Source organism: Duganella sp. BJB1802, from assembly GCF_013369445.1.
Classification (GTDB): Bacteria; Pseudomonadota; Gammaproteobacteria; order Burkholderiales; family Burkholderiaceae_D; genus Rugamonas; species Rugamonas vulcania_A.
Genome location: NZ_JABWEF010000005.1, coordinates 56825 through 166428, shown reverse-complemented (window position 1 = coordinate 166428; position 109604 = coordinate 56825). Strand labels below are relative to the sequence as shown.

Below are 109604 nucleotides of genomic sequence, written 5' to 3'. Positions count from 1 at the left end.
GCGCAGCGCGCCTACACCAACGGCGAGACCTCGGCCCACGAGCGGCTGGCGGCCTTCCGCGAGGAATATCCGGGACTGGAGGCGCGCATTTCGCAGCGGGCCATCGCGTCCTACCTGGGCATCACGCCGCAGTACATGTCGCGCCTGCGGCGCGAGGCCGAGGCGGCCAGCGGCGCGCCGCGCGGATAAAAAAAAAAGCCCCTTGCGGGGCTTCTCTGTCGGCGGCGCAAATTACGCGATGCCGTTTTCCTTCTTGTACGCTGCAACGCCGCTCAGGATCTCGGCTTTCGCTTCTTCCGGACCGTACCAGCCGTCGATCTTGACCCATTTGCCTTTTTCCAGGTCTTTGTAGTGCTCGAAGAAGTGCTGGATCTGGCGCAGGCGCAGTTCGTTCAGGTCTTCCGGCTTCTGCCAGTGGCTGTAGATCGACAGTACCTTGTCGACCGGCACGGCCAGGACTTTGGCGTCTTCACCGGCTTCGTCGGTCATCTTCAGCACGCCGACAGGACGGCAGCGCACGACCACGCCCGGGATCAGCGGGAACGGGGTGATGACCAGCACGTCGACCGGGTCGCCGTCGGCGGACAGGGTGTTCGGCACGTAGCCGTAGTTGCATGGGTAGTGCATGGCGGTGCCCATGAAGCGGTCGACGAAGATCGCGCCCGATTCCTTGTCGACTTCATACTTGATCGGATCGGCGTTCATCGGGATTTCGATGATGACGTTGAAGTCGTTCGGCAGATCGCGGCCGGAAGATACTTTGTTCAAGCTCATGGGGGTTTCCTCGTAAGTGCTGGCAAATGTTTAACCGCGTAATTATAGCGAAGTACAGCCCGCTTGTGCGGCGCAGCACCGCAAAACACTCCCCGGACGCCACGGCGTGAGCATGCCCAATGGCAACATTCCCAGGTTCTTCAGGGATTTCCGGGAATTTGTTTCGCCGCGCGATGCTTCTTGCGGCGGGCGCTTCTTCCTGAGCCGGACTTTCGCCCATTGCCACCATCTTGCGCCGCCGGTGCGCTGCTTTGGCCTACGGCTGATCGCGGCCATGTTTGACCGGCCGGGAGATGGCGCGCTGTGGGCTGGCGTGCTAACGGTTGCGGCGGCGCCGGAGCGCGTTCGCCTTCGGCCGGGCGGCTGTCTGCCAGTGCGCCGCCCTCGTGCAGTCGGGCTATCGCGGCTTTTCGCGCCGAGCGGCAGACGTCTGCCAACAACCATTCGTTGCTGCCGGGGAGACGCAGCCATATGGCTTTCCATGCATTGCGGTTGCCGCTGCCGTGCAGGTTCGCAAAACACGATGGCGATACCGCGTGCCCTTCGTATTTGATTTCCGCCCCCACCACTGTGGCGAAATAGGGCTGGTGGCCGAAGCTGGCGCGCAGCCTCGTGCCGTCGGGGGAGGAAGACCTGCTTCCATTGGTATCCGGCCTCGGATACCGCCGCAGGCTGCTGCGATGGGGGCGGCGGCGGATTGATGTAGTTGCGGATCGCTTCGATAACGAAAGGCTCCTGCGCCAGGGAATCCGACCAGAAATTGCCGGTGAATTCGCCCAGCTCGACCAGCACATCGTCAGGGACGCGGATCGGGAATTGGAGGTTGTACGTGGGCTTGATCTTGGGCGAGGTAGGCATGGGGGCTCTCTAAAATCGGGTTTTACTAAGCGCTGCTAACCACTACTAACCTTTACTACACAGCGCTATCACGTACTAAAAATGCCGGGCCGAATGCTAATCGCTACTAATTTTTTTGGCCTGTATTCGTTAGAGGCGGTTAGTAGTTTTTAGTTCCGAAAATAGCGCGGAGTCGTACGAAATATCGTTGGTTAGCATTGGGTAGTAGTGGTTAGCAGGTTTTAGTAAAAGCCGAAAAAATAGACCCCGCCCTGCACATGCCCGACGTACGGCCAATAGAAACCGCTGCGAATTACCAGGCCGGTTTCACGACAATCTTGTTACTCCCCGCTGCGCGGCCATTGGCCTAAAGTTGTCCTGCAGCGCCGATCCGAGGCGCATCCACAGGAGCCAACCATGACCCGTACCGAAACCTTGAACCATGCCGTCGTACCGCCCGCCCAATGGCTGCGGCAACGCCAGGCCTTGCTGGCGCGCGAGAAGGAATTGACCCACCTGCGCGACCAGGTCGCCCGCGAACGCCGGGCCTTGCCCTGGGTGCGCGTTGAGAAAAACCATGTGTTCGACACGCCGCAAGGCCGGCGCACGCTGGCCGAGCTGTTCGAAGGCCGGCGCACGCTGGTGGTGCAGCACTTCATGTTCACGCCCGGCGCCGAACGGGGTTGCAGCCACTGTTCCTACATGGCCGACCATACCGACGGCGCCCTCGCCCACCTGGCCCAGCGCGACGTGACCTTCGTCGCCATCTCGCGCGCGGCGCTGGGGGACATCGAGCGCTTCCGCCATCGCATGGGGTGGCGCTTCAATTGGGTGTCGTCAGGGGAAGGCGATTTCAACTACGACTTCCACGTCAGCTTCCGTCCCGAGGAGCTGGCCGGCGGCGAAGTCTATTACAACTACCAGCGCCAGCCGATAAAAAATCCCGACATGCCAGGCGTCAGCGTGTTCTACAAGGATGACGACGGCGTGGTCTACCACAGCTACTCGACCTACGGCCGGGGCGTGGAGGTGATGATGCACACCTATAACTTCCTCGACCTGACCCCGCTGGGCCGCCAAGAGGACGCCCTACCCTACACCATGGCATGGGTGCGCCACCACGACCGTTACGAGGCCGCGCCGGTGGCGGCCGCGTGCTGTCATGCGGCGGCATGACCAGGCGCTGCAGGCCGTGGCGCCCATCGCGGCCGGCCACGCCGCCTCGGCCGCGTTGATGACGGCCCTGCACGGCGCCGGCCTGATGCTGGCGCCGGTGCTGATTCCGCTGTGCGGCAGCGACGGCACCGTGCGCGAGGTGGCCGTGGCCGGTTCGCAGGCGCTGGTGCTGGCGGCGGCCGGCCTGCACGCGGCGGCGATGCTGGGCATGGCCGCCGCCGTCAACGCGCTGCTGAAAAGGTTCTACGCGGCGCCGTGAGCGGACTCAATAGCGAAATCCTGAAGCCCGCCTAAACTGAGGATTTCGGGGTCCTCACATGAAATCGGCTAAAAGCAAGTGGCTTGCCTACACCGTTATCGTCGGGTTGATCCCGATCGTGGCGCGGATGCTGACGTGGCTTGTTACCTCTTCTGGCCGAGTCACCCCATTTACCGCATCGGATTTCGTTGCATTCGGGTTGGTGCTGCACATTTCAGTTTTTAACGAATGGGAGCACGCATCAATAAAAGGGGCTGGCATGAAGAACGTTCTTAATAGCATATCGCTGCTATTCATCACCTTATACGGAGTGCTGTGCGCGCTCAACGTCGTCGCGGAGCGCGATCCTGGCTTGGTCGACCCGAGCTTGATGTTTTTTATCAGCGCCGGCTTTTCCATGGCGTCAATGGCGCTCGGCGTGGTCGCGTTTTACTATCTTCCGAGAGTCAAGGAAAAATAAGTATGTTCATCGCCTCCACCATCGCAATAATTGTCGGACTGGGCGTTTCGATCTGGGTGTATCTTGAGACCGGAAAACCTGGCTCCGAAAACCAAGCGGAAGATCATCCGTCCGAAAAATAAAAACCCGTCGCAAGGACGGGTTTGTTTTTAGAGGATGGTGGCCAGCGCGCATTGGCGGTAGTGGCTGGCCGCTTCTTCCGGCTGGGCCAGCGCTTCGTGCATCTGCGCCAGCTTCAGGTGCGATTCGCGCACCATGCGCGGATCGGCCGCGTCGGACAGCGCCTGCTCCAGGTAGCGCTGCGCCTTGCCCCACAGTTTCTGCTTCAGGCACAGCGAACCCAGCGTCAGGGCCAGTTCGGCGTCGGTCGGACGCGCGTGGATCCAGTTCTCGCAGTGCTCGATCTGCATCAGCAACGCGGCCGAGCCGGCCGGCGCGGCCGCTTCGCGGTAAGCCCGCACCACGCGATCGTCCCAGTCGGCGGCCAGCGATTCCTCCGCCACCAGGCGCGCCTCGTCGTGCAGCCCGCGCGCGTTGAGCGCGGTGGCGGCGCGGCAGGCCACGTAGGGCTTGATGCGGTCGGCGGTCGGCACGGTGGCCCACACCCGCTGCAGCGATTCGGCGTCGTGCGCGCTGTCGGACAGCATGTCGTCGTAGGCCAGCTCGCGCAGGCGCGACGACAGCGCCGGATGCAGCGCGCGGTGCTTGTCCAGCGAACGCACCAGGCGCAGCACCTCGGGCCAGTTCTTGGCCTGCTGCTGGGCCTTCAGCGACCATTGCAGCGCGTGGATGTGGCGGGTGCCGCTGGCGTTGAGCTCCCGCACCGCCGCCAGCGCCTGCTCCGGCTGGTGGTCGTCGACCAGCAGTTCGGTCATCGTCATCAGGCGCGCGGTCTTCATCGCGTTGTCGTCGGCCAGCTTGGCCAGCCAGTGGTCGCGGCGGGCACCCTGGCGCATGCGGTGCGCGGCGCGCGCGCCGATCAGCGAAGCCACGCCGGCGTTTTCCGGCAGCTCCGAGGCGCGCATCGCGGCCTTCTCGGCATGGCCGAAGCGGCCTTCGAACAGGGCCTTGAGCGCTTCGCGCAAGCCCTTGTTGCCGTCGCGCTCGCGCTTGCGCTGGCGGTAGGCCGCCACCTTGCCCGGCATGCGGATGGTGGCGCTGAAGGCGCGGATCACGAAGTACAGGAAGGCGAACAGCGCCACCTCCAACACCACGAAAAAGTTCAGCGACAGGTCGATCCGGTGCGGCGGGTAGAACAGCACCACGTTGCCCGGGTTGAAACGCGCCGTCACGGCGATGCCGATGGCCGCGGCCATCAAAGCGACTATCCAGAGAAATAAACGCATGACTATGGCTTCGCTTTGTAGTTGCGCACAGCGTTCAGGCTGTCCGACAGGGTCGGCATCTCGATCGCCAGGTTGCTGCCCTGGACCTGGCGCAGCAGCGTCTGCACGGTCTGCGTCGACTTGGCGCGCACGTCGAAGTACTTGACCAGCGCCTCCTGCGCCGCGATCAGGTCGGCGCGGAAGGCCGCCTCGTTGCGCGACAACAGCGCCATGCGCGCGTTCAGCAGGCGCAGCTTGAGGTTCTCGCGCAGGAAGTAGGCCTGCGTCGGCGACAGCATCAGCGCGTCGGGCGTGGTCACGCTGCGCACGCGGATCAGCTGGCGCACGTCGGTCCACATCTCGCCGCTCCAGCTGTTCCAGCCGTCCTGCACCGCTTGCAGCCACGGGCTGGTCTGCTCGACCGGCTCAGGCTTGCCGCCCTTGCCCACGGCCGGCTTGGCCTTGGCCTTCTTTTCCGGCGGCGCCGGCAAGGTCGGCTTTTCGTCCGACAGCATCGGCAGCGTGTCGATCTGCGCGATCACGTTGTCCAGGCGCAGCGCCATGCCCACCGAATCGACGCTCGGCAGGGCCTTCAGTTTCTCGGTGTCCTTGGCGATGGCGCGGCGGATGGTGATGAACTGCGGCTTGTCCGAGCGCGACAGGCTGCGGTCGGCGTTCTGCAGCGCGATCAGCGCGCCCGGCACGTTGCCGGCCAGTTGCAGCTGCTGGCTGGCGGTCGACAGCACTTGCTCGATCTCGGTCAGCGCCCACTCGTCGCGGTTCTTGGACAGGTCCTGGTACAGCTGCTCCAGCGCCAGTTGCTGGCTCTGCGCTTCCTGCTGCTTGCTTTCCAACAGGGCGACCTTGCCTTGCAGCTCCTTGCTGGTCTCCTGCACGGCGCGCGCCAGGGTGCCGGTCTCGGCGTTGCTGGCGTCGCCCTTCTGCAGGCGGCGCGCCATTTCCTCGCGCAGGTTGCGCACCTGGTTGTGCGAGGACCAGGTCTGGCCGGCCAGCAAAATGGCCAGCACGACGATACCGACCAGCAGCATTTGCGGCTGTTGCACGGTTTCGAGCAGGCTCGGCTCGGGCTGCGGCTTGGCCGCGGGCGGAGTCTCGGCGGCGGCGCCGGCGGAGACGACAGGATCGGGTAAGGTAGGCAAATCGTTCATAGGCGTGATTGTAACGCGGCCAGCAGGCGTTCGTCGCCTGATCCGGTGAGCGTCAGTCGGGAAAAGCCCAAATTGTTTGCCGTTTCGGCAATTCGGGCATGCGGAATGATCAAATGCTGCTGTTGCATCGCCGCAACAGCGTTCTGCTGCGTTGCATCAGGGTGTTCCGCGTCCAGCTGGGCCAGCAGCGCACACAGGCCGCGCAGGGCTTCGGAGCTGGTGATGATCCAGTCGTTTTGCTGCGCCAGCAAAGCGCGCAGCGTGGACGCCAGCGCCGGCGTCAGGCGCGGCACCGAGCGGCGGTAGGCCGGCACCACATCGACCACGGCGCCGGCCGCGCGCAGGCCGTCGGCCATCAGCTCGCGGCCGCTTTCGCCGCGCACGATCAGCACCGGCTGGCCCCGGAGGGCCGCCAGGTCCAGCGTTTGCAGCAGGTGTTCGGAGTCGCTGTGGGCGCTGTCGGCCGGGCTGACGATGTCGGCCGTGTCGGGCGTGACGCCGTGCGCGGCCAGCGCGGCGCGGCTGCCCTCCCCCAGCACCGCCAGCTTGACGCCGGCCGGCCACTGTTGAATATGGGCGAAGGCGGCGTCGATGGCGTTGGGCGAGACGAAGGCCACCAGTTTGTAGCCCGGCTGCGGCGCGCACAGCCGCGCCAGCGCGGCCAGCAGCGCGGCCGGCTCGGGCAGGGGTTCGATTTCCAGCAGCGGCAGCAGCTCCACCCGGCGGCCCAGCGCGGCGATGCGCGCCGCCAGCGGCCGGGCTTGCGCCAAGGGACGGGTGATGACGACGGCGCCGGTCATCCCCGGGTCAGGCGCCGGACGGGCCGCCGGCCAGCGTGGCCGAACGGGCGTCGGCCTCGGACTGGGCCGCTTCGCTCAGGCACGAGGCCAGGATGTCGACCGCGTCCTGCGCGCGCAGCAGCGCGGCGACCTGTTCGCCCAGAGCCTCGGGCTCGGCGGCGGCGCCGCGCACCTCGGCGCTGGCCATGCGCGCGCCGTCCGGCGTGGCGACCATGGCGCGCAGGTGCATCCGGCCGTCCTCCACCGTGGCGTAGGCCGCCAGCGGCACCTGGCAGCTGCCGCCGAACACCTTGGACACCTTGCGCTCGGCCGTGACGGCCTGCGCGGTGGCTTCGTGGTTCAGCGGCGCCAGCAGCGCCATCAGGTCGACGCCGTCGTCGCGCTCGGCAATCTCGATCGCCATCGCGCCCTGGCCGGCGGCCGGCAGGCTGTCCGCCGGGTCCAGCAGCGCGCGGATGCGTTCGGGCAGGCCCAGGCGCTTGAGGCCGGCGGCGGCCAGGATGATGGCCGCGTAGTCGCCGCGGTCGAGCTTGCCCAGGCGGGTGTCGAGGTTGCCGCGCAGCGGCTTGATCACCAACTGCGGGTAGCGCGCCGCGATCAGCGACTGGCGGCGCAGGCTGCTGGTGCCGACCACGGCGCCGGCCGGCAACTCGTCGAGCGAGGCATAGTCGTTGGAGACGAAGGCGTCGCGCGGGTCCTCACGCTCGAGCACGGCGGCCAGGGCGAAGCCTTCCGGCAGTTCCATCGGCACGTCCTTGAGCGAGTGCACGGCCAGGTCGGCGCGGCCCTCGGCCATGGCGACCTCCAGTTCCTTGACGAACAGGCCCTTGCCGCCGACCTTGGACAGGGTGCGATCAAGAATTTGGTCGCCTTTTGTCGACATTCCTACAATTTTAATATCGCACTGCGGATATAATAAAGTCAAGCGAGCCCGAACATGCTCGGCCTGCCACATGGCGAGCCGGCTTTCACGCGAAGCGATCACCAAGGTGGACGGAGGATTTTGTAGTAATTCCGATATTTTCACAACCAGTTCTTTCGCTGTAGCCGACGCTGACCGGCGCAGGCCAGTACCACGTGCGTGTTTAAGATCACAAATTTTATCATGCTCACCTTCTTGCAGAACCGGGCCACAAGCCTTTGCACCGACTTTTCACATCTTTGCGGCTTATCTCATGGCAAACCAATCTAGTGCAACGAACGATCAAACGGCTGAACAACCTGGCGCGGACAAGGACGCGCCGCTCAAAGAAGATATCCGGCTGCTAGGCCGCCTGCTGGGCGACGTGCTGCGCGACCAGGAGGGCGAGGAAGTCTACGCCGTGGTCGAAACCATCCGCCAGACGGCGGTGCGCTTCCGCCGCGAGGCCGACGCCGGCGCGGCCAAGGAACTGGACGGCATGCTGAAGATCCTCACGCGCGAGCAGACCATCTCGGTGGTGCGCGCGTTCTCCTACTTCTCGCACCTGGCCAACATCGCGGAAGACCAGCACCACATCCGCCGCCGCCGCGCCCACCTGCTGGGCGGCTCGAAGCCGCAGCAAGGCAGCGTCAACTTCGCGCTGTGCAAGCTCAAGGAAGCCGGCGTCAGCCAGGAAACCGTCAGCACCTTCTTCCAGGACGCGCTGATCGCCCCGGTGCTGACGGCGCACCCGACCGAAGTGCAGCGCAAATCCATTCTTGACGCGGAACACGACATCGCCCGCCTGCTGGCCGAGCGCGACCTGCCGCTGACGCCGAAGGAACAGGCGGCCAATATGCACCTGCTGCGCGCGCGCATCGCCACGCTGTGGCAGACCCGCATGCTGCGCTACTCCAAGCTGACCGTGGCCGACGAGATCGAAAACGCGCTGTCCTACTACCGCATCACCTTCCTGCGCGAGCTGCCGGGCCTGTACGACGACATCGAATCCGACATCGCCGCGCACTACGGCGACGGCGGCGAGGCCAAGGCCATCACCGCGCCCTACGTGCAGATGGGCAGCTGGATCGGCGGCGACCGCGACGGCAACCCCAACGTCAACGGCGGCACCATGGAGCACGCGCTGACGCGCCAGGCCACCACCATCCTGGACTTCTACCTGGAGGAGGCGCACCTGCTGGGCGCCGAACTGTCGGTGTCGACCCTGATGATCGCCTGCAGCCCGCAGCTGCAGGCGCTGGCCGACCAGTCGCCGGACACCTCGGACCACCGCGCCGACGAACCCTACCGCCGCGCCCTGATCGGCATCTACGCCCGCCTGGCCAGCACCGCGCGCGCGCTGGGCGCCACCAACATCCTGCGCAAGGAAGTGGGCCACGCCGAGCCGTACGCCACGGCGGCCGAATTCTCGGCCGACCTGCAGGTGCTGGTCGACTCGCTCAACGCCAACCACGGCGCCGTGCTGGTGCAGCCGCGCCTGTCGACGCTGAAGCGCGCGGCGGACATCTTCGGCTTCCACCTGGCCTCGCTGGACATGCGGCAGTCGTCCGACATCCACGAGCGCGTGCTGGGCGAGCTGTTCGCCAAGGCCGGCGGCCAGCAGGACTACCCGTCGCTGGACGAGGACGCCAAGGTGGCGCTGCTGCTGAGCGAGCTGGCGCAGCCGCGCCTGCTGTACTCGCCGTACATCGCCTACTCGGCCGAGACCGACTCCGAGCTGGGCGTGCTGCGCGCGGCGCGCCAGATCCGCGCGCTGTACGGCGAGCGCGCCATCCGCAACTACATCATCTCGCACACCGAGACCGTGTCCGACCTGCTGGAAGTGCTGCTGCTGCAAAAGGAGATGGGCCTGCTGCGCATCGCCGAGCAGGAGCTGGACCTGATGGTGATCCCGCTGTTCGAAACCATTCCCGACCTGCAGCGCGCGGCCGGCATCATGGAAGCGGTGATGGCGATCCCGCTGGTCAAGGCGCTGATCGCGCGCCAGGGCCAGATCCAGGAAGTCATGCTGGGCTATTCTGACTCCAACAAGGACGGCGGCTTCCTCACCTCCAACTGGGAGCTGTACAAGGCCGAGACCCACCTGGTCACCGTGTTTGAAAAGGCCGGCGTCAAGCTGCGCCTGTTCCACGGCCGGGGCGGCACGGTCGGCCGCGGCGGCGGTCCGTCGTACGAGGCCATCCTGGCGCAGCCGCACGGCACCGTCAACGGCCAGATCCGCCTGACCGAGCAGGGCGAGATCATCGCCTCCAAGTTCTCCAACAAGGACATCGGCCGCCGCAACCTGGAGCTGCTGGTGGCCGCCACGCTGGAGGCCAGCCTGATGCCGCAGTCGGCCGACGGCGCCCACCTGGCCCAGCTGCGCCAGTTCGAGGCCATCATGGCCGAGATCTCCGACCGCGCCTACAAGGCCTACCGCAACCTGGTCTACGAGACCCCGGGCTTCACCGACTACTTCTTCGCCGCCACGCCGATCGCCGAGATCGCCGAGCTGAACCTCGGTTCGCGCCCGGCCTCGCGCAAGTCGACCAAGCGCATCGAGGACCTGCGGGCGATTCCGTGGGGCTTCTCGTGGGGCCAGTGCCGCCTGCTGCTGCCGGGCTGGTACGGCTTCGGCAGCGCCATCGGCGCCTGGATCGCCGACGGCCCGCGCGACGAGCGCCTGGCCCAGCTGCAGGCCATGTTCCGCCAGTGGCCGTTCTTCGCCACGCTGCTGTCGAACATGGACATGGTGCTGGCCAAGACCGACCTGGCGATCGCCTCGCGCTACGCCGAGCTGGTGCAGGACAAGGAGCTGCGCGAGCGCATCTTCAAGCGCATCACCGAGGAGCACGCGAACACGCTGGAGATCCTGCAAAGCATCACCGGCGCCAGCGAGCGCCTGGCCGGCAACCCCTTGCTGGCGCGCTCGATCCAGAACCGCTTCGCCTACCTCGATCCGCTGAACCACCTGCAGGTCGAGCTGATCAAGCGCCACCGCGCGCTGTCGAGCGAGCCGGGCAAGGCCGACGAGCGGGTGCACCGCGGCATCCACCTGTCGATCAACGGCGTCGCGGCCGGCCTGCGCAACACCGGCTAAGCCGCCGCACACCGAGGAACGCCCCGCGCCGCAAGGTCCGGGGCGTTTTTTGTTAAGAAATGAAAAAAAACCTACCACCGGTCGCCATCCCGCCAAATAGTGATGGTTTTCAGCGCCGCGATATTGGGGATTTTTCCCCAAAAGTGTATGGATTTACAGACACCCAGCACGAAAGTCCTCAGGCAACTTGCAAGCTTTAAGTAGAATTAATCACACCCGATCGACAAGTTGAATCGGTATAAATGATTCCCGCCGGCGCCAAAAGCGCGGAGCGGAACGAAGCGGCAAGATCTGACCCGGAGGATACCCATGAAGTTGAGCACCCGTCGCCCGCTGCATCCGTCTGGCCCCTCTCCGGCCCACCCAGCGCTCTTGCTCTAGAGCCCCCCATCTCCGAATACATCCCGATTTCACGCGTGCCGACAAGGCACGCGTTGGAAGCGTGCGCGCCGCGCCTGGCTGCAGATCCGCGTGGCGACGCACAAAACAGATCGTCCTCCAGGACGACTTTACGCAGTTGAACCTTGTGGCACACCCTTACGACACATCTTTTGGAGAGACATCATGACATTCAGCCGCAAACTGACCATGCTGGCAGCCTGCCTGGCCTGTGTAACCGCCGCGCACGCCGGCACGATCAAGGAAGACAAGGACTCCCTGTTCAAGCCGACCGGCAAGGGCTGGGGCGAGCTCGACCTTGATTCGATGAGCCATCCCGAGCGCGCCGCCACGCTGAAGGCCCAGCGCAGCGCCAACCTGACCTACCAGGGCGGCCCGGTCATGGTGGCGCCGACCAAGGTCTACTACATCTGGTACGGCTCGGCCTGGGACAGCGCGTCGCAGAACGTGCTCAACAATATCGCCTCGCACATCGGCGGCTCGCCCTACTTCAACATCAACACCACCTACTACAACGCCAGCAACACCCACGTGGTGAACCAGGTGACGCTGGCGGGCAGCACCAGCAACGCCGGCACGCTGGGCAGCAAGCTGACCGACGCCAACATCCAGACCGTGGTGACCAGCGCCATCAGCTCCGGCGCGCTGCCGCTCGATTCCAACGCGGTCTACTTCGTGATGACCGACAAGAACACCACCGCCACCTCGGGCTTCTGCACCCAGTACTGCGGCTGGCACACCAACACCAACTTCAACGGCCAGAACATCAAGTACGCCTTTGTCGGCAATCCGGAAACCCAGTGCGCGTCCGCGTGCGGCGCCACCTCGCCGAGCCCGAACAACACGCCGGGCGCGGACGCCATGGCCAGCATCTTCTCGCATGAGCTGGAAGAGGCGGTCACCGACCCGGACGGCAACGCCTGGTACTCGACGCAAAGCGGCATGGAGAACGGCGACAAGTGTGCATGGAACTTCGGCACCACCGCCACCGCCTCGAACGGCGCCAAGTACAACCAGACCTTCGGCACCATGAAGTATCTGATCCAGCAGAACTGGGTGCTGCTGCCCAGCCAGGCGTGCGCGCAGCACTATCCGTAATACAATCGATCTGAACTGATCCAGCCGCCGCAGGGCATCGCGGCGGCGTCCCTTCCACTGGAACGTTCATGCAAAAAACATCATTGATCGGGCTGGCCTTGCTGGCCCTGGCGCAGAGCGTGGCGCACGCCGCGCCGCCGCGCACGGTGCCGACCGTCACCCGCACGGTACAACTGTTCAGCACCCTGGAAAACGACTGGCTGGACGCGGTGCACAACCGCGATGCCGAGGCCGTGAAAAAAATCGTCGCCGACGAATTCGAACTGCGCAGCGCCGCCGTGCCCGGCCGCCCCACCGCGCGCGCCGAATGGCAGCAGCAGGCGTTCGCCGCGCCGGCGCTGGAGTCGAACATCGAACAAATGGCGGTGCACGAATACGGCGAGCTGGCGGTGGTCAGCTTCATGTGGAAGATCGCGGCGCCGAAAAACAGCACGTTGCCCAGCCAGGTGTTCGTGGTCGATACATGGAAGCAGGTGGACGGGGCCTGGAAGGTGCTTGCCCGCTATGCCGCCACCGTGGACGGCGCCGGCAAGGCGGTGCCGGGCTCCGACCTGGCCGCGCCGGCAATCAACAAGAAATACTGAAGCCGGCCATGACGACGTCCCTGCACCGCGAACGCTACTGGCTGGGCGCCGCCGTCCTGGCCGGCGTGGCGCTGGTGTGGTACTGGCCAGCCGGCGACAGCCCCGGCCCGGCGGCGGCGCCGGCCGTCGCGCCGGCGCCGCACGACACCTTCGGCCTCGCCAGGTGGGACAGCGGCCCGCGCCAGCCAAGCGAACTGCCGCTCGACGATCAGCTCGCGCCCTCCTCGCTGTCGACCGACGCCAGCGGCAAGCTGGTGGTGGATGCGCCGTTGCGCGTGCTGTTCGAGTTCTTCCTGGTGCGCGGCGACGGCGCCGACCTCGATGCGCGCGCCGCGCAACTGCGCGCCCATCTGGAGCGGCAGGTCAGCGGCGCCGCCGGCGAACAGGCCAGGACGCTGGCCGCCCGCTACACGGCCTACATGCGCGCGCATGACGAACTGCTGGCAAGCCAGCGCATCGCCCTGGCCGCCGGGTCCGCCCCCACGGCACAGCAGGTCGAGCAGCTGGCGACATGGCAGCAGCAGCGCGCGCGCCTGCGCCAGAGCACCTTCGGGCCGGCCATCGCCGACCGCTGGTTTGGCGCAGATGACGCCGAACTGGCGCAAACGGTGGCCGACCTGCGCGCGCGCGCCGACGCAAGCGCGGGCGCCGGCAACGAAGCCGAACCCGATTCCAATACGCTGCGCGAGCGCCGCCTGCACGACGCCACGTGGGAGGCGGCACGCGACACCGACACCGGCGAACTGCTGGCCCGCGCCACGCAAAGCTACGAAGCCGCCGCCGGCGAGGAGCGCACTTGGCGCGCGCACTACCTGCGCTACCGCGCCGACGCCGCCCTGCTGACCGCCGCCGCCGGCACCGACACACGCCGCCGCCAGCTTGAAGCACTGCAGGCGCGGATCTTCCCCAACGAGCGCGAGCGCATCCGCGCGCGCGCCAGCGGCATCGAATAACCCCATCCGACAGGAACGCGACGCATGAAGCAAACCACCGCGCTGCTGCTGGCAGCCAGCCTTCTGGCCCTGCCCGCAGCCAACGCCGAAACACCAGCGGAAGCCCGCATCAAAGCCCTGATCACGCCCCGCCTGGGCGTCAACATCAAAGTCGATTCGGTGACCAAGACGCCGTACGGCGGACTGTACGAAATCAGCACCAACGGCGACATCTTCTACACCGACGAAAGCGCGCGCTACCTGTTCGTCGGCAAGGTGGTCGACACCGCCAACAACTACCAGGACCTGACGCGGGCCAGGGCCGACCAGCTGGCCGCGATCCATTTCTCCGAGCTGCCGCTGGAGACCGCCATCAAGACCGTCAAGGGCAGCGGCAAGCGCGTGATGGCGGTGTTCGAGGACCCCAACTGCCCCTACTGCCGCAAGCTGCACCAGACGCTGGAAGGCATCGACAACGTCACCATCTACACCTTCCTGCTGAACATCCTGTCGGACGACTCGGCGGTCAAATCGAAGGACATCTGGTGCGCCGCCAACCGCGCGCAGGCCTGGCACGACTGGATCGTCAACGCCAAGGCGGCGCCGGCCGCGCCGGCCGCCTGCCCGACACCCAACGAGCAAATCCTCGCGCTGGGCAAGAAGCTGCACGTGGCAGGCACGCCGACCATCTACTTCAGCGACGGCACCCGCACCGGCACCGCGTTCGACAAGCAGGCCTTGGAGGCCAGGCTGGACGCGGCGTCCAGGTAGGTCCGGCGTAATTTTATTTCCTTAAGGATTGATCAATCTGGCGAAAAAGGCATTAGAATATGACAACACCCACTACCTTGGACCGCCATGACAAACCTGATCGACTCGCTGGGAAAATCGGAAATTGACAGCATGTTCAACCGTATCAAGACCGAGATCGGCAACGCCGCGCCCGACGGCGAGCTGCACGCGCTGATCGCCGCCATGCCGGCGGCCTTGTTCATCAAGGATGCGCAGTCGCGCGTGCTGCTGATGAACCCGGCCTGCGAGGCGCTGTGGGGCATCCCCTTCGAGGCCATGCGCGGCAACGACGGCGCCGCCTTCTTCCCGGCCGAGCAAACCGCGTACTTCCTCAAGCACGACCGCATCGCCTTCGACAGCGGCGAGTACACCGTCTACGAGGAAGACCTGTGGCATGCCGGCCGGGGCGAAAACCGCCGGCTGGAAACCCACAAGCAGGCCACCTACGACGAGCAGGGCCGGCCCAAAATGCTGATCGCTATGTGCGTCGACATCACCGACCGCAAACGGACTGAAGGCTAGCAGCAAAATAGCATTAGAATATGAGTATCGGACCACTGCCTACGCCGTCATGAAAAACCTGATCGAATCGCTGGGAAAATCGGATATTGAAAGCATGCTCAGCCGAGTTCAGGGCGACGGCGCCGGCGCGGCGGCCGACGGCGATCTGCATCAGCTGGTGAGCGCCATGCCGCTGGCCCTGTTCATCAAGGACGCGCAATCGAACGTCCTGCTGATGAACCCGGCCTGCGAGGCGCTGTGGGGCATCCCCTTCGACGCCATGTGCGGCAACGACGGCGCCGCCTTCTTCCCGGCCGAGCAGACCGCCTACTTCCTCGAACACGACCGCATCGCCTTCGACAGCGGCAAGCACGTCGTCTACGAGGAAGAGCTGTGGCACGCCGGCCTCGGCGAAAACCGCTGGCTGCAAACCCACAAGCAACCGATCTACGACGCACAGGGCCGGCCCAAGATGCTGATCGCCATGTGCGTCGACATCACCGACCGCAAGCGCGCCGAGAGCAAGCTGAAGTCGTCGCTGCACGAGTTGCGGACCCTGTCCCAGCACCAGCACACGGCCAAGGAAAGCGAACGCCGCCGCATCGCCCAGGACGTGCACGACGACCTGGCGCAAAACCTGCTGGCGCTCAAGCTGGACGTGACCGCGCTGCACAACCGCACCCGCGCGCGCCAGCCGCTGCTGCACCGGCGCACCGCGCTGGCGCTGAGCACGCTGGACGCCAGCATCCTCGCGGTGCGCGAACTGATCAACGAACTGCATCCGCGCACGCTGGAGCTGGGCCTGTCGGCCGCCATCGAATGGCAGATGCAGCAACTGGAGCGGCGCCACGGCCTGCGCTGCCGGCTGGAGCTGCTGGAGGACAGCGCCGCGCTGGACCAGCGCCAGATCACCGGCATCTACGGCATCGTGCTGACGGCGCTGGGCTATCTGTGCGAACAGAGCGGCACCCGCAGCGTGCAGGCCACGCTCAACCTGCGGCCGCAGCAGCTGTCCATCGTCGTCAGCGGCGACGGCCTGAGCGAGCCGCAGTCGGCGCGCGGCGCGCTCGACCTGGGCGCCATCCGCGCCCGCCTGGCGGACTTCGGCGGCGAGCTGGCGGTGGCGCACCTGCCCGGCGCCGGCACCGTGCTGCGCATGAACCTGCCGGCCACCATCCCGGTCCCCTGAGCTCCGCCCGCCGCGCCGATGAGTTTTAGCCCGCGCCGCCCCTGGCTGCTGGCCGCCGCGCTGCTGCTGGCGGCGTGGCGCCCGGCCGCCGCCGTGGCTGGCCACGCACGCCTGCTGAGCGAATACAGCCACCACGCCTGGACCGCCGCCGAGGGCGCGCCGGCGCAGATCCAGGCCATCACCCAGACCCCGGACGGCTGGCTGTGGCTGTCCACGCCGAACGGCCTGTACCGCTTCGACGGCCTCAACTTCGAACGGCGCGAGCAGGTCGGCGGCCGCAAGCTGCTGTCGACCATCGTGCTGCCGCTGTACACGGCGCCGGACGGCGCGCTGTGGGTCGGCTACCGCTTCGGCGGCGCCAGCGTGTTCAAGGACGGCCAGGTGCGCCACTACGGCGCCGCCGACGGTTTCCCGCCCGGCGCCGCCTACAGCTTCGCGCGCGCGCCGGACGGCGTCATGTGGGCCACCAGCGCCGGCGGCCTGGCCTGGCTCGACGGCGAACGCTGGCGGCGCGTCGGCCCCGACAGCGGCTTCGACCCCGGCGCCAGGTCGGTGTGGCAGGTGCTGTTCGACCGCGACGGCACGCAATGGGTGTCGACCGACCGCGCGGTCTACTACCGCCGCCAGGGCGAGCGCCGCTACCAGGTGGCCAGCCCGGCCAACATCCGCCTGTCGTCGCTGGCGGCGGCGCCGGACGGCACCGTCTGGGCCTCCAACGGCAGCGACGCCAACTACCGGCTGTCGCAGCGCGCGCCGGACGGCAAGCCGCCGGCCCGTCCCGAACTGCCCGGCAGCGGCATGTGGTTCGACCGCGCCGGCACCATGTGGCTGCTGAGCGAGGACCGGGTCGAGCGCATGCTGCCGGACGTGTTTCCCGATCCGCGCCAGCGCATCACGCGGGAACAGGGCCTGAGCGGCATGAGCCCGCAGACCTTTTTCGAGGACCGCGACGGCAATGTCTGGATCGGCACGGTCGCCGGCCTGGACCGGTTCCGCCGCAACCGCGTTGCGCCGCTGCCGGGCAATCTGGACATCGCCACGCCGGCGTTGCGGGCCGACGCGGACGGCAAGGTCCGCGTCAGCGGCTTCGGCGCCGGCTCCTGGCTGATGGACGCCGACGGCAGGCAATACGAGCACGCGCCGTACTTCTTCCTGTCGTCCGCCGCCGGCCGCGACGGCCGTCCGGCGCTGGGCACCGACCACGGCATCTGGCTGCCCGGCCCCGGCACGCTGATCGCGCCACCGCCGGCGGCGCGCCAAGACGCGCCGCTGACACGCACGCTGGCCCAGGACGGCGGCGGCGACTGGTGGGCCAGCTACCTGAACCTGGGCATCTTCCGCCACCACGACGGCGCCTGGACGCGCGTCGACGATGCGCGGCTGCCGGCCGCGCGCGTGCTGTCGATGTGGACCGATCGCGGCGGCCGCGTCTGGACGGGCTACCAGGACAACCGCGTCGCCATCCTCGACGGCGGCGCCGTCACCGTGCTGGGCGCGGCGCAGGGACTGGCCGTCGGCAACGTGCTGAGCGGGGCCGAGCGCAACGGCCACCTGTGGGTGGCGGGCGAACTGGGCGCCGCGCTGTACGACGGCCTGCGCTTCGGGCCGCTGCGCATGGCCGACGGCCACCCGCTGCGCGGCATCAGCGGCGTGGTGGAGACGGCCGGCGGCGACCTGTGGCTGCACGGGCACGACGGCGCCTTCCACATCGCCGCCGCGCAGCTGGCCCCGTTCCTGCGCGGCGGCGCGGCGGTCGGCTACGAGCTGCTGGGCGTGGACGACGGCCTGGCCGGCGCGGTGCAGCCGACCGGCCCGTTCCCGTCGATGGTGGAGGCGAGCGACGGCAAGCTCTGGCTGTCGAGCTACAACGGCGTCATGCTGATCGCGCCCGACCGGATCCGCCGCGACGCCAGGCCACCGCTGGTGGAACTGCGCGCGGTCGAGAGCGACGGCAAGGCCTACCCGGCCGACGCGCCGCTGACGCTGCCGCAGGGGGCGAACAACCTGCACATCGGCTTCACCGCGCTGGGCCTGTCGATGCCGGGGCGGATCGCCTTCCGCTACCGGCTCGACGGCGTGGACCGCGACTGGCAGCCGGCCGGCAACCGGCGCGAGGCGTTCTACACCAACCTGGGGCCGGGCCAGTACCGCTTCCAGGTCATCGCCGCCAACCAGGACGGCGTCTGGAACACCGAGGGCGCGGCGCTGCCGGTGACGATCCCGCCGACCTTCGTGCAAAGCCTGTGGTTCAAGCTGATCTGCGCGGCGGCGCTGGCGGCGGCGCTGGTGGCGGCCTGGCGCTGGCGGCTGGCGCAGATGGCGCGCCTGATCGAGGCGCGCCACGTCGAGCGCCTGAGCGAGCGCGAACGCATCGCCCGCGCGCTGCACGACACCTTCCTGCAGGAGGCGCAGGGCACCATCCTGATGATGCAGCTGGCGATGGAACAGGTGCCGCCGGCGCTGCCGGCGCGCGCCGCCATGGAGCGCGGCATCGGCTACATCGAGCAGGCGCTGGTCGAGGGCCGCGACGAGGTGCGCGGCCTGCGCTCGCCGCTGCGCGACAACGAGACGCTGGGCGAGTCGCTGGAACGCTTCGGCCAGCGGCTGGCGGCTGGACTTTCGGCCAGTTTCCGGCTCGATCAAAAAGGCGCACCATACACCCTGCCCGTCATCACCGCCGACGAGGTGTTCTCCATCGGCCGCGAGGCCATCTGCAACGCCTTCCGCCACGCGCAGGCCAGCGCCATCGAGGTGGAGCTGGACTACGGTCCCCGGCGGCTGACGCTGCAGGTGAGCGACAACGGCAAGGGCATCGCGCAGGAGACGCTGGCGCAAGGCGGCCGCAGCGGCCATTGGGGCCTGGTCGGCATGCGCGAGCGGGCGGCGCGCATCGGCGCGGCGCTGGAGCTGGGCAACCGGGACGAGGGCGGCGCCTTTGTGCGCCTGACCTTGCCCACTATGTACGCCAGCGCATAGACGGCGCGGCGCAATATCGCTGTAATCACGTTTTGCATTCCCACCCACGAGGAGCAAGTTCATGAAACTGAAAGACAAAGTCTGCATCGTCACCGGCGCCGCCAGCGGCATCGGCAAGGAAATCGCTTTGGTGTACGCGCGCGAAGGCGGCAAGATCGTCATCGCCGACCTGAACCTGGAGGCGGCGCAGGCCACCGCCAATGAGCTGAAGGCCAGCGGCCACCAGGCCATGGCCATCGCCATGAACGTGGTCGACGAGGGCCAGGTCAACGCCGGCATCGCCAGCGTGGTCGAGGCCTGGGGGCAGATCGACGTGCTGGTCAGCAACGCCGGCATCCAGATCATCCATCCGGTCGAGGAGTTCCCCTACGAGGAGTGGAAGAAGCTGCTGTCCATCCACCTGGACGGCGCCTTCCTGACCACCAAGGCTTGCCTGCCGCATATGTACAAGGCCGGCAGCGGCAGCGTGATCTACATGGGCTCGGTGCATTCGAAGGAAGCGTCCAAGCTCAAGTCGGCCTATGTGACGGCCAAGCACGGCCTGATCGGCCTGGCCAAGGCGGTGTCGAAAGAAGGCGCCGAGCACGGCGTGCGCGCCAACGTGATCTGCCCCGGCTTCGTCCGCACGCCGCTGGTGGACAAGCAAATCCCCGAGCAGGCCAAGACCTTGGGCATCTCGGAGGACGACGTGGTCAAGAAGGTCATGCTGGTCGATACCGTGGATGGCAAGTTCACCACCGTCGAGGACGTGGCCGAGGTGGCGCTGCTGTTCGCCAGCTTCCCGTCGAACGCGCTGACCGGGCAATCGCTGGTGGTCAGCCACGGCTGGTTCATGCAATAGGAGGACGCCATGGCCACGCTGACGCCGGCAGCTGAACTGGCTGCCCGAAGCAAGCCCTATCCGAACGACAGCGCCAGCTACCGTGCCGCGCGCACGGCCTTGCTGGCCGAAGAGATAGAACTGCGGCGGCACATCGAACGCGTGGCCGCGCAGCGTCGCGCCCTGCCGCTTGGCGGCGAGGTGCCCGACTACAGCTTCCTCGACGAGGATGGCAAGACGGTGAAGCTGGCCGACCTGTTCGGCCGGCATGACACGCTGGTCACCTACTTCTGGATGTATGGGCCGCAGCGCGAGCGGCCGTGTCCGATGTGCACCGCCTTCCTCGGCGCCATCGACATCCCGTCGCGCGACCTGTCGCAGCGGGTGGCGGTGGCGGTGCTGGGCCGTTCGCCGGTGTCGCGCCAGCTGGCCTTCGCGCGCGAGCGCGGCTGGCGCAACCTGGCCTTCTACCAGTGCATGGGCGACGGTTTCCCGCGCGACTACCGCGGTCTGGCGCCGGACGGCAGCGAGTGGCCGGCGCTGGACGTCTGGGTCAAGCGCGACGGCAAGGTCCACCACTTCTGGGCGAGCGAGCTGGGTGGCACCGAAGATCCCGGCCAGGATGCGCGCGGCGCGCCGGACCCGACGCCGCTGTGGAATATCCTGGACCTGACGCCGGCCGGACGCGGCACGGACTGGTATCCGAAGCTATCTTACTGAGGCGGCGCCGCGGCGGCCGCGCGCGAGGTACTGGTGGAGCGTCATCACCAGCACCACGCCGGCCACCGACAGCGGCAGCCAGAGCGGCAAGGTCGACGGATAGAAATAGTCGACCAGCTTCACCGCCTGCCAGCACGCCAGCGCCAGCACCAGCAGCCATTCGCGGATGCAGGCATAGTACAGCAGCACCAGCACGGAAATAATTGAAACGATCACGAACGCTTACCCTTCTGATTTTCCGACAGCGATAAAAAAGCCAGCCCGCTCCACAAGGCCGCCAGGCCATTGCCCACGGTGAACAGCACGTGGAAGATTTTAGCATCCTGCAGCCATCCTTCCAGGTGCCCTTCCCCCAGCGCCAGCGACAGGCCGCACAGCATCAGGGCCGCGCCACGCTTGATCGACAGGTCGGACTGGCGGGCGGTCCAGCTGAAGATGCCGGCGAGGACGATGTCGAAATAGGCGATCTCGCGCTGCCAGTGCGCGGAGCTGAGCCAGTTGGTGCCCGCCGCCGTCCACGCGGGCATCACGATATGCGCGGCGGCGGCGCACAGCGCCACCAGGGACCACAGCCACAACAGTACATTGATATAAACAGTTTTCATTCAAATCCTGAAAAAACCGGCACCGAGCCGGTCAACGCCCCAGCGTCATGCGCTCCAGCAGCTCGTTGAAATCCATGTCGGGGTTGGTCTCCAGGTCGTTGGCGTACCCGCCCTCGCAGGACGCCCTGGCCGCGCCGGCCGGCACGGCCGCCACCTTGTCCTTCAGGCCCCCGTTGAACACGCCCATCACCGCAGCGACATGGGCATCGATTTCCGCCTCGGTCGCCGCCGGCTGGCGGGCCCGCATTTGCTGGATCAGCTGCACCTTGTACAGCTGGCGCAGGATCACCAGCGCGTCCGCGTTCTGCGCCTTCCACTGCGCCAAGGCCTCCGCCAGCGCGTCGACCGAATCCGGCGCCTCCGTCTTGCAGCGTTCAAGCAGCAAGGCGTGATACGTATCGAAGTCGATCTGCGCCAGCTGGATGCCGGTGGCGATATCGATACGCGCCGCGCCCGCCATCATGGACGTGCAGGCCAGGGCCGCGCCGAAAAATACCGATTTGATCATCGCTCTCACTTTCACTGCACGACATCGAGAAAAGGCAGGAAATCCGCCGCCACGTGCGCGGCGATCACCGGGAACAGCCGCCCGCTGCGCGCATAATATATCCCGAACACCAGTCCCATCGCCAGCACCTTGGCGGCGCCCACCGGCCCTTGGTACCAGTGGCACAGCAGCCGCACCAGGATCGCGGCGCCGATGGCGTTGGAAGCGCCGAAGCGCCGCAGCCCGCGCTGCAGGTAGGCCAGCAAAAATACTTCCTCGAAGGTGCCGTTGATCAGTGCCATCGGCACCAGCGCGTACAGCGTGACGTGCGACTGCGCCAGCATCGCGTTGACCGGCTGCGCCGGTTGATCGCCGAACAGCAGGCCGACGCCCAGCGCGGCCAGACCGGCGACGAGATACAGCGCGGCGCCCATGCCCAACCCGCCCAAGGACGGCCTGGTCAGCAGCGTCGCCAACGGATAATGGCTGGCGTGCAGCACCGCCAGCGCCACGCAGGCGAGTATCAGTTCCTGCACGGCGATCGCGGCGAAGACCCCGTCATTGAAGCTCAATAGATCGGAGCCGCCGGATGCGATGCCGAACGAATCCAAAATAAAGCCGCCAAAGCAGATCGCCATGATCAACAGCGCCTGCGGCAGCGGCGTGTGCGGCAGATCCTGCATGTGATCGGCGGGCGCGGCGCGGGCCGGCTCCTCAGCCCTGCCGCGCTCGCGCCAGCGGTACAGCGCGCCGCCGCACAGCACACCCGACGGCACCGCGAAGAACCATAGCGCGCATCGCAGCCAGGATTTTGTATGCGGGAGGAAATCGAAGAAGGAGTACGCCAGCAAACCCGCCGCCGCCAGCCAGAGCGCGCGCCATGAGCCGCGCGGCGACCAGCGCGCCACCAGCGCGCCGGCCGCGATGCCGCCGGCGAAGTCCAGCAATTGCAGCCACAACCACAGCGCGGTGTCCGAATGATCGTTGAAGCGTTCGATTGCCGTGGCGCCAGGCGGGTAGCGCAACTGCAGTAGGTAGAGATGCATCACATTCAGCAGCATCACCGCGACGCCACCGGCCAGCAGGCCCAGCCACAGGCTGCGGGAGAACGGACGATAGACTGGCTTTTCCATGCAGCGGCCGGTGATGGGAAAAACGCTAGTGTATTGCAATCCGATAAAAAAGAAATACGCGGTTTGTCACGGCGAAAAAAAAGGGAGGCCCATGGCCTCCCTTCTTGTCATCCCGCCGACGCTTAGTTCTGCGTCAGGAAGGTCTTCAGCTTGTCCGAGCGCGACGGCTGGCGCAGCTTGCTCATGGCCTTCGCCTCGATCTGGCGGATACGCTCGCGGGTCACGTCGAACTGCTTGCCCACTTCTTCCAGCGTGTGGTCGTTCGACATTTCCACGCCGTAGCGCATGCGCAGCACCTTGGCTTCGCGCGGGGTCAGCGAGTCCAGCACTTCCTTGATGACGTTGCGCATCGACGCGTGCAGCGCGGCGTCCAGCGGCGCCAGGGTGGTGTTGTCCTCGATGAAGTCGCCCAGCTGCGAATCGCCGTCCTCGCCCATCGGCGTTTCCATCGAGATCGGCTCTTTGGCGATCTTCATGATTTCGCGGACTTTGTTTTCCGGCATTTCCATCTTGACCGCCAGGGTCGCCAGGTCCGGCTCGCTGCCGGTTTCCTGCATGATCTGGCGCGAGATGCGGTTCATCTTGTTGATCGTCTCGATCATGTGCACCGGCACGCGGATGGTGCGGGCCATGTCGGCGATCGAACGGGTGATGGCCTGACGGATCCACCAGGTCGCGTAGGTCGAGAACTTGTAGCCGCGACGGTATTCGAACTTGTCCACCGCCTTCAGCAGGCCGATATTGCCTTCCTGGATGAGGTCGAGGAACTGCAGGCCGCGGTTGATGTACTTCTTCGCGATCGAGATCACCAGACGCAAGTTGGCGACCGTCATTTCACGCTTGGCCTGGCGCGCGCGTTTTTCGCCGGCGGCCATCTGCTTGTTAATCTTGCGCAGGTCGGCCAGCGGCAGCGCCACGCGGGCCTGCAGGTCGATCATCTTCTTTTGCAGCTCTTTCACGGCCGGCACGTTGCGGCCCAGGATGGCGCTGTACGGATAGGCGCTGTCGACTTCGCCGTCAACCCAGTCCAGGTCGCACTCGTTGCCGGGGAAGACCTTGATGAAGTGGGCGCGCGGCATGCCGCATTTGTTCACGCACAGCTCCAGCACGGCGCGCTCGATGTGGCGCACTTCCTCCATCTGGCCGCGCAGCGTGTCGCACAGCTTCTCGACCACCTTGGCGGTGAAACGGATGCCCAGCAGCTCGGCCGAAATCGCTTCCTGCGCCGACACGTAGGCCTTGGAGCCGTAGCCGCCGCTGGCCTTGCGCATCTTGTCGTACTGGGTCGAGATGACGTCGAACTTTTCCAGCGCGGCCTTCTTCAGCTGCGCCAGCTGCTCGGTCGAGAAGCCCGCCGCGCCGCCGTTGGCGTCGCCGTCTTCCTCCTCGACTTCCTCTTCCTCTTCCTCATCGTCGTCCGACGCGGCGGCGGGCGCGGCCGCGACGGCCGGCGTGTTGTTCGCCTCGTTCAGGTCGACGAAGCCGTCCACCACTTCATCGACCTTCAGTTCGTCGGCTTCGATCTTCTTGGCCAGCGCGACGATCTCGGCGATCGTGGTCGGGCAGGCGGAGATGGCCTGGATCATGTCCTTCAGGCCGCCCTCGATGCGCTTGGCGATCTCGATCTCGCCTTCGCGCGTCAGCAGCGCCACGGCGCCCATTTCGCGCATGTACATGCGGACCGGGTCGGTGGTGCGGCCGAAGTCGGAGTCGACCGTCGACAGCGCGGTCGCGGCGGCCGCCTCCACTTCGTCGTCGGAGGTGACGGTGGCCACGCTGTCGGTCAGCAGCAGCGACTCGGCGTCCGGCGCGCGCTCGTAGATGGCGATGCCCATGTCGTTGAAGGTCGCGATGATGCCTTCGATCGCTTCAGGGTCGACAATGTTTTCCGGCAGTTGGTCGTTGATCTCGGCGTAGGTCAGGAAGCCGCGCTCCTTGCCCATGTTGATCAGGTTCTTGATCTGGGTGCGGCGGCGTTCCAGCTCCTCGGCGGTGCTCTTGGAATCGACGCCCAGCATGTCGGCGGCGCCGCCCTTGGCCTTGCGCTCGCGGGCCTTGGACACGGCCTTCAGCTCGGCGCGCTCGACCGCGTTCAGCGCGGCGACTTCGTCGTTCTCAGGCGTGAACTCGGACGGCTTGCGGCCGCGGCGGCCCGGCACCTTGACGCTCGGCAGCAGGTAGCCGGAGGTGTCGATCGAGGCCAGCGTGGCGGCGTCGGTCACCTGGCTGACGGCCGGGCCGGCGGTCACGATGACGACAGGAGCGGGCTCGGCCTTGGCGACCTTGACCAGCTTGGACTTCGGCGCGGCCTTGACCACCACCGCCGCCGCGCCGGTGTCGGCGCCCGGGATGACGGCGGTCTTGCGCGCCACCTTGACGGTCTTGATGGGCGCGTCCGAGGCGTCGGCCTGCACCGCCACCTGGGCTTCCGCCTGGGCCGCTTCGGCCGCGGCGCTCAGGCGCGTTTTCTTTTTGACTACCGTTACTTTGCTCGCTGCCTCTTGCGCATTATCGATCACATAAGATAGAGTCGTCTTCGGCACCACCAGCGGAGCGGAGCTGGTACGGGCGGCCTTGACGGACAACGTTAAAGTTTTCGGCGTTTTTGTCATTAAATATCTCTCAATGCGTATTCGCCAGACAATACAAAATGCCGTAGCCCGCGCCGACCGTTGCCAGTGCGCTGGGATGGAAATGTTGTAATTTAGCTGACGATTATCTGCGGAATAAAAAAAGCCCGCGTCCAACAACGGGCTTGTTTCTCTTTTCAGTGAAGAATAGGGAGAGGGCAAAGTATGCCGTATCGCGAGACATCAGGATAATTGATAGTACCTATATCCGACATCTTAAAACCATATAACAAGGGCTACACACTCTTGTCAGACCGTCCAAATCGCATCCTGTACCAAACTGAAACGCACCGTCCTGCAAAAGTGCGTCTCGCATTATACATGTTTTGGCGTGCGAACGCACCTGCGCCGTCCAACTGGCGTATGATGTTGATGTAGTCATTTTTACATCATGGCCTAAAAGGCACTGCAATCCCGTAGTCCCCATGATATGCTCACGCCTCTTGCTTAAACTATGAAGTCGATGAACACTAGCCTCACCCCTCAGGCGCCTGCCACCGAGCCGGCCGCCACCGCGGCACCAGCAGCGCAGTCCCCGCGCAGCTTGTTGAAACAATTGCAAACCCAATTCCCGGCCTTCCGCGATTTCCTGCCCCTGTCGATCGGTATCGACAAGCAGATCCTCGCCGTCATGCCCGAACTGGACCGCAAAACCATGCGCACCGCGCTCGGCATCCACACCGGTTCGCTGCGCTACCTGAAGGTCATGGAAAAAGCCAAGGTGCGCCACGATCTGGACGGCACCCCCGGCGCCGAAGTGACCGACACCCATCGCGCCCACGCCACGCAGGTCTTGCAGGAACGCTTCAAGAAGGAAGCCGAACGCAAGAAGGCCGAACGCGAAGCGGCCGCCGCCGAGGAAGCGGCGCGCGTGCGCGCCGACAAGCTGAACCAGCTGACCGCGAAGTTCTCGCGCAAAGGCTGAGTTGGCTCTGTTGGCTCCGTTGAACACCCAGCATCCCGCCGTGCCGGCGGAGGCCGAGCTTCCGCCCTACATCGGGATACGCATCGCCGATGTGCGGCTGGTCACCACGGCCGGGCAGGCGGTCGCCGCGCGCGACGCCCTGCTGGCCGCCGACGCCATCGGCTTCGACACCGAATCCAAGCCGACCTTCACCAAGGGCGAGACCTCGACCGGTCCGCACCTGATCCAGTTTTCCACCGACAGCACCGCCTACCTGTTCCAGATCGGCGCCAGCACCTCCGCGACCATCCTCGAGGCGTTGCAGGCGGTGCTGGAGACGCCGACGTTGCTCAAGGTGGGCTTCGGCCTGTCCGACGACGTCAAGCGGCTGCACGCCAAGCTGGCGATCCGCGCGGCCGGCGTGGTCGATTTGTCGGTGGCGCTGCGCACGCCGGGCCAGCGCAACGACCTCGGCGCCAAGACCGCCGTCGCCAAGTTCTTCGGCCAAAAGCTGCAGAAGTCCAAGAAGATCTCCACCACCAACTGGGCGCTGCCGCGCCTGAACGAGAAGCAGATCCTGTACGCGGCCGACGACGCCCAGGTGGCCTTGCGGGTCTACCGCCACTTCATCGCCGCCGGCAACAAGCTGCCGCCGATGAAGGCCGTGAAACTTCCCCGTCCGCCGAAGCCGCAGTAGCGGGATGATCTGGTATCCTTGCCAGATAGCTACGACTTCAAGGAATCGCATGTTCACATCTTCCGTCGTGCGCGCGGGCGCCGCGCTGGCCCTGGCCGGCTTCGGCCTGCCGTTGCTGGCCGCCACGCCCGCCACCCTGCCCGACACGCTGGAACAACGCGTGGCCGCCTGCACCGCCTGCCACGCCGTCAAGGAACGCGGCGACGCCTTCTTCCCACGCATCGCCGGCAAGCCGGCCGGCTACCTGTACAACCAGCTGGTCAATTTCCGCGAGGGCCGGCGGCATTATCCGATGATGACCTACATGGTCGACCACCTGCCGGACGCCTACCTGCGCGAAATCGCCGACTACTTCTCGCAACAGCACCCACCCTACCCGCCGCCCCAGGCCGGCGGCGCCGGCGGCGATGCCCTGGCGCGCGGCGAGGCGCTGGTGCGCAACGGCGATCCGTCGAAGAAGATCCCGGCCTGCGTGGCCTGCCACGGCAGCGCGCTGACCGGCGTGGCGCCGGCGATCCCCGGCCTGGTCGGCCTGCCCAGCGACTACATCAACGCCCAGTTCGGCGCATGGAAGAACAAGGTGCGCCGCGCCGCCGCGCCGGACTGCATGGCGGAGATCGCCAACCGCCTGACGCCGGCCGACGTGGCCGCCGTCTCCGGCTGGCTCAGCAAGCAAACACCGGACGCCGCCGCCCGCCCCGGCGCCGCCGACAGCATCGCCCTGCCCCTGCCGCTGAACTGCGGCAGCGTGCCGGCACCTTGAGGGCCAGCCCATGAAGAAAATCATTTATACCGTTATCGCCGTGCTGGCGGCGGGCATCCTGTACGTGCTGTTCGGCGGCTCCGACGACGCCGGACCGGCGCCCACCGTCACCGCGACGCTGGCGCCGGCAGAGAAGATCGCGCGCGGCGCCTACCTGGCCAAGGCCGGCGACTGCATGGCCTGCCACACCGTGCGTGGCGGCGCGCAGTACGCCGGCGGGCGGGCGCTGCAAACGCCGTTCGGCAACGTCATCTCGCCCAACATCACCTCCGACAAGGCCACCGGCATCGGCGGCTGGAGCGCGGACGACTTCTGGCGCGCGCTGCACAACGGCAAATCGAAGGATGGACGCCTGCTGTATCCGGCCTTCCCGTACACCAACTACACCCGCATCACGCGCGACGACGCGGACGCGCTGTACGCCTACTTCCAGTCGGTGCCGGCGGTGGCGCAGGCCAACCGGCCGCACACCTTGCGCTTCCCCTACAACCAGCAATTCATGCTGGCCGCGTGGCGCGCGTTGTACTTCAAGCCGGCCGTGTTCCGCGAGGACAGCAAGCAATCGGTGGACTGGAACCGTGGCGCCTACCTGGTGCAGGGCCTGGGCCATTGCAGCGCCTGCCACAGCGCGCGCAACACGCTGGGCGCGAGCGACGGCGAAGGCTTGTCGGGCGGCCTGATCCCGGTGCTGGGCTGGTACGCGCCCTCGCTCAACGCCGGCGCCGAGGCCGGGCTGGGCGAATGGATGCAGCCGCACATCGCGCAACTGCTGAAGACCGGCGTCTCGCCGCGCGCGACCGTGTTCGGGCCGATGGCCGAGGTGGTACGGCAAAGCCTGCAGCACCTGAGCGACGGCGACATCAACGCCATGGCGGTCTACCTGAAAGCGCTGCCGGGCGACGACAAGAAATCCGACTTCGAGCGCGACAAGGGCGCCGAGGCCATGGCCTACCTGGCGGCCGGCGCCAAGCTGTACGAGAAGCACTGCGTCGACTGCCACGGCGCAGGCGGCGCCGGCCTGCCGCCGGGCTATCCGCCGCTGGCGGGCAACCGCGCGCTGACGATGGAGCAGGCGGTCAACCCGATCCGCATCGTGCTCAACGGCGGCTTCGCGCCCGGCACCGAAGGCAACCCGCGCCCATATGGCATGCCGCCGTTCGGCCACGTATTGAACGATACGGAGGTGGCGCAGGTCGTGTCCTACCTGCGCAGCGCCTGGGGCAACAACGCACCACCGGTCAACGGCAACGACGTCAACCGCTACCGCGCGATTCCACTGGATTAACGTCGTCGCCTGATTTGACACGAGCCTGCCGTAGTGCGCGCACTACGGCAGAGCTCGTGTCCGAATGTCAGACTTGACCCCACCGAGACGCCTGGCAGGATCGACATCGTCGAGCCGGTTGGCGAGATCGTGGACGATCCCAATCCGACGGATAAGAAATTCCCCGGCAACCCGACCAAGTCCCACCGCTCGAAGCAAGCGTTGCGCGTGGTGGGCGAGGTCAAGGAATGGCAAGGCCACTCCCCCGAAGCGCTGCAGGCGATGAAGGACCATGTCGAGAAGCTCAGGCTGCAAGGCATCGAGGCGGTCGACGATTAAGCCGCTCCGCGCTGCCATGCCGCGCACCAGCACGTTTATGCGGCGGCCAGGCTCCTGAGCGACGGCACGACTTCCGCCAGGCCGGCGACCTCGAAGGTGGGCACCGCGTCCGATGCGTTGGCGAGGCGGCCGGGGTTGAACCAGCAGCTTTCGATGCCGTACCGGTTGGCGCCGAGGATGTCGGCGTCGAGCCGGTCGCCGACGATGATCGATTCCGGTTTCGCGAAGGCGCGCGCCATGCGGGCCGCGTACTCGAAGAAACGCACGTCGGGCTTGGCGTGGCCGCAGGCCTCGGAGGTGGCGACAAACGATATGCTGTCGGCCAGCCCCGAGCTGGCGATACGGCGGTTCTGGATGGCCTCGACGCCGTTGGTGATGATGCCCACCTCGCCGATGGCCGACAGCGTCTCGCACAGCTGGTTGGCGCCGTCGATGAGGACCACGGTGTCGGGCAGCGACTCCAGATAGATGCTGCTGGCCGCCTCGGGATCGAGCTCGACGCCGTGGGCCTGGAAGGTCTTGCGGAAGCGCTCCACCTTCAGGAAGTCCTTGCTCACGGCGCCGGTCTCGAAGTCGCGCCAGAGCTGCACGTTGATCGCCTGGTACTGGAGAAAAATCGGTTCCACATCATCGCGCAGGCCGAGCTCGCGCATGGTCCGCACGAACGAGAGTTTTTCCGATGCCTTAAAGTCCAGCAGTGTATCGTCCAGGTCAAAAAGAAATAGTCTGTGCTTCATATCTTGGTGGGGTCAAGTCTGACATTCGGACACGAGCTCTGCCGTAGCAGCCTCGCTACAGCAGAGCTCGTGTCCGAATGTCAGACTTGACCCCAATTTTTGGTTAGTAGTGCTCGGCGAAGCCGATGCGGTCGGTGGTGGCGTTGCGGGCGTCGTCGACGCTGACCTTGCCCGCCGTGAGCAGCGCGCGCAGCGAGGCGTTCATCGTGTGGCAGCCCTCGCCCGGCTTGGTTTCCATCCAGTTGCGCAGCGCCGAGATCTGGCCGCTGGCGATCATGCCCACCACCTCCGGATTCGACGTCAGGCATTCGGTGGCCAGGTGGTAGCGGTCGCCATCGACCGACGGCAGCAGCGCCTGGCACAGCACGCCCCGCAGCGCGTGCGCCAAGGCCTGCGATTGCGGCTCGCCGTTGCCCAGCAGCCGCACCATCTTCTGCAGCCCCAGCTCGGTCGAGCGCGCGTGCAGCGAGGCCAGCACCAGCGGCCCCGATTCGGCCAGCGCCAGCGCTTCCTGCGCGGTCTGGGCGTCGCGGATCTCGCCGATGACGATCACGTCCGGCCGCTCGCGCAGCGCGTCCAGCGCGCCCAGGTAGAAGCTCTCGACGTCGCCGTCGAAACCCACCTCGCGCTGCGTGATCACGCACTGGCGCTGCGGGATCAAGGTCTCCACCGGGTCCTCGATGGTAATGATGTGGCCGGAACGGTGCTTGTTGATCTCGTCGAGCATGGCGGCGATGGTGGTCGACTTGCCCTGGCAGGTGTCGCCGATGATCAGCACCAGCCCGCTGGTGAGCTTGGCGAAGTTCTGCTCGGCCTGGCGCAGGCCCAGCTCGCTAAGCACCATCGGCTCCTTCGGAAAACGCCGGATCACGCAGCCCAGCCGCTTCTTGCCCTGGAAGCTGAAGCAGTTGGCGCGGATGCGCGCCGTGTGCAGGTCCACCGCGCGGTCGAAGGCGCGGTCCTGGATGCGCTCGGCCCAGTTCGGCTCGACCACCTCGAAGAATTCCTGCAGCTCCTCGCGCGTGATCGGCGAATCCGTCACCGCGACCAGCCCCTTCGGCTGGCGCAGCAACAACGGGCTGTTCTGGTGGATCAGGATGTCGCTGAAGATCAGCTTGGAATTGAGCAGATGCAGGATCTGCTCGACGAGCGTGCCGAACACCGGGTGGTCTTCGTTCTCGATGTAGGTCAGGGTGCGTATCTGCGACGACTGGTAATGTTCCATCTCTGCTCTCGGTGGGGTCGGTGGTGCTCCCCAACGATTATAAGAGAAAAAATTGCGCCATCGAAATATTTTAGCTGCGGACCTTGGGATATTTGAAGCCGGTGCGCAGGTCCATGCTGTAGCGCTGCTTGCCCTCGGTGACCAGCACGTGGTCGGGCGGTTCCTCGCCGGCCAGCGCGCGGTAGAAGATCGGCAGGCCCTCGCCCTTGCGGACCAGGTCGTCGCAACGCTCGTAGACGTTGGGGCAGCCGGTCTCGGCCAGCAGCGCCTGCACGATGGCCACCTTCCAGGCATCGACGCCGGCCGACTGGAACTGGCAGATCAGGTAGCCCTGGACGCCGCCCCAGCTGTCGACCAGCAGGCCGGACAAGCCATCCTCGTCGCCGCGCACCACCGGCACCAGGTCGTTGGGGCCGGCCGCGCGCACGCTGGCGGCGCGCTTGGCCACGGCGGCCTTGACGCGGCGCTTGATCAGCGCGTGGTCGACCGGCTCGTCCTCCTTGTAGGTCCAGATGCGGGCGCAGATCTGCGATTTGGCGTTGTACGCTGCGCGGCCGATGAACTGGCGCGACGAGGTCTGCACGGTGGCGGTGGCGCCGGGCTTGTTCTTTTCCTGCGGCTTGCCGTCGACCTTGTCGACCGCGGAGGCGTAAATCCAGGGGTCGCCGGCCAGCAGGCTCTTTTCCTTGCCCTGTTTGATGGTGATGATAAGCATGTGCGTCCAATATGTGCGGTGTTGCGGGATAGGCCGAATGATACCTCATGCCGGCCGCCCCGCCCCGCCGCCGGACGCGGCCTGCTCCCCGGCCTGTGCATTCTGTTCCGCGCCCGCTGCAATCTGTCGCAGCCCGGTTTCGCGCGGCGCGGCGAGTCCGTAGTATCCAACCTCAAGAGCTGTGCCAACCATCACGAGGAGATCATCATGGCAAATCCATCCGTCCGCAGCGCGCTGCGCATCCTGTTCCTGTCCGCCGGCCTGCTGGCCGTCGCCGCGCCGGTGGGCGTGGCCGTGGCCGGCCCGTTCAGCTGGTTCCACGGCGAGCGCGTGCAGGGCAGCGGCAAGATCGTCAAGCAGAACCGCGAGATCGGCCACTTCACCTCGCTGGCGACCAGCGTCAGCGGCAACATCGAGCTCCGCCAAGGCAACACCGAGGGCATCAGCATCGAGACCGACGATAACCTGCTGCCGCTGCTCGAGACGGTGGTCGACAACGGCACGCTGCGCATCCGGCCCACGCGCAAGGACGTCAACCTGGAGGCGCACACGATGAAGATCGTGGTGCAGGCGCGCTCGATCGAGAAGATCGCGGTGGCCGGCTCCGGCTCGGTCGAGTCCGACCAATTGCGCGGCGAGCGCCTGACGTTCGACGTGGGCGGCTCGGGCGCGATCAATGTGCGCAAGCTGGAGAGCGAATCGGTGGCGATCGCGCTGGGCGGCAGCGGCAACCTGAAGGTGGGCGGCAACGTCGAGCGCTTGCAGGTGTCGATCGGCGGCTCGGGACGGGTACAGGCCGGCCAGCTGGCCGCGCGCGATGTGACGGTGAGCATCGGCGGCTCCGGCGAGGCCACGGTGTGGGCCAAGCAGACGCTGAACCTGAGCGTGGCCGGCTCGGGCGACATCAGCTACTACGGCGATCCGAAGCTGACCAGCAGCGTGCTGGGTTCGGGCAGCGTCAAGCGGCTGGGCGCTGCGCCGCAGTAAAGACTTGCGCCGGATCGCGGCCGTCGATCAGCGCCTCGATCCAGGCGCTGAGTTGGGCGACGTCGGCGTGGTCCACTTTTTCGGCGACGCTACCCGGCAACGCTGCGCCTTGCCGATCCAGCAATGCCTGCAAAACGCCTTTCAGCGCTCCGTGCTCTCCCTCCCGCCGCCCTTGCTCCATTCCTTGCTGTAATCCTTCGCGACGCCCCTCCTTCAAGCCCTCGGTGCGACCACGATTGACGGCCTCATATTCGAGCAACGCTTCGTAAGTCTTGAATCGTCTGTTAAAAAGCATCACCGGCTCCTCCTTGAAGTTCATATTAGCTTCGCCAAATTCGTCCTGCAAGGTCGTGTGCACCCAGCGCGCAAGGCTATCGCGGGCACGGGCGATATCAGGGGCTTTCATTCGTTCGGCGAAAGCGCCCAGCGCGGACAGCAAGTCGGCGTTGGTCTTCGCGCCCAGCAGACGGAACAAGATGCCCAGGATGTTGGCCGGATCGGCCGTGGCCAGACTGCGATGCTGGTCGATCAACAGGTACCGCTGCCGGGGCTGAAAATGTTCGAGTCCGACCGGCGGTGCCAGCATCAACTCGGCCAGGTCCTTGCTGCCGCGCCAAGGGCGATGTCCGTGGTACAGCACGACGGGCAGCACCGGCGGCAACTTGCCACGCCGGCTCAGGCGGCGCTGGGCGACCAAGTCCTGCAGCAACAAACCCACGTAGACCTGCATCCGCAAAGCCATCCAGCGGTCGGAACGGGCCTGGAATTCCAGCAGGAGGTAGACGTAGACCCACTCCCCGCCCACCCTGGCTCGCCACACCATGTCCTGGTGGCGCTGCTTGCCGCGGTCGCTGGTGTAGCTGGCGTTGACGCGCTCTAGCATGCTCACATCCAATGACCGCGCCCAATCCGCCGGCAAAAACCCGGCCAGCAGATCCCGCACGATTTCGGGATGCGCGAAGAGTTGGCGGTAAAGCGTGTCGCTGCGGGAGTTCATCCAAAAAATTGTAGCGCCCGCCTGTAGACGCGGGTACGCTAGGCGGGCGCTGTTTGGCCCGCATCAAGCCGGCGCGAATAAGAAACTCACCACAAGGAGATCCGCTTGAACGTTATCGCCACGTCCGTCCGCCGCGCCTTCGCGCTGCCCTTATTGTTGCTGGCCTGCTCCGCCGCCTCCGCCGCCCCGTCCGACGTCACCGCCATCAAGGCCGCCCACATGCTCGACGTGCGCAGCGGCGCGCTGGTCGACAACGCCGTGGTCCTGGTCAGCGGCGAGCGCATCACCGCCGCCGGCAGCCAGCTGGCGATTCCGGCCGGCGCGCAAGTCATCGACCTGGGCAACAAAACCCTGCTGCCCGGCCTGATCGACATGCACACCCACCTGACCGGCGATCCGCAGGACGCCGGCTACTCCATCATCGCCAAGTCGGTGCCGCGCGCCACGCTGACCGGCGCCAAGAACGCCCGCCTGACGCTGCAGGCCGGCTTCACCACCGTGCGCGACGTCGGCGCCGACGCCTACACCGACATCGGCCTGCGCGACGCCATCAACGACGGCGACGTGCCCGGCCCGCGCATGGCCGCCTCCGGTCCGCCGCTGAGCATCACCGGCGGCCATTGCGACGACACCATGCACGCGCCCGAATACAAGATCACCAGCCTGGGTGTGGCCGACGGCGTCGACGAGGCGCTCAAGGTCACGCGCCGCAACATCAAGTACGGCGCCGACGTCATCAAGATCTGCGCCACCGGCGGCGTGCTGTCGTTCGGCGACGATCCGCGCACCTCGCAATACACGCTGGAGGAATTGAAGGCCATCGTCGGCGACGCCCACCGCCTGGGCCGCAAGGCCGCCGCCCACGCGCACGGCGGCGACGGCATCAAGCTGGCGGTGCTGGCCGGCATCGACTCGATCGAGCACGGCTCCTACATCGACGACGAGGGCATCAAGCTGATGAAGGAGCACAAGACCTGGCTGGTGCCCACGTTGTACCTGGGCGACTGGCTGATCGAGAACGCCGAGGCCATCAAGCTGCCCAAGCCGCTGCTGGAAAAAGCCAAGGTGGTGTTGCCGATAGCGCGCCAGAACGTGGCCCGCGCCATCAAGGCCGGCGTGCCGATCGCCTTCGGCACCGACGCCGCCGTCTATCCGCACGGCCTGAACGCGCGCGAGTTCGGCGTCCTGGTCAAGCTGGGCATGACGCCGATCCAGGCGATCCGCACCGCCACCGTCAACGCCAGCGAGCTGCTGGGCTGGACCGACAGGGTGGGCACGATCGAGGCCGGCAAGTTCGCCGATATGATCGCGGTCGACGGCGAACCGTTGAAAGATGTGAAGACGCTGGAGAACGTCCAGTGGGTGATGAAGGGCGGCGCGATCGTGAAATGAGCACATCAGAACAGACGGCTGCACCGCATGTCGGCGGTGAAGCCGCCTGTCTCCAGGCGTGACAATCGGTGACTCTCTGCCGGGATGATCTCGCGTAGAATTAACCACCCTCATTGATCGCAGCCTGTTACGCCATGGCTTTCCCTCTAACGATCGCATTATTTTCCGTCACTATCGCCATGACCACGCCCGAGCAACCACTGACCTTGGAAGAATTGAAGGCGATGAACATGGATATGCACAAGAAATCTCCGGCAGAACTACAGGCCATCCTAGAGAGAACACTTGCATCATTGCCGAAAGAAGCGCAAGAAAATATTCGTCGGATACAGGCAGAGGCGGCGGCCCGACCTCCACGGCCGGAACTAACCGAGATATCAGACGTCTCGCTTAGCTCACTGACCAGTGAAGATCTCGACCTCGCGGTCTACCGCTATATCACGAACAAGCTCGCCAAGGCGGACAACCAGCGCACTGCACTATTAGCGCTGCCCAGAGGCTTACAGGTGTTCTATCTGTCGTTTATCGTAGAAGCGGAAGTGATGAATGGTGGGCTACATCAATTCTTCTGGAATGCCGCCGATCTCGCCGATCTCGTTGCCCCTGCGCTGCGCGAGCTTGATGCGATGGAGGCATCCAAGCTATTTGAGCAAGCCGCATTGATCGGCCACGATGAGCAAGTCATGCGCAGCGAGTTCCGCAACGATGGATGGGACGAATATTCCGCGTCCAATCAGGCATCGAAACTGGGCAAACTCGATAAATCCTTCTGCACACAGGCGGAAAAATTCCGCACAATGCGGGCGGCCTACCTGAAAAGCCACGAAGCGCAGCTTGTCGGCTGCACCTTGAGCGGCTAGTGCTAGTGCTGGTGCTGGTGCTGGGCCGTACCGGCCGGGACCGGCAGCACTTCCAGCATCGGCGCCGGCGCTTTCAATTTGACGGCGCTGTCGCCGGGGATCTCGTCCCAGGCCACGCTGCCCTTGTCGCACTGCTGCACGATGCGGAAGTACAGCTTGCCCGGCTGCGCGGTCAGCTTGACCTGCATGACGAACTCGTCGAAATAAGCGTCCGGCAGCGGGCCGCCCTTCCAGCTGATTTCCTGCACGCCGCCGTTGGTGCCGACTTCGACCCTCCAGCCCGCCTTGGGCATGGGCTTGGCGCTGGTGGCGCCCTCCGGCAGCGACACCGTCAAGCCCTTGGTGGCGCTGCCGTCGCAACCGTGGCCGACGCGGAAGGTCAGCTTCTGGAAACTGCCCGCCAGGCCGGTGCTTTGTTCCAGCGTCACATGCGCCTGCGCCGCCGGGGCCAGCAGCGCGGCGGAGAAAGCCAGCATGGTCAGAGTCGTTTTCATCACTGTCCCTTCGGTGGTGTGTATGTCAGCGGTTTGACCGGCACGTCGACAGTGACGGTCTCGGCCTGCTTGCCCTTCTTGCGGATCACCAGCGTGACCGGCACGGTCTCGCCCTGCTTCAACTGCCGTTTCAAATCCATCAGCATCACGTGGTAGCCGCCGGACGCCAGGTCCACCATCCGCCCTGCCGGCAAGTCCAGCGACGGCACGGCGTGCATCTTCATCAGCTGGCCTTCCATCTGCATCTGATGGATTTCCGCCACGCCCGCCACCTCGGCGCGCACCGCCACCAGCTGCGCATCCTGCTTGGACTTCAGCCGCATGAACACGCCGCTGGACTTGGCCGACGGCACGGTGGCGCGTATCCACGCGTCGCCGACCTCGACCTGGGCCAGCGCGGCCGGAACGGCCGCCGCCAACAGCAATGCTGAGATGATGTTTTTCATCGGTCGATTATATCAACGCTCGCCCTTGAAGGTCTCGCGGCCGACTTCCACCGTGTTGGTGCCGTCGGTCAGCCAGATCTGGCCGTCCTGGATCGTGCACTGCAGCTGCATGCTGCGCTGGGCCATCTTGGCCAGCTGCTCGGTGGCGTCCGCGTCCAGGTTGATCACGGTCAGGTTCTTGCAGCGCTCGACCTTGTTGGCCAGCGCCTTCCACCAGATGTGGCTGGTCGCGGCGTAGCTGTAGACATAGACGTGCTCCGAACGGCCGCAGGCCTTCAGGATCACCTTCTCGTCCGGCTGCCCCACCTCGATCCACAGCTGGATCGCGCCGGTCAGGTCCTTCTGCCAGATGTCCGGCTCCTCGACGTCGAACAAGCCCTTGGTAAAGGTGAGCGCCTCGTTGGCGTGGATCGCGAAGGCGATCAGGCGCACCATCATGCGCTCGTCGGTCTCGGACGGATGGCGCGCCAGCGTCAGCGACTGGGTCTCGTAGAAGTTGCGGTCCATGTCCGCGATCTGCAGATCGGCTTTGTAGATTGTTGCTTTGAGGGCCATCGGTGAATCTCTTTTTAATTATTTGAAGACGACAGTCTTGTCGCCGTTCTGCAAAATGCGGTGTTCGACGAACCACTTCACGGCGCGCGCCAGCACCACGCACTCGACGTCGCGGCCGATTGCCGACAGCGTCTCGGCGTCCATCGAGTGGTCGACCCGCTCGACGTCCTGCTCGATGATCGGACCTTCGTCCAGGTCGCCGGTGACGAAGTGCGCGGTGGCGCCGATCAGCTTGACGCCGCGGTGGTGCGCCTGCGCGTACGGCTTGGCGCCCTTGAAGCTCGGCAGGAAGGAATGGTGGATATTGATCGCCTTGCCCTTGAGCGCCGCGCACAGGCCGGGCGACAGGATCTGCATGTAGCGCGCCAGCACCACCAGGTCGACGTTGTGCGAGTTCATCAGCTCGATGATCTTGGCTTCCTGCGCCAGCTTGGCCTCCTGCGGCGCGCCGGTGGCCAGCGGCAGGTGGTGGAACGGAATATTGTAGCTGGCCGCCAGCTGGTAGAAGTCCATGTGGTTGGACACGATGGCCGGAATCTCCACCGGCAGCAGGCCGCTCTTGTAGCGGAACAGCAGGTCGTTGAGGCAGTGGCCGATCTTCGACACCATCAGCATCACGCGCGGCTTGTAATGGGCGTCGCGCAGCTCCCAGTCCAGCTTCATCTCCGCGCCCAGCAGGCCGAAGTCGGCGCGCAGCAGGTCGTCGCTGACGTTGCGGTCTTCCAGCGCGAAGTGCACGCGCATGAAGAACAGCTTCGATTCGCCGTCGCCGAACTGGGCCGAGTCGATGATGTTGCAGCCGTGGTCGGCCAGGAAGCCCGACACGCGGTGCACGATGCCGCGCTGGTCCAGGCAAGAGAGTGTCAAAATGTATTCGGGATTGCTCATATCCACCATCGTTATAGGTCTAACAAGGCCGGTATTGTCGCACGGCTGGGCCCACACCGTAAAAATAGCACGCTCGTTCAATTTAAGATATATTGACTGCCACACTCTTCTTTGAGGACACAAAATGACTATCAACGAGACAAATCTTCAATTCCGCCTGGCGGCCCGCCCGGTCGGCATGGTCAAGGACAGCGACTGGCAGCAGGTCAGCGAGCCGGTGCGCGAGCCGGCCGACGGCGAGGTCGTGGTCAAGGTGCTGTACCTGTCGCTCGACCCCGCCATGCGCGGCTGGATGAACGAAGGCAAATCCTACATCGCGCCGGTCGCCATCGGCGAGGTGATGCGGGCCGGCGGCGTGGGCGTTGTGGTGGCCTCGAAGTCGCCCGACTTCGCGGTCGGCGACTACGTGCAGGGCGGCACCGGCGTGCAGCGCTACTGGGTCGGCCCGGCCGGCGACAAGCGCCACGGCTTCCGCAAGGTCGATCCCAAGCTGGCGCCGCTGCCCACCTACCTCAACACGCTGGGCATGCCCGGCATGACGGCCTACTTCGGCCTGATCGAATCGGGCCAGCCCAAGGCCGGCGAGACGGTGGTGGTGTCCGGCGCGGCCGGCGCGGTCGGCCAGACGGTCGGCCAGGTGGCCAAGCAACTGGGCTGCCGCGTGGTCGGCATCGCCGGCGGCAAGGACAAGTGCGACTTCGTGGTCAAGCAGCTCGGCTTCGACGCCTGCATCGACTACAAGGGCGGCTCGGTCAAGGACGGCCTCAAGGAACACTGCCCGAACGGCGTCGACGTCTACTTCGACAACGTCGGCGGCGACATCCTCGACACCGTGCTCACCCGCATCAACCTCAAGGCGCGTATCGTCATCTGCGGCGCCATCTCGCAGTACAACAACACCACGCCGGTCAAGGGCCCGGCCAACTACCTGGCGCTGCTGGTGAACCGCGCGCGCATGGAAGGCATCGTCGTGTTCGACTACGCCGACCGCTACCACCTGGGCATCGCCGCGCTGGGCCGGTGGATGAAGGAAGGCAAAGTCAAGAGCAAGGAAGACATCGTGCAGGGACTGGAGCACTTCCCGCAGGCGCTCAACATGCTGTTCGAAGGGAAGAACTTCGGCAAGCTGGTGCTGCAGGTGGCGGCCGAATAAATTCGGGGAACTTTTCCGCGTCCGCAGCGTCTATCCTTCGGCTGCACATTCCGCCGGGCCGCAAGCCCGGCGTTTTTTTAGATCACGACGAGGAAGACCATGTTCCCCCAATTTATCACCCCCGCGATCAAATCGCAGATCGAGATCCTGATCACCCTGTACACCGACCTGAACCAGCGCACGCTGGAAGCCTTGCAAAGCCTGAGCGAATTGAACATGCAACTGGGCCGCGACCTGATCGCCGAAATGGGCGGCAACGTCCAGCGGCTGATGGCCAGCAAGGACGCCACGCAACTGGGCGCGGCCGTCAGCGCCCAGCTCACGCCGGGCGGCGCCGCGCTGCAGAACTACCAGAAGCACCTGGTCGACATCCTCAGCCGCGCCAACTCCAGCCTGGCGCAAACGGCCGCCACCCACATGCCGGCGGTGCGCCGCGCCGCCAACGACGTGGCCGAGGAAATCATGCACCAGGCCTCCGAACAGACGGCGCGCGCCGCCGAGCAGATGTCCAAATACCAGATGGCCAGCGAGCTGCGTCACTAAACACGCCAAACGCGCCTCGGCCCGAGTGGAACTTCCGTCAACGTAGCACCTCTAACCATGCAGAGCAGCGGGCTTCCGGCCCGCCGCTCGAAGCACCCAGACGGAATTTCATCACACACACGAGGAGGTCTTATGGCCAGTAATTCAAGCAATGATCAAGGCAAGCCGAAAGGCACGGCCAAGCGCGGCTTTGCGGCAATGGACGAAGCAACCCAGCGCGCCATCGCCAGCAAGGGCGGCCAGGCGGCCCATCAAAAGGGCACGGCCCATGAATTCGATTCGGAGGAAGCGCGCCGGGCCGGCCAGAAAGGCGGCGAGGCGGTCAGCCGCGACCGCGAACACATGGCGCAGATCGGCCGCAAGGGCGGGGAAAGCCGGCAGTCCGCGGCCCGCGCCAACGCCGCGAAAAACGCCGTGGCGTCGCACAGCGCCGGCTCGGAACAATCGGCCAAGGGAGGCAACCAGCAAGGCGGCAAGACCGCCGAACGCTAGGCGGCAGCACGCTGGCGCCGCTTCTTTCGCTCAGGCCGCCAGCACTTCCTGCAAGCGCAGCAGCATGGAGGCATGCGCGCCCGGCGACCCGGCGGCGATGCTCGGCGAACCCAGCAGATAAGGCCGGCCGTCGATTTGCGTCGCCTGTCCGCCGGCCTCGCGCACCAGCAGCGCGCCACCGATGCAATTGACGCTGTCGTCGCCGAACTCCCAGAAGCCGTCGACGCGACCGCACGCCACATAGGCCAGCTGCAGCGAGGTCGCGCTCAGGTTGCGCACCGCCGCCACGTCCGGCAGCATGGCGCTCAGCGCGGCGCCGGAGCGGCGCACCGCATGCCGGTCGCGCCCGGCGAACGGCGGCTGGCTGGTGGCGACGATGCCCTGGTAATGGTTGGCGCGGCCGTTGACGCGGATTCGTTCGCCATTGCGGTAGGCGCCGTGGCCCCATAGCGCATGGAACATCTCGTCGTGCACCGCGTCGAAGATCGCGGTGAACACCGGCACGCCCTCGCGCATCAAGGTCAGCGACATGGCCCAGTTCGGGATCGCGCGCAGGAATTGCACGGCGCCGTCGATGGCGTCGCAGATCCAGTATTCGCCGCGCGCGGCCAGCGCGGCGGTCTCGTCGTCCTCCGGCTCGGTGGTGTCGAGCTCGCCCTCCATCCAGGCGATGCCGGGATACAAGCGCGCCAGCGCCCGCTTCATGCCGGCGTTGGCGGCGCCGTCGATGCGCTGGAAGACCGTCATCATGTCGTCCACCTCCACCACCGGTTCGCCGCGCCAAAAGGTCTCGCACAGATCGGCGCCGGCCTCGCGCATCAGCGCCAGGACTTCTTCCGTATCGATTGCAGTCATGCCGATTCCTTGTTATAAACCAAAGTCGTAGATTGCCAGTAATCAGCAACAAACACTAACTGGCGACAGACAAGTAATATCGCGATCGGGCCAAAATCATATGGGCAGCAACTACTACGGCGAGCGGCGACTGACGGACGAGATGCCGGTCATCGTCTCCGCGCAGCACGCCGACCACCACACCAGCCGCACCACGCACATCCACCATCACCCGGAGGGGCAGCTGTACATCCCGCTGCAGGGCGTGATCGTGGTCGAGGCCGGCGACGTGCGCCAGGTGCTGCCGCGCGGCCGGCTGGGCTGGATCCCGCCCGACATGCCGCATGGCGCCACCGCCCACGGCAACACCTTCAGGCCCGGCCTGGCCGGCTACACCATCCACCTGGCGCCGTCCTGGTGCGCCGACCTCCCGGCGCAGTCGCGGGTGATGCGGATGTCGCCGCTGGCGGTGTCGCTGCTGGAGCGCATGGCGTGCTGGCCCCACGGCATGCCGGCCGACGCCGCCGGCCGCCGGCTGGCGACAGTGTTCCTGGACGAAATCCGCACCGCCGACGAGGAACCGCTGCACCTGACCATGCCGCGCCATCCGCGCCTGCAGGCGATGGCGGCGGCCATCGCCGACCATCCCGCCGATGAAACCGACCTCGACGAATGGGCCGCCAGGCTGGGCTGGTCGCGCCGCACCCTGACCCGCCACTTCCGCGAACAGACCGGCATGTCGCTGGTCGAATGGCGCCAGGTCGCGCGCCTGCAAAAAGGCATGGAGCTGCTCAACGGCGGCGCCTCGGTGACGACCGTGGCGCTGAGCCTGGGCTACGACAGCGTCAGCAGCTTCATCGCCCTGTTCCGCCGCATCCTGGGCGTCACGCCGGCGCGCTTCGCCCAGTTCGACACCTGATCAGGCCGGCGTGCCGATGATCACGCTGGAGGCCTTGAAGATCGCGGTCGCCTCCATGCCCACATGCAGTTCCAGCGTGTCGCCGCTGTCGCGCGTGACGATGGCGGCGATGGCGCCGCCGCCCGGCAGTTCGATGCTGACCTCGGTGTTGACCGCGCCCACCTGCACCCGCGTGATCGTGCCGGTCAGGCGGTTGCGCGCCGAGAAGCGGGCGCCGGCCATCTGCGTCACCACGATCACCGACGACGCCTTGATCAGCGCGAAGGCCTCCGCGCCTTCCACCAGGCTCAGGCTGTCGCTGCTGTCGCGCGTGATGGTGGCGACGATGTGCTGGCCGCCGACGATTTCCAGCGTCACCTCGTCGTTCACCGCGCCCTCCTTGAGCGTCACCACCTTGCCGCTGAACTGGTTGCGCGCGCTGGTCTTCATCTTCATCCTTTGTATCAACAGAAAATCATCGGCCAGCGCGTGCGACTGGCTGCTCAAGTGCGCCACGAACTGGCGGTGCTCTTCGTCGATTTTACGGAAATTTTCCACAAGCTGCGCGCCACGCGAAGTCAGCCGTGTGCCGCCCCCGCCCTTGCCGCCGGCCAGGCGCTCCAGCAGCGGCTCGCCTGCCAGGTTGTTCATCGCCTCGATGGCGTCCCACGCGCCCTTGTAGCTCATGCCGACCGCCTTGGCGGCGGCCGTGATCGAACCGTGTTCGGCGATGGCCGCCAGCAGCGCCATCCGGTCCTGCCCGCCCAGCTTCTGACCGCCGACGGTCAGCCATACATTGCCTTGCAAGGCCATTGCTTGTTCTTCAGGCTTCATTGCGCTCCACGAGATCCAGGTCCTTGATTTCGGCCATGCTACCATTTTCCATCCGCAGCACATGGTCGCCGAAGGCGCGCACGTCCTCGGGATCGTGCGTGATCAATATCATCGGAATGCCGAGCCGGCGCTGCAGCGCGTCCAGCTCGGCGCGCATGCGCTGGCGCAGGCCGGGGTCGAGCGCGGCGAACGGCTCGTCCAACAGCAGCGCCTGCGGTTCCGGCGCCAGCGCGCGCGCCAGCGCCACCCGCTGCCTCTGGCCGCCGGACAGCTGGTGCGGCAACTGGTGCGCCACATGTTCCAGCTCGAACGCCTGCAGCCAGTAGCGCACCGCTTCCCCGTCCACCCGCGCCAGCGGATTGCGCCAGCCGCGCTGCAAGCCGAAGGCGATGTTCTGCCGCACGTTCAGGTGCGGGAACAGCGCGTAGTCCTGGAACAGATAGGCCAGCTGGCGCCGCTGCGCCGGCACGTCGATGCCGCCGCCGCTGTCGAACAGGCGACGGCCCGCCACCTCGATGTGGCCGCGGTCGGGCGTGCTCAGGCCGGCCACCGCCTTCAGCAGCAGGCTCTTGCCCGCGCCCGACGGGCCGTAAATCACGATGCGCTGGCTGCTCGACGTCAACTGCGCGCGCAGCTCGAAGGTCCGCGAGCCGGAGCGCAGGGTCTTGCCGATGTCGATATTGATTTGCATGCTCAGGCCTGCGGGTTGCGGTTGGGCGTCAGTTTGTTCGCCGCGATCAGCACCGCGATGCAGACCACGGAAGTGATGATCACCAGCAGGTTGGCGCTGTCGTCCTGCCCGGCCTGCACGGCTTCGTACACGGCGATCGACAGCGTCTGCGTCTTGCCGGGGATGCTGCCGGCCACCATCAGCGTCGCGCCGAACTCGCCCATCGAACGCGCGAAGGCCAGCAAGGCGCCGCCCAGCACGCCGCGCCAGGCCAGCGGCAGCGTCACGCGCAGGAACACGCCGAACGGCGATATCCCCAGCACCCGGGCGGCCTGCTCCAGTTGCGTGTCCACCGTCTCGAACGCCGCCCGCGCGCCCTTGAGCACCAGCGGAAACGCCACCACGGCCGCCGCGATCACCGCCGCCTGCCAGGTGAAGATCAGGTTGATGCCGAACGTGCGCTGCAGCCACGCGCCGATCACGCCATGGCGACCGATCAGCACCAGCAGATAGTAGCCCAGCACGGTCGGCGGCATCACCATGGGCAGCGTCAGCAGCGCGTCCAGCAGCTCGCGTCCCGGAAAGCGCTTGCGCGCCAGCAGATAGCCCAGCGCCACGCCGAACAGCAGGTCCAGCAGCGTCGCCCAGCACGCCACCTTCAGCGACAGGCGCAGCGCGATCCATGCCGGTTCGGTGAGCAAACTGTTTATCACGTTACGGACGGCCGAAACCGTACTTGGCCAGGATCGCCTGGCCGGACGACGACAGCACATAGTCTGCAAACCTGCGGCCGGCCGCCGCTTGCGGACCGGCCGCGATCACCGCGATCGGATAGCTGACCGGGGTTTCGGTCGGCACGGTGGCGACCACCTTGACCTTGTCCTTCATCACGGCGGCATCGGTGGCGTAGACAAAGCCGGCATCGACCTCGCCGCGCGCCACGTAGTCCAGGCTCTGGCGCACCGAGGCGCCGTAGATGGCCTTGGGTTCGACGGCGGCCCACAGTTTGGCCTGCTCCAGCGCGTGTTTGGTGTAGCGGCCCACCGGCACGCTGGCCGGATTGCCCATCGTCACGCGCGCGACGCCGGCCTGCTGCAAGTCGGCGATGCCCTTGATCGGCAGCGTGGCGGCCAGCGGCGTGATCAGCACCAGGCTGTTGCTGGCGAAGTTTTTGCGGCTGGCCGGGGCCAGCAATTTCAGCGTGTCGGCCTTGTCCATCGCATCCTGGTCGGCCGAGGCGAACACGTCCACCGGCGCGCCCTTGGCGATCTGCTGCACCAGCGGATCGGAGGCGGCAAAATTGAACTGCACCTTGTCGCCCGTGTGCTCCTTCTCGTAGGCGGCGCCGATTTCCTTGAACGCATTGGTCAGGCTGGCCGCGGCCGACACCGTGATCTCCGCCGCCGACGCGCCCGTCGCCGCCAACATCAACACCACCCCAAGTTTCAACGCACGCATCGATTTTTCCTTTAAGTAATGAATCGCAATAAACCCGATTATATAGCGATAGTTTGGTTCCGGCACTACGCACAAGGAACTAGGGGTGTTATCCTGAAACATTATTTAAAAACCATGATTGCATCACATGCTCTTTAAAGCACTGCTTGCCCTGTTCGCGGTGGGCATATTGGCCGCCCTGCTATTACCCTTGGTGCGGCTGCGCGCGGCCAAGCTCGACGCCGCCAACGCCGTGACGGCGCGACGCCACCTGTGCCTGAGCGGACTGGTCGTGGCGATCGCGGCGGCAGCGGCTTCGGGATTTTCGTTTGCAGGGCACGCCGCCAATGTAATGGCCATAGCCCTCGCGCTGATCGCGGCCGGCGTGCAGGTGCTCTATTCCATCGACAGCCGCCCGAGGATCCTGGGCGCCGTCATCGGTCTCGTGGCCGGCGTCGCATGGCTGCTGGCCTTGCTCTTCTGCGCCATGAGTCTGGCATTCGGCAATTCGCCGGTCACGGTGGCACTCGGCGACGGCCTGTACTGCAGCGAAACCGTGTACGGCTTCGTGACCGGCGACTCCGGCGAGGAAACGGATCTCTACCAGCGCTACCTCGTCATCGACCACACGGTTTATCATCAGATACATTCGGACATTTATCCCAACGAACCCCAGCCCGAGCGCGCCAAGTTCGCCACCGCGCTCGCGAGCTGCCAAGCCGGGATCAACCAAGCCCGCGCCGCTGGCGCGCATCCGGGATAGCATCGCGTGAAAGGAAGCGGCATATGGCAGGAATCGAACCACGCCGGCAGCCGGCCATGAGCCTGCCGCCTCGTCAGCGCACGGACTGGCTGCGGCACGGCCGGCAGGCCGAAGGCGTGGACCTGTTCGAAGCATTCTTCCAGGGCGCCGCGTACGGCGCCCATCGCCACGACAGCTACGCCATCGGCCTGACCATGTCCGGCGTTCAATCGTTCCGCTATCGGTCGTCGATGCGCCACAGCCTGTCCGGACAGGCGCTGGTGCTGCATCCCGACGAACTGCACGACGGCCAGGCCGGCACCAAGGACGGCTTCCACTACCGCATCGCCTACCTGGCGCCGGCACTGTTGCAGCAGGTGCTGGGCGGCGCGCCGCTGCCGTTCATCGACGGCGGCGTCTCCGGCGACCGCAGGCTGGTCAAGGCGGCGCACGGCCTGCTGAACCATTTCGACACCGCGCCCGACGCGATGGAACGCGACGACGCGCTGGTCGACGTCGCCACCGCGCTGCGCCTGGTGGCCGGCCAGCCGGCGCCCGCCGGCGGCGACTTCCGCGCGGCCCAGATCGCCCGCGAACATATCCACGACGCCCTGCTCTCGCCGCTGACGCTGGACCAGCTGGCGCAAGCCAGCGGCCGCGACCGCTGGAGCCTGTCGCGTGATTTCCGGCAATTCTTCGGCACCAGTCCGCACCGCTACCTGACCTTGCGCCGCCTGGAACTGGCGCGCCGGCTCATGTTGCGCGGCATGCCGCTGGCCGACAGCGCGGTTCATGCCGGCTTCGCCGACCAGCCGCACATGACACGGCATTTCGTCGCGGCCTACGGCATCCCGCCGGCCCGCTGGCTGCGCCTGAACGCGGCCGTCCGGCCGAAGTAGCGCCCATCGCATCAAAGGACTCTCCATGCCCACCGCTTGTATTCCAAAGTTTTCGGACTTCCCGCCCGGAACGCAATTCATGATCAAGGAATTCGACATCCCCCTGGCGAAAATCCCGCTGGACGGCAAGGCCCAATGGGTGAACTGGTTCGGCGGCGTACCCAGCGCATGCGACGTCACACGGCTGCGCGTGGACAACAACTGGCCGGCGCAGTCGTTCGACGAATGGGCCGGCCTGGTCGCCGCGTCCATTCCTCCCGGCGCACAAACGTTCAAGACACGCTGAACGCGGCGGGCTACAGTGGCTGCTCCATCGTCCCCACAGGAACCGCCATGAAGCAAGCCCTCTCCCCCGCCGCCAGCGCAGCCGCGCTGTCCGAACACTGGTCCCCGCGCGTGATCGGCGACCTTGACGACAACTACATCAAGGTCGCCAAGGTGCTCGGGTCGCTGACCTGGCACAGCCACGACGCCGAGGACGAACTCTTCTTCATCCTCAAGGGCCGGCTGCGCATCGAGATGGAAGACGGCGCGATCGAACTGTCCGAGGGGCAGGCCTACGTCGTGCCGAAAGGCGTGCGCCACAACCCGGTGGCGGAACAGGAATGCCTGCTCATGCTGATCGAAAAGAAAGCCACGCTGCACACCGGCGACACGGTCACCGAGAAAACCCGCTCCATCGCGCAGCAGCTCGGCTAACCGTGCGACAGGATGTTGAGCAACCGTCCGAACGGATCGCGCACAAATAAGCGCCGCACGCCCCACGGCTCGCTGACCGGGCCGTACTCCAGCGGGACGCGCGCGGCGACCAGGCGCCGGTGGGCCTCGTCCAAGTCGTCGACCTCGATCGACAGGTCCGGCACCGGCGTGCCCGAACCGCCCTCGGACGCAAAGCTGATCTGCGGCATGGCCTCGCCCTCGCCCGCCAGCGTCACGATCCAGCCGTGGTCCATCACCACCGACAGGCCCAGCACGTCGCCATAAAATGCCTTGGCCGCCTCGGTGTCCGCCGTGGCGATGTTGGTTACCATTCGTGTCACCCGCATGTTTCACTCCTTCCATTGATGGGGATGACCGCCGGCTGTGGTACATTCACGCCTCGATTCTTTCCAGCCGTGCCACGACATGTCCTCCCTGAAGTACCTCAGCGCCTATTCCGAACAAACCCAGCAGCAGGTGTCGCAGCTCCTGGCCCAGAACCGCCTGGGCGAAGTGCTGCTCCAGCGCTACAGCAAGGCGCACGAGCTGCGCACCGACAAGGCACTGTACCAGTACGTGCAGGATTTGAAAAATGAACATTTGCGCAACGCCGAGCCGATCAACAAGGTCGAGTACGACAGCAAGATCCACGTGATCAATCACGCGCTGGGCTTGCACACGTCGATCTCGCGCGTCCAGGGCGGCAAGCTCAAGGCCAAGCACGAGATCCGTGTGGCGACGCTGTTCAAGGAAGTGCCGATCGAATTCCTGCGCATGATCGCCGTGCACGAGCTGGCGCACATCAAAGAGAAGCAGCACGACAAGGCCTTCTACAAGCTGTGCACGTACATGGAGCCGAACTACCACCAGTACGAGTTCGACCTGCGGCTCTACCTCACCGAGCTGGATCAGTCGGGCAAGCGGCTGTGGAGTTCGCCGGCCTGAGCCCTCAGCCCCTCAGCAGTTGCAGCAGGCCTGGCGCGTCCGGCGCGGACATCATCAGCGCCGCATGTTGCGGACGGATGAAACCCTGCGCGCTGGCATGCTCGATGAAGCCGGTCAGGCCGTCGTAAAAGCCGTCCACGTTCAGCAGCCCGATCGGCTTGGCGTGGATGCCCAGCTGCGACCAGGTCAGCATCTCGAACAATTCCTCCAGCGTGCCCATGCCGCCCGGCATGGCGATGAAGCCGTCGGCCAGCTTGGCCATCATGGCTTTGCGCTCGTGCATGTCCTTGACGATGAACTGGCGCGTCAAGCCGGTATGGCCCACTTCGCGCTCCACCAGCGCGGTCGGGATCACGCCCGTCACCTCGCCGCCCAGGCGCAGCACCTCGTCGGCGATCACGCCCATCAAGCCCACCTTGCCGCCGCCGTAGACCAGCGACAGGTTGTTCTCCACCAGGGCACGGCCCAGCGCGCGGGCCGCCTCGGCGTACACAGGATTCACACCGGCGTTGGCGCCGCAATACACGCAGATTGCTTTCACTACAGTTTTTCCTCTTCCAGTTCTCGTTTCGCCGCGTCCGAATCGAGCCGTTCCATCGCATCGCGGATGGGACAGCGGGCGGCCTCTTCGCACAGGCTGATCGCTTCGGCCTGCTTCTTTTTACCTTCCAACATCAGCATCGCGCGCGCATAGCGGACGCGGGCGATCGCCGACTCCGGCGTCAGCGACAGCGCGATCTGAAACTGTTTATAACATTCTTCCTTTTTCACGCCGTAGGTCAGGCCGCCGATCATGGCGCCCACCTTGTCGAGGATCTCGGCGTGATACACGCCCAGCGCGATATGCGCGTCGGCGCGCTGCGGCGTCAGGCGGATCGCCGTGTCCAGGCTGTTGCGCACCTTGGCGCCCAGGCCCTGCGCCAGCGCCTTGACCACCGAGATGCCTTGCGAATACTGGCCCAGCGCATACGCGTGCCAGTAAAAGCCGGACGAATTGCCCGGCTGCTCCAGCTGCTGCCGCTCGCAGCGCTCGGCCACGCATTCGAAGGTGGCGAGCTTTTTCTGCGGGCTGCGCTCCAGATAGTGCGCGTAGATGCAGATGGCCTTGTGCGCCACCGAGTAGCCGTTCACGCCGACATCCAGCCCCAGCCGCGCGGCCCGTTCGAACTCGCCGGCATGGAAGGCGATCCACGCCTGCACCAGCAGCGGGTGGGTCGGGAATGGTTCCTGGTCGCCGCTGTGCAGCAACGGCCAGGCCGCCTCGAGGCTGGCGGGCGTGTACTGGTATGCGGGGTCGGGATACGGAAAGAGGTTCCACGCCATGACAGTCTCCGTCAGCTTTACTTGAGCTTCTTCAGGTATTCTTCGGACAGTTTCTGGAACAGCAAACTGGTTTCATTGCGCAGATACGGCCCGATCTGCGACAGCACCTGGTAGCAGCCGCGCGCCAGCGCGTCGGCCATCGACTGCTGCTCGCTGTACTTGCGCGGATTGCGCACGTACTCGTACGACAGCCAATAGGTCGCCACCACCACCATGTTGGTGGCCATGGCGTCGATGGCGGTGTCGGAGGCTTCCAGCGATTTTTCGCTGCGCAGGTCTTCGCACAGCTGCTTGGCGACCTTAATCTTGTGCGCCAGGATCTGCTTGAAGTGCAGCTCCAGCTTGCGGTTGCGCGACAGCAGGTCGTTGAGGTCGCGGTAGAAGAAGCGGTAGCGCCAGATCAGTTCGAACATCAGGTGCAGGTACAGCCACACGTCCTCGATGTTGGAGCGGCGCCCGTTGGGCACGGTCAGGATGCGCTCGATCTCAGCCTCGAACTGCACGAAGATCGAGTTGACGATGTCGTCCTTGTTACGGAAATGGTAGTACAGATTCCCCGGCGAGATGTTCATCTCCTCGGCGATCACCGTGGTGGTGATGTTCGGCTCGCCGAATTCATTAAACAAGCGCAGCGACAGTTCGAGTATGCGTTCGCGGGTACGGCGGGGTGCTTTTTGTAGCATAGCAAGGAAACCTCTGTTTATTCTCCTGCAAGCATAACACCGATGTCACTATCTTAGAAACATCCGCACGTGCTTTTACGCGCATATGCCGGCTCAATGCCGAAAGATGCGGCGATTGCCCATCCAACGGCGTCTATTCTGCGGCTATTTCGCGGCGGTTTTGGCGCGTGCGCGCGCGGCGGGCTTGGCCTTGGCCGGGACGGCGGCCGATTTTTTGGCGGCCGGCTTGGCGGCCGGCTTGGCCGGGGCCTTGGCTACCGCCTTGGCTGCGGCGGGCTTTTTGGCGGGGGCCGGCGCACCGCCCAGCGCGATCACCTGGCGGCTCAGCTCGTCGACGCGCTGGGTCAACGCCTCGACCTCCTCGGCGGTCGGCACGCCGATCGAGCTGAGCGCGCGCAGCACGCGTTCCTCGAACAGCTGCATGGAAAAGAACTTGCCCTCTTCTTCCTGCGCCTTGGCGAAGGCGCTCAAGCCCGCCTGCCAGATTTCCTGCGACGACATGCGGACCACTTCAGCCGTTTGCTGATCGTCATGCCGCTTCAACTTCTTTGCCATGTGAACTTCCCGAATTTGCATTGCCGATATTTTATTGTAGTCGGCAAAACTAGAGAAGGTTTTCTAATGCTCGGGAAGAAACGCCAGCCACTTGTGCTGGATTTTCTGCAGGCTGCCATCGCGCTTGAGCTCGCGCAGCGCGCCGGCCCAGGCCTCGACCAGCTCCTTCGACGTGCCGTTGGAAAAGGCGAAATACACCTCGGCCGTGCCCAGCCGCAGCGCCACCTCGACTTCATCGGGGCGATGTCCGGCCCGCTCCATGGCGCCGGGCATCAGCTCCTCGCCGTCGAACCACAGGTCGAAGCGGCGGCTCATCAGCATTTTGGCGGCGATCTCGGAGGTATTGGTTTCGTCGGTCAGGTTGAAGCCCAGGCCGCGCGCCGTGTTGGCGAAGATGCTGCCGCGCCGCGCGCCGGCGTGCAGCCGGTACAGGCCGGGATCGTGGCGCCGCAGCTCGGCCAGCCGGCCCTTGACGGCGTAGGCCACCAGGCGCGACGTGAAGATCGGCCCGACGAACTGCATCTGGCGCTCGCGCTCCGGAGTGCGGACCACGGTCAGCAGCAGCACGTTGGGGCCGGCCTCGGCCAGCGACTGCGCCCGCATCCACGGCACGATGTCGATGGCGTCGTGGCGGCCCAGCTTGTCCTGGATGCGGTGCGCCAGTTCGACCGCCAGCCCGGCCGGCTGGCCGGCGTCGGCATAGCTGATCGGCTGGCTGTCCATGCCGTAGATCTTCAGCGCGGGCGCGTCCGGCGCGGCCGACGCCAGGCCGGCGCACAGCAGCAATATGGACAAACTGGACATCACGCGCATCGCCAACCTCGAACTCAACCATCGACAAGGCCGATATTAAGCCACTTTGCTTGAGAAAACTATGGCGCGGCGGCGACGCTTGCCGGACCGATGTACTTGTCGAGGAACTCCAGCAGCGTTTTGTAATAAGCGATCTCGTTATCCACATAATACAAACCGTGACCTTCCTTCTCAAAGCTCAGCCATTGCACCGTTTTGTGCTGCGCTTCGAGCGCATCCTTCATTTTCTCCGCGTGTGCGATGGGCACCCGGACGTCCTCCTTGCCATGCATGATCAGGACCGGCGCCTTGATACGGTCGGCGTGCTTGAGCGGCGAGACGTCATCGAACCGCTCCTTGTTCGAACGGGCGTCGCCGATGCGTGCCAACATGAATTCCCGCGCCACCTTGTTTCCGGTCCTGTCCGAGCGATCATGGAACATGAATTCGATATCGGAGACGCCGGCGAAGCTGACCCCGCACCGATACAGGTCCGGCGTCTTCACCAGCCCCCACAACGCCGCATAGCCGCCGTAGCTGGCGCCGGCGATGCAGACGCGCTTGGGATCGGCGATGCCTTGCTTGATCAGGTACTCCACCCCGGCGGTGATATCGTCCTGCATGGACAAACCCCATTGGCCAAACCCGGCCTCCTCGAACCGCCGGCCAAAACCGCTGGAGCCACGGAATTGCGGCTGGAACACGGCATACCCATGCGCCGCGAGGATCTGCACCTCCTCGTTCCACCCCCAGTAGTCGCGGGCCGTGGGTCCGCCGTGTATCAGCACCACCAATGGCATGGCGCCCGGCTTGTCCGAAGGCTTGGTCAGGAAGGCTGGAATGCTCAAGCCATCGGCGGCGGCGTATTTGAATATTTCCATCGGCCGCATATCGACGCCGGCCAGTTTCGGCCTGGTCACGCAGATCAGGCGCAGCTCCCCGCTGGCGACATCCAGCAGATACCATGAACCCGGATCCACATCGCTGGTGGAGCTCACCAGCACATTGCCCTTGGGATTTCCACTGATCTGGTTGAACCGCTTGGGCAGCGCCTGGTCGACCGCCCGCTGGACCGCGTCCCAGTCCGGATCAAACCAGATTTGCTGCGGTTTCATGCCGCGTGTCGAGACCTGTTCGAAGGAGGCCTGGTCTATGCCGCTGACGCCGACGATGTCCACCGTTGGATGGCCCGCCATCAATTCGCCCAGCGCGCGATGCTTGGTGTCGTAGGCATGAATGGCGTAGGTGTCGCGGCCGGAGCGCGAGGAGACCACCAGCGCGTCGGCTTCGTCGGGCACGTACAGCGGCACCCAGTAGTCCTCGGTAATGGAAAACTCCGCCAGCTTTTCCCATTCGGCGCCGGCCGAAGGCTTGTACCAGTTGGAGACCTTGGAGACGTCTTTCCAGAAGGCCGAGTTGACCAGTGTTACCGCGCGCAGTTCACCGCGCTTGTCGAAGGCCCATTTGATGGCCTTGCCGCTCGGGTAGCTGAATTTCCTCATGGCGCCGGTGCGCGCGTTGACCAGTCCGACGTCGCCGTCTTCCCTGTCGGTGTACACCAGCATATTCGGCGATGGAGTGTTGCCACGCTCGGCCCTGCCGATGACCTTCTCACCCAGGTCTGCCACCTTCGTTCCATCCAGACGTATCGATTCGGCCTTGATGCCGTAATCCACCGCCAGCAGGTCGTTATCGACCCAGGTGACGGCAAGCGGCGCCTTTTGAAAACTCCAATACCCTTCCTCGACCTGCTTGCCCTCGTAGATCATGCGCGGGGTTAAAGTCGCGGTATCGTAAAGAATCAGGCCGCTGTTGTTGATGTTGTAGCCGATGCCGGCGATGTGCTTGCCATCCGGCGACAAGCTGAGCGCATAGGTCGACAACGGCTCGACCGCCTGCTCGACCGTCAACTGCCCGCCCAGCGCAGCGCGCGACGCCACCAACAACGCCAGTATCGCAGCCGACATTCCCTTCATGCACACCTCACCGAAGTTATCAATACGGCATTGTGGCAGAAAACACCAGAGGGAATGGATTTTTCCGAGGCACTATTCCTTGACGTCCTCGACCACCTGCTGCGCCGCCCGCAGCGGCGGGCCGCCATGCACCTGGGCGTGCAGGCGGAAGCCTTCGCGGATGTTCTCGCGCAGCACCGCGCCCTTCCACGGCTTGGTGTAGAAGCGGTCGATGGCACCGTGGTTGATGGCGGCCATGATGGGCGTCAGGTCGGCGTAGGCCGACAGCATGATGCGGAAGGTGTCCGGCGCCAGGTTCTTGACCCGCTCCATGAACTCGGTGCCGCTCATCAAAGGCATGCACTGGTCGCACAGGATTACCTGCACCCGGTTCTGCGCCAGCACGTCGAAGCCCTCGGCCGCGGTCTGCGCGGTCAGGATGCGGTAGCCGTCCTGCGACAGGAAATCGGTCAGCACGTCGAGCATGAAGGCGTCGTCGTCGACGATCAGCAAGGTCTGCTGCTCGACCACGTTTTCCTCGGCCGGCGTCTGCAGGAAGCGGCCCTCGCGCAGCATCTGCTCGAACTCCTCCTCCGGCAGCGGACGGCTGAAGTAATAGCCCTGCATCTCGTCGCAGCCGTGGCGGCGCAGGTAGGCCAGTTGCGCGTCCTTCTCCACGCCCTCGGCGATCACCTCCAGCTTCATGCTGTGCGCCATGTTGATGATGGCCAGCACGATGGCGGCGTCGTCCGGGTTGCTGGTCACCTCGCGCACGAAGGCGATGTCGATCTTGAGCTTGTCGATCGGGAAGCGCTTCAAATAGGCCAGCGAGGAATAGCCGGTGCCGAAGTCGTCGATCGAGATCTGGATGCCCAGCGCCTTCAGGTTCTGCAGCACGGTGATGGTCTCTTCGGCGTTGGACATCAGCGAGCTCTCGGTCAGCTCCAGCTCCAGCAGCTCGGGCGCGATGTCGTGCTTCTTGATGGCCTTGAGCACCTCCTCCTCCAGCCCGCCGACGAAGAACTGGATGCCCGAGACGTTGACCGACAAATGCACCGCGCCCACGCCCGACTTGCCCCACAGCGCGATCTTGCGGCAGGCCTCGTGCAGCACCCAGGTGCCGACCCGCACGATCAGCCCGGTCTCCTCGAGGATGGGGATGAACAGCGCCGGCGACACCATGCCGTGGCCGGGCCGCTTCCAGCGGATCAGCGCCTCGGCGCCGCTGATGCGGCCGGTGCCGATGTGCACCTTGGGCTGGAAGTGCAGCACGAACTCCTCGTTGTCGATGGCGCGCCGCAGCGCGTTCTCCAGGTCCAGCCGCGCCAGCGATTGCGCGTTCATCTCCGCGGTGAAGAAGCGGAAGGCGTCGCGCCCGGCCTCCTTGGCGCGGTACATGGCGGTGTCGGCGTACTGGATCAGCGTGTCCGGGTCGGCGCCGTCGTCCGGGTAGACCGAGATGCCGATGCTGGCCGTGACCGTCACCTCGTGGCCCTTCAGGTCGAACGGCTGGCGCATCGATTCGCGGATCTTGTCGACCACGGCGATGGCGTTCTGCGCGCCCTCGGGCAGCATCAGGATGGCGGCGAACTCGTCGCCGCCGAAGCGGCCGATGGTGTCGCGCACCCGCAGGCAGTCCACCAGCCGGCTGGAGAACTGCCGCAGCAGCTCGTCGCCGATGGTGTGGCCCAGCGTGTCGTTGACGTTCTTGAAGCGGTCGACGTCCAGGAACAGCACCGCCAGCGACCACTTGTGGTCGTTGGCCTGGCGCAGCGAGTGGCTCAGCGAATCGTAGAACTGGCTGCGGTTGGGCAGGCCGGTCAGCGTGTCGAAGTGGGCCAGCTTGAGCAGGCGCTGCTCGGCCTCCTTGCGTTCGGTGATGTCGCGCGCCACCGCCACCAGGATCCAGCTGGGGCCGGAACGCAGCGTGCGCCGCTGCACCTCGACCGACAGCGGCGAGCCGTCCTTGCGGTACAGCAGCAGCTCGGTCATGGCGCCGCTCTGGTCGCCCGACAGCAGTTTCTCGTACAGCTCCTCGAGCCGGTTCAGCTCGGCGTCGGCCGGCTTGCCGGGGCCGACCTTGAGGAAGTCCTCGCGCTCGTAGCCCAGCATGCGGCAGGCGGTGACGTTGACGTCGACAAAGCACATGCCGGCGCGGTCGACCAGGAAGATGGCGTCGGCGGTGGCGTCCATCGCCAGGCGGAAGCGGCGCAGGTCCTCGTCCAGCCGGATGCGGGCGTTCATGTCCAGGGTCAGCTGCGCGTGGTGGCGCTTGATCTCGTCGTACAGCAGCAGGTTCTCGTAGGCCACCGAGATCTGCGCCGCCACCGTGGCGGCGACCCGCTCGTCGACCTCGGAGAAGCCGTCCGCGCCCAGCTTGTCGACCAGGTAGAGCCAGCCGTGCACGCGCTCGCGCGAGGCGATCGGCACGCCCAGGAAGGAGTGCACCGGCGGATGGCTGGCCGGCAGGCCGATGGCGGCCGGGTCGCCGTCGAGGTCGTTGATGCGGCAGGCCTGGCGCTGCTCGAGCAGGCCGCGCAGCACGCCGGCGCGCGGCGCCTGCGCGATCTGCCGGCCCGGCACGCCGGCGCCGCAGCTGGCGAAATACGACAGCTCGGCCGCGTCGGCCTGCAGCACGCCGATGCAGGCGTACTTGGAGACGCAGATGTTCTGCGCCACCCGGCAGCCGATCTCCACCAGCGCGCCGGGGTCGCGCTCGGCGCCCAGCTCGATGCCCAGCTCGATCAGCGCGGTCAGCCGCAGGCTCACCGCCTGCAGGCTGGAGAGCGAGCTGGTCAGGCGCTGCGTCATGCGGGTCAGGTTTTCCGGCGCCCGCTCCTCGGTCTCGTGGGCGAACTGCGACAGCTGCTGGCTGCTCGACTCCAGCTCGCCCAGGTACTCGGCCACCTTGTCGTCGATGTTGTGGAAGCGCCCCTCCTGCGGCGGCTCCGGCGCGAACGCCGGCAGCGGCTCGCGCTCCTCCACCGCGGCCAGGCCCAGCGCCTCGTGCACGGTGCGCAGGATCACTTCCGGATCGGAAGGCTTGGGCAGCACCCAGCGCACGCCGCACGACTGCGCCACCGCCATCGCCTCGCGCTCGCGATAGGTGGCGGTGTAGAAGATCACCGGCACGTCGGCCGTCTGCGGGTCGCTGTGCAGGCGGGTGACGAACTCGTAGCCGTCCATGTTGGGCATCAGGATGTCGGAGATCACCAGGTCCGGCTTCTCGGCGCGCACCATGGTCAGGCCCTCGGCGCCGTTGGCGGCCTCCAGCAGCCGGTGGCCGCCGTAGCCCAGCAGGGTCATCAGGAACTCGCGGTTCAGCACGTGGTCGTCGACGATCAGGATGGTGGCGGTGTCGCTTTTAGCCGGGGGCGACACGGCCCCGCTCAAGAAAGACTCGATCTGCGTCACGAAGGTGTCGGGCTCGACCGGCTTGCCGATGTAGCCGTCGAAGCCGGCCTCCAGCAGTTTCTCGCGGTCGCCCGCCATCGCCAGCGCGGTCACGGCCAGGGTCGGGATGTGGCGCAGCGCCGGGTCGGCCTTGAGCGCGGCCACCACGCCGTAGCCGTCCAGCTTGGGCAGGTGGACGTCGCAGATGATCAGGTCCGGCAGCTCGCGGCGCGCCGCCGCCACCCCGGCCTCGCCGTCGGCGGCCGACAGCGGCTCGTAGCCGAACGCGCGCAGCAGGTACACCATCAACTCCATGTTGGTGGCATTGTCTTCTATGATCAGGATGCGTGCCGACACGTTGGGCTCCCCTTGTTCATCGTTCCAGCGGCAGCGCCAGAGTGAAACAACTCCCGGCGCCGGATGTGCTGTCAAACAAAATTTCGCCATGCAGCATGGCGGCCAGGCGCTGGCTCAGATGCAAGCCCAGCCCGGTTCCCTCCAGTTCCCGCAACTTGCCGGCCTCCAGCTGCGAGAAGGCCTGGAACAGCGTGGCCCGGTCCTCGTCGGCGATGCCGATGCCGGTGTCGCTGATGCTGATCATGGCGCAGGGACGCTCGTGACGCACGCCCTGCTCCAGCCGCACCGTGACCGCGCCCCGGTCGGTGAACTTGAGCGCGTTGTGGAGCAAATTCATCAGTATCTGTTGCAGCGCGCGGCGGTCGGCCATCACCACCAGTTCGTCGGGCACGCCGACGAAATCCAGGGCCAGCCCCTTGTGCTGGGCCTGCGGCCTAAACAGCAACAACACCTCGTCGATCAGCTGGCGGCACGGCAGCGGCGCCATGTCCAGCTTCAGGCCGCCGGTCTCGATCTGGGTCAGCTCCAGCAGGTCGTTGATCAAGGATAACAGATGGCGGGCGCTGTGTTGCACCGTGCGTAGTTGTTTTTCCTGATCGTCATTAATGGGCCCAGGCAACTTCATCAACATAGTACCCGTAAAACCGATGATCGCGTTCAGCGGCGTGCGCAATTCATGCGACATGCCGTTCAAAAACCGGTCCTTGGCGGCGTTGGCGCGCGCCAGTTCGGCGTTCTTTTCCTGCAACGAACGCTCGATCCGCCGGCGCTCGCTGGTGTCGCGGATCGCGCTCATCACCAGCGTGCCCTCCTCCGTGAGGATCGGGCTCAGGCTGATCTCGACCGGGAATTCCACGCCGTCGCTGCGCAGGCCGTACAGCTCGCGGCCGCCGCCCATCGGGCGCACCACCGGCTGCGCGTGGAAGTCGCGCCGGTAGCGCACATGGCCGTGGCGGAAGCGCGCCGGCATCAGCTGCTCGAGCGCCATGCCGCGCATGGCGCCGCGCGGGTAGCCGAACAGCGCCTCGGCCTGCTCGTTGACCAGCACCACGCGGCCGCCGGCGTTGGCCAGCACGATGGCGTCCGGCAGCGACTCCAGCAGGCCGCCGAAGCGCGCCTGCACCAGCTTGGCGTCGCGCAGCACCTTGAGCGCGGTGACGTCTTTTTTAGTCCACAAAATGTACTCGGGCCGGCCTCCGGCGTCGCGCAGCAGCTTGGACGAGCTGTCGATGTAGACCAGCGTGCCGTCCTTGGCGTGGCGCATCGATTCGTAGTTGGAGGCGCCGCTGCGCAGGGTCTCGCGCACCACGTCGCCCTCGTCGCCGTCCAGGCCGGACGGCACGATCAAGTCGGCCAGGCGGCATCCCACCGCCTCGTCGCTGCTGTAGCCGAACATCGCCCGCGCGCCGTTGGTCCAGCAGACCACCTCGCCCTCCAGCGAGGTCAGCACCACGGCGTCCGGCGTTTCATTGAGGATCAGCGTGCCAAAGTCGATATCCATTGTGTCGCCTTGTAGTCTGCCGTTACATAACAATAAACATACAGTAAGCGGCCACGGCAAAATTCACACAAAATCACAAACGGGCGGCAGTTACGATTTCCTCCATCGTACAGCGCAGGATGGCCGGATGGCGGCCCAGCGCCACATGGCCGATCGCCCCGAACTCCAGGTTGCGCGCGCCCGGCAGCGCGCCGGAATCCTGCGGCGCCACGATGTTGTCGTGGACAGAGTAGATGGAGCTGATCAGCCCGCGTTGCGGATTTGCCTCGGACGCCGCCAGCGCCGCCAGCCACTCGCTGCGGTAGCGCATCTGCACCGCGTTGCCGCCCGGCCCCAGATGGGCCAGCGCGGTGCCGTGGTGCGGCGTGCCCAGCGTGATCACGCGCGCCACCGCGTCCGCGCCGTGGCGGCGCAGCCAGGCGCGCGCCACCAGCCCGCCCATGCTGTGGCCGACGATGATGACTTGCTTGCTGCCAGTCTCCGCGCACAGCCGCTCGATGGCGGCCTGCACCTGCGGCACGTAGGCGTCGATGGACGCGCCCGGCGGTTCCAGGTCGATGCCGTAGTGGCTGATGCCGGCGCGCGCCAGCCGCGCGCTCAGCGGGCGCCAGTAGCCGCTGTTGCAGGCGTAGCCGTGGATCAGCAGCACCGGCAGGCCGCGCGCCTGCGGCTGCAGTTGCATGCCGAGCGGACGCAGCATGTCGAAGCTGGAGGCCAGCATCGAGGCGCGGAATTCGTGCAGGAACAGGCCGGCGGCGCGGGCCGGGTTGAGCGCGTGGCCGGCCGGCGTGGCCGCGCCCTTGCCCGCGCGCGAGCTGAGCAGGAAGTTGTTGGCCGACAGCGCCATCCGCACCAGCAGCACGCAGGCCAAGCCGAGCGCGCCGTAGGCCAGCGCCGTCAGCGGCGCGTTGAGCGGCGCTTCCCACGCCGGCCGCCACACCAGATGCAAGCCGGCCGCCAGCGCCAGCGCGGCGCCGGCCTGCACCAGCAGCAGCAGGATAATCCAGCGTTTGATCATGCCGCCATCATACCCCGGACTGGCCGGTCAGGCGCGCACCGGGACGGCCGCCGGCTTGCCGGTCAGCTGCTGCGCCAGCTTGCTGGCCAGGCGCGCCACAATGCCGTAGATCGACAGCTGCGGATTGGCGCCGATCGAGGTCGGGAACAGCGAGCCGTCGTGCACCGACAGGTTGGCCAGGCCGCGGTAGCGGCCGTCGGCGTCGGCCACGCCCTGGCGCTCGTCGCCCGCCATGGCGCAGCCGCCCATCACGTGCGCCGACACCACGCGCGTGGCCAGCAGCTTGAGCGGCAACGCGGCGATGCCGTCCCGCGCCTGCGCCCAGCTGGTGTAGCGGGGCGCCGACTCGTGCACCGGCGACACGTCCGTGGCGCCGGCCGCGAACTGGATCTCGGCCATGGTCAGCAGCGCGCGGCGCGCGCCGTCCCAGATGAAATCGCCGATCGGATAGTCGAGCACCGGCGCGCCGGCGCCGTCCAGCGCCACGCTGCCGCCGGGCGCGCCGGCGTGGAAGCCGTCGCGCAGCAGCGCCAGGATCACCTGCTTGTGCGGGAACTGCGCCATCTCGGCCGCGTGCTGCGCGCCGAAGCCGGCCACCGTGGTGGCCAGCAGCAGCGGATGCAGCGGCGGCACTTCCAGCTTGTAACCCATCGGGCCGTCGATCGGCGCGTTGTGCAGGAAGTGGTCGGAGTACACGGTCTGCGGCGCGCCGGCGTAGCCGTCCACGCGCTGCGCGAAGGTGCCGGCCGAGATCACCACCGGATGCAGGAAGGTGCGCTTGCCCAGCAGGCCGTGCGGATCGGGCGCGCCCGAGCGCAGCAGCAGCGCCGGCGTGTTGATGGCGCCGCCGGCGGCGATGTAGTGCCGCGCGCGCAAGGTGATGCGGCGCCCGGTCGGCGCGTGGCCGGAGGCGTCCAGCGCCACGCAGTCGAGCTGCGCCACCTTGTCGCCCCGGATCACGAAGCGCTCGGCGCGCGCGCGCGTGAGCAGCGTGGCGCCCTGCGTCAGCGCCGACGGGATGGTGGTGACCAGCATCGACTGCTTGGCGTTGGTCGGGCAGCCCATGCCGCAGTAGCCCAGGTTCCAGCAGCCGTTGACGTTGCGCCGTATCAGCGCGGTCGGGATGCCCAGCTTGGCCGCGCCGCGGCGCAGCAGGTCGTTGTTCTCGTTGGGCGCGGCCGGCCAGTCCATGACGTTGAGGCGCTGCTCCATCATGCCGAACCACGGCGCCAGTTGTTCCGGCGTGTAGTCCTTTAAACCATACTGTTTATTCCAATACGCCAGCGTGATGTCGGGCGTGCGGAAGCTGCTGGTCCAGTTGACGGTGGTGCTGCCGCCGACGGTGCGGCCCTGCAGGATGTTGATGCCCTTGTCGCGCGTCTTGCGCGCGGCCGATTCCTGGTACAGCTGCGGATAGGCCTCGGCCTCCTTCATGTTGAAGTCGGACGAGGAGCGCAGCGCGCCCTCCTCGACGATCAGCACGCGCAGGCCGGACAGCGCCAGGATCTCGGCGCTGACGCCGCCGCCGGCGCCGCTGCCGACGATGACCACGTCGGCCTCCAGCGTCAGGTCGGCGTCCAGCCGCGCGCAGTCGGTCACGCGCCAGCCGGCGGCCAGCCCGGCCTGGATCGGATCGGGAATCGGCCCCTTGGCGGCGGCGATGGGGATATTGGTCGCATTGCCCATATTCGTCATTTCTGCAGCTCCTTCAGCGGGCCGGGATAGCCGATGCCGGCCCAGGTCGACGGCTCCGCGTACCAGGAGCCGAGGATCAGATCATGCAGCGCCAAATAGGCCGTCTGCAGCATGCCGAGGCGGTGATGGCGCCAGTTCTCCAGGAAGGCGGCCACCTCCTGCGGCGCGGCCTCGCGCCAGCCGCCGGACACGCCGGCCAGCCAGCGCCGCGCGGGCGCCAGCGCCAGCAGGCCGAACAGGTCCTGCACTTCCTTTTGAATTGGCCAGCGGCAGGCGTGGATGGCGGCCAGCGTGCGCTGTGGTGGCGCCGTCCAGCGCGGCCCGGCGGGCGGCGGCGTCGGCCGGCAGCACCGGCCCCAGCATCATCGGCACGATGGCGGCCAGCACCGTGCCAGCCTCGCCGTCGAGGACGAACGCCGTCGGCGCCGCGGGGGGATGGGTCAGGCGATAGGCGGCGCCGCCGGCTGCGAGCAATAGCGCGCCGGTCGCGCCGATCTTGAGGAAAGATCTGCGGGTGGTCATGTCTCCGTCCGTCTCGTTTTTATGATCCGACTAGTGTACGTGAACGGACGGGCAAGCTTCCCCGCAAAAAATAGAGTGCCGCGTCTAGTCGGCCCGCGCCAGCTTGCCGGCCAGGTAGGCGTCGGTGGCCTTGACCAGCATGGCCTTCTCGGCCAGCTTGAAGCGCGCCACCTCCATGCCGCGCGCCAGGTTGGGCAGCAGGTCGGCCGGCACCCGGCCCTTGATCCAGGCCTCCAGTTGCTCGGGCGGCAGCGCGCGCCAGAACAGCTCCGGCGTGTACTGGGCCAGTATCATCGGGCCGAACGGCTGGTGCGGCGCGATCAGGCGCTCGGCGTTCTGCGTGAACACCGACCAGGACAGCTGCGGATGCTCGCCGCCCAGCATGCCCACCAGGCCGATGCGCGCCATGTCGGCCTGCTTGGGGATCTCGTCCGACAGCGCGATCGCGGCGGCCTTCTCCGCCAGCGCCGGATCGCGCACCTGCATCAGCGCCGTGTAGTAACGACGCAACTCCGTCTCGTTCCTGGCCGACTTGGCGATCGCGTGCAGCTGCTCGAACTCGGCCGCCGTGGCGTGCCGGGCCACGATGGACAGCACCATCAACTGGTCGTCGGCGGAGATGGCGGCGCGGTCGGCGGCGAAGGCGGCGAAGCGCTTGCGCGCCTCGGCCAGCACCTCCGGATCGCCCCAGCCGCCCAGGTCGGCCAGCAGCGAGCGGCGCAGCTTCTGCATGCCCGGCGACTCGTCCGCGCGGGCATCCCAGCCCAGCTTGACCGACAGCGGCTTGACGATGGAGCGCGCGTAGGCGGCGAAGGCGGCGTGGCCGGCGGTGCCGCGCTCGGCGGTCTCGATGGTGTCGAGCGCGCCGGTGATCTGCTCCCAGGCGCGCTGGTTGGCGGTGTCGCCCATGGCCGAGGCCAGCGCCAGGTAGCTGGCCAGCGGCTGCGCGCCGGCGCCCACCAGCGCCCACTGGTCGTCCAGCAGCGCGATGCGGTCCGCTTCCGGCACGCTGGCGAAGGACTGGGTGATGCGGGCCAGCGTGGCGTCGTCGTAGGCGACGCGGAAGTAGCCGACCGCGCCGGCGTTGATGCTCAGCGTCTCGTCGCAGCGGCCGGCGGGCACGCTCTGCCGGTCGCCGTCGAACAGCACCGGCTTGGGCGCGCCGGTTCCGCTGCGCACCTGCAGCGGCACCGGCCAGCGGCCCTTGCCGCTGCCCAGTCCCTGCAACAGGAAGCGCTGCTGGGTCAGGGCGATCGTGCGCGCGCCGGCGGCGTCGCAGCTGGCCGTCACCGACACCAGCGGGAAGCCCGGCTGCGAGGTCCAGGCGCGGGCGATGTCGCTCACCGGGCCGGCGCCGGCGCCGTCCAGCGCCCGCCACAGGTCGCCGCTGAGGGTGTTCGAGTAGGCGTGCGTCTTCATGTAGGCGCGGATGCCGCTGCGGAAGTTGTCGGCGCCCATGTGCGCCTCCAGCATGCGCAGCACGGCCTGGCCCTTGCTGTAGGTGATGGCCGGGTCGAAGGCGCTGCTCGCCTGCAGCTCGTTGGTCACGTGCTGCACGATGGCGTGCGAGGTGGCGCGCGCGTCGGCGCTCATCGCGCCCTCCTTGCTCTCGTCCTGGTGCTCCCACCAGCGCCAGCTCGGGTTGCGCAGGTCGGTCTGGCGCGCGGCCATCCAGGAGGCGAAGCTTTCGTTGAGCCACAGCTCGTCCCACCAGCCCATCGTGACCAGGTCGCCGAACCACTGGTGCGCCATCTCGTGCGCCTGGATGCTGTAGACGGTCTGGCGGTTGCCCATGGTGCTGGACGGGGTGATCAGCAGGGCCTGGTCGTTGTAGGTGATCGCGCCCCAGTTCTCCATCGCGCCGCTGAAGCCGCCGGGCACGGCGATCGAATCGAGCTTGGGCAGCGGGTAGCGCACGCCGAAGTAGTCGTTGTAGTCGGCCAGGATCTGCTGGGCGTTGGCCAGCGCCTGCTGGCCGCCCTGCTCCTGGCCCTTGACCGCGACCACGCGGAACCGCGTGCCATCGCTCTCGGCCGCGATGTGCGCCAGGTCGCCGCCGGAGAATTCGACCAGGTAGGTCGGCATCTTCGGCGTCGGCGCGAAGCGGGTGGTGGCCAGCTCGCCGTTGACGCTGCGCTCGCTCTCGGGCATGTTGGAGTACACCGCCCACTTGGCCGGCACCGTCACGCTGAGCTTGAACACGGCGCGGAAGGCCGGCTCGTCCCAGCAGGGGAACATGCGGCGCGCGTCGGTGGCCTCGAACTGGGTGGTCAGCATCGCGTCCTTGGCGCCGGCCGGCGTCACGTACTCCTGCAGGAACAGGCCGCGCGGTTCCTTCTCGATCTTGCCGGTGTAGGCAAAGCTCAGCGTGTGGCGGCCGGGACCGGCCGGGCGGGCCAGCTTGATGGTGGTCAGCTGCGCCTTGTCGTCCGACACCACGGAACGCACCGGCTTGCCGTCCAACAGGACTTTGCTCAGCGTCTGGTTCAGCGAGTTGAACTGGATGACGGCGCTGGCGGCCTTGAAGTCCAGCACGATGCTCTCGGTGCCGGCCACGGTGTGGGCGGCGGCATCGGGCGTGAGCGCGATGGTGTACTCCAGCGGCACCACGTTCTTGGGCAGCCGCCCCGGCGCGGTGGCGAAATTGAACACCGGCGACGCGGTTTGCGCCAAGACAGGTGCTGCAGGAAAAGCCAAGGCCAACGCCAACCACATCACGCCGCGTGCATGCATATCCGACTCCTTATTGTCGTGTTTAAATTACAATCGTGAAACTATAACACCGCTTGTGACCATAAAACCGTGCGACGCTCAAACACTCCAGTTCCGCGAAAACCGCGCCGCGCCCGCTGGGACGGCTCGTTGCCGGGCCCATGGTGGGCATGGGTGCTGGTATTGCTGTTCATCTCCTATGGCGTCCACCGGGAGCGCAAGGCAAGGTCGCTGCCGGACTGCGACGACGACCGCGTCCTGGCCAGCATCGACAAAATGGTACGCGGCCCGGCAGAGCAGCGTGCGGCCATCCTTGGCCACGGCAACGAGCGCCTGGGCATGCCGGCCGTCAGCGGCATCCACCAGATCAGCCAATACGACTCGCCCGCCACCCGCGCCTGCGCCGGCACGCTGACCTTCGGCCGCATCAAGCGTCCATTTGGCTACACCCTGGAGTCGAAAGGCGACGAGGGCGCCTTTGTGATGGAGCGCGGCGTGCCGGCGATTATCAAGGAGCGCCTGGAACAGTGGGACTGGAAACGGCATTTTCGTCATCGGCACTACACTCCCGACCCGATGGGAATGCCGGCGCTGCGCAAAGCTTTTTTCGCCGGCGTGGGCCAGCTCGCCGAGGGCCAGCGCGAACTCGACGCGATCCATGATCTGCAGCCGGACGCCAGGTGCAACCAGGCCTCGCGGCAGGTCGGCGTGTACCGCTGCCGCATGCTGGTCGAGCGCGACGATCCGAAACTGGCGGCGGCGGGCCTGCCCTCCTCCACGCTGCTCGACAGCGAGTTCTCGTTCCAGCGCGACGACTCGGGCCAGGCGTGGCGGCCGGCGCCCGCCTTCGCGGAGGATTTCCGCAAGGCGGTCCAGGCAGCGCGCATCGACTGAGGCGTGCGACACGCGATCGGCGGAAATTATAAAATAAATAATCTTTATTTTCGCCACAGGCAGACATGACCTCGGACACCACCATCGCCGGCCTCGACACGCTGCAATCGATCGGCATCATCACCGCCGGCCAGCGCCGCCGCGCACTGGCCGATCCCGGCGCGTCCGAGGTGGCGGCGATGGACAGCATGTCCGACCAGCTGGTGTGGATGATCCAGCGCGACATCGTCACGCCGGACGACATGGCGCACGCCTGCACCCGCATCGAGACCAGCTACGGCGAGGAGGAAGGCGTGCGCCACCTCGAGATCATCAGCGAGACGCTGGCCAAGTACCTCAGCGTGCGCGAACAGATCAACCGCGACAAGCTCGGCACGCTGGTGTCGGCCGCGCTGATCACGCAGGCCGAGCTGGACCGGATCCTGCCGCACCTGCCGCAAGAGCTGCTGCTGGAGTCGCCCGGCGAGGCGCTGGTCTGGCTGGCGCACAACGGCCACATCAGCGGCCGGCGCCTGAAGACATTCCGGCGCGATGGCGCAGGCGGCGACGTGCGCCGCACGGCCATCCTGCAAGAGGTCGAACGCCTCGACCGCGAATACAACGACGCCAAGACCGCCTACCTGCGCGCCTTGCTGCCCGGCCCGGTCTGGGCGTGGATCGCCGTACCGATGCTGGCGTTCAGCGTCTACATCTGGCACACGGTGACGCCGTCGGCCGCGCCGGCCTGCACCGACTCCGACATCAGCCGCACGCTCGACGGCCTGATGCTGCGCGCCAGCATCGACCAGCGCATCGCCGCGATGCGCCCCGGCGCCGACGCGACGCTGCCGCGCGTGAGCGGCATCAAGGAGGTGGGCTACGCCAGCGAGCCGCGCATCCGCGGCTGCAAGGCCACGCTGACCATCGACAAGACGGAGACGCCGTACGCCTTCACCATCGAACCCAGCGCGCCGGGCAAGCAGGACTTCGCGGTGGTCGGCGCCTCGCCCGTCATTGTCGAGGCGCGCTTCGGCCACCTGGCCGCGGACGGCAAGTTCATCAACACAGCCGAACCGGTCGGACGGGCCGCGGCCGAGCGCGCCTTCCGCGCCGGCGTCGAGCGGCTGATGTCCTCGGCCTTGCCGGCCGGGCAGCGGCTGACGCCGGAGTCGCCCATGTCCGGCATCCCCAAGCTGGCCACCAGCTCGCCCGAGCGCAGCCGCGAGATCGCCGAAGTGGAGCCGTTGGCGCCCTGCCGCGAGATCGCGGCCGGCACCGCGTACAGCTGCCGCCTGCTGGTCGAACGCAACGACCCGCTGCTGGCGGCGATCGGCCGCGACGGCTCGACCACGCTGGAAGGCGACTTCGTGTTCGAGCGCGACGACGCCACTGGACCGTGGCACATGGCCGAAGGCTTCGACGAAGCCTTCGTCAACGCGGTGGCGGCCTCGCGGATCCAGTCGCTGACGCGGTAGGCTGGCTCGCGGCGCAGATCTTGTCGCCCGCCGCCACCAGTTTCATGGCGCGCTCGCCGAGCCCCACGGTCAGGCTCAGCAAGCCGGCGGGCCGGTCGGCGCCGCAGAGCACCACGCCTTGGACATGCAACGGAATAGTCTGCCCCTCATGCAATAACAAGGCGGATGAATTGGCCGTTATCCGTCCGTCGAGGATTTTCCCATCCAGGACTCCAATTTTCGCACTAAGCACTTTGCTGACCTTCGTGACTTCAAACGTAAATCCCATGTCAGACCTCCATGTCTACGCGCCGCGCTCCTGAAGCGCCTCAGTCTGGCGCTGGTTTCACTTTTTTCGACGGCCGGCAATTTCCACCGCTCGGCATGCTGATGGAGCACGTTGGCGGCCATGTACTCCATCGCGACATCAGCCAGCAAATTGCCGCCGATGTCCACAGCATCATTGTAGATCCCCAGATGAAATTGCAATGCGTGAGCCGCTTCCTCCAGCAAGGTCGAGCGGCTGGGATTCTGTCGCAGGAAAATAATCTCGGCCGAAAGGCAGCAGGCGGCGGCCCGACGCCAGTTCAGGAATCGGCGCGCTTCCCTGTCTTGATAGACACTCGGGAGGCGAACGGAATCCGGCTCCTTGCGCCGGTAGAGGGATCCACGCAGGTCCCGGCGCATGGACCGAATCAAGCGTTTGATCATTGCTCGCGGCGCCGGCCGGCCATTAGAAATCCGAATTTTGAGTAGCATTGGAGCTCCTGACATCCGCCCAGCTTAAGCGAACGATGAAGCTTCAAAACGACTAAAAACAAGGTTGCCGCCGGTAGATGGCCAGGCGCCGAACGGCCATCAATCTCAGTCCTTGCGCTTGCCCACCATGTGGCGGGCGATGCCGCGCAGGATGTTGACTTCCTCTTTTTCCAGCTGCGCGCGGGCGAACATGCGCTTGAGGCGCGGCATCAGCTTGCGCGGGTTGCCGGCGTCGAGGAAGCCGATCTCCACCAGCGACTGCTCCAGGTGCTCATACATGCCTTCGATCTGCGCCAGGCTGGCCGCCTCGCCCTGGAAGCCGATCTCGTTGGCGTCGCCGGCCGGCTGGCGCACGCTCATCGACAACGGCGCGCCGTCCAGCGCCGCCATCCGGCATTCGTAGGCCAGCACCTGCGCCGCCTGCGACAGGTTCAGCGACGAGTATTCCGGGTTGGCCGGAATGTTGATCAACACATTACATTTTTCGACGATCTCGTTCGGCAGGCCGAAGCGCTCGTTGCCGAAGATCAGGGCCGCGCGCAGCTTAGGCTGGGCCGCCAGCTGCCCGGCCACCTCGCGCGGCGTGAGCACCGGCGGCGAGTATTCGCGCAGCCGGGCCGAGACGGCGGCGGCGAAGTTGATGCCGTCCAGCGCCTCGGCCATGCTGGCCACCACCCGCGCGCCAGCCAGGATGTCGCCGGCGCCGCTGGCGAAGGCTACCGCCTCGGGGTCGTCCAGCGCGTTGTCGAAACGGGGCGTCACCAGCACCAGATCGCTGAAGCCCATGGTTTTCATGGCCCGCGCCACGGCCCCGATATTGCCCGCGCGGCTGGTCTCGACCAGAATAAATCGCAGCTGTTTGAAAAGATTCGTATTGATTTCGGGCAGGTTCATTTAAAATAGCGCTATTGCGCGGTATCGATACACAAATTCCCCGGGATTTTACCCTGTCGCCGCCGCTCCGCTCTTTAATTCACTCTTGTACACTAATGTGCTGCCGGGCAGGCTGAGGCCCCCGGTGGGCGTTAGCGTTCTTTTAACGGAAAAGCTTACATGCACCCAATGCTCAACACGGCGATCAAAGCCGCCCGCCGCGCCGCCGCCGTCATCAACCGCGCGTCGTTCGACCTCGACCGCGTCATCGTCACCGAGAAAAACCACAAGGACTTCGTCACCGACGTCGACCAGGCCGCCGAACAGGCCATCATCGAGGTGCTGTCCAAAGCTTATCCCGACCACGCCTTCCTGTGCGAAGAGTCGGGCCCGTCCAAGAACGCCAACGACGAGACTGAATTCACCTGGATCATCGACCCGCTCGATGGCACCACCAACTTCATGCACGGCTTCCCGCAATACTCGATCTCGATCGCGCTGTCGCAGCGCGGCGTGATCACCCAGGCCGTGATCTACGACCCGGTCCGCAACGACCTGTTCACCGCCACCAAGGGCGCCGGCGCCTACCTGAACGACAAGCGCATCCGCGTGACCAAGCTCGACCGCATCGCCAACGCCCTGCTGTCGACCGGCTACGTGGCCGGCAACGCCAAGGCGCTGGACGAATACCTGAAGATGTACGGCATCATGGCCGAACGCTGCCACGGCGTGCGCCGCCCGGGCAGCGCCGCGCTGGACCTGGCCTACGTGGCCGCCGGCCGCCTGGACGGCTTCTATGAAAAAGGCCTCAAGCCTTGGGACATCGCGGCCGGCGCCCTGATGGTGACCGAGTCCGGCGGCATCGTCGGCGAGTTCAGCGGCGAGTCCGACTACCTGTACAAGGGCGACATCATCGCCGCCAGCCCGAAGATCTTCGGCCAGATGGTCGGCCTGCTGGCCCAGTTCGGCGAACAGCCAAAAGCATGATGAATTAGCAAAAATTAGAATGTTTGTTACAAAAAAAGGGAGCGTACGCTCCCTTTTAAATTTCCTAAATGAAATAATTGATGCGCTTAGCTGTTATACTCAGGCCTGCGGCACTCTGACCAGTCCTTTAGCCGCAGTGTCATCCACACCGATTGCCTGCGACTGGCGCTTGAATGCGACAGGCCGATCTTAACAAAAAGTCATCATGTCATTCTCTACCCTCGGTTTGTCCGACGCTATCGTCCGCGCTGTTACCGAAGCCGGCTACACCACGCCCACCCCGATCCAGCAGCAGGCCATCCCTGCCGTGCTGAACGGCGGCGACCTGCTGGCAGGCGCACAAACCGGTACCGGCAAGACCGCCGGTTTCACCTTGCCCATCCTGCACCGCCTGTCGACCGACGCCAAGGGCGCGGCGATCACCAGCAACACCACGGCCCGCCCGATCCGCGCCCTGATCCTGACCCCGACCCGCGAACTGGCGGCCCAGGTCGAGGAAAGCGTACGCATCTACGGCAAGTACACCAAGCTCAACTCCACCGTGATCTTCGGCGGCGTCGGCATCAACCCGCAGATCAAGCAGCTCAAGCATGGCGTCGACATCCTGGTCGCCACCCCGGGCCGCCTGCTGGACCACATGGAACAGCGCACCGTCAACCTGTCGCAGGTGGAAATCCTGATCCTGGACGAAGCCGACCGCATGCTGGACATGGGCTTCATCCGCGACATCAAGAAGGTGCTGGCGGCCCTGCCGCCGAAGCGCCAGAACCTGCTGTTCTCGGCCACCTTCTCCGACGAGATCAAGGCGCTGGCCGACGGCCTGCTGAACAAGCCTGCCATGATCGAAGTGGCGCGCCGCAACTCGGCGGTGGAAGTGATCGCCCAGATGATCCACCCGGTCGACCGCGACAAGAAGCACCCGATGCTGTCGCACCTGATCAAGACCAACGACTGGCACCAGGTGCTGGTGTTCACCCGCACCAAGCACGGCGCCAACAAGCTGGTCGAACAGCTGGGCGCCGACGGCATCGGCGCGATGGCGATCCACGGCAACAAGAGCCAGTCGGCGCGCACCAAGGCGCTGTCCGAGTTCAAGGACAACAAGCTGCAAGTGCTGGTGGCCACCGACATCGCCGCGCGCGGCATCGACATCGACCAACTGCCGCACGTGGTCAACTACGACCTGCCGAACATTCCTGAAGACTATGTGCACCGCATCGGCCGCACCGGCCGCGCCGGCGCCACCGGCGAGGCCGTGTCGCTGGTCTGCGTGGACGAGCACGAGATGCTGAAGGATATCGAAAAGCTGATCAAGCAAACCCTGCCGCGCGCAGTGATCCCGGGCTTCGAACCGGACCTGAACGCGCGTCCGCAGCCGGTGCAGCTGCGTAGCGGCGGCCCCGGCCATCGCAATGGCGGCGGCGGTCGCAACGGTGGCGGCCAGGCGCGCGCCAAGACCGGCGGCGGTGGCGGCGGTGGCGGCAACAAGCCACGCGCACCGGGCACCGGCGGCGGCAACGGCGGCGGTCCACGCACCGGCACCAGCGCCCCGCGCTCGGCGGCCCAGCACCGCTCCGGCGGCCGCGGCCGATAAGCAGCCCCCCAATACCACCAGCCTGAACGCGCTCAAGATCGCGCTCAGTGCTGGTGGTTTTTTTTCGCCCGGGCCGCGCGCGAGACGGCGCGCCGCGCCAGCCGCGTTTGCGGTTACGATAGCGGCTTCTCTGCCGGAGTCCGCCCCATGCCCAAATTCGCCGCCAACCTGTCCATGCTGTTCACCGAGGCGCCCTTCCTGGAACGCTTCGCGCTGGCCCGCGAGGCCGGCTTCGACGGCGTCGAATTCCTGTTCCCCTACGCCTACGATGCCCACCAGCTGGCCGAGCGCCTGCGCCGCCACCAGCTGACGCTGGCGCTGTTCAACCTGCCCGCCGGCGACTGGAACGCGGGCGACCGCGGCATGGCCTGCGACCCGCGCCGCCAGGACGAGTTCCGCGCCGGCGTGCGCAGCGCGCTGGAGTACGCAACCGAACTGGGCGCGACCCAGCTGCACTGCATGGCCGGCAAGACCCCGCCCGGCCTGGCGCCGGAACGCGCCCACGCCACCTACGTCGACAGCCTGCGCTGGGCCGCCGCCGAACTGGCGCCGCACGGCATCAACCTGCTGATCGAGCCGATCAACCACTACGACATGCCGGGCTACTTCCTCAACCGCAGCCGCCAGGCGCTGGACATCATCGCCGAAACCGGCAGCCCCAACCTGTTCCTGCAGTACGACATCTACCACATGCAGCGCATGGAAGGCGAACTGAGCAACACGATCCGCGCCAACCTGCCGATGATCAAGCACATGCAGATCGCCGACACGCCCGGCCGCCACGAACCGGGCAGCGGCGAGATCAACTACCGCCACCTGTTCCGCCTCATCGACGAACTGGGCTACGACGGCTGGCTGGGCTGCGAATACCTGCCGGCCGCCGACACCATTGCCGGCCTGGGCTGGCGACAGGCGCTGACCAGCTGATCTGCGCATTCGCAATACGGAAATATTCACGCAAGGCAACAATGTCCTCACACCTAGGGAGCGAACATGAAACTGAGCCGTGTAATCCTGATCCTGTTTTGCCTGGCCCTGTTCGGCGGCTGCGCCAGCAGCAGTCCGCGCATGGCGGAGGTGCGCGCCTTCGCCGCCCAGTCGCCGCACTTGGGCGCCTACCATGAGCTCACCGAGCGCTACCGCACCACCTACCAGCGCGAGCAACCCTTCCTGAGCCCCGCCGCCGACCTGCGCGAGCGCCAGCTCGACCAGCAGCGCCAGGCCTCCAGCGCGGATTTCGCCAAACTGCAGACCGGCGTGCAGGCGTACATGCAGGCGCTGGGCCGGCTTGCCGGCGACAACCAGTACGACCTGGAGGACCAGGTCAAGTCCATGAGCTCCGGCATCAAGGCCTGGCCCGACAGCGGCATCGACGAGCGCCACGTCAACGCCTACGCCGGCCTGACGCGGCTGGTCACGCGCGCGCTGACCCGGCCGGCGCAGGACAGCGCGGTGGGCGAGCTGCTGCGCGACGGCCACCAGGCGATGGAGGAGCTGCTCGGCGCCATGCGTACGCTGCTGCGCCTGTACGACAAGAGCAGCGACAACGAACAAAAAATCGTGCTCGGCATGCTCGAGACCGAGCTCCCCTTCGTCGACACGCGGCGCGACCGGCTGCTGCTGGCGCTGTCCCGGTCGCTGCAACACGACAAGCAGGCCGAGTACCACCTGGTCGGCGTGCGCAACACGCAGGCCCAGCAGAACCTGGCCGCCATCGAGCAGGCCCACCGCGCCTTGTTCAACCAGATCCCGCAGCAATAAGGAGTTCGCCATGGCCGATCAACACGATATCGAAGCGCTGGCCGACAGCCTGTCCACCAGCGCCGACGCCCTGCACGCCCACCTGATGCGGGCGCTGCGCAAGCCGGCGCCGGGCGGCGGCGCGCCGGCCATGTCGCAGGGCACGGCGCAGGCGCTGTTCGAGAACGAGGTGCTGCTGCGCCAGCGCGCCAACAGCCTCTACCTGGACAGCGCGCGCCTGGCCGCCGCCGGCCTGGGCGGCGCGCAGCAGCAATTGCTGGAGCTGGCCCGGCGCGCCGAGGACGCCATCGCCCGCATCGACCGCGTCAAGGACATGATCGACCTGACCGCCGAGCTGCTGTCGCTGGGCGCGGCGGTCGCCACCGGCAAGCCGGACCACCTGGCCGCGCCGCTGGAAAAACTCAAGCACCACCTGGACGCGCTGCCCGCGCCGGGCTGAGTGCGCCGAACAAAATCGCGCCGCACCGGTCCAACACCGCAAGGAGTGGGCGGTATGAACGGACTCGACGACATTGAATGGACGACCCTGCGCGAGCGGCTGGAACGCGCGCGCGCCGCCCTGCTCAGCCAGCTGGCGGACGACCTCGACCGCAGTGCCGACGTGCGCGCGCCGGCGCCGCACGAGGCCGAGGCCTCGCCGGCCGACAACGCCAGCCAGCGCACCCTCAACGCGCTGGTGCACGAGGCGGCCGAACACACGGCGCGCCAGCTGCACATCGTGCGCCACGCGCTGGCCAAGTTCGACGATCGCAGCTATGGATTGTGCGAGCGTTGCGGCGAGCTGATCGGCTACTCGCGGCTCAACGCGCGGCCCGAGGCGCGGCTGTGCATCGCCTGCCAGACGCTGCAGGAACAGCGCCGCCGCTGAGCGCCGGCGTCAGTTGGCGTCCTGCCAGGGCTGGCTGCGGATCTTGGCCACCTGGCGCTGCGCCAGCAGGCGCCACAGCTGCAGCGCGTCGGCCTGGGCCAGCGTCATCACGCGCGGGCCGGCCAGCGCGATCTCGCAATCGCGGTCCGACCATTCCGCAAAGCGCACGCCGCCGCCGGTGGACACCTCGACCTCGTACATCAGGCCGTCGTCGTAGCCGAAACGCAGCACGGCGCTGCCGGGGCCGCCGTCGGGCGCGGCGGTCTTGCCGCTGTAGACGTCGGCCAGGGCCGCCGCCATCTGCGCCTCGGACGGCGCCGCCACGTCGCGGCCGTCTGGACGAGTGAGCATTACCCATGCGTTTGCCATTGCCGCATCTCCCCATTACAACGCGTTAGTCCGACCGCTGCCAGGTGTTTTGATTGTAGCGACTATCCTGCCCGAAAAGTTTGGCCGCGCAAGCATAGTCTCCGATAAGCAACAACGCGGCGCAAGCCCGGCAACGTGCTGGGTGGAAAAAAAACACCGCACGTGCGGCAACGCCCCTGGCGAGGCCGTATAATCGATTCAGGGTTTCCGATATCCACCAGCTATCATTTCGCTAGGCGCCCATGCAAGCAGCCCCGCAAACGAAGGATCTCCCGGCGATGACCGCCGCGCTGGAACAGGCGCTGGCGCAGGACCAGCTGCGCCTGCTCTACCAGCCGCTGGTGGACCTGCAAAGCGGCGCGGTGATCAGCCTGGAGGCGCTGGTGCGCTGGCAGCATCCAGATCAAGGATTGCTGGCGGCCCACGCCTTCCTGCCGCAGGCCGACGCCGCCGGCATGACGGCCGCCATCGGCCTGTGGGTGCTGCGGCGCGCCTGCGCCGACCTGCAGGCCTGGCGGCGCGGCGGCCAGAACGGCCTGCGGGTGGCGATCAATGTCTCGCCCAGCCAGTTCCGCGACCCGGCCTTCGGCGCCGCGGTGGCCGCCATGCTCGACGAGTGCGCCATCGACCCCGGCACGCTGACGCTGGAGATCACCGAGACCGCGCTGACCGAGGCCGGCGACGGCTGCGACGACGTGCTGGCCGGCTTCAAGGCGCGCGGCCTGAGCCTGACGCTGGACGACTTCGGCACCGGCCACGGCTCGCTCAGCAGCCTGAAGCGCTACCCCTTCGACGCCATCAAGATCGACGCCGACTACATCCGCAACGTGGTCCACGACAGCCACGACGCCGCCATGGCCAAGAGCATCATCGCCATGGGCCACAACCTGGGCATGAAGGTGGTGGCCGAGGGCGTGGAGACGGAAAGCCAGTGCGACTTCCTGCGCCGCAACATGTGCGACCAGATCCAGGGCTATTTCTTCGCGCCGCCGCTCGACTCCGCCGAGCTGCACCAGCTGCTGGCCAGCGACCGCACGCTGCCGGCCCACCTGCTGCGCATGCACCGGCCGCCGCGCCGGCTGCTGCTGGTGGACGACGAGCCCAACATCCTGGCCGCGCTCAAGCGCCTGCTGCGCGCCGACCAGTACCAGATCTTCACCGCCGGCGACGGCCCGCAGGGCCTGGCGCTGCTGGCCCAGCAGCCGGTCGACGTGATCGTCTCCGACCAGCGCATGCCCGGCATGCTGGGCGCCGACTTCCTGCGCAAGGCGCGCGAACTGGCGCCCGACACCATCCGCATCATGCTCTCCGGCTACACCGAGCTGCAGTCGGTGACCGACGCCGTCAACGAGGGCGCGATCTACAAGTTCCTGACCAAGCCGTGGGAGGACGAGCAGCTGCGCGGCCACATCGCCGAGGCCTTCCGCGTCAAGGAGATCGCCGACGACAACCTGCGCCTGCACCTGGAGGTGCGCAGCGCCAACCAGGAGCTGGCCGCGGCCAACCGCCGCATGGAGCAGCTGCTGCTGGAGAAGCAGCGCCAGATCAGCCGCGACGAGATCAGCCTGAGCGTGGCGCGCGAACTGCTGCAGCACCTGCCGCTGCCGGTGATCGGCATGGACGACAGCGGCATGATCGCCTTCATCAACGGCGCCGCCGCCGGCCTGTTCCGCCACAGCGGCGGCCTGCTGGGCAACGAGGCCAGCGCCGTGCTGCCCGAACTGTTTCCGGCCGGGTCGGACGGCGGCCTGCCGCACCACCACCTGGCCGACATCGACGGCCAGCGCTACACCGTGATGTGCTACCCGATGGGCGAGCACTCGGCGTCGCGCGGCAGCCTGATCACCCTGAGCACCGTGGAGGCCGACAGATGAGCAACACCCCCACCCCCAATGAAATCGACCTGCAGCAGGCGGCCGAGGGCATGGTCCTGGCCGCCGCGCTGCTCGACGCCCACGGCGGCGTGCTGCTGCCGCAGGACGCCACGCTGACCGCCGCCACGCTGACCTCGCTGCGCCGGCGCGGCATCGAGCGCTGCGTGGTCTGGGCCGCGGCCGAGCCGGGCGAACCGGCCGCGCTGGCGCGGGCCCGCGCGCAGCAGCTGGCGCGGCTCGAGCGCCTGTTCCGCCACAGCGCCGGCAGCGACGGCGGCGCCGTGCTGCTGGCCCAGCTGCGCGCCTACCGCGAGGGCCCGCAACCATGAACGCCGACGACATCATCAAGGCCGTGCGCGACCTGCCGTCGCTGCCGGCGGTGGTCAGCGAACTGCTGGCCACCATGCAGCAGGACGACATCGACACCCACGCGCTGGCCGCCAAGATCACGCTCGACCAGGCGCTCACCGCCAAGACGCTGCGGCTGGCCAACTCCTCGTTCTACGGCATGCCGGCCAAGGTCACCACGATCCAGCAGGCGGTGTCGGTGCTGGGCTTCCACGCCATCCGCACGCTGGTGACGGCCTGCTCGGTGACGGCCAGCTTCGCGCCCGTGCCCGGCAGCGAGTTCGACTTCCAGGCCTTCTGGCGCCACTCGATCGCCAGCGCCGTGTGCGCGCGCGTGCTAGCGCCGCACGTGCGGGTCAACCCGGACACCGCCTTCACCGCCGGCCTGCTGCACGACCTGGGCACGCTGGTGCTGGCCACCCGCTTCCCGGGCGACTACCGCCGCGTGACCGCCCACCGCCGCCAGCACGACTGCCCGGCCGCGCCGGCCCAGATGGCCGTGTTCGGCATCGACCACGCCAGCGTCGGCAGCGCGCTGGCCAGGCACTGGAAATTCCCGGAGGCCATCCAGGCCGCCGTGGCCGACCACCACCATCCCGCCGAGACCGGCCCGGCCACGCTGTCGACCGTGATCTACGCGGCCAACATCCTGGCCCACGCGCTCGACCTGTCGGGCCAGGAGGACGACCAGGTGCCGCCGCTGTCGCTGGCCGCCTGGCAGTCGCTGGGCCTGGGCGAGGCCGCCTGGGCCGCCGTCTTCGCCGAGAGCGAGCAATTGTTCGAAACCATGTGCCAGATGCTGACTCCATGACCGCCGCCGCCCCCTCCACACCCATCGCACCCGCCCCCACGCCGCCGGAGGGCACGGCGCACGACGGCGTCGCGCTGTCCGAATTCTTCGACGGCCATCCGGTGGCCACCTTCGCCATCGACACCCGGCACGTGATCACGCACTGGAACCGCGCCTGCGAACACCTGCTGGGCTGGAGCAAGCAGGCCATGGTCGGCACCAGCAACCACTGGCAAGCCTTCTATCCCAAGCCGCGCCCGGTGCTGGCCGACCTGATCGTGGCCGGCGACGACCGCCTGCTGGAGCTGCACTACCCCGGCAGGTACCAGGCCTCGTCGCTGATCCCCGGCGCCTACGAGGCCGAGGACTTCTTCCCCAACATCGGCGCCAGCGGCCACTGGCTGCACTTCACGGCCGCGCCGCTGCGCGACCACCAGGGCCGCATCGTCGGCGCCATCGAGACGCTGCGCGACGTCACCGAGCGGCGCGTGGCCGAGAACGCGCTGCGGCGCGCCCACGACAACCTGGAAAGCGTGGTCGAGAAGCGCACCGCCCAGCTGGCCGACATGAACGAGCAGCTGCAGGAGGACATCCGCCAGCGCCACCTGGCCGAGGCCGAGCTGCGGCGCAGCAACCTGGAGTTGACCGAGCTGAACAGCCAACTGTCGCGCGCCCAGCAGCAGCTGGTGCAGGCCGACAAGCTGGCCTCGATCGGCCAGTTGGCGGCCGGCGTGGCGCACGAGATCAACAACCCGATCGGCTACATCTTCTCCAACTTCACCACCTTGCAAACCTATCTGGACCAGCTGTTCGAGATGCTCGACGCCTACCAGCAGGCCGAGGCCGGCATCGGCGACCCCGCCGCCGCCGCCGCCCTGCGCGCGCGGCGCGAACAGATCGACCTCGCCTTCCTGCGCGAGGACATCCCGTCGCTGATGGCCGAATCGCGCGAGGGCATCGTGCGGGTGCGCCACATCGTCCAGGACCTGAAGGACTTCTCGCGCGTGGACGCCAACCAGGACTGGGTGTGGGCCAATCTGCACCGGGGCATCGACTCCACCCTCAACATCGTCGGCAACGAGGTCAAGTACAAGGCCGAGGTGGTCAAGGAATACGGCGACATCCCCGACATCCAGTGCCTGCCGCTGCAGATCAACCAGGTGGTGATGAACCTGGTGGTCAACGCCGCCCACGCCATCGGCGAGCAGCGCGGCCGCATCGTCGTGCGCACCGGCACCGACGGCGAGGAGGTGTGGATCGACGTGGCCGACAACGGCAGCGGCATCGCGCCGGACACGCTGTCGCGCATCTTCGACCCCTTCTTCACCACCAAGGCGGTCGGCAAGGGCACCGGGCTGGGACTGTCGCTGGCCTACGGCATCGTGCAGAAGCACGGCGGCCGCATCGAGGTCGACACCGAGCTGGGCAAGGGCACCCGCTTCCGCGTGCACCTGCCGATCCACCAGCCCGAGGCGGCCGCCGGGGTGGCGCCATGAACGCCGCACTGGCGCCGGCCCCGGCCGCCACGCTGCTGTTCGTGGACGACGAGCCCAACATCCTGTCCTCGCTGCGCCGCCTGTTCCGCCCGGCCGGCTACCGCGTGCTGATCGCCGAGAGCGGCGCGCTGGGACTGGAGGTGCTGGAGAAGGAACAGGTCGACCTGGTGATCTCCGACATGCGCATGCCGGAGATGAACGGCGCCCAGTTCCTGGCCCAGGTGCGGGCGCGCTGGCCCGACACCATGCGCCTGCTGCTGACCGGCTATTCGGACATCCAGTCGATCCAGGACGCCATCAACTGCGGCGAGATCTACCGCTACATCACCAAGCCGTGGGAAGACGGCGACATGCTGCTGGTGGTGCGCCACGCGCTGGAGCGGCGCCAGCTGGAGCAGGAGAAGCTGCGGCTGGAGGCGCTGACGCTGCGCCAGAACGAGGAGCTCAAGGCGCTCAACCAGAGCCTGGAGGCCAAGGTCGAGGCGCGCACGCGCCAGCTGCGCGCCGAGCACGACGCCACCGCCGCCGCCAACAACAAGCTCAAGCGGAACTTCGTCACCACCATCAAGATCTTCTCCAGCATGATCGAGCTGCGCGCGCACAACCGGCCCGGCCACGCGCGCCTGGTGGCCGAGCTGGCGCGCCAGCTGGCCGTGCGGCTGGAACTGGACGCGCGCGAGACCCAGGAAATCTTCATCGCCGCGCTGCTGCACGACATCGGCAAGATCGGCTTTTCCGACGAGCTGCTGCAGACCCCGCTGACCATGCTGCACGGCGAATCGCTGGGCCTGTTCCGCAAGCATCCGCAGCGCGCCGCCGAACTGTTGATGCCGCTGGAGGACCTGCGCGGCAGCGCCGCCATCCTGCGCGGCCAGCTCGAGCGCTTCGACGGCAATGGCTTCCCGGACGGCCTGGCCGGCCTGGCGATTCCGCTGGGCGCGCGCATCCTGGCGCTGGCGGCCGACTACTACAACCTGCAGCAGGGCGCGATGGTGCAGCGCCACCTGCGGCCGGAGGAGGCCAAGTCGCTGATCCTCGACGCCAGCGGCAAGCGCTACGATCCCAACGTGGTGGCGGCCTTCCGCCAGATCGTCGACGGCGGCGCCGACGCCGGCGCCGGGGTCGAGGTGCTGTCGGGCGAACTGCTGCCGGGCATGACGCTGGCGCGCGACCTGATCAGCCGCGACGGCTTGATGCTGCTGTCGGTCGACCACGTGCTGGACGCGCGCATGATCCAGCAGGTGCAGGACTTCGAGACCAAGAGCGGCGCCCGGCTGGCGATCTGGGTGCGCAATCCCAAGGGGGACGCATGAGCAAGATCCTGCTGGTGGACGACGAGGTCAACGTCCTCAACGCGCTGCAGCGCGCGCTGCTGCAGATGCTGCGCGACGCGCCGCCGCAGATCGAGACCTGCACCGATCCCTACGAGGCGCTCAAGCGCATCTGCTATTGCGATTTCGACCTGGTGATCTGCGACTACCACATGCCGCAGATGACCGGCGGCGAGCTGCTGCAGGCGCTCAAGGACGTGGCGCCGGACACGGTGCGCATCATGCTCAGCGCCTCGACCGAATACAACACCGTGCTCAGCGCGATCAACCAGGCGCAGGCGTTCCGCTTCATGAGCAAGCCCTGGGATGCCGCCGAACTGGAGCAGAATGTACGGCTGGCGCTGGCCCAGCGCGCCGCGCTGGCGGCGCCGCCGCCCACGCCGCAGGAGCTGGAGGCGCGGCGGCTGGAGGCCGAGGAGCCGGGCCTCTTGGACGTCAAGCGCGACGACGACGGCGCGGTTATCCTGTAGCCGCCTGGGCCGGCTGCACCGGCAGGTGCACGGTGAAGCGCGTGCCCTGGCCCACCACCGAGGCCACCTCGATGCGGCCGCCGTGGCGGTTGACGATGCCGTACGACAGCGACAAGCCCAGCCCGGTGCCGCTGCCGACCGGCTTGGTCGTGAAGAAGGGTTCGAAGATGCGGTGCAGGTTTTCCGGCGCGATGCCGCAGCCGTTGTCGCCCACCTCGATCCACACCCAGCCGTCGGCCGCGCCGGTGCGGATCGTGATCACGCCCGTCTCGCGCAGCGCGTGCGCGGCGTTGACCAGCAGGTTCATGAACACTTGGTTCAGCTGCGAGGCCAGGCAGGTGACCGGCGGCAGCACGCCGTAGTGCTTCTCGACCTTGGCCTTGTACTTGATCTCGTTGGCGACGATGTTGAGCGTGCTGTCCAGGCCGTGGTGCAGGTCGGCCACCTGCCACTCGGTCTCGCCCACGTGCGAGAAATCCTTGAGCGCCTGCACGATGTCCTTGACGCGCTTGAGGCCGTCCATCGACTCGCGCACCAGGTCGGTCACATCCTCCTTGAGGAATTCCAGGTCGGCCTGCTCGCGCAGCGTGGCCAGCTGGGCCGCCAGCGCCGGGTGCGGCGCGGCCACCTGCTCGTAGCGCTCGATCACGCTCAGCAGGGTGCCGACGTAGTTCTTCAGCGAGCCCATGTTGGAGTTGACGAAGCCGACCGGGTTGTTGATCTCGTGCGCGATGCCGGCCGCCAGCTGGCCGATCGACGCCATCTTTTCCGACTGCAGCAGCTGCTCGTGGGCGTTGCGCAGCTCGCCGATCAGCGCCTGCTGCTCGACGCCCTTGGCCTGCAGCGCCTCCTCCATGCGCTTGCGCTCGGTGATGTCGGTCAGCGAGCCGATCACCTCCAGCGGCACGCCGTGCTCGTCGCGGATCAGGCGCAGCGTGTCGTGCATCCACAGGTAGCTGCCGTCGCTGATGCGGAAGCGGTATTCATAGGCGCGCTGGCCCTCGCTGAACACCAGCGCCAGGCTGGAGAAGATGTTGGGCGCGTCGTCGGGATGGATGTGGTCGAACCAGAAGTTGGGGTCGGCCACCATCTGCTCGGGCCGGTAGCCCAGCACGTTCAAGGCGTTGTTGCTGACGAAGGTCATCTTGAAGTCGCCGCTGGGCACGGTGCAGTAGATGATGGCCGGCGTGTTGTCGACCAGGTACTGCAGGCGCACCAGGGGCGATGCCGCCTCGGCCACCGGCGCGGCACGGGGCGCGGCGGTGTCGGAAGAAAAGTCGAATTCCTCGAATTGCATAGTGATAGCCTCGCGACGGCGTCTGTCACGCGCACTGTGCGGTCCATGCGCGGTGTGTTTCGATTATGCCCTAGTTCCCGCGCGGAAGGTAATCAGTGCGACCAGTGTGGCGTCCAGTCATACGACGGCTCGGGCGGCGGCAGCGGCGGCGGCGACATCCACGCGCGCGGATCGACCCGGTAGTATTTGAGGAACTCGGCGAACAGCTCGGCGTGGTGCTCGGCCATCTGGTAGGGCTTCTCGAAGAAGGTTTCGGTGGCGACGGCGAAGAATTCGGCCGGATTGGTGGCGCCGTAGTGGTCCATCACGCTGTGCTGGCGGTACATGGCGCTGTGGCGCAGATGCTGGAAATCGCGCTCCAGCACCTCCGACCATTCGCGGTAGCTGGCCGGGTTGCCGAGGTACGGGGCGCCGTTGGCGCGGCCCGATTCGCTGTCGAGCTGGTGGGCGAACTCGTGCAGCACGATGTTGTGGCCGTCCGTCCAGTCGACCGCGCCGCGCCGCACGTCGTCCCACGACAGGATCACGCGGCCGTCGTCCCAGGATTCGCCCAGCATGCTCTGGTGGCCCGGCGTGACCACCCCGCCCGGCCCGACCTCGGCGCGGCGCGCCACGAAGGCGCCGGGGTAAACCAGGATGGTGTGCAGCGCCGGATAGACCTTGGTGGGCCGGTTCAGCAGCAGCAGGCAGGCCTGGCCGGCGATGGTGACGGCCATCTCGTCGGTGACCTCCAGCCCCTCGCAGCCGATGAATTTTTTCTGGTGCAGGAACTGCACGACCAGCCGCTGCAGCTGCTGCCGCAGGCCGGCGTCCATGCGCAGGTAGACCGGGATGTTGCGCTGCAGGACGGCCACCGCCTCGGCCGGCAGCGGCTGCGCCAGCACCCGGCGCAGGCGCCAGCGCGGGTAGTAGAAAGGCAGCGCTATCAGCAGCGCCGTCAGGCCGATCCAGGTCAAAGCTTCCATGTGCCGCGCGTCCGTATGATGTATGTCCAGTCAGGGCTAGGTGGGGCGCCTTGCCGACATTTCAATATGCAAACAGCCGGGCGTGACCCGGCTGTCTCATCATACGCCGTGCGCGGCGGTCAGACGGTTTCTTCCTTCTGCATCGACGGCGCCGAGCCGAACAGCGCGGCCACCAGCGGATCGCGCATCACCGGGCCGCGGTTGACGCGGATCGCGTAATGCGTGTCGTCGGCCAGGATGTGGAAATGGCGGCCGCTGCCGGCCATCGCCTGTTCGCGCAGGCCCGGACGCTCCTTGCGCGGCGGCGCGCCTTCGCGCTTGGGCTGGACGATGGCGGCCAGGAAGGCGCTGACGCGCTCGGGATCCGGCGTGAGCTGGTAGACGGCCTTGCCCAGGTAGGTGGCCGTGCCCTCGACGTAGCGGGCCAGCTCGATCACGCCGGCCTCGCGCAGGTCGCGGATGTATTTGCGGGCGCCGGACGGCGAGAATTTGAGGAACCAGGCGATTTCGTCGGCCAGCATCTCGTGCAGCTGCAATTCGCCGATCAGCTTTTGCATGTTTTCGATGCGGCGCAGCGTGGCCGAGGTCGAGCGGACGCGCTCGATGGAAGCCATCGACAGCGCTGGCTTCCGGTCCAGGGGCGCCGGGGCGGGACGCTCCACCAGCATCAGCTTGGCCGTGGTGGTATGCATTTCCGGCGAGGCTTTCATCTCGTTCTGGACCAGATGTTGAGGTTGTCTAACTGCATGCATGGGATCACTCCTTATAACAATTGCCGAGATTAGTGGCAGCGGATGGCGTGGCGGGCGGCTGGCATCTCGCTACGGTCTCTGCATCTGACTCAAGAATGCCTTTTCGCAGCGCATTGGTCTGTGCGGCAACGAACATTAGCGAAAATACTGGGCACTTAAGCTGTGACAAGACGGTTTTATTTAAGTTTCAAGAAGTGTGATGAATTTGATACAGCGCAAGCCTTCGTACGCTAACGCACGGAAGAGCTGCACCAAACTGCTTAATCTCCGGTCGAACAGCGACACTCAACATTGCTGTTGCAGCAGCACACTCATCACTTATCGGGAGTTCATTTTGAATAAATCTAAGAAAATCGCCCTCGCCGCCGCAGCGTTATGCGCGTCGTTTTCCGCCCTGGCACAGGATGCGGTCGTCAATCCATCGTGGTATATCCAGCCCAGCCTGAACGCCATGAAGCCCGATTCGGACTTCGGCGTGGACAAGCGCGGCTACGGCGCCGGCCTCAAGTTCGGCAAGGCCCTCAACCAGGACTGGGACCTGCAACTCGGCACCACCTACGCCCGCTCCCGTGAAAACGGCCAGCGCTACCAGCAGAACACGCTGGGGGTGGACGGCTTGTACATGTTCTCGCGTAAATCCTTCCGGCCCTTCCTGCTGATCGGCGTCGGCGCCGAGCGCGACAAGGCCAACCTGAACGCCTTCGGCGAACGCAGCAAGACCTCGCCCTACCTGAGCGCCGGCCTGGGCTTCCAGGCCGACATCAGCGACCAGGTCGCCTTCCAGGCCGACCTGCGCGACGTGCACGGCTTCATCCGTGGCAGCGAGTTCCCCAACAGCAAGAGCAATAACTACTATGCAACGATCGGCCTGAACATCGCCTTCAACGCGCCGCCGAAAGCCGCGCCGCCGGCGCCGCCGCCACCACCGGTCGCGGCCGAGCCTCCTCCGCCACCGCCGCAGCCGGCGCCACCGCCACCGCCGCCACCGGCGAAGTTCGAGAAGGTGACCATGTCGGCCACCGAGCTGTTCGGCTTCGACAGCGCCAAGCTGGGCCCGAACCAGCCCAAGCTGGACGACATCGCCAACGTGCTCAACACCAATCCCGGCATCGACAACGTGGTCATCTCCGGCTACGCGGACCGGCTGGGCAGCGACAAGTACAACCTCAAGCTGTCCGAGCGCCGCGCCAACGCGGTCAAGGACTACCTGGTCGGCAAGGGCGTGGCCGCCAACCGCCTGAGCGCCGTGGGCAAGGGCAAGGCCAATCCCGTCGTCACTTGCAACAACAAGAAGCGCGCGGACCTGATCAAGTGCCTGGAACCGAACCGCCGGGTCGAGGTCGAACAGATCACCATCGAACGGCGCGTGCAATAAGCTGAAAGACGACCCCGCCCCGGCGGGGTTTTTTTCTTATGAAACGCAACCTGGGCTCGGTGCTGAAATGCACCGTCACCGAATGGCTGGAACACCGCGCCAGCAGCAAGGGCGCGGCGCTGGCGTTCTACACGCTGTTCTCGATGGCGCCCATCCTGGTGCTGGTGCTGGCCATCGCCGGCTGGTTCTACGGGCCGCAGGCGGCGCGCGGCCAGCTGTTCGAGGAGTTGCGCGGCCTGGTCGGCGCGCAGGGCGCGGAGGCGGTGCAACTGGTGCTGGCCGGCGCCCGCAACAAGGAGGAAGGCCGCCTCGCCACCCTGGCAGCCGGCGCCCTGCTGCTGTTCGGCGCGACCAGCGTGTTTGCCGAGCTCAAGGCCAGCCTGGACGATATCTGGCAAGTGCCGCCGCTGGTCCACGGCGGCGCGTGGGACGCGGTCCGCACCCGCCTGCTCTCCTTCGGCATGATCCTGGTGCTGGCTTTTTTGCTGATGGTGTCGCTGGTGGTCAGCGCCGCGCTGACCGTGCTGGAAAACCTGTGGGATGCCTACTGGCGCGATGCCGGCCGGGTGCTCACGGGCCTCAACTTCGTCATCGGCTACCTCGTCATCGCCGCCCTGTTCGGCGTGATCTTCAAGCTGCTGCCGCGCGTGAAGCTGTCCTGGCACGACGTGACGATAGGCGCGCTGGGCACGGCCGCGCTGTTCACGCTGGGGAAATACCTGATCGGCGCCTACATCGGCAACAGCGGCGTCACCAGCAGCTTCGGCGCGGCCGGCTCGCTGATCGCGCTGCTGCTGTGGGTGTACTACTCGGCGCAGATCTTCTTCCTCGGCGCCGAGTTCGCGCGCCAGTACGCGCTGCAGCTGGGCAGCCTGCGCAACTAGACCGGCCGGCGCAGGTAGGCGCGCGGCGTGGCCACCGGCAGGTCGGCCACCGGCAGCGACGCGGCCAGCGCCTGCTGGTCCGCCTCGCGCACCTTGGCGTCCGGCGCCAGCACGCGCTCGATCACCTGCGGATTGATGCCTATGCCTTGCAGGAACTGCACCGCGCTGGCCGTGCCGATGTCGCGCTGCACTTCCAGCGCGTGGCGCACGATGAATTCCAATGAGTGCCAACCTGCGGTATCCGACGTCTCCGGCCGCCGGCGGCGGTCATGCTCTGGACTCATGGCTTGCTCCTCAAGGTGTCTGTACTACTGCTTATGTTAGCCGTCCGCAGGATAGAAACAAGTCCCATCTGCAGCCTATTCGCCCAGCAACTCCGCCACCACTTCCATGCCCTCGACGCGCTCGGCCACCACCTTGACGATGACGATCAGCGGCACGCCCAGCAGCAGGCCGGACACGCCCCACAGCCAGCCCCAGAACAGCAGGCTGACGAACACCGCCGCCGCGTTCATGCGGGCGAAGCGCCCGGTCATCCAGGTCGCCACCACGGTGCCGACCAGGGTGGCGATGCCCAGCGAGGCGCCCATCACCAGCGCGCTCATCTGCAGCGACTCGAATTGCAGGAAGGCGACCGCGCCGGTCGCCAGCGTGATCAGCAAGGGGCCGAAGTACGGCATCACGTGCAGCAGCCCGGCCACGATGGCCCAGGCGCCGGCGTTCTCCAGGCCGATCCAGCGCAGCGCCACCCACATCAGCAGCGCCAGCAGCACGTTGGTGACCAGCAGCATCAGCATGTATTTCTGAATCGACGAGTTGATGTCCTCCAGGATGTGCACGGTGATCTTCTTCTTGCTCAGCGACGGCCCGGTCAGCTTGACCAGCTTGCGCTTGAAGGTGTCGCCCGACAGCAGCAGGAAGAACACCAGGAAGATCACCATGGTCGCCTGGCTCAGAAAACCCATCACGCCCATCGAGCCGGCCCACAGCCAGTCCATCACCGGCAGGGCGCCGCTGTCGGGCGCCGGCGCGGCCTTGCGCGCGGCGCGCCGCTCCTGGGCGCCGGCGGTGGCCTGCTGCAATTCGGTGGCCACGGCCTGGATGCGCTGCAGCGTGCTGGGCCCGCCATGCATGCGCTCGGCCATCAGGCGCGACAGTTTGTGGGTGACGGTGGGCAGCTCCTCGACGATGGCTTCGAACTCGCCCTGCACCTTGTCGATCACGACGAAGGCGCCGCCGAGGATGGCGGCGGTGATCAGCGTGGCGCCGAGCGCGCGCGGCACGCGCAGGCGCTCCAGCCAGCACACGATGGGGCTGAGCATGTAGGTGATCAGGATGCCGAGCAGCAGCGGCACGAGGAAGTTGCGCGACCATTGCAGCGCGTAGACGAAGGCCACGGTGGCGATGACGCCGAGCGCGAGGCCGCGGGCGTGGACGTGCAGGGGAATGCGTGGGGGATCGCCATCGGCGGCCACGGGGTCAATGCGGGGAAGTCCGGCAGGTGGCAGGTTCATGATGGCTCACAGGGAACCGCCGGCGCGGCGCAGGCCGCCCGGCGGGTGATGCTTACTTGACGCGGATGTCGTTCTTGACGGCGGTCACGCCCTTGACGCCGCGCGCCACTTCGCCGGCCTTGGCGATGTCCTCGGGCTGGGCCACGAAGCCGCTCAGCTGCACCGTGCCTTTGAAGGTCTCCACGTTGATCTCGGTGGATTTCAGGCTGGGCTCGTTGAAGATGCTGGCCTTGACCTTGGTGGTGATGACGGAATCGTCGACATACTCGCCCGTGCCCTCCTTGGTCGAGGTCGATGCGCAGCCGGCCGTGGCCAGCAGCGATACGGTGAACAGGGCGGTGGCGATTTTATGTGCGATTTTCATGGCATTCTCCTTGGGGTGTGAAACAGTGGTTTGTCAGCCAGCAGGACCGGATGTCCGCTACCGATGCAGCCGTTTTACGCCCCTTCCCCATGTACTTCTGTTCGCTAACGTACACAGCGCGCACGCCGCTGGACTGAGTGCGTCAGCGCACAGACCCCCGTCCCCACGCTGACTATTCTGGAATCACACTTTTTCGGGAGCACAACATGAAACACTCGACCACCCTCGCCGCCGCGCTGATCGCCGCCTGCGCCGCGCTGGGCGGCTGCGCCAGTTCCGGCCAGCCGCAGCAGACCACCTATGTCAACCCGTCGGACACCGCCGCGGCCTACGGCACCATCGACTCGATCCAGGTCGTGCAGGCCAAGTCCGGCACCAGCGGCGCCGGCGCCGTCACGGGCGGCCTGGTCGGCGCCTTGCTGGGCAACCAGGTCGGCTCGGGCAGCGGCCGCACCGCCGCCACCGTGGCCGGCGCGGTCGGCGGCGCCGTGGTCGGCAACAAGGTGGAGGAAGGCCGCAACCAGCCGCGCGAGCAGTACCAGATCAGCGTACGCATGGACAACGGCGACTACCGCATCGTCAACCAGGACAGCGTCTACGACCTGCGCGCGGGCGACCGCGTGCGCCTGGTCGACGGCCGCTTGTACCGCTATTAACCCTGACGTTTACACGAGGAGCACGACATGGGAACCATCATTCTGATCATTCTGGTGCTGGCGTTGATCGGCGCCTTGCCCACCTGGCCGCACAGCCGCAGCTGGGGCTATGCGCCCAGCGGCATCACCGGCCTGGTGGTGGTCATCCTGCTGATCATGCTGCTCACCGGCAGGCTGTAACGACACGGGAGGACATCATGGCTCACTTTAAACAAGTCATCATCGCCGCGGCGCTGGCCGGCGCCGCGTTGGCGGCGCACGCCGGCAGCACCACCACGCCGCCGCAGAACGCCCAGCTGCAGAAGTCGGAAATCGCCAAGGGCGATCCGGCGCGCTGGTACCAGGACGACACCAGCCCGGCCGCGCAACTGCGCACGCTGCGCAAGGAGATCGGCGCCGCGCTGGCCGAGGCCAACATCGCCTGCAAGCAGGGGCCGGCCGCCGAACGCCGCAGCTGCATGAAGGAGGCCCAGGCGACCTACCGGCAGGACATGGCCAAGGCCGAGCAGATCCGAGAGGAAAACCACCAGCACTAGGCTAGGCCGCCCGCTCCCGGTCGTGCACCGCCTGCCGCAACGGCGGCAGCTCGTGCACGACCAGCGGCGTGTCTTCCGTCACAAAGCTCAGCCAGCCGGCCGCCGTGATGGCGCGCAGCGCGTCCTGGTAGCCCTGGTCCCAGCGCCATTCGATCGAGCCCTTGGAGAAGTTGATGTCCTTGGCCGCCATGTTCCAGTCGCGTCCCGCGTACGCCAGCCGCACCACGTGCAGCGTGCTGTCGCCGCCCAGCCCGGCCAGCTCCTCCCTGCCCTGCTCCGACTGCGCCCGCTCCGGCAACTCACCGTACAGCTCGCGCAGCTTCTGCTTGAGCTTGTGCGTGGCCACGTAGTCCTGCAGATGGCGCTTGGAGCGCGAGGCGAAGGTCACGTCCTTCTGCCGCGTCTGCACCTCGTCCAGCGTGGTCGGCTCGGGGCCGTCGGCGTTCCACAAGTCCACCATGAAGCACAGCGTGTCGACATGCTCGCTGTCGTCCAGCACGGTCTCCAGCGGCGTGTTGGAATACAGGCCGCCGTCCCAGTACAGGTCGCCGTCGATGCGTACCGGCGGGAAGCCCGGCGGCAGCGCGCCGCTGGCGCGGATGTGGTCGGCGCTCAGCGTCAGCTCGCGGTTGTCGAAGCTGCGCAGGCTGCCGCAGGTGACCTTGAGCGCGTTGACCGTCAGCCGCATGCCGCCCGGCGCGTTCAGGTAGTCGAAATCGATCAGGCGGTTCAAGGTGTCGCCCAGCTCGCTGGTGTCGTAGAAGCTGGCCTGCTCGGGCGCGACCGCCGTCCCCGTCGGGAACAAACTCATGAAGCGCGGCTTGAAGAAGCCCGGCACGCCGCGCACGATGGTGTCCCAGGTCTGCAGCAGCACGTTGGAGCGCCGCTGCGCGTCCGGAACGCGGCTCATGTCGTAGCTGTCGCGGTGGGCCACGCCGTCCCAGAACTCCTTGAGCCTGGCCAGGCGCGTCTCGTGCGGATTGCCGGCCAGGATGGCGGCGTTGATCGCGCCGATCGAGGTGCCGACGATCCAGTCCGGCGCCAGGCCGTGCTCGTGCATCGCCTGGAACACGCCGGCCTGGTAGGCGCCCAGCGCGCCGCCGCCCTGCAACACCAGGACGATGCGCAGGCGCTCGGGATTGAGTTCGTGTTTCGCTTTGCTCATCTGCTGACTCCGATAAAAAAACGCCGCGGCTGCGGCGTTGGGGTGTTCATTCCTGCTCGTCCTGCGGCGCCGGCTGGCGTCGCAACAGCCACGCCATGCCCACGCCGGCGGCCAGCGCCACGCCCATGGCCGGCTTGACCAGGCGCTTGCGCGCGATGTACGAGCCCACCGTCAGCGCGTACGGCAGCAGCGCCTTGAAATTGACGTTCCGCAGGCCGCCCGGCTGCAACAGGCCGCCGAGGCGGGCCTGGGCGACGCCGATGGCCTGCTCGACGGCGCCATGCAGCAAGGCGTCCGGCTGCAGCGCGTTGCCGACCAGCGCCTTGGCGTGCACCACCTTGATGCGGTACAGCTCGCCCTCGCGGATCAAACGCTGCTTGTCCGCCTCGACGGCGGCGCGTTCAGCTTCTTTGCTCATCTGTTCTCCCGGTTACAACAGCATGTCGCGGTCGGACTTGAGTTCGGCCATCGTGGCCGGCATCGACAGTTTGCCGCTGCGTATCATGCCGCGCGCATACAGGATCAGGCCGATCGCGATCAGCAGGAACACGCCGGTGATGATGGGCAGGATCTTCCAGCCCAGGCTGTCCCACGCCAGGTAGGCGATGGTCACCGTGCCGTAGGCCAGCGCGAAGCAGCCCGCCACCACCGCCAGCGCGAACACCAGCACCAGCTGCAGCAGGTGATTGCGCACCTGCGACAATTCCAGCGCGGCCAGCTCCAGCCGGGTCAGGACCAGGCCGATGCTGTTGCGGGCGATATTGCCCAGCGAAGCGATCAGGCCGGGCGGACGGTTCATCTCATCGGACACGATGGCTTACTTGCGGCCGATGATCACGCCGATCAGCAGGCCCACGCCGGCCGCCGCGGCGATCGAACGCCATGGGTTTTCCTTGACGTAGACGTCGGCCTGCTTGGCCATTTCCTTGCTGGCGGCGACCGCGCTTTGCTGGGCTTCGTGGGCCTTGGCCAGTGCCGTGTCGAGCGCGCGCATGCCGCGGCCGCGCAGTTCCTCGGCCTTTTCGCCGGTCAGCGCCGTGGCGGCGGTGAACAAGGCTTGCGCATCCTTGACCAGAGTTTTCACGTCGTTGTTCACGGTACTGATGTTTTGTTCCAGCATGATGGAGCTCCTGTTATGGTTGTGTGAAGTGAAAACTGTACAGCAAACTGCAAAATATGCATTATCCCAGCAAATCGCGCATATCGTCGGCGTGTTCCTCTTCCACCGCCATGATCTTGATCAATAAATGACGTGTGGTCGGATCGCTGGCGCCGATCTGCTCGATCATCTGCCGGTACGACTCGATGGCGACGCGCTCGGCGATCAGGTTGGCCTTGATCATCGCCTGCACATCGTCAGATGCATCATACTCGGCATGGCTACGTGCGAGCAATGTTGCTGGATTGAAATCAGGTTGGCCGTTCAGCTGGATGATGCGTTCGGCCAGCCAGTCGGCGTGTTCCTGCTCCTGGGTGGCGTGCTCCAGGAACTCGGCCTTGATCGGGCCGTTGTCGCGCCCGGTGACCGTGTAGTAGTGGCGCTGGTAGCGCAGCACGCACACCAGCTCGGTGGCCAGCGCGTCGTTGAGCATCTTGATGACGGCCTGGCGGTCGCCCTGGTAGCCGGCAGTGACCGGGCCGTCCTGCAGGTTGCGCGCGGCGGCGCGGATGGCTTCCTTGTCGAGGCCGGAGGGGGTGGATTCAGCCATGATATGCATCCTTCAAGGTTAGTGGCGGTTGGCGATCGGCGCGCCGTTCTGCGACAGCACGATCTCGACGCGGCGGTTCAACTGGCGGCTGCCGGCATCGGCGTTGCTGGCGACCGGGTAGGCCTCGCCATAGCCGCGCGTGGCGATCTTGTCGCTCTTGACGCCCAGGCCGATCAGCGCGTTGCGCACCGACTCGGCGCGCCGCTGCGACAGCTGCAGGTTGTGGTCGGCGCTGCCGGTGCTGTCGGTGAAGCCCTCGATCAGCACCGCGCTTTGCGGTTCCTGCAGCAGCACGTCGGCCATCTTCTGCACGGTGCGCATGCCCTCCGCGCTGAGTTCGGCGCGGTCGACATTGAACAACACGTCGTTCAGCGTGATGACGATGCCGCGGTCGGTCTGCTTGGCCTGCAGGTCGGCCAGCTGCTGCTGCAGCGCCGCGTTCTTGGCGGCCTCGTCGCGCGCGCTGTTGGCGGCGGCGTCGGCCTGGGCGCGCGCCGCGTCGGCATCGGCCTTGGCCAGGTTGGCCTGCGACTTGGCCTGGTTGGCCTCGGCGGTGCGCTGCTCCAGGCGGATCTCGTCGCGCTGGCGGCCGGCGTTGGCCATCTCGTTCTCGGCCTGCTTCTGCTTGGCCACTTCCTGCGCGGTGGCGATCTTCTGCTTGGCGATGTAGGCCAGCTTATCGATCTCGTTCAGGCTTTCCTTTTGCGCGGCGGCGGCGTTGGCGCGGTCCAGCGCGTCGGACGCGGCCTTGAACTCCAGCGGCGCGTTGGCCGCCACCGATGGCGTGCTCTGCGCGGCCATGAAGTCGCCGCGGGTCTGGTCGAGCAGGCTGGTGGTGGTGGGCGTGGTGCTGCAGGCGGCCACCATCACGGCCAGCGCGAACGCGACGGGGAGGAGGCGCAGGTTTTTGTGGTGAGGGGTTTTCATGATCGTGTTCCTTTATTGTTGGGTCGTGGCGTTGGTGCGGTTCAGTTCTTCACGCAGCGCGCGGATGCTCTGCTGCAGCTCGTCCGCCGCCATGGTGGCCTTGGTCGAGCTGGCCTTGCTCTGCGCCAGCTGGGCGTCGGCCGAGGCCTGGTTGGCCAGGTCCTGCGCGGTCTTGTAGTCCTTGGCCGCCAGCGCCTGGTTGGCGCGCATCAGCTTCTCGCGCGCCGATTGCATCTCGGCCGGGGCCAGGTCGGCGGCGCCGGCGCTGGTGGCGTTGGCGACGGCGGCGCGCGAAACGGCGACGTCGGCGGTGGCCGGCGTCTTGTCGCTGGCGCAGGCGGACAGGCCCAGCAGAGCGGCAAGAGCGCACAGGCCGGCGTAACGGTGATGGATGGTCGTCATTATTGTTCTCCTTTAAAAGTTCATATCGCAGGTTGACGTTATAGGCCCATGGCGCGGCAGCTTCAGTACGGTGCCGCACATTGCGCATCGGGCCCGGGCTAGTAAAATGGCGCCACTCCAATAAGAAAAGGCCCAGCCATGCCCTCCCCGTTCAGCCGCCGCACCCGCATCGCGCTCGCCGCCGCCGGCGTCCTCGTCGCCGTGCCCGCCATCGCCGTGATCGTCCTGCTCAACTACGACTGGAACCGCGCCCGCCCCTGGCTCAACGACAAGGTCAGCGAGGCCATCGACCGCCCGTTCGCCATCCGCGGCGAGCTGTCGCTGACCTGGGAACGCCAGGGCCGCGGCGACGCCGACCGCACCTGGCGCGACTACCTGCCGCTGCCGCACCTGGTGGCGCGCGACGTCCATGTCGGCAACCCGTCCGGCTGGGCGGCGCCGGCCGAGATGGCCAGCGTCGGCCGGTTCTCGTTCGCGATCGACCTGCTGCCGCTGCTGGAGCACAAGCTGTCCATCCCGGTGCTGCGCTTCGACACGCCGGTGGTGTGGCTGCAGCGCAAGGCCGACGGCGCCAACAACTGGACCTTCAAGCCGGCCGACAAGCCCTCGCCGTGGAAGCTGGACCTGCAGCGCGTGGTGCTCGACAAGGGCACGGTGCACTACAGCGACGCGCTGACGCGGGTCGACGCGGTGGCCGACGTCGACACCCTCAACGCCGACCCGGCCTACGGCGTGGCGTGGACCCTGCGCGGCAAGTGGAACCAGCAGGACGTCACCGGCGGCGGCAAGGCCGGCGCGGTGCTGTCGCTGCAGCAGCAGGCCACGCCCTACCCGCTGGCGGCCAACATCAACGTCGGCGGCAACAGCATCGCCGTGACCGGCACGCTGACCCGGCCGTCCGCGCTGACCGCGCTCGACATGCGCCTCAAGCTGTCCGGCCCCAGCATGGCGCGGCTGTACGCGCTGACCGGCGTGCTGCTGCCGGAGACCCCGGCCTACGCCACCGAGGGCCACCTGACCGGCCACCTGGGCGCGCGCGAGAACCGCTGGATCTACGACCGCTTCACCGGCCGCGTCGGCCATTCCGACATCGCCGGCAAGCTCGAATACCGCTACGGCCAGTCGCTGCCGCGCCCGCTGCTGACGGGCGCGGTGCAGTCGAAGCTGCTGCAGTTCTCCGACCTGGGCCCGCTGATCGGCGCCGACTCCAACGCCAGCAAGCAGGCGCGCGGCGTGGCGCCGGTGCAGCCGGGCGACCGCGTGCTGCCGGTCGAGCCGTTCAAGACCGAGCGCTGGACGGCGCTGGACGCCGACGTCGGCTTCAAGGCGCTGCGCATCACGCGCGACAAGGACCTGCCGATCGCCAACCTCGACACGGTGATCGACATGCGGGACGGCGTGCTGTCGCTCAAGCCGCTGGACTTCGACATCGCCGGCGGCCGCTTCACGTCCAGGGGCCGGCGGACGGCAGCGGCGGTCAACCGCGACGCCATCGGCGCCGAGCTGAGCGCCGCCGCGCGCCACCTCAAGCTGCGCCAGCTGTTCCCGCGCATCGAGGAGATGCAGGCCACGGTGGGCGAGGTCAACGCCGACATCTCGCTGTCGGCCACCGGCAACTCGGTGGCCGGCCTGCTGGGCACCTCCAACGGCGAACTGAAGGGCGTGATCAACGAGGGCAGCGTCAGCAAGCTGCTGCTGGAGGAGATGGGCCTGAACATCGGCAACGTCGTGCTGACCAAGCTGGTCGGCGACAAGCAGGTCAAGCTCAACTGCATGGTGACGGACTTCGGCGTCAACAACGGCCTGATGCGCTCACGGCTGTTCGTGGTCGACACCTCGGACGCCAAGATCGACATCGCCGGCACCGTCAACCTCGGCAACGAGAAGATGGACCTGACCTTGCGGCCCGACGCCAAGGGCGTGCGGGTGATCTCGCTGCGGGCGCCGATCTACGTGCGCGGCACCTTCAAGGAGCCGGCCGTCAGCGTCGACAAGGGCGTGCTGGCGCTGCGCGCGGGCGGCGCGCTGGCGCTGGCGGCGGTGGCGCCGGTGGCGGCCATCCTGCCGCTGATCAACGCCGGTCCCGGCGAGACCACCGGCTGCGCCACGCTGCTGGCGCAGCAGGGCGGCAAGCCGGTGGCGCCGCCGCCGGGGAAATCGCCCCGGCGCTAGGACGCCTCTATGTGTGCTGCCGAACGGAGCGAACCATGATTCCTGCGTACGCTTCCGGTATTGGCGCACGTCACCACTCGCGCCTCCATCAGCAAGGAGAACATCATGAATACCAAACGCATCGTATCGAGCGCCGCCATCGTGGCGGCCACGCTGGGCCTGAGCGCCTGCGCGGGCATGTCCAACCAGGACCGTAACACCGCGGTCGGCGCCGGCGTCGGCGCCGTGGCCGGCTCGGTGCTGACCGGCGGCAGCGCGGTCGGCACCGTGGGCGGCGCCGCGGTCGGCGGCGTGATCGGCAACCAGGTCAGCAAGCCGCCCCGTTAAGCCTCACAGGAACACCTTGGCCATGCCCATGGCCCCCTTGTCCTTGACCAGCTCATAGCAGCGGCAGGACGCCGCCTCCAGCCCGGTGGAATCGAGGATCTCGATATTGCCGCGGCTGTAGGTGATCAATTTCTGCTGTTGCAGCGCACTGGCCGCCTTGGTCACGCCCACCCGCCGCACGCCCAGCGCATGCGCCAGGAACTCATGGGTCAGGTGGAACTTCTCCGATTGCAGACGGTCGCGCGTGATCAGCAGCGTGCGCGCCAGGCGCGCCTCCAGCACATGGAAACGGCTGCACACGGCGATCTGGATCGCCTGCGCCAGCAAGGTGTCGGTATAGCGGTACAGCAGCCGCTGCAGCGCCTCGTTGCGCTTGAACTCGGCGCGGAAGTCGGCCACGGCGATGCGGCTGGCGCGGCCGGCGCGCTGCACCACCGCGCGCACCAGCGCCAGTTCGTGGCCCAGCGCCACCGACGCGCCGATCATGCCTTCCTGCCCCACCGATCCCACCTCCAGCGTCATGCGGCCCTCGGCCACCGCCAGCAGCGAGATCAGACTGTCGACCGGAAAGTACACATGGCGGATCGCCTGGCCCGGTTCATACAGCACCTCGCCCACGGCCACCCGCACCGTGTCGCACAGCGCCAGCAGCTTGCCCTGGTCGTCGTCGGCCAGGCTGGACAACAAGCGGTTCAACGCCGGCCGGGCCGGCGCCCTGTCGTCGTCGGAAAAAAAGGAAGGATGGGTATGCATGGGGTCAGCGTAATGGCTGCGATTTGCCGTGTATGTACGGTGACGCACGGAAGCAGACCTAGTCTTCAGGGAAAATCCGGCGTGCAGTGCATTACCCTAAACATCAACAACAGGACACATCATGGACACCCCAACCAACAAGCCCAAACTCCACCCGATCATGGTCATCGCCGCCGTCGCGGTGGTGCTGTTCTGCGGCGTCGGCAGCGCCGCCATCATGGGCTGGCTGCCGACCTCCAGCGCCACCGTGCCCGGCGCCGCGCCGATGCCGGGCCAGCTGTCGTCGGTGCCGCCGCAGGAGCAGCAAGGCGCGCCGCCACCAGCCGGCTACGCCGGCAACGCCGCGCCGTATCCGACGCAGCAGCAGGAGCAACAACAGCCGCGACAGCAGGAACAAGCAGCGCCGCAGGAACGCGTGGCCCAACAGGCCCCGGCCGTCTGCGGCGGCTGCGGCGTGGTGGAATCGGTGCGTTCGATCGAGCACCGCGGCCAGGGTAGCGGCGTGGGCGCGGCCGGCGGCGCCATCCTGGGCGGCCTGCTGGGCAACCAGATCGGCAGCGGCCACGGCCGTCAACTGGCCACGGTGGCCGGCGCGGTCGGCGGCGCGGTGGCCGGCAACCAGGTCGAAGGCAATATGAAAACCACGCACAGCTGGGAGATCGTGGTGCGCCTGGACAATGGCAAGAAACGCGTGCTGCACCAGTCGTCCCAACCGCAATGGCGCTCGGGCGACCAGGTGAAGATCGTCAACGGCCAGCTGCGCTCCCTGTAAGGTCCCTGCCCCCCCTACCGCGAAAGGACCATCATGGCGGAGCTCGACCCCTCACCCCTGTCCCTTGCCACCCATGGTTCCTCGCACTTCGTCCGGTTCTACAAGGACGACAGCCTGCTGCTCGACGAGGTCGCCCCGTTCATCCACCAGGCCCTCGCCGCCGGCGGCGCCAGCATCGTCATCGCCACCGCCGAGCATCTGGTGGCGCTGCGGCGGCGCCTGGCCCGCCTGCAGGCCGAGACGGGCGCAAGCGATCCCGGCGCCCGGCTGGCGACGCGCGACGCCGAGCAGACGCTGTCGGCCTTCATGGTCGACGACTGGCCCGACGCCAAGCTGTTCGACGCCACGGTCGGCCAGCTGGTGCGCGAGCTCGCGGCGGACTCGGCCACCATCCACGCGTTCGGCGAAATGGTCGCCCTGCTGTGCGAGCGCGGCCGCTACAGCGCCGCCGTCCGGCTGGAGGAGTTGTGGAACGAGCTGGCCCGGCGCAACCGCTTCACGCTGTTCTGCGCCTATCCGTGGAGCCAGTTTCCCAACGCCGCCATGGCGGACACCTTCCGCCACGTCTGCGCGCTGCACGACCACGCCGCCCACTGCGCGGCCGAGGCGCCGCCGTCCCACAATCCGCAGCAACGCCTGCTCGAACTGGAGCAGCAGGCGCTGTCGCTCGGCGCCGAGATCGCGCGCCGCCGCGCCGCCGAAAGCGCACTGGCGCAACGTGAACGCGAACTGGCCGACTTCGTCGAAAACGCCGCCGAGAGCATCCACCAGGTCGGCGCCGACGGCACCATCCTCTGGGCCAACCAGGCGGAGCTGCGCCTGCTCGGCTACCGCTGGGAGGAATATGTCGGCCACCACATCGCCGCCTTCCACGCCGACGCCCCGGTCATCGACGACATCCTGGCCCGGCTCAAGGCCGGCGACACCGTGCGCGACATGCCGGCGCGCCTGCGCTGCAAGGACGGCGGCATCAAGCACGTCCTGATCAGCTCGAACGGCCATTTCGAGGACGGCGCGCTGCGCTACACCCGCTGCTTCACGCGCGACGCGACCGAACGCCACCAGCGCGACGAGGCGCAGGCCGAGCGCGAGGCGCTGATGGCCGAGCTGGCCGCCAGCGGCCGCGCCAAGGACGAGTTCCTCGCCATGCTGGGCCACGAGCTGCGCAATCCGCTGTCGCCGATCCTGACCGCGCTGGAGGTGATCCGCCGCCAGGGCGGCCACAGCGTCGCGCACGACATCATCGGCCGCCAGCTCACGCACCTGATCCGCCTGGTGGACGACCTGCTCGACGTCTCGCGCGTCAACACCGGCAGCATCGTGCTCCAGACGGAGGCGCTGGACCTGGCGCAGATCATCGACAAGGCGGTGGAAATGGTCGCGCCCCTGCTGGACAATCGCCAGCACCGCTTCAGCGTCGACGTGCAGGGGCCGCTGCCGGTGCGCGGCGACCATGTGCGCCTGGTGCAGATCATCGCCAACCTGCTGACCAACGCGGCGCGCTACACCCCGCCCGGCGGCGACATCCGCCTGGCCGCCAGCGGCGACCGCGAGCACGTGTATGTCAGCGTGGTGGACAACGGCATCGGCATCGCCGCCGACGCCCTGCCCCATGTGTTCGACCTGTTCTACCAGGACCGGCGCGACACCGACCGCTCCACCGGCGGACTGGGCGTCGGCCTGGCGCTGGTGAACAACCTGGTGGGCCTGCACGGCGGCGGGGTCGAGGCGCGCAGCGCCGGGCCCGGCCAGGGCAGTGAGTTCCGCCTGCGCCTGCCGCGCCTGACGCAGGCGGCCGATGCCGCGCCGGACCGTGACGCGGCGCAGCCCGCCGCCGGCGCGGCGCAGCGCAAGCGCATCCTGCTGGTCGACGACAACCTCGACGCCGTCAGTCTGATGGCCAATTTGCTGGAGCTGCACGGGCATGACGTCCAGGTGTTCAACGAGCCGCTGGCCGCGCTCGCCCATCTCGACAGCGTGCTGCCGCAAATCGCCGTGCTCGACATCGGGCTGCCGACGATGAGCGGCTACGAGTTGGCCGGCAAGATCCGCCAGCGCCTCGAAGGCCACCCCTGCCGCCTGTTCGCGCTGACCGGCTACGGCCAGGCGATCGACCGCGAGCGCGCGGACGCGGCCGGCTTCGAGCAGCACCTGGTCAAGCCCGTGCACGCCGAGCACATCCTGCGCCTGATCGCCGGCGAGGCGCCCTGAGCCGCGCCCGCATCGCGTGTTCGAGTTCGTCTTAGTACGCCAGCGTACAGAAGGCAGGAAACAGTTGGCACACAATGGCTGCATACCAAAACGAAACGACCTTTTAACAACCCGAGGAGAATCACATGCTCTACACTATCGCTGTCGTTCTGCTTATCCTGTGGCTGCTGGGCCTGGTCACTTCCTACACCATCGGCGGCTTCATCCACATCCTGCTGGTGGTCGCCATCATCATGGTGCTGCTGCGCCTGATCAGCGGACGCGGCGTCTAGCCCGCACCGCCCCCCGCATGCGGCGCTCCACTAAACGGTGGCGCGCCGTTTTTATTTGGGCGGCGGCGTTTTGGCGTATGCTGTGCCCACCTTATCTTCGGGAGCCAACATGAAGCGACTGATATTTTCCCTGGCCGTGCTGGCCGCCGCGCAGGCGCCGGCCCAGACCATCAAGCCCGGCCTGTGGGAGCTGCACAACAAGGTCAAGACCGGCAACCCCCAGGCCGACCAGGCGATGGGCATGGCGCTCAAGCAGCTGGCCAACATGCCGCCCGAGCAGCGCGCGCAGATGGAGGAAATGATGAGGCAGAACGGCGTCTCCATGCCCAAGGCCGGCGAGGACGGCGCCGTGGTGCTGACCGCCTGCGTCACGCCCGAGATGGCGGCCAGGAAGGAACTGCCGATGAATCAAAAAGGAAAATGCAGCTCGAAGAGCGAGCCGGTGGCCGGCGGCATGAACATCTCGTTCACCTGCACCGACCCGGCCTCCAGCGGCCAGGGCACGCTGCGCTTCAACGGCGACAGCGCGTATGTGATGGACATGCACGTCGCCAGCGAGGCCGGCGGCACGCCGCGGAACGTGCAGGTGGAATCGACCGGGCGCTGGCTCGGCGCCAGCTGCCCGGTCAAGCCCAACTGATCACTCGGTGTCGGAGAACGCCATGTAGCGCTGGAAGGCCAGCGTGGCGATAGGACCGACCGGCAAGGTGCGCGCCTCGTAGCGGATGCATGGCGTGACCTTGCCGTAGTTGCCGGTGTTGAAGATCTCGACCGCCGTCTCCAGCTCCTCCGGGCGCACCGAACGCTCCTCGACCACGATGCCCTCCTTGGCCAGCAAGGCGATCACCCGCGCGCGGGTGATGCCGGACAAGAAGGTGCCGTTGGCCACCGGCGTCACCACCTTGCCTTCGGGCGTGACCAGGAACAGGTTGGCCGATGCGAACTCGGCCACGTTGCCGGCGTTGTCGCACACCACCGCGTTGTCGAAGCCGCGCTGCTGCGCCTCGCGGATCGCCTTGCTGGTGTTGGCGTACAGCGCGGAGGCCTTGGCATCGGTCGGCGCCATCGACGGGTCGGGGCGGCGCAACGCCGTCAGGCAGGCCGAGAAACCGGTGAACGGCGGCATCGGCGCGTCGAACAAGGTCAGCGCGAAGGCGCTCTTCTCCGGCACCGGCACCAGCAGGCCGTCGGTGCCGAACACCAGCGGACGCACGTACAGCTCGGCATCGGCGGGGAACTTGGCCACGCCCTCGCGCACCAGCTGTTCCATCTCGTCGACCGACAGCGGGCACACCAGGCCGAGCCGCTCGGACGAGGTGATCACGCGCTGCAGGTGCAGGCGCAGGTCCGGCATGTGGCCGCGGATCGAGCGCGCGCCGTCGAACACGGACGATCCCAGCCACACGCTGTGGTCCATCGCGCCAAACAAGGGAGTGTTGCCTTCGGACCAGCCGCCGTTGAAGTAAGTCAGATACATGCTTGTTCCTGATGAGTGCTAAAACAAGCAATTTAGCACGGATCAGAAAGCGTGGCGCAGGCCGATGTTGATGGCCCGGTCGCCATGGCCGGCGCCGGTGGCGTTGCCGACCGTGTAGCCGGCGCCGTTGCGGTTCTGGATGCGGGCGAAGGCGCCATACAACTCGGTGCGCCGCGACAGCGCGTAGCTGACGCCGACCGCGAACTGGTTGGCGTCGCGGTGGGCGCCGCTGCGGTCGTCCTTGTGGATGTAGGAGGCCAGCAAGGTGGTGGCGCCCATCGGCACCGCCACGCCGACCAGCACGTCGCGGCTGTTGTCGGACGGCGTGCTCTGCGCGACCGCGCCGTAGGGGTTGGACATGTCCCACGGCGAGCTGCCGGCGCCCCGGCTGTGGCCGTACGCGGCGTAACCGACGAAGCGGCCGAAGTCCACATTGGCCGCCACCAGCGTGTTGCTGGCCGACTGGTCGACCGCCGACGCGGCGCCGCTGGCGTCGAGAGGATTGTCCTTGCGCTGGTGGGTGACGCGCAGGTTGACGGCGCCGCCCTCATAGCCGATGGTGGCGCCGTAGGCGCGGTTGGCCTTGCTGTTGTAGGGCGACTCGCCGACGCTGTAGATCGCCGCGCCGTTCCAGCCGCTCTTGCTGCGCGGCGACTGGTATTTGATGGTGTTGTCGTAGCGGCGCGTGGTGTAGCCGACCAGGTTGGCCGCGCTGCCGGCCATGCCGCCGTGGAAGGGATCGGCCACGTCGGTCAGCGTCTCGTACAGCAGGTTGTACTGCCGGCCCAGGGTGACCGCGCCCAGCGGTCCGTCCAGCCCGACGTAGGCCTGGCGGCCGAACAGCTTGCCGTCCTGGTCGGACGCGCCGGTGTCGTTGAGGATGCCCGCCTCCAGCGTGTAGATGGCCGACGTGCCGCCGCCGAGCTCCTCGCGTCCGCGCACGCCGAGCCGCGAGCCGGCCGACACGCCGCTGTCGAGCCGGGTGCGCGCGCAGGGGCCGATGCAGCCGCGCTCGGCCACCACGCCGGCGTCGAGCAGGCCGTAGACCTGCACCGACGACGGCGCCTGCGCCGCCGCGACCATCGGCACGACTCCTGCCAGCATGATGCCTATCGATTTCATGATGAGCCTGGAAAACGTATGCCGTGAGGCTCATGGTAGGACAGCGGCCGCGGCCCCTCTGTGCGCGGGACCACGTAGGCGGCATATTCGCCTCAGTAGTGATATCGGCAGGAGATGAGCACCAGGTCCTCTTCCGTGGCTTCGTAGACCAGGCGATTTATCTCGTCGATCCGCCGGGACCACAAGCCGGAGAGATGATGTTTCAACGCCTCTGGCTTCCCGATGCCGGTGAAGGGATCTCTCTGCGCGTCCTTGATCAGGTCATTGATGCGCTTGAGTGTCTTCCTGTCTTGCGTCTGCCAATAGAGGTAGTCGTTCCAAGCCTCATCGGTGAACTTCACGTTGCGCATGCTACGTCGCCTCGGCATCCGGAATATCGATTAATTCCCGCTGCCGCACCTGCCCCGCGCGCGCCTGCGCGATCGATTTTGCCAGGTGTGCCGCGTTGGCGGGTGAGCTCAACAAATGCACGGTCTCCATCAGCCCGCTGTAGTAGTCGAAGGACATGATGACCGCATCCGGCGCGTCGCGGCGGGAGATGACGGTGACATCCGCATCTTCAACCACCTGGTCGATCACAGTCCGAAGGCTGTTGCGCGCATCGGAAAAATTGACGATTCTCATAGGATGCTCCCCATTTCAAAACTTGTACGGTAAATTGTACATGTTTAGCCATCCGGACGGTTTATTTATTTCTGTCATCAGTTGCCCATAGGACAGCCAACGTTCGCCAACGTACATACTTGCCAGACTTATACGACTATACTGCGACTTTGTCCCTACGCGGTTCGTCCGCCCCACGCATGCTAGAAATCCTTGAACGCATCGCCGCAGACAGCAACGACATCGGCCTGATGGTCGAGTTGTTCGACACCCTGCGTCCGCAGCGCGCCACCGACGGCGCGCGCGCCACCGCCAACGTCCGCACCCTGTGCCAGCTGTTGAAGGGCAACCCGGCCCACGCGCAGGCGCTGGGCCGCTACGCGCGCACGCTGCTGTCCAGCCGCCGCCACGCCAGCCTGTACACCGAGATCGGCGTGCTGTCGAACGACGGCTTCTTCACCGAATTCAAGCGCCGCATCGCCTACCGCATCCTGCCGCCCGCGTTGGGCGACGAGTACCTGAGCGACGCGCTCGACCAGGTGGTGTACAAGCGCACTGACCACCTGTGGATCGCCGCCGTGCCGGCCGCCGACTGGCTGGCCCTGATCGACGTGATCAGCCTGCACGACGAGGAGGAACAGCCGCCGCAATTGATGCTGCCCGGCCTGCTGGAGGCGATCCGCACGCTGTCCTACCGCGTGTGCGCGATCGGTCTGGAACCCAAGCTGACCAATTTCCACACCGAGATGGAGACCTACGAGTCGCCGTTCATGGTGCAGAACTTCGAGGTCAACGCCTATCTGGACAACTACCAGCGCCGGCTGGCCGGCGACGAGGTGGCGCTGGAGGACGCGCGCCACCTGCTGGTGATGCTGGACCAGTGCGACGGCGTGGTGGCCAAGATCCGCAAGAAGGCGCTGAGCCAGGGCACCAGCATCGCCCTGACCTACCTGCTGGTGACGCTGACGCAAAGCATAGACCGCCTGCGCAAGCTGCTGTTCCTGGTGGACGTCAGCGGCGAGCTGCCGGCCGCCGCCGCGGCCGAGCTCAACCTGCTGGCCGCCACGCACGCGCCGCACCAGCAGGAAGGCCCGCCCAGCCCGCGCCGCAGCGCCGCCGTCGGCCTGGGCCTGGAGCTGATCAAGGCGCACAACCACAAGTACATGCTGCGCGACCTGATGCGCGACAATATCGACCTGCTGGCGCGCAACGTCACCGAGAACGCCAGCCACACCGGCGAGCACTACGTGGCCAGCCAGCGCAAGGAGCTGACCGGCATGTTCGTGTCGTCGGCCGGCGCCGGCCTGGTGATCGGCTTCATGGCGCTGTTCAAGATATTGATGTCCTACCTGCGCGCCGCGCCGCTGGTCGAGGCCTTCCTGTTCAGCATGAACTACTCGCTGGGCTTCATGTTCATCCACTTGCTGCACTTCACGGTGGCCACCAAGCAGCCGGCGATGACGGCCTCGCGCATCGCGGCCGGCCTGCACAGCAAGGACGGGCGCAACATCGACATCGACAGCATGGCCGAGCTGTGCGTCAAGGTGATCCGCACGCAGAACATGGCGGTGCTGGGCAACCTGGCCACCGCCATCCCCACCGCCTGGCTGATCGCGCTGGCCTGGCCGTGGCTGACCGGCCACCACCTGGTGTCGCCGGAAAAAGCCATGCGCCTGCTGCGCGACATCGACCCGATCCACGGGCCGACGCTGATCTACGCCGCCATCGCCGGCGTGTGCCTGTTCGTGGCGGGCCTGATCTCCGGCTACTACGACAACAAGGCGCTGTACACGCGCTGGTCGCAGCGCATCGCGCAGCTGCGCGGGCTGCGCTGGCTGCTGGGGCCGGAACGCCTGGCGCGCCTGGGCGTCTACATGGAGAACAATCTCGGCGGCCTGATGGGCAATTTCTTCTTCGGCATCCTGCTGGGCGTGATGCCGCTGCTGGGCTTTTTGCTGGGCCTGCCGCTGGACATCCGCCATGTGACGTTCTCATCGGCCAACTTCGCGACGGCCATGGTCGGACTGGATTACCATGTCAGCTGGGAACTGGTGCTGACCTCGGTGGCCGGTTTCCTGGCCATCGGCACGGTCAACCTGCTGGTCAGTTTCGGGCTGGCGCTGTGGGTGGCGCTGCGCTCGCGCCAGGTGCGCTTCAAGCAGGGCTGGCAGTTGCTCAAGGCGCTGGGCCGCCGGTTCCGCCGGGGGCCGGTATCGTTCTTCTTCGGCTCCGAGGCCGAGGAGGCAGAGTTGTCCGACACAGCGGTCGCCACTGAGAAGGCCCACAAATGAACCTCGCGCGCATGCGTTGCTGGCTGCCCCTCTGCCTGATGTGCTGGGGCCTGCTGGGCGCGTGCGCGTCGCTGCCCAACGTGACGGCGATGAGCGACAAGCTGGAGCCGGCCGCCGTGCCCAGCGTGCAGGGCGTCAACGGCAGCCTGAGCCCGGAGCGCGGCAAGGCGCTGCTGGCCAAGCGCTGGCCCAAGGGCTCGCTGGACATGCAGGCCCAGGCCGCGCTGGAGGAAGCGGCCACCGGCGTGCCCCTCATCGCCGGCAACAAGTGCACCTTGCTGTTCGACGGCCCGCAGACCATGACGGAAATGCTCAAGGCCATCAACGCCGCGCGCGACAACATCAACCTGGAAACCTACATCTTCGACCAGGACGAGCTGGGCCTGAAGTTCGCCGACGCGCTGATCGCCAAGCAACAGCAAGGGGTGACGGTCAACATCCTGTACGACAGCGTCGGCACGCTGGGCGTGCCGGCCGGGTTCTTCGAGCGGATGCGCCAGGCCGGCATCCACCTGGTCGAGTTCAACCCGGTCAACCCGGCCAAGCTGAGCGGCGAAAGCTGGAAGCTCAACAACCGCGACCACCGCAAGGTGCTGATCGTCGACGGCAAGGTGGCCTTCACCGGCGGCATCAACATCAGCGCCACGTACGCGCGCAGCTCGCTGTTCCGTTCGTCCGCCAGGCCGACCGACAAATCGCAGGTGGGCTGGCGCGACACCCACGTCAAGGTCGAAGGGCCGGCGGTGCAGGCCTTCCAGTGGCTGTTCGTGCGGCACTGGGTGGCGCAGGACAAGAGCGACCTGGCGGACGCCGACTACTTCCCCAAGCCGGTGGTGGCCGGTGACAAGGTGGTGCGCGTGCTGGGCAGCGACCCCGGCGGCAAGTTCGAGATCTACAAGGCCTACAACCTGGCGATCCAGGAAGCCAAGCGCAGCATCCACATCACCTCGGCCTACTTCGTGCCGGACCGGCAGACGGTGGACGCGCTGATGGCCGCGGCGCGGCGCGGGGTGGACGTCAAGATCGTGCTGCCGGGCGTGTCCGACAGCGGGCTGGTGTTCTACGCCGGCCACGCCTTCTACGACGACTTGCTGGAGAGCGGCGTGCAGATCCACCAGCTGAAGCTGGCGGTGTTGCACGCCAAGACCGCCGTCATCGACGGCAACTGGTCGACGGTGGGCTCGACCAACATCGACACCCGCAGCTTCCTGCACAACAGCGAGCTCAACGTCGTAATCATGGGCGAAGCCTTTGGTGGCGAGATGGAGCAAGCCTTCCAGGAAGACCTGCGCGACTCGGCGCGGATCACGCTGGAGGCGTGGCGCCACCGTCCGTGGGCCGACCGCCTGCGCGAATTCGCCGCCCGCTTCATGAACTACTGGCTTTAAATCAAGTGGGGTCAAGTCTGACATTCGGACACGAGCCCGGCTGTAGCATGGGGGTCAAGTCTGACATTCGGACACGAGCTCAACCGTAGACAGCATGGGGGTCAAGTCTGACATTCGGACACGAGCTCAACCGTAGACGGCACCTACGGTTGAGCTCGTGTCCGAATGTCAGACTTGACCCCACTCCGGTTTCAGGCCTCGGCGGTCAGCGACCAGGCGCCGCCGCTGCGCTGGAAGCGCTCGGTGTGCGAGACTTCGAAGCTGCCGGTGCCGTCCACCCAGCTGTAACGCTGCACCTCCACCTTGTCGTGCTCGACGCGGATGACGTTGAAGGAATTCGATTCGCCCCGCCCGCGCGTCGACGTGGCCGTTCCCGCCTGCACCATCAAGGCCGCGTAGCCGCTGATCTCGTAGCGCTGCGCGGTGTTGTGCGCGTGGCTCACGTGCAGATGCCCCGCCAGCAGCAAGTCCACCCCGCATTCGGCGAACGCCCGCATCGCCAGCGGCGCGCGGTTGACCAGGTCGCCCTCGTCGAGCGTGTCCGGCATGTCGAACGGATGATGGGTGACAACGATGCGCGTCAGGTGCGGATCCACCGCGCTCATGCGGCGATGTATCTGGTCGATCTGCTCGCGGTTGATACGCCCGTCCTTGAAGGTCAGCGAGCGCGCGGTGTTGATGCCCAACACGGCGATCTCGTCGTCCACATATTCCGGCGTCAAATCCAGCGTGACGTAGCGCGTGTACTTGCGCAGCGGCGCCAGGAAGCGGCTGGCGACGTTGTACAGCGGGATGTCGTGGTTGCCCGGCACCACGATCTGCGGCCCCGGCAGGGTGTCCAGGAAGGCCCGCGCCGCCTGGAACTCCTCGGTGCGGGCGCGCTGCGTCAGGTCGCCGGACACCACCACCACGTCCGGCGCCAGGCTGGCGGTCACCGCTTGCAGCGGCCTCAGTAAATCGTGGTCGACGCGGCCGAAATGCAGGTCGGATAAATGGACGATGGTACGCATGCTGCCCTCCTAGTCCGGAACGATGACGCTCAACGCCCCCGCCCGCGAGCGGTAGCACAGCGGCGGCTTCATCAGCGAGACTTCGCCGTCGGTGGCGACACGCATGTGATGATGCCGCGTCTCGATGATCAGCTCCGACGCCGACAGCACGTCGAAATCGCGCTCCTGTCCCAGCTTGCCCAGCATGGCATGCAGGCCATAGCGCAGCAGCCCCAACCGCGACGGCTTCTGCGCCACATACAAACACAGCTTGCCGCTATCGAGCCCGGCGCGCGCGCCCAGCGTCCGGCCCTGCAGGTATTCGTTGTTGCCGATGAAGACGAAGGGCGTGCGGCGCAGATGCTCCTCGCCGTTGATCTTCAGCCGCACGCTCATGAACGGAAAGCGCCGCAGCGCCGCGAACAGCGCGCGCCCGAACGCCGGCCACTTGCTGCGGCCCAGATGACGCTGCTGCTGCTCGCGGTCGCGCACGATGTCGGGATAGATGCCCAGGCCCGAGTTGTTGAGGAAGATGCGGCCATTGACCTCGCCCACGTCCACCGCGCACGCCCTGCCCTCCACCACGTTGGCCACGGCCGCGTCCAGTTCCAGCGGGATCTTCATATCCTTGGCGAAGTGGTTCAGCGTGCCCAGCGGCAGCACGCCGAGCCGGGTCGCCGTGCCGACCAGCGCCGAGGCCACCGCGTTGATGGTGCCGTCGCCGCCGCCCGCCACCACCACCGGCGCGCCCTCGGCCACGGCCCGCTCGGCGCGCGCGATCATCTCCGCGCCGCTCTTGGCCAGCGTGATGTCGGGCTCGACGCCGTGGCGGCGGAATTTCTCCATCAGCGCGGCGGTCCAGCCGCCGCAGTAGCCCTGCCCCGCGCTGGCGTTGACGATGACGACGATGCTGTTCAGTGGATTCTCCATAAACGGTTTATAAGGTTTTGGCTTCGCGCCGGCGGCGCAGCGTCGAGATCGCCGTGATGCAGACCGCCAGCCACGCCACGCTCTCGGCCATCGCCGCCAGCACGTCGCTCAGGTAATGCGCGCCCAGATAGACGCGGCTCAAGGCCACCAACAATATCATCATGGCACAGGCCGCCGCCGCGCCCAAGCGCACATGCCAATGCGGCCGGGCGATCATCACATAGCTCGCCAGCAGGCCGTAGAACAAGGTCGCCACCGACGCATGACCGCTGGGGAAGCTGTACGTCGCCAGGCTCACCAGCGGCTCATCGAACACCGGCCG

The 109604-nt window shown here is 66.8% G+C and carries 119 protein-coding genes (2 of these 119 running past the window's edge); 58 read left to right on the top strand and 61 right to left on the bottom strand.

Annotated elements, in window-relative coordinates:
- A protein-coding gene (locus tag HUX88_RS10380; protein WP_176361713.1) for a Crp/Fnr family transcriptional regulator crosses the window boundary here: on the top strand, positions 1-189 show its final stretch. The gene continues 402 nt to the left of window position 1, outside the view; 189 of the gene's 591 nt are visible here — the last part of the coding sequence; its start codon lies beyond the left edge, outside the window; its stop codon occupies positions 187-189.
- A gap of 42 nt (positions 190-231) precedes the next feature.
- Here the strand turns inward: HUX88_RS10380 and ppa are convergent, their stop codons facing one another.
- Both ppa and HUX88_RS10370 read right to left on the bottom strand, forming a co-directional pair.
- Positions 232-774, bottom strand: coding sequence for an inorganic diphosphatase (ppa, locus tag HUX88_RS10375; protein ID WP_117009736.1), 543 nt, complete (start codon positions 772-774; stop codon positions 232-234).
- Between the two features lie 42 nt (positions 775-816).
- On the bottom strand, positions 817-1632 hold the full coding sequence (locus tag HUX88_RS10370) for a hypothetical protein (protein WP_229219279.1): 816 nt from the start codon (positions 1630-1632) through the stop codon (positions 817-819).
- Between the two features lie 396 nt (positions 1633-2028).
- Here HUX88_RS10370 and HUX88_RS10365 point away from each other — a divergent pair, with 396 nt between their 5' ends.
- Genes HUX88_RS10365 through HUX88_RS10355 form a run of 3 tightly spaced genes read left to right on the top strand, consistent with a single transcriptional unit; the run spans position 2029 to position 3506 of the window.
- The gene (locus HUX88_RS10365) at positions 2029-2787 is read left to right on the top strand and encodes a thioredoxin family protein (protein WP_176361712.1); all 759 of its coding nucleotides are present in this window, start codon (positions 2029-2031) and stop codon (positions 2785-2787) included.
- Positions 2774-3046 carry a hypothetical protein gene (locus tag HUX88_RS10360; RefSeq protein ID WP_176361711.1) on the top strand — a complete coding sequence of 91 codons (273 nt, stop codon included), beginning with the start codon at positions 2774-2776 and terminating at the stop codon, positions 3044-3046. Before HUX88_RS10365 ends, HUX88_RS10360 begins: the two co-directional genes overlap by 14 nt.
- Positions 3047-3104: 58 nt before the next feature.
- Positions 3105-3506, top strand: a complete 402-nt coding sequence (locus HUX88_RS10355; protein ID WP_176361710.1) for a hypothetical protein — start codon at positions 3105-3107, stop codon at positions 3504-3506.
- A gap of 149 nt (positions 3507-3655) precedes the next feature.
- Here the strand turns inward: HUX88_RS10355 and HUX88_RS10350 are convergent, their stop codons facing one another.
- The 4 genes from HUX88_RS10350 to hemC are packed head-to-tail and all read right to left on the bottom strand — an operon-like array spanning position 3656 to position 7827.
- On the bottom strand, positions 3656-4852 hold the full coding sequence (locus HUX88_RS10350) for a heme biosynthesis protein HemY (protein ID WP_176361709.1): 1197 nt from the start codon (positions 4850-4852) through the stop codon (positions 3656-3658).
- Between the two features lie 2 nt (positions 4853-4854).
- Positions 4855-6000, bottom strand: a complete 1146-nt coding sequence (locus HUX88_RS10345; RefSeq protein WP_117009731.1) for a uroporphyrinogen-III C-methyltransferase — start codon at positions 5998-6000, stop codon at positions 4855-4857.
- Entirely contained in the window at positions 5997-6800 is an 804-nt protein-coding gene (locus tag HUX88_RS10340) for a uroporphyrinogen-III synthase (RefSeq protein WP_117009730.1), read from the bottom strand. The genes HUX88_RS10345 and HUX88_RS10340 overlap by 4 nt, the downstream gene beginning before the upstream one ends.
- A 7-nt stretch (positions 6801-6807) precedes the next feature.
- Positions 6808-7827, bottom strand: a complete 1020-nt coding sequence (gene hemC, locus HUX88_RS10335; protein ID WP_373886600.1) for a hydroxymethylbilane synthase — start codon at positions 7825-7827, stop codon at positions 6808-6810.
- A gap of 148 nt (positions 7828-7975) precedes the next feature.
- Between hemC and ppc the strand changes: the two genes are divergently transcribed.
- From ppc to HUX88_RS10285, 10 genes are all read left to right on the top strand, one after another.
- On the top strand, positions 7976-10801 hold the full coding sequence (gene ppc, locus HUX88_RS10330) for a phosphoenolpyruvate carboxylase (RefSeq protein WP_176361708.1): 2826 nt from the start codon (positions 7976-7978) through the stop codon (positions 10799-10801).
- Positions 10802-11365: 564 nt separating this feature from the next.
- On the top strand, positions 11366-12298 hold the full coding sequence (locus HUX88_RS10325; protein ID WP_117009728.1) for a hypothetical protein: 933 nt from the start codon (positions 11366-11368) through the stop codon (positions 12296-12298).
- A gap of 68 nt (positions 12299-12366) precedes the next feature.
- Positions 12367-12882 carry a nuclear transport factor 2 family protein gene (locus HUX88_RS10320; protein ID WP_117009727.1) on the top strand — a complete coding sequence of 172 codons (516 nt, stop codon included), beginning with the start codon at positions 12367-12369 and terminating at the stop codon, positions 12880-12882.
- 8 nt (positions 12883-12890) lie between these two features.
- Entirely contained in the window at positions 12891-13835 is a 945-nt protein-coding gene (locus HUX88_RS10315; RefSeq protein ID WP_176361707.1) for a lipase secretion chaperone, read from the top strand.
- 24 nt (positions 13836-13859) lie between these two features.
- Positions 13860-14585, top strand: a complete 726-nt coding sequence (locus HUX88_RS10310) for a DsbC family protein (protein ID WP_176361706.1) — start codon at positions 13860-13862, stop codon at positions 14583-14585.
- A gap of 87 nt (positions 14586-14672) precedes the next feature.
- Positions 14673-15128: a PAS domain-containing protein gene (locus HUX88_RS10305; RefSeq protein ID WP_117009724.1), complete on the top strand. Its 456-nt coding sequence runs from the start codon at positions 14673-14675 to the stop codon at positions 15126-15128.
- A gap of 94 nt (positions 15129-15222) precedes the next feature.
- On the top strand, positions 15223-16296 hold the full coding sequence (locus tag HUX88_RS10300) for a PAS domain-containing protein (protein ID WP_229213314.1): 1074 nt from the start codon (positions 15223-15225) through the stop codon (positions 16294-16296).
- 18 nt (positions 16297-16314) lie between these two features.
- Complete coding sequence (locus tag HUX88_RS10295) at positions 16315-19272, top strand: sensor histidine kinase (RefSeq protein WP_176361705.1); 2958 nt, start codon at positions 16315-16317, stop codon at positions 19270-19272.
- Between the two features lie 61 nt (positions 19273-19333).
- Positions 19334-20113 (top strand): 3-hydroxybutyrate dehydrogenase, encoded by a 780-nt coding sequence (locus tag HUX88_RS10290; RefSeq protein ID WP_117009721.1) that lies wholly within the window; start codon positions 19334-19336, stop codon positions 20111-20113.
- A gap of 9 nt (positions 20114-20122) precedes the next feature.
- Positions 20123-20812: a DUF899 family protein gene (locus tag HUX88_RS10285; protein ID WP_117009720.1), complete on the top strand. Its 690-nt coding sequence runs from the start codon at positions 20123-20125 to the stop codon at positions 20810-20812.
- On the opposite strand, the gene HUX88_RS10280 is transcribed toward HUX88_RS10285, so the two are convergent.
- The 5 genes from HUX88_RS10280 to rpoD form a co-directional block, all read right to left on the bottom strand.
- The gene (locus HUX88_RS10280) at positions 20801-21028 is read right to left on the bottom strand and encodes a hypothetical protein (protein WP_176361704.1); all 228 of its coding nucleotides are present in this window, start codon (positions 21026-21028) and stop codon (positions 20801-20803) included. The two genes, HUX88_RS10285 and HUX88_RS10280, sit on opposite strands and share 12 nt — an antisense overlap.
- Positions 21025-21417: a hypothetical protein gene (locus HUX88_RS10275; RefSeq protein WP_176361703.1), complete on the bottom strand. Its 393-nt coding sequence runs from the start codon at positions 21415-21417 to the stop codon at positions 21025-21027. The genes HUX88_RS10280 and HUX88_RS10275 overlap by 4 nt, the downstream gene beginning before the upstream one ends.
- A 31-nt stretch (positions 21418-21448) precedes the next feature.
- Positions 21449-21925, bottom strand: coding sequence for a hypothetical protein (locus tag HUX88_RS10270; protein ID WP_176361702.1), 477 nt, complete (start codon positions 21923-21925; stop codon positions 21449-21451).
- 11 nt (positions 21926-21936) lie between these two features.
- Complete coding sequence (locus HUX88_RS10265) at positions 21937-23037, bottom strand: CPBP family intramembrane glutamic endopeptidase (protein WP_176361701.1); 1101 nt, start codon at positions 23035-23037, stop codon at positions 21937-21939.
- 122 nt (positions 23038-23159) lie between these two features.
- Positions 23160-25649: an RNA polymerase sigma factor RpoD gene (gene rpoD / locus HUX88_RS10260; RefSeq protein WP_176361700.1), complete on the bottom strand. Its 2490-nt coding sequence runs from the start codon at positions 25647-25649 to the stop codon at positions 23160-23162.
- A 472-nt stretch (positions 25650-26121) separates the two neighbouring features.
- Between rpoD and HUX88_RS10255 the strand changes: the two genes are divergently transcribed.
- From HUX88_RS10255 to HUX88_RS10235, 5 genes are read left to right on the top strand one after another with little or no spacing between them, the layout of a single operon-like run.
- A complete protein-coding gene (locus HUX88_RS10255; protein WP_176361699.1) occupies positions 26122-26592 on the top strand; it encodes a ProQ/FINO family protein in 471 nt (156 codons plus the stop codon).
- 19 nt (positions 26593-26611) lie between these two features.
- Positions 26612-27268, top strand: coding sequence for a 3'-5' exonuclease (locus tag HUX88_RS10250; RefSeq protein ID WP_217916283.1), 657 nt, complete (start codon positions 26612-26614; stop codon positions 27266-27268).
- A 49-nt stretch (positions 27269-27317) separates the two neighbouring features.
- Entirely contained in the window at positions 27318-28031 is a 714-nt protein-coding gene (locus HUX88_RS10245) for a c-type cytochrome (protein ID WP_117009713.1), read from the top strand.
- 10 nt (positions 28032-28041) lie between these two features.
- Positions 28042-29316 carry a cytochrome c gene (locus HUX88_RS10240; RefSeq protein WP_176361698.1) on the top strand — a complete coding sequence of 425 codons (1275 nt, stop codon included), beginning with the start codon at positions 28042-28044 and terminating at the stop codon, positions 29314-29316.
- A gap of 33 nt (positions 29317-29349) precedes the next feature.
- Positions 29350-29634, top strand: a complete 285-nt coding sequence (locus HUX88_RS10235) for an NAD(+)--rifampin ADP-ribosyltransferase (RefSeq protein ID WP_176361697.1) — start codon at positions 29350-29352, stop codon at positions 29632-29634.
- A 35-nt stretch (positions 29635-29669) separates the two neighbouring features.
- Here the strand turns inward: HUX88_RS10235 and HUX88_RS10230 are convergent, their stop codons facing one another.
- The 3 genes from HUX88_RS10230 to HUX88_RS10220 all read right to left on the bottom strand — a co-directional run bounded on the left by HUX88_RS10230 (position 29670) and on the right by HUX88_RS10220 (position 32311).
- Positions 29670-30371: a YjjG family noncanonical pyrimidine nucleotidase gene (locus tag HUX88_RS10230; RefSeq protein WP_176361696.1), complete on the bottom strand. Its 702-nt coding sequence runs from the start codon at positions 30369-30371 to the stop codon at positions 29670-29672.
- Between the two features lie 103 nt (positions 30372-30474).
- Positions 30475-31596 (bottom strand): type IV pilus twitching motility protein PilT, encoded by a 1122-nt coding sequence (locus HUX88_RS10225; protein ID WP_117009710.1) that lies wholly within the window; start codon positions 31594-31596, stop codon positions 30475-30477.
- 70 nt (positions 31597-31666) lie between these two features.
- A complete protein-coding gene (locus HUX88_RS10220) occupies positions 31667-32311 on the bottom strand; it encodes an SAM-dependent methyltransferase (RefSeq protein WP_117009709.1) in 645 nt (214 codons plus the stop codon).
- 207 nt (positions 32312-32518) lie between these two features.
- On the opposite strand from HUX88_RS10220, the gene HUX88_RS10215 reads away from it, so the two are divergent.
- Positions 32519-33298 carry a head GIN domain-containing protein gene (locus tag HUX88_RS10215; protein WP_176361695.1) on the top strand — a complete coding sequence of 260 codons (780 nt, stop codon included), beginning with the start codon at positions 32519-32521 and terminating at the stop codon, positions 33296-33298.
- Here the strand turns inward: HUX88_RS10215 and HUX88_RS10210 are convergent.
- Positions 33270-34295: an Rpn family recombination-promoting nuclease/putative transposase gene (locus HUX88_RS10210; protein ID WP_176361694.1), complete on the bottom strand. Its 1026-nt coding sequence runs from the start codon at positions 34293-34295 to the stop codon at positions 33270-33272. The genes HUX88_RS10215 and HUX88_RS10210 overlap by 29 nt on opposite strands.
- 105 nt (positions 34296-34400) lie before the next feature.
- On the opposite strand from HUX88_RS10210, the gene HUX88_RS10205 reads away from it, so the two are divergent.
- Together HUX88_RS10205 and HUX88_RS10200 are read left to right on the top strand one after the other, a co-directional pair.
- Entirely contained in the window at positions 34401-35687 is a 1287-nt protein-coding gene (locus HUX88_RS10205) for an amidohydrolase family protein (RefSeq protein WP_176361693.1), read from the top strand.
- 134 nt (positions 35688-35821) lie between these two features.
- Positions 35822-36547, top strand: coding sequence for a DUF4375 domain-containing protein (locus tag HUX88_RS10200; protein ID WP_176361692.1), 726 nt, complete (start codon positions 35822-35824; stop codon positions 36545-36547).
- 2 nt (positions 36548-36549) lie between these two features.
- Here HUX88_RS10200 and HUX88_RS10195 read toward each other — a convergent pair whose 3' ends face one another.
- From HUX88_RS10195 to purU, 4 genes are read right to left on the bottom strand one after another with little or no spacing between them, the layout of a single operon-like run.
- The gene (locus HUX88_RS10195) at positions 36550-37041 is read right to left on the bottom strand and encodes a YcnI family protein (RefSeq protein WP_176361691.1); all 492 of its coding nucleotides are present in this window, start codon (positions 37039-37041) and stop codon (positions 36550-36552) included.
- Complete coding sequence (locus tag HUX88_RS10190) at positions 37041-37487, bottom strand: copper chaperone PCu(A)C (RefSeq protein WP_176361690.1); 447 nt, start codon at positions 37485-37487, stop codon at positions 37041-37043. Before HUX88_RS10190 ends, HUX88_RS10195 begins: the two co-directional genes overlap by 1 nt.
- A gap of 12 nt (positions 37488-37499) precedes the next feature.
- Positions 37500-38042, bottom strand: coding sequence for a YaeQ family protein (locus tag HUX88_RS10185; protein ID WP_117009703.1), 543 nt, complete (start codon positions 38040-38042; stop codon positions 37500-37502).
- An 18-nt stretch (positions 38043-38060) separates the two neighbouring features.
- Positions 38061-38930, bottom strand: coding sequence for a formyltetrahydrofolate deformylase (gene purU, locus HUX88_RS10180; protein WP_176361689.1), 870 nt, complete (start codon positions 38928-38930; stop codon positions 38061-38063).
- Positions 38931-39054: 124 nt separating this feature from the next.
- On the opposite strand from purU, the gene HUX88_RS10175 reads away from it, so the two are divergent.
- The 3 genes from HUX88_RS10175 (at position 39055) to HUX88_RS10165 (ending at position 41118) form a co-directional block, all read left to right on the top strand.
- A complete protein-coding gene (locus HUX88_RS10175; RefSeq protein ID WP_176361688.1) occupies positions 39055-40083 on the top strand; it encodes an NADP-dependent oxidoreductase in 1029 nt (342 codons plus the stop codon).
- Between the two features lie 99 nt (positions 40084-40182).
- The gene (gene phaP / locus HUX88_RS10170; protein WP_117009701.1) at positions 40183-40626 is read left to right on the top strand and encodes a TIGR01841 family phasin; all 444 of its coding nucleotides are present in this window, start codon (positions 40183-40185) and stop codon (positions 40624-40626) included.
- 132 nt (positions 40627-40758) lie between these two features.
- Positions 40759-41118: a KGG domain-containing protein gene (locus HUX88_RS10165; protein WP_117009700.1), complete on the top strand. Its 360-nt coding sequence runs from the start codon at positions 40759-40761 to the stop codon at positions 41116-41118.
- 30 nt (positions 41119-41148) lie between these two features.
- On the opposite strand, the gene HUX88_RS10160 is transcribed toward HUX88_RS10165, so the two are convergent.
- Entirely contained in the window at positions 41149-41973 is an 825-nt protein-coding gene (locus HUX88_RS10160) for an inositol monophosphatase family protein (protein WP_117009699.1), read from the bottom strand.
- A gap of 100 nt (positions 41974-42073) precedes the next feature.
- On the opposite strand from HUX88_RS10160, the gene HUX88_RS10155 reads away from it, so the two are divergent.
- A complete protein-coding gene (locus tag HUX88_RS10155; protein WP_117009698.1) occupies positions 42074-42871 on the top strand; it encodes an AraC family transcriptional regulator in 798 nt (265 codons plus the stop codon).
- On the opposite strand, the gene HUX88_RS10150 is transcribed toward HUX88_RS10155, so the two are convergent.
- From HUX88_RS10150 to modA, 4 genes are read right to left on the bottom strand one after another with little or no spacing between them, the layout of a single operon-like run.
- Positions 42872-43684 carry a TOBE domain-containing protein gene (locus HUX88_RS10150; protein WP_176361687.1) on the bottom strand — a complete coding sequence of 271 codons (813 nt, stop codon included), beginning with the start codon at positions 43682-43684 and terminating at the stop codon, positions 42872-42874. It abuts the gene before it with no gap.
- A complete protein-coding gene (locus tag HUX88_RS10145; protein ID WP_176361686.1) occupies positions 43674-44375 on the bottom strand; it encodes an ABC transporter ATP-binding protein in 702 nt (233 codons plus the stop codon). Before HUX88_RS10145 ends, HUX88_RS10150 begins: the two co-directional genes overlap by 11 nt.
- Positions 44376-44377: 2 nt before the next feature.
- Complete coding sequence (gene modB, locus HUX88_RS10140; RefSeq protein ID WP_176361824.1) at positions 44378-45064, bottom strand: molybdate ABC transporter permease subunit; 687 nt, start codon at positions 45062-45064, stop codon at positions 44378-44380.
- Between the two features lie 4 nt (positions 45065-45068).
- Positions 45069-45812 carry a molybdate ABC transporter substrate-binding protein gene (gene modA / locus HUX88_RS10135; RefSeq protein ID WP_176361685.1) on the bottom strand — a complete coding sequence of 248 codons (744 nt, stop codon included), beginning with the start codon at positions 45810-45812 and terminating at the stop codon, positions 45069-45071.
- A gap of 127 nt (positions 45813-45939) precedes the next feature.
- Between modA and HUX88_RS10130 the strand changes: the two genes are divergently transcribed.
- The 4 genes from HUX88_RS10130 to HUX88_RS10115 all read left to right on the top strand — a co-directional run bounded on the left by HUX88_RS10130 (position 45940) and on the right by HUX88_RS10115 (position 48131).
- Positions 45940-46554, top strand: coding sequence for a hypothetical protein (locus tag HUX88_RS10130; protein WP_117009694.1), 615 nt, complete (start codon positions 45940-45942; stop codon positions 46552-46554).
- A 23-nt stretch (positions 46555-46577) separates the two neighbouring features.
- The gene (locus tag HUX88_RS10125) at positions 46578-47432 is read left to right on the top strand and encodes an AraC family transcriptional regulator (RefSeq protein ID WP_373886773.1); all 855 of its coding nucleotides are present in this window, start codon (positions 46578-46580) and stop codon (positions 47430-47432) included.
- A gap of 79 nt (positions 47433-47511) precedes the next feature.
- Positions 47512-47718, top strand: coding sequence for a hypothetical protein (locus HUX88_RS10120; protein WP_229219278.1), 207 nt, complete (start codon positions 47512-47514; stop codon positions 47716-47718).
- Between the two features lie 47 nt (positions 47719-47765).
- Positions 47766-48131, top strand: a complete 366-nt coding sequence (locus tag HUX88_RS10115) for a cupin domain-containing protein (protein WP_176361684.1) — start codon at positions 47766-47768, stop codon at positions 48129-48131.
- Here the strand turns inward: HUX88_RS10115 and HUX88_RS10110 are convergent.
- Positions 48128-48478 (bottom strand): VOC family protein, encoded by a 351-nt coding sequence (locus tag HUX88_RS10110; RefSeq protein ID WP_117009690.1) that lies wholly within the window; start codon positions 48476-48478, stop codon positions 48128-48130. The genes HUX88_RS10115 and HUX88_RS10110 overlap by 4 nt on opposite strands.
- 79 nt (positions 48479-48557) lie before the next feature.
- Between HUX88_RS10110 and HUX88_RS10105 the strand changes: the two genes are divergently transcribed.
- On the top strand, positions 48558-49076 hold the full coding sequence (locus HUX88_RS10105; protein WP_117009689.1) for a M48 family metallopeptidase: 519 nt from the start codon (positions 48558-48560) through the stop codon (positions 49074-49076).
- 4 nt (positions 49077-49080) lie between these two features.
- Here the strand turns inward: HUX88_RS10105 and HUX88_RS10100 are convergent, their stop codons facing one another.
- The 12 genes from HUX88_RS10100 to HUX88_RS10045 form a co-directional block, all read right to left on the bottom strand.
- Entirely contained in the window at positions 49081-49617 is a 537-nt protein-coding gene (locus tag HUX88_RS10100; RefSeq protein WP_176361683.1) for a TIGR00730 family Rossman fold protein, read from the bottom strand.
- Positions 49617-50399, bottom strand: coding sequence for a hypothetical protein (locus HUX88_RS10095; protein ID WP_176361682.1), 783 nt, complete (start codon positions 50397-50399; stop codon positions 49617-49619). Before HUX88_RS10095 ends, HUX88_RS10100 begins: the two co-directional genes overlap by 1 nt.
- A 17-nt stretch (positions 50400-50416) precedes the next feature.
- Positions 50417-51082 (bottom strand): TetR/AcrR family transcriptional regulator, encoded by a 666-nt coding sequence (locus tag HUX88_RS10090; protein ID WP_008446927.1) that lies wholly within the window; start codon positions 51080-51082, stop codon positions 50417-50419.
- Between the two features lie 144 nt (positions 51083-51226).
- Positions 51227-51637 (bottom strand): phasin family protein, encoded by a 411-nt coding sequence (locus HUX88_RS10085; RefSeq protein WP_176361681.1) that lies wholly within the window; start codon positions 51635-51637, stop codon positions 51227-51229.
- Between the two features lie 63 nt (positions 51638-51700).
- Complete coding sequence (locus HUX88_RS10080; RefSeq protein ID WP_229213311.1) at positions 51701-52441, bottom strand: ABC transporter substrate-binding protein; 741 nt, start codon at positions 52439-52441, stop codon at positions 51701-51703.
- A 68-nt stretch (positions 52442-52509) separates the two neighbouring features.
- Entirely contained in the window at positions 52510-54405 is a 1896-nt protein-coding gene (locus HUX88_RS10075) for a S9 family peptidase (RefSeq protein WP_217916282.1), read from the bottom strand.
- A gap of 72 nt (positions 54406-54477) precedes the next feature.
- Positions 54478-58134 (bottom strand): EAL domain-containing protein, encoded by a 3657-nt coding sequence (locus HUX88_RS10070; RefSeq protein WP_176361679.1) that lies wholly within the window; start codon positions 58132-58134, stop codon positions 54478-54480.
- A 16-nt stretch (positions 58135-58150) separates the two neighbouring features.
- A complete protein-coding gene (locus HUX88_RS10065) occupies positions 58151-59635 on the bottom strand; it encodes a PAS domain S-box protein (protein ID WP_176361678.1) in 1485 nt (494 codons plus the stop codon).
- 73 nt (positions 59636-59708) lie between these two features.
- Positions 59709-60653, bottom strand: coding sequence for a triacylglycerol lipase (locus HUX88_RS10060; protein ID WP_176361677.1), 945 nt, complete (start codon positions 60651-60653; stop codon positions 59709-59711).
- Positions 60654-60680: 27 nt separating this feature from the next.
- On the bottom strand, positions 60681-62348 hold the full coding sequence (locus HUX88_RS10055; protein WP_373886772.1) for a GMC family oxidoreductase N-terminal domain-containing protein: 1668 nt from the start codon (positions 62346-62348) through the stop codon (positions 60681-60683).
- Entirely contained in the window at positions 62345-62596 is a 252-nt protein-coding gene (locus HUX88_RS32180) for a hypothetical protein (RefSeq protein WP_229219277.1), read from the bottom strand. Before HUX88_RS32180 ends, HUX88_RS10055 begins: the two co-directional genes overlap by 4 nt.
- Before the next feature lie 358 nt (positions 62597-62954).
- Positions 62955-65603 carry a M1 family metallopeptidase gene (locus tag HUX88_RS10045; protein ID WP_176361676.1) on the bottom strand — a complete coding sequence of 883 codons (2649 nt, stop codon included), beginning with the start codon at positions 65601-65603 and terminating at the stop codon, positions 62955-62957.
- A gap of 153 nt (positions 65604-65756) precedes the next feature.
- Between HUX88_RS10045 and HUX88_RS10040 the strand changes: the two genes are divergently transcribed.
- Together HUX88_RS10040 and HUX88_RS10035 are read left to right on the top strand one after the other, a co-directional pair.
- A complete protein-coding gene (locus HUX88_RS10040) occupies positions 65757-66476 on the top strand; it encodes a hypothetical protein (protein ID WP_176361675.1) in 720 nt (239 codons plus the stop codon).
- Positions 66477-66541: 65 nt separating this feature from the next.
- Positions 66542-67930 (top strand): hypothetical protein, encoded by a 1389-nt coding sequence (locus HUX88_RS10035; protein ID WP_176361674.1) that lies wholly within the window; start codon positions 66542-66544, stop codon positions 67928-67930.
- 177 nt (positions 67931-68107) lie between these two features.
- Here the strand turns inward: HUX88_RS10035 and HUX88_RS10030 are convergent, their stop codons facing one another.
- Together HUX88_RS10030 and HUX88_RS10025 are read right to left on the bottom strand one after the other, a co-directional pair.
- Positions 68108-68668 carry a hypothetical protein gene (locus tag HUX88_RS10030; protein ID WP_176361673.1) on the bottom strand — a complete coding sequence of 187 codons (561 nt, stop codon included), beginning with the start codon at positions 68666-68668 and terminating at the stop codon, positions 68108-68110.
- Between the two features lie 105 nt (positions 68669-68773).
- Positions 68774-69562 (bottom strand): RNA methyltransferase, encoded by a 789-nt coding sequence (locus HUX88_RS10025; protein WP_176361672.1) that lies wholly within the window; start codon positions 69560-69562, stop codon positions 68774-68776.
- A 168-nt stretch (positions 69563-69730) separates the two neighbouring features.
- Here HUX88_RS10025 and HUX88_RS10020 point away from each other — a divergent pair, with 168 nt between their 5' ends.
- From HUX88_RS10020 to HUX88_RS09995, 6 genes are all read left to right on the top strand, one after another.
- A complete protein-coding gene (locus HUX88_RS10020; protein ID WP_117009671.1) occupies positions 69731-70528 on the top strand; it encodes an inositol monophosphatase family protein in 798 nt (265 codons plus the stop codon).
- A 205-nt stretch (positions 70529-70733) separates the two neighbouring features.
- Positions 70734-72122 (top strand): DEAD/DEAH box helicase, encoded by a 1389-nt coding sequence (locus HUX88_RS10015; protein WP_117009670.1) that lies wholly within the window; start codon positions 70734-70736, stop codon positions 72120-72122.
- A gap of 147 nt (positions 72123-72269) precedes the next feature.
- On the top strand, positions 72270-73049 hold the full coding sequence (gene otnI / locus HUX88_RS10010; protein WP_176361671.1) for a 2-oxo-tetronate isomerase: 780 nt from the start codon (positions 72270-72272) through the stop codon (positions 73047-73049).
- A 66-nt stretch (positions 73050-73115) separates the two neighbouring features.
- Positions 73116-73883, top strand: a complete 768-nt coding sequence (locus HUX88_RS10005) for a hypothetical protein (protein WP_176361670.1) — start codon at positions 73116-73118, stop codon at positions 73881-73883.
- A 10-nt stretch (positions 73884-73893) separates the two neighbouring features.
- Positions 73894-74322, top strand: a complete 429-nt coding sequence (locus tag HUX88_RS10000; RefSeq protein ID WP_176361669.1) for a hypothetical protein — start codon at positions 73894-73896, stop codon at positions 74320-74322.
- A gap of 54 nt (positions 74323-74376) precedes the next feature.
- Positions 74377-74751, top strand: coding sequence for a TraR/DksA family transcriptional regulator (locus tag HUX88_RS09995; protein WP_117009667.1), 375 nt, complete (start codon positions 74377-74379; stop codon positions 74749-74751).
- 9 nt (positions 74752-74760) lie between these two features.
- On the opposite strand, the gene HUX88_RS09990 is transcribed toward HUX88_RS09995, so the two are convergent.
- Positions 74761-75120 (bottom strand): hypothetical protein, encoded by a 360-nt coding sequence (locus tag HUX88_RS09990; RefSeq protein ID WP_176361668.1) that lies wholly within the window; start codon positions 75118-75120, stop codon positions 74761-74763.
- Between the two features lie 242 nt (positions 75121-75362).
- Between HUX88_RS09990 and HUX88_RS09985 the strand changes: the two genes are divergently transcribed.
- From HUX88_RS09985 to HUX88_RS09960, 6 genes are read left to right on the top strand one after another with little or no spacing between them, the layout of a single operon-like run.
- Positions 75363-76994 carry an EAL domain-containing protein gene (locus HUX88_RS09985; RefSeq protein WP_229219276.1) on the top strand — a complete coding sequence of 544 codons (1632 nt, stop codon included), beginning with the start codon at positions 75363-75365 and terminating at the stop codon, positions 76992-76994.
- Complete coding sequence (locus HUX88_RS09980) at positions 76991-77323, top strand: hypothetical protein (protein ID WP_176361667.1); 333 nt, start codon at positions 76991-76993, stop codon at positions 77321-77323. The genes HUX88_RS09985 and HUX88_RS09980 overlap by 4 nt, the downstream gene beginning before the upstream one ends.
- Positions 77320-78153, top strand: coding sequence for an HDOD domain-containing protein (locus HUX88_RS09975; RefSeq protein ID WP_176361666.1), 834 nt, complete (start codon positions 77320-77322; stop codon positions 78151-78153). Before HUX88_RS09980 ends, HUX88_RS09975 begins: the two co-directional genes overlap by 4 nt.
- Positions 78150-79628: an ATP-binding protein gene (locus HUX88_RS09970; protein WP_176361665.1), complete on the top strand. Its 1479-nt coding sequence runs from the start codon at positions 78150-78152 to the stop codon at positions 79626-79628. The genes HUX88_RS09975 and HUX88_RS09970 overlap by 4 nt, the downstream gene beginning before the upstream one ends.
- Complete coding sequence (locus HUX88_RS09965; protein ID WP_117009661.1) at positions 79625-80941, top strand: HD domain-containing phosphohydrolase; 1317 nt, start codon at positions 79625-79627, stop codon at positions 80939-80941. The genes HUX88_RS09970 and HUX88_RS09965 overlap by 4 nt, the downstream gene beginning before the upstream one ends.
- Positions 80938-81429 (top strand): response regulator, encoded by a 492-nt coding sequence (locus HUX88_RS09960; protein ID WP_117009660.1) that lies wholly within the window; start codon positions 80938-80940, stop codon positions 81427-81429. The genes HUX88_RS09965 and HUX88_RS09960 overlap by 4 nt, the downstream gene beginning before the upstream one ends.
- On the opposite strand, the gene HUX88_RS09955 is transcribed toward HUX88_RS09960, so the two are convergent.
- The 3 genes from HUX88_RS09955 to HUX88_RS09945 form a co-directional block, all read right to left on the bottom strand.
- Complete coding sequence (locus HUX88_RS09955) at positions 81419-82726, bottom strand: ATP-binding protein (protein ID WP_176361664.1); 1308 nt, start codon at positions 82724-82726, stop codon at positions 81419-81421. The genes HUX88_RS09960 and HUX88_RS09955 overlap by 11 nt on opposite strands.
- Before the next feature lie 92 nt (positions 82727-82818).
- A complete protein-coding gene (locus HUX88_RS09950) occupies positions 82819-83691 on the bottom strand; it encodes a zinc-dependent peptidase (protein WP_176361663.1) in 873 nt (290 codons plus the stop codon).
- A 119-nt stretch (positions 83692-83810) separates the two neighbouring features.
- Complete coding sequence (locus HUX88_RS09945) at positions 83811-84401, bottom strand: winged helix-turn-helix domain-containing protein (RefSeq protein WP_117009657.1); 591 nt, start codon at positions 84399-84401, stop codon at positions 83811-83813.
- Positions 84402-84777: 376 nt separating this feature from the next.
- Here HUX88_RS09945 and HUX88_RS09940 point away from each other — a divergent pair, with 376 nt between their 5' ends.
- Both HUX88_RS09940 and HUX88_RS09935 read left to right on the top strand, forming a co-directional pair.
- Positions 84778-85818: an OmpA family protein gene (locus tag HUX88_RS09940; RefSeq protein WP_176361662.1), complete on the top strand. Its 1041-nt coding sequence runs from the start codon at positions 84778-84780 to the stop codon at positions 85816-85818.
- 38 nt (positions 85819-85856) lie between these two features.
- The gene (locus tag HUX88_RS09935) at positions 85857-86702 is read left to right on the top strand and encodes a YihY/virulence factor BrkB family protein (RefSeq protein WP_176361661.1); all 846 of its coding nucleotides are present in this window, start codon (positions 85857-85859) and stop codon (positions 86700-86702) included.
- On the opposite strand, the gene HUX88_RS09930 is transcribed toward HUX88_RS09935, so the two are convergent.
- From HUX88_RS09930 to HUX88_RS09920, 3 genes are all read right to left on the bottom strand, one after another.
- Complete coding sequence (locus HUX88_RS09930; protein ID WP_176361660.1) at positions 86699-86986, bottom strand: hypothetical protein; 288 nt, start codon at positions 86984-86986, stop codon at positions 86699-86701. The genes HUX88_RS09935 and HUX88_RS09930 overlap by 4 nt on opposite strands.
- A gap of 75 nt (positions 86987-87061) precedes the next feature.
- Positions 87062-88216 (bottom strand): AI-2E family transporter, encoded by a 1155-nt coding sequence (locus HUX88_RS09925; RefSeq protein ID WP_229213485.1) that lies wholly within the window; start codon positions 88214-88216, stop codon positions 87062-87064.
- A 52-nt stretch (positions 88217-88268) separates the two neighbouring features.
- Positions 88269-88580, bottom strand: coding sequence for a BON domain-containing protein (locus HUX88_RS09920; RefSeq protein ID WP_117009652.1), 312 nt, complete (start codon positions 88578-88580; stop codon positions 88269-88271).
- A 206-nt stretch (positions 88581-88786) separates the two neighbouring features.
- Here HUX88_RS09920 and HUX88_RS09915 point away from each other — a divergent pair, with 206 nt between their 5' ends.
- The 3 genes from HUX88_RS09915 to HUX88_RS09905 are packed head-to-tail and all read left to right on the top strand — an operon-like array spanning position 88787 to position 89772.
- Positions 88787-89236, top strand: a complete 450-nt coding sequence (locus tag HUX88_RS09915; protein WP_117009651.1) for a glycine zipper 2TM domain-containing protein — start codon at positions 88787-88789, stop codon at positions 89234-89236.
- A 27-nt stretch (positions 89237-89263) separates the two neighbouring features.
- Positions 89264-89416 carry a DUF3309 domain-containing protein gene (locus HUX88_RS09910; RefSeq protein ID WP_117009650.1) on the top strand — a complete coding sequence of 51 codons (153 nt, stop codon included), beginning with the start codon at positions 89264-89266 and terminating at the stop codon, positions 89414-89416.
- Positions 89417-89433: 17 nt separating this feature from the next.
- Positions 89434-89772 carry a hypothetical protein gene (locus HUX88_RS09905; protein ID WP_176361659.1) on the top strand — a complete coding sequence of 113 codons (339 nt, stop codon included), beginning with the start codon at positions 89434-89436 and terminating at the stop codon, positions 89770-89772.
- Between the two features lies 1 nt (position 89773).
- Here HUX88_RS09905 and HUX88_RS09900 read toward each other — a convergent pair whose 3' ends face one another.
- The 7 genes from HUX88_RS09900 to HUX88_RS09870 form a co-directional block, all read right to left on the bottom strand.
- Positions 89774-90937, bottom strand: coding sequence for a patatin-like phospholipase family protein (locus HUX88_RS09900; protein ID WP_117009648.1), 1164 nt, complete (start codon positions 90935-90937; stop codon positions 89774-89776).
- 46 nt (positions 90938-90983) lie between these two features.
- Positions 90984-91355 (bottom strand): hypothetical protein, encoded by a 372-nt coding sequence (locus HUX88_RS09895; protein WP_117009647.1) that lies wholly within the window; start codon positions 91353-91355, stop codon positions 90984-90986.
- 12 nt (positions 91356-91367) lie between these two features.
- The gene (locus HUX88_RS09890; RefSeq protein ID WP_117009646.1) at positions 91368-91736 is read right to left on the bottom strand and encodes a phage holin family protein; all 369 of its coding nucleotides are present in this window, start codon (positions 91734-91736) and stop codon (positions 91368-91370) included.
- A gap of 18 nt (positions 91737-91754) precedes the next feature.
- The gene (locus HUX88_RS09885) at positions 91755-92057 is read right to left on the bottom strand and encodes a YqjD family protein (protein WP_008446875.1); all 303 of its coding nucleotides are present in this window, start codon (positions 92055-92057) and stop codon (positions 91755-91757) included.
- Positions 92058-92118: 61 nt separating this feature from the next.
- Positions 92119-92646 (bottom strand): bacterioferritin, encoded by a 528-nt coding sequence (locus HUX88_RS09880; protein ID WP_176361658.1) that lies wholly within the window; start codon positions 92644-92646, stop codon positions 92119-92121.
- A gap of 18 nt (positions 92647-92664) precedes the next feature.
- A complete protein-coding gene (locus HUX88_RS09875) occupies positions 92665-93573 on the bottom strand; it encodes an OmpA family protein (protein WP_176361657.1) in 909 nt (302 codons plus the stop codon).
- 12 nt (positions 93574-93585) lie between these two features.
- Positions 93586-93975 (bottom strand): DUF4398 domain-containing protein, encoded by a 390-nt coding sequence (locus HUX88_RS09870; protein WP_117009644.1) that lies wholly within the window; start codon positions 93973-93975, stop codon positions 93586-93588.
- A gap of 138 nt (positions 93976-94113) precedes the next feature.
- Between HUX88_RS09870 and HUX88_RS09865 the strand changes: the two genes are divergently transcribed.
- Together HUX88_RS09865 and HUX88_RS09860 are read left to right on the top strand one after the other, a co-directional pair.
- Entirely contained in the window at positions 94114-96147 is a 2034-nt protein-coding gene (locus HUX88_RS09865) for an AsmA family protein (protein WP_176361656.1), read from the top strand.
- A 105-nt stretch (positions 96148-96252) separates the two neighbouring features.
- A complete protein-coding gene (locus tag HUX88_RS09860; protein WP_117010519.1) occupies positions 96253-96474 on the top strand; it encodes a glycine zipper 2TM domain-containing protein in 222 nt (73 codons plus the stop codon).
- A 3-nt stretch (positions 96475-96477) separates the two neighbouring features.
- Here the strand turns inward: HUX88_RS09860 and HUX88_RS09855 are convergent, their stop codons facing one another.
- Positions 96478-97227, bottom strand: coding sequence for a Crp/Fnr family transcriptional regulator (locus HUX88_RS09855; protein ID WP_176361655.1), 750 nt, complete (start codon positions 97225-97227; stop codon positions 96478-96480).
- A gap of 121 nt (positions 97228-97348) precedes the next feature.
- Between HUX88_RS09855 and HUX88_RS09850 the strand changes: the two genes are divergently transcribed.
- From HUX88_RS09850 to HUX88_RS09835, 4 genes are all read left to right on the top strand, one after another.
- A complete protein-coding gene (locus tag HUX88_RS09850) occupies positions 97349-97999 on the top strand; it encodes a glycine zipper 2TM domain-containing protein (RefSeq protein WP_176361654.1) in 651 nt (216 codons plus the stop codon).
- Positions 98000-98032: 33 nt separating this feature from the next.
- Positions 98033-100210, top strand: a complete 2178-nt coding sequence (locus HUX88_RS09845) for an ATP-binding protein (RefSeq protein WP_176361653.1) — start codon at positions 98033-98035, stop codon at positions 100208-100210.
- A 125-nt stretch (positions 100211-100335) separates the two neighbouring features.
- The gene (locus tag HUX88_RS09840; RefSeq protein WP_008446864.1) at positions 100336-100482 is read left to right on the top strand and encodes a lmo0937 family membrane protein; all 147 of its coding nucleotides are present in this window, start codon (positions 100336-100338) and stop codon (positions 100480-100482) included.
- Between the two features lie 109 nt (positions 100483-100591).
- The gene (locus HUX88_RS09835) at positions 100592-101122 is read left to right on the top strand and encodes a DUF3617 domain-containing protein (protein WP_176361652.1); all 531 of its coding nucleotides are present in this window, start codon (positions 100592-100594) and stop codon (positions 101120-101122) included.
- On the opposite strand, the gene HUX88_RS09830 is transcribed toward HUX88_RS09835, so the two are convergent.
- From HUX88_RS09830 to HUX88_RS09815, 4 genes are all read right to left on the bottom strand, one after another.
- Complete coding sequence (locus HUX88_RS09830) at positions 101123-101959, bottom strand: branched-chain amino acid aminotransferase (protein ID WP_176361651.1); 837 nt, start codon at positions 101957-101959, stop codon at positions 101123-101125.
- 42 nt (positions 101960-102001) lie between these two features.
- The gene (locus tag HUX88_RS09825; RefSeq protein ID WP_176361650.1) at positions 102002-103081 is read right to left on the bottom strand and encodes a porin; all 1080 of its coding nucleotides are present in this window, start codon (positions 103079-103081) and stop codon (positions 102002-102004) included.
- Between the two features lie 92 nt (positions 103082-103173).
- Positions 103174-103431, bottom strand: coding sequence for a Txe/YoeB family addiction module toxin (locus HUX88_RS09820; RefSeq protein ID WP_117009636.1), 258 nt, complete (start codon positions 103429-103431; stop codon positions 103174-103176).
- 1 nt (position 103432) lies between these two features.
- Positions 103433-103705, bottom strand: a complete 273-nt coding sequence (locus HUX88_RS09815) for a type II toxin-antitoxin system Phd/YefM family antitoxin (RefSeq protein ID WP_117009635.1) — start codon at positions 103703-103705, stop codon at positions 103433-103435.
- A 179-nt stretch (positions 103706-103884) separates the two neighbouring features.
- Here HUX88_RS09815 and HUX88_RS09810 point away from each other — a divergent pair, with 179 nt between their 5' ends.
- Together HUX88_RS09810 and cls are read left to right on the top strand one after the other, a co-directional pair.
- A complete protein-coding gene (locus tag HUX88_RS09810; RefSeq protein ID WP_176361649.1) occupies positions 103885-105975 on the top strand; it encodes a site-specific recombinase in 2091 nt (696 codons plus the stop codon).
- Entirely contained in the window at positions 105972-107363 is a 1392-nt protein-coding gene (gene cls / locus HUX88_RS09805) for a cardiolipin synthase (RefSeq protein WP_229219275.1), read from the top strand. The genes HUX88_RS09810 and cls overlap by 4 nt, the downstream gene beginning before the upstream one ends.
- A 191-nt stretch (positions 107364-107554) precedes the next feature.
- On the opposite strand, the gene HUX88_RS09800 is transcribed toward cls, so the two are convergent.
- The 3 genes in view from HUX88_RS09800 to HUX88_RS09790 are tightly spaced (at most 9 nt apart) and all read right to left on the bottom strand, a layout consistent with a single transcriptional unit that may run on beyond the window.
- Complete coding sequence (locus HUX88_RS09800) at positions 107555-108373, bottom strand: metallophosphoesterase (RefSeq protein ID WP_176361648.1); 819 nt, start codon at positions 108371-108373, stop codon at positions 107555-107557.
- A 9-nt stretch (positions 108374-108382) separates the two neighbouring features.
- Positions 108383-109282, bottom strand: coding sequence for a diacylglycerol kinase family protein (locus tag HUX88_RS09795; protein WP_176361647.1), 900 nt, complete (start codon positions 109280-109282; stop codon positions 108383-108385).
- Between the two features lie 7 nt (positions 109283-109289).
- Positions 109290-109604, bottom strand: the end of a protein-coding gene (locus HUX88_RS09790) for a phosphatase PAP2 family protein (RefSeq protein WP_176361646.1). It continues 399 nt past the right edge of the window; only the last 315 of its 714 coding nucleotides appear in the window; the start codon falls outside the window, past its right edge; its stop codon occupies positions 109290-109292.

Excerpts from the sequence above, each read along its gene's own strand:
- ppa (WP_117009736.1), bottom strand. The coding sequence starts at position 774 with ATGAGCTTGAACAAAGTATCTTCCGGCCGCGATCTGCCGAACGACTTC.
- HUX88_RS10370 (WP_229219279.1), bottom strand. The coding sequence starts at position 1,632 with ATGCCTACCTCGCCCAAGATCAAGCCCACGTACAACCTCCAATTCCCG.
- HUX88_RS10365 (WP_176361712.1), top strand. The coding sequence starts at position 2,029 with ATGACCCGTACCGAAACCTTGAACCATGCCGTCGTACCGCCCGCCCAA.
- HUX88_RS10360 (WP_176361711.1), top strand. The coding sequence starts at position 2,774 with ATGCGGCGGCATGACCAGGCGCTGCAGGCCGTGGCGCCCATCGCGGCC.
- HUX88_RS10355 (WP_176361710.1), top strand. The coding sequence starts at position 3,105 with ATGAAATCGGCTAAAAGCAAGTGGCTTGCCTACACCGTTATCGTCGGG.
- HUX88_RS10350 (WP_176361709.1), bottom strand. The coding sequence starts at position 4,852 with ATGCGTTTATTTCTCTGGATAGTCGCTTTGATGGCCGCGGCCATCGGC.
- HUX88_RS10345 (WP_117009731.1), bottom strand. The coding sequence starts at position 6,000 with ATGAACGATTTGCCTACCTTACCCGATCCTGTCGTCTCCGCCGGCGCC.
- HUX88_RS10340 (WP_117009730.1), bottom strand. The coding sequence starts at position 6,800 with ATGACCGGCGCCGTCGTCATCACCCGTCCCTTGGCGCAAGCCCGGCCG.
- ppc (WP_176361708.1), top strand. The coding sequence starts at position 7,976 with ATGGCAAACCAATCTAGTGCAACGAACGATCAAACGGCTGAACAACCT.
- HUX88_RS10325 (WP_117009728.1), top strand. The coding sequence starts at position 11,366 with ATGACATTCAGCCGCAAACTGACCATGCTGGCAGCCTGCCTGGCCTGT.
- HUX88_RS10320 (WP_117009727.1), top strand. The coding sequence starts at position 12,367 with ATGCAAAAAACATCATTGATCGGGCTGGCCTTGCTGGCCCTGGCGCAG.
- HUX88_RS10315 (WP_176361707.1), top strand. The coding sequence starts at position 12,891 with ATGACGACGTCCCTGCACCGCGAACGCTACTGGCTGGGCGCCGCCGTC.
- HUX88_RS10310 (WP_176361706.1), top strand. The coding sequence starts at position 13,860 with ATGAAGCAAACCACCGCGCTGCTGCTGGCAGCCAGCCTTCTGGCCCTG.
- HUX88_RS10305 (WP_117009724.1), top strand. The coding sequence starts at position 14,673 with ATGACAAACCTGATCGACTCGCTGGGAAAATCGGAAATTGACAGCATG.
- HUX88_RS10300 (WP_229213314.1), top strand. The coding sequence starts at position 15,223 with ATGCTCAGCCGAGTTCAGGGCGACGGCGCCGGCGCGGCGGCCGACGGC.
- HUX88_RS10295 (WP_176361705.1), top strand. The coding sequence starts at position 16,315 with ATGAGTTTTAGCCCGCGCCGCCCCTGGCTGCTGGCCGCCGCGCTGCTG.
- HUX88_RS10290 (WP_117009721.1), top strand. The coding sequence starts at position 19,334 with ATGAAACTGAAAGACAAAGTCTGCATCGTCACCGGCGCCGCCAGCGGC.
- HUX88_RS10285 (WP_117009720.1), top strand. The coding sequence starts at position 20,123 with ATGGCCACGCTGACGCCGGCAGCTGAACTGGCTGCCCGAAGCAAGCCC.
- HUX88_RS10275 (WP_176361703.1), bottom strand. The coding sequence starts at position 21,417 with ATGAAAACTGTTTATATCAATGTACTGTTGTGGCTGTGGTCCCTGGTG.
- HUX88_RS10270 (WP_176361702.1), bottom strand. The coding sequence starts at position 21,925 with ATGATCAAATCGGTATTTTTCGGCGCGGCCCTGGCCTGCACGTCCATG.
- HUX88_RS10265 (WP_176361701.1), bottom strand. The coding sequence starts at position 23,037 with ATGGAAAAGCCAGTCTATCGTCCGTTCTCCCGCAGCCTGTGGCTGGGC.
- rpoD (WP_176361700.1), bottom strand. The coding sequence starts at position 25,649 with ATGACAAAAACGCCGAAAACTTTAACGTTGTCCGTCAAGGCCGCCCGT.
- HUX88_RS10255 (WP_176361699.1), top strand. The coding sequence starts at position 26,122 with ATGAAGTCGATGAACACTAGCCTCACCCCTCAGGCGCCTGCCACCGAG.
- HUX88_RS10245 (WP_117009713.1), top strand. The coding sequence starts at position 27,318 with ATGTTCACATCTTCCGTCGTGCGCGCGGGCGCCGCGCTGGCCCTGGCC.
- HUX88_RS10240 (WP_176361698.1), top strand. The coding sequence starts at position 28,042 with ATGAAGAAAATCATTTATACCGTTATCGCCGTGCTGGCGGCGGGCATC.
- HUX88_RS10230 (WP_176361696.1), bottom strand. The coding sequence starts at position 30,371 with ATGAAGCACAGACTATTTCTTTTTGACCTGGACGATACACTGCTGGAC.
- HUX88_RS10225 (WP_117009710.1), bottom strand. The coding sequence starts at position 31,596 with ATGGAACATTACCAGTCGTCGCAGATACGCACCCTGACCTACATCGAG.
- HUX88_RS10220 (WP_117009709.1), bottom strand. The coding sequence starts at position 32,311 with ATGCTTATCATCACCATCAAACAGGGCAAGGAAAAGAGCCTGCTGGCC.
- HUX88_RS10215 (WP_176361695.1), top strand. The coding sequence starts at position 32,519 with ATGGCAAATCCATCCGTCCGCAGCGCGCTGCGCATCCTGTTCCTGTCC.
- HUX88_RS10210 (WP_176361694.1), bottom strand. The coding sequence starts at position 34,295 with ATGAACTCCCGCAGCGACACGCTTTACCGCCAACTCTTCGCGCATCCC.
- HUX88_RS10200 (WP_176361692.1), top strand. The coding sequence starts at position 35,822 with ATGGCTTTCCCTCTAACGATCGCATTATTTTCCGTCACTATCGCCATG.
- HUX88_RS10195 (WP_176361691.1), bottom strand. The coding sequence starts at position 37,041 with ATGAAAACGACTCTGACCATGCTGGCTTTCTCCGCCGCGCTGCTGGCC.
- HUX88_RS10190 (WP_176361690.1), bottom strand. The coding sequence starts at position 37,487 with ATGAAAAACATCATCTCAGCATTGCTGTTGGCGGCGGCCGTTCCGGCC.
- HUX88_RS10185 (WP_117009703.1), bottom strand. The coding sequence starts at position 38,042 with ATGGCCCTCAAAGCAACAATCTACAAAGCCGATCTGCAGATCGCGGAC.
- purU (WP_176361689.1), bottom strand. The coding sequence starts at position 38,930 with ATGAGCAATCCCGAATACATTTTGACACTCTCTTGCCTGGACCAGCGC.
- HUX88_RS10175 (WP_176361688.1), top strand. The coding sequence starts at position 39,055 with ATGACTATCAACGAGACAAATCTTCAATTCCGCCTGGCGGCCCGCCCG.
- phaP (WP_117009701.1), top strand. The coding sequence starts at position 40,183 with ATGTTCCCCCAATTTATCACCCCCGCGATCAAATCGCAGATCGAGATC.
- HUX88_RS10165 (WP_117009700.1), top strand. The coding sequence starts at position 40,759 with ATGGCCAGTAATTCAAGCAATGATCAAGGCAAGCCGAAAGGCACGGCC.
- HUX88_RS10160 (WP_117009699.1), bottom strand. The coding sequence starts at position 41,973 with ATGACTGCAATCGATACGGAAGAAGTCCTGGCGCTGATGCGCGAGGCC.
- HUX88_RS10155 (WP_117009698.1), top strand. The coding sequence starts at position 42,074 with ATGGGCAGCAACTACTACGGCGAGCGGCGACTGACGGACGAGATGCCG.
- HUX88_RS10150 (WP_176361687.1), bottom strand. The coding sequence starts at position 43,684 with ATGAAGCCTGAAGAACAAGCAATGGCCTTGCAAGGCAATGTATGGCTG.
- HUX88_RS10145 (WP_176361686.1), bottom strand. The coding sequence starts at position 44,375 with ATGCAAATCAATATCGACATCGGCAAGACCCTGCGCTCCGGCTCGCGG.
- modA (WP_176361685.1), bottom strand. The coding sequence starts at position 45,812 with ATGCGTGCGTTGAAACTTGGGGTGGTGTTGATGTTGGCGGCGACGGGC.
- HUX88_RS10130 (WP_117009694.1), top strand. The coding sequence starts at position 45,940 with ATGCTCTTTAAAGCACTGCTTGCCCTGTTCGCGGTGGGCATATTGGCC.
- HUX88_RS10125 (WP_373886773.1), top strand. The coding sequence starts at position 46,578 with ATGGCAGGAATCGAACCACGCCGGCAGCCGGCCATGAGCCTGCCGCCT.
- HUX88_RS10120 (WP_229219278.1), top strand. The coding sequence starts at position 47,512 with ATGATCAAGGAATTCGACATCCCCCTGGCGAAAATCCCGCTGGACGGC.
- HUX88_RS10115 (WP_176361684.1), top strand. The coding sequence starts at position 47,766 with ATGAAGCAAGCCCTCTCCCCCGCCGCCAGCGCAGCCGCGCTGTCCGAA.
- HUX88_RS10110 (WP_117009690.1), bottom strand. The coding sequence starts at position 48,478 with ATGCGGGTGACACGAATGGTAACCAACATCGCCACGGCGGACACCGAG.
- HUX88_RS10105 (WP_117009689.1), top strand. The coding sequence starts at position 48,558 with ATGTCCTCCCTGAAGTACCTCAGCGCCTATTCCGAACAAACCCAGCAG.
- HUX88_RS10095 (WP_176361682.1), bottom strand. The coding sequence starts at position 50,399 with ATGGCGTGGAACCTCTTTCCGTATCCCGACCCCGCATACCAGTACACG.
- HUX88_RS10090 (WP_008446927.1), bottom strand. The coding sequence starts at position 51,082 with ATGCTACAAAAAGCACCCCGCCGTACCCGCGAACGCATACTCGAACTG.
- HUX88_RS10085 (WP_176361681.1), bottom strand. The coding sequence starts at position 51,637 with ATGGCAAAGAAGTTGAAGCGGCATGACGATCAGCAAACGGCTGAAGTG.
- HUX88_RS10080 (WP_229213311.1), bottom strand. The coding sequence starts at position 52,441 with ATGTCCAGTTTGTCCATATTGCTGCTGTGCGCCGGCCTGGCGTCGGCC.
- HUX88_RS10075 (WP_217916282.1), bottom strand. The coding sequence starts at position 54,405 with ATGAAGGGAATGTCGGCTGCGATACTGGCGTTGTTGGTGGCGTCGCGC.
- HUX88_RS10065 (WP_176361678.1), bottom strand. The coding sequence starts at position 59,635 with ATGGATATCGACTTTGGCACGCTGATCCTCAATGAAACGCCGGACGCC.
- HUX88_RS10060 (WP_176361677.1), bottom strand. The coding sequence starts at position 60,653 with ATGATCAAACGCTGGATTATCCTGCTGCTGCTGGTGCAGGCCGGCGCC.
- HUX88_RS10055 (WP_373886772.1), bottom strand. The coding sequence starts at position 62,348 with ATGACGAATATGGGCAATGCGACCAATATCCCCATCGCCGCCGCCAAG.
- HUX88_RS10045 (WP_176361676.1), bottom strand. The coding sequence starts at position 65,603 with ATGCATGCACGCGGCGTGATGTGGTTGGCGTTGGCCTTGGCTTTTCCT.
- HUX88_RS10035 (WP_176361674.1), top strand. The coding sequence starts at position 66,542 with ATGACCTCGGACACCACCATCGCCGGCCTCGACACGCTGCAATCGATC.
- HUX88_RS10030 (WP_176361673.1), bottom strand. The coding sequence starts at position 68,668 with ATGCTACTCAAAATTCGGATTTCTAATGGCCGGCCGGCGCCGCGAGCA.
- HUX88_RS10025 (WP_176361672.1), bottom strand. The coding sequence starts at position 69,562 with ATGAACCTGCCCGAAATCAATACGAATCTTTTCAAACAGCTGCGATTT.
- HUX88_RS10020 (WP_117009671.1), top strand. The coding sequence starts at position 69,731 with ATGCTCAACACGGCGATCAAAGCCGCCCGCCGCGCCGCCGCCGTCATC.
- HUX88_RS10015 (WP_117009670.1), top strand. The coding sequence starts at position 70,734 with ATGTCATTCTCTACCCTCGGTTTGTCCGACGCTATCGTCCGCGCTGTT.
- otnI (WP_176361671.1), top strand. The coding sequence starts at position 72,270 with ATGCCCAAATTCGCCGCCAACCTGTCCATGCTGTTCACCGAGGCGCCC.
- HUX88_RS10005 (WP_176361670.1), top strand. The coding sequence starts at position 73,116 with ATGAAACTGAGCCGTGTAATCCTGATCCTGTTTTGCCTGGCCCTGTTC.
- HUX88_RS10000 (WP_176361669.1), top strand. The coding sequence starts at position 73,894 with ATGGCCGATCAACACGATATCGAAGCGCTGGCCGACAGCCTGTCCACC.
- HUX88_RS09995 (WP_117009667.1), top strand. The coding sequence starts at position 74,377 with ATGAACGGACTCGACGACATTGAATGGACGACCCTGCGCGAGCGGCTG.
- HUX88_RS09990 (WP_176361668.1), bottom strand. The coding sequence starts at position 75,120 with ATGGCAAACGCATGGGTAATGCTCACTCGTCCAGACGGCCGCGACGTG.
- HUX88_RS09985 (WP_229219276.1), top strand. The coding sequence starts at position 75,363 with ATGCAAGCAGCCCCGCAAACGAAGGATCTCCCGGCGATGACCGCCGCG.
- HUX88_RS09980 (WP_176361667.1), top strand. The coding sequence starts at position 76,991 with ATGAGCAACACCCCCACCCCCAATGAAATCGACCTGCAGCAGGCGGCC.
- HUX88_RS09975 (WP_176361666.1), top strand. The coding sequence starts at position 77,320 with ATGAACGCCGACGACATCATCAAGGCCGTGCGCGACCTGCCGTCGCTG.
- HUX88_RS09970 (WP_176361665.1), top strand. The coding sequence starts at position 78,150 with ATGACCGCCGCCGCCCCCTCCACACCCATCGCACCCGCCCCCACGCCG.
- HUX88_RS09965 (WP_117009661.1), top strand. The coding sequence starts at position 79,625 with ATGAACGCCGCACTGGCGCCGGCCCCGGCCGCCACGCTGCTGTTCGTG.
- HUX88_RS09960 (WP_117009660.1), top strand. The coding sequence starts at position 80,938 with ATGAGCAAGATCCTGCTGGTGGACGACGAGGTCAACGTCCTCAACGCG.
- HUX88_RS09955 (WP_176361664.1), bottom strand. The coding sequence starts at position 82,726 with ATGCAATTCGAGGAATTCGACTTTTCTTCCGACACCGCCGCGCCCCGT.
- HUX88_RS09950 (WP_176361663.1), bottom strand. The coding sequence starts at position 83,691 with ATGGAAGCTTTGACCTGGATCGGCCTGACGGCGCTGCTGATAGCGCTG.
- HUX88_RS09945 (WP_117009657.1), bottom strand. The coding sequence starts at position 84,401 with ATGAAAGCCTCGCCGGAAATGCATACCACCACGGCCAAGCTGATGCTG.
- HUX88_RS09935 (WP_176361661.1), top strand. The coding sequence starts at position 85,857 with ATGAAACGCAACCTGGGCTCGGTGCTGAAATGCACCGTCACCGAATGG.
- HUX88_RS09930 (WP_176361660.1), bottom strand. The coding sequence starts at position 86,986 with ATGAGTCCAGAGCATGACCGCCGCCGGCGGCCGGAGACGTCGGATACC.
- HUX88_RS09925 (WP_229213485.1), bottom strand. The coding sequence starts at position 88,216 with ATGAACCTGCCACCTGCCGGACTTCCCCGCATTGACCCCGTGGCCGCC.
- HUX88_RS09920 (WP_117009652.1), bottom strand. The coding sequence starts at position 88,580 with ATGAAAATCGCACATAAAATCGCCACCGCCCTGTTCACCGTATCGCTG.
- HUX88_RS09915 (WP_117009651.1), top strand. The coding sequence starts at position 88,787 with ATGAAACACTCGACCACCCTCGCCGCCGCGCTGATCGCCGCCTGCGCC.
- HUX88_RS09910 (WP_117009650.1), top strand. The coding sequence starts at position 89,264 with ATGGGAACCATCATTCTGATCATTCTGGTGCTGGCGTTGATCGGCGCC.
- HUX88_RS09905 (WP_176361659.1), top strand. The coding sequence starts at position 89,434 with ATGGCTCACTTTAAACAAGTCATCATCGCCGCGGCGCTGGCCGGCGCC.
- HUX88_RS09900 (WP_117009648.1), bottom strand. The coding sequence starts at position 90,937 with ATGAGCAAAGCGAAACACGAACTCAATCCCGAGCGCCTGCGCATCGTC.
- HUX88_RS09895 (WP_117009647.1), bottom strand. The coding sequence starts at position 91,355 with ATGAGCAAAGAAGCTGAACGCGCCGCCGTCGAGGCGGACAAGCAGCGT.
- HUX88_RS09890 (WP_117009646.1), bottom strand. The coding sequence starts at position 91,736 with ATGAACCGTCCGCCCGGCCTGATCGCTTCGCTGGGCAATATCGCCCGC.
- HUX88_RS09885 (WP_008446875.1), bottom strand. The coding sequence starts at position 92,057 with ATGCTGGAACAAAACATCAGTACCGTGAACAACGACGTGAAAACTCTG.
- HUX88_RS09880 (WP_176361658.1), bottom strand. The coding sequence starts at position 92,646 with ATGGCTGAATCCACCCCCTCCGGCCTCGACAAGGAAGCCATCCGCGCC.
- HUX88_RS09875 (WP_176361657.1), bottom strand. The coding sequence starts at position 93,573 with ATGAAAACCCCTCACCACAAAAACCTGCGCCTCCTCCCCGTCGCGTTC.
- HUX88_RS09870 (WP_117009644.1), bottom strand. The coding sequence starts at position 93,975 with ATGACGACCATCCATCACCGTTACGCCGGCCTGTGCGCTCTTGCCGCT.
- HUX88_RS09865 (WP_176361656.1), top strand. The coding sequence starts at position 94,114 with ATGCCCTCCCCGTTCAGCCGCCGCACCCGCATCGCGCTCGCCGCCGCC.
- HUX88_RS09860 (WP_117010519.1), top strand. The coding sequence starts at position 96,253 with ATGAATACCAAACGCATCGTATCGAGCGCCGCCATCGTGGCGGCCACG.
- HUX88_RS09855 (WP_176361655.1), bottom strand. The coding sequence starts at position 97,227 with ATGCATACCCATCCTTCCTTTTTTTCCGACGACGACAGGGCGCCGGCC.
- HUX88_RS09850 (WP_176361654.1), top strand. The coding sequence starts at position 97,349 with ATGGACACCCCAACCAACAAGCCCAAACTCCACCCGATCATGGTCATC.
- HUX88_RS09845 (WP_176361653.1), top strand. The coding sequence starts at position 98,033 with ATGGCGGAGCTCGACCCCTCACCCCTGTCCCTTGCCACCCATGGTTCC.
- HUX88_RS09840 (WP_008446864.1), top strand. The coding sequence starts at position 100,336 with ATGCTCTACACTATCGCTGTCGTTCTGCTTATCCTGTGGCTGCTGGGC.
- HUX88_RS09835 (WP_176361652.1), top strand. The coding sequence starts at position 100,592 with ATGAAGCGACTGATATTTTCCCTGGCCGTGCTGGCCGCCGCGCAGGCG.
- HUX88_RS09830 (WP_176361651.1), bottom strand. The coding sequence starts at position 101,959 with ATGTATCTGACTTACTTCAACGGCGGCTGGTCCGAAGGCAACACTCCC.
- HUX88_RS09825 (WP_176361650.1), bottom strand. The coding sequence starts at position 103,081 with ATGAAATCGATAGGCATCATGCTGGCAGGAGTCGTGCCGATGGTCGCG.
- HUX88_RS09820 (WP_117009636.1), bottom strand. The coding sequence starts at position 103,431 with ATGCGCAACGTGAAGTTCACCGATGAGGCTTGGAACGACTACCTCTAT.
- HUX88_RS09815 (WP_117009635.1), bottom strand. The coding sequence starts at position 103,705 with ATGAGAATCGTCAATTTTTCCGATGCGCGCAACAGCCTTCGGACTGTG.
- HUX88_RS09810 (WP_176361649.1), top strand. The coding sequence starts at position 103,885 with ATGCTAGAAATCCTTGAACGCATCGCCGCAGACAGCAACGACATCGGC.
- cls (WP_229219275.1), top strand. The coding sequence starts at position 105,972 with ATGAACCTCGCGCGCATGCGTTGCTGGCTGCCCCTCTGCCTGATGTGC.
- HUX88_RS09800 (WP_176361648.1), bottom strand. The coding sequence starts at position 108,373 with ATGCGTACCATCGTCCATTTATCCGACCTGCATTTCGGCCGCGTCGAC.
- HUX88_RS09795 (WP_176361647.1), bottom strand. The coding sequence starts at position 109,282 with ATGGAGAATCCACTGAACAGCATCGTCGTCATCGTCAACGCCAGCGCG.